The 110,575-nt window shown below is 67.2% G+C and carries 104 protein-coding genes, 4 tRNA genes and 1 pseudogene (1 of these 109 only partly in view); 52 read left to right on the top strand and 57 right to left on the bottom strand.

What is annotated here, in order from left to right:
• On the top strand, positions 1–2,008 hold the 3' portion of the coding sequence (locus tag ACE3Q6_RS01785; protein WP_374427252.1) for a ComEC/Rec2 family competence protein. Its footprint begins 92 nt before the window's first position; only the last 2,008 of its 2,100 coding nucleotides appear in the window; its start codon lies beyond the left edge, outside the window; the stop codon is at positions 2,006–2,008.
• Here the strand turns inward: ACE3Q6_RS01785 and lexA are convergent.
• The 16 genes from lexA to pdxH all read right to left on the bottom strand — a co-directional run bounded on the left by lexA (position 2,002) and on the right by pdxH (position 14,466).
• Complete coding sequence (lexA, locus tag ACE3Q6_RS01780; RefSeq protein WP_374427248.1) at positions 2,002–2,688, bottom strand: transcriptional repressor LexA; 687 nt, start codon at positions 2,686–2,688, stop codon at positions 2,002–2,004. The genes ACE3Q6_RS01785 and lexA overlap by 7 nt on opposite strands.
• Positions 2,689–2,766: 78 nt before the next feature.
• Positions 2,767–3,936: a gephyrin-like molybdotransferase Glp gene (glp, locus tag ACE3Q6_RS01775; protein ID WP_374427245.1), complete on the bottom strand. Its 1,170-nt coding sequence runs from the start codon at positions 3,934–3,936 to the stop codon at positions 2,767–2,769.
• Positions 3,936–4,412: a cyclic pyranopterin monophosphate synthase MoaC gene (moaC, locus tag ACE3Q6_RS01770; RefSeq protein ID WP_374427242.1), complete on the bottom strand. Its 477-nt coding sequence runs from the start codon at positions 4,410–4,412 to the stop codon at positions 3,936–3,938. Before moaC ends, glp begins: the two co-directional genes overlap by 1 nt.
• Positions 4,409–5,221, bottom strand: a complete 813-nt coding sequence (gene trpC / locus ACE3Q6_RS01765; RefSeq protein ID WP_374427239.1) for an indole-3-glycerol phosphate synthase TrpC — start codon at positions 5,219–5,221, stop codon at positions 4,409–4,411. The genes moaC and trpC overlap by 4 nt, the downstream gene beginning before the upstream one ends.
• A 12-nt stretch (positions 5,222–5,233) precedes the next feature.
• Positions 5,234–6,247 (bottom strand): anthranilate phosphoribosyltransferase, encoded by a 1,014-nt coding sequence (trpD, locus tag ACE3Q6_RS01760; RefSeq protein WP_374427236.1) that lies wholly within the window; start codon positions 6,245–6,247, stop codon positions 5,234–5,236.
• Positions 6,244–6,831, bottom strand: coding sequence for an aminodeoxychorismate/anthranilate synthase component II (locus ACE3Q6_RS01755; RefSeq protein WP_374427233.1), 588 nt, complete (start codon positions 6,829–6,831; stop codon positions 6,244–6,246). The genes trpD and ACE3Q6_RS01755 overlap by 4 nt, the downstream gene beginning before the upstream one ends.
• A gap of 222 nt (positions 6,832–7,053) precedes the next feature.
• Positions 7,054–7,419 carry a phosphomannose isomerase type II C-terminal cupin domain gene (locus tag ACE3Q6_RS01750; protein ID WP_374427230.1) on the bottom strand — a complete coding sequence of 122 codons (366 nt, stop codon included), beginning with the start codon at positions 7,417–7,419 and terminating at the stop codon, positions 7,054–7,056.
• 256 nt (positions 7,420–7,675) lie between these two features.
• Entirely contained in the window at positions 7,676–8,701 is a 1,026-nt protein-coding gene (gene tdh, locus ACE3Q6_RS01745) for an L-threonine 3-dehydrogenase (protein WP_374427631.1), read from the bottom strand.
• 14 nt (positions 8,702–8,715) lie between these two features.
• A complete protein-coding gene (locus tag ACE3Q6_RS01740; RefSeq protein ID WP_374427228.1) occupies positions 8,716–9,906 on the bottom strand; it encodes a glycine C-acetyltransferase in 1,191 nt (396 codons plus the stop codon).
• An 85-nt stretch (positions 9,907–9,991) separates the two neighbouring features.
• Positions 9,992–10,543 (bottom strand): helix-turn-helix domain-containing protein, encoded by a 552-nt coding sequence (locus ACE3Q6_RS01735; RefSeq protein ID WP_374427225.1) that lies wholly within the window; start codon positions 10,541–10,543, stop codon positions 9,992–9,994.
• 110 nt (positions 10,544–10,653) lie between these two features.
• Complete coding sequence (locus ACE3Q6_RS01730; protein WP_374427222.1) at positions 10,654–12,057, bottom strand: YdiU family protein; 1,404 nt, start codon at positions 12,055–12,057, stop codon at positions 10,654–10,656.
• 146 nt (positions 12,058–12,203) lie between these two features.
• Positions 12,204–12,280: transfer RNA gene (locus ACE3Q6_RS01725), tRNA-Pro, on the bottom strand.
• Positions 12,281–12,339: 59 nt separating this feature from the next.
• Positions 12,340–12,678 (bottom strand): hypothetical protein, encoded by a 339-nt coding sequence (locus ACE3Q6_RS01720; RefSeq protein WP_374427219.1) that lies wholly within the window; start codon positions 12,676–12,678, stop codon positions 12,340–12,342.
• 48 nt (positions 12,679–12,726) lie between these two features.
• Positions 12,727–13,200: a DUF192 domain-containing protein gene (locus ACE3Q6_RS01715; protein ID WP_374427216.1), complete on the bottom strand. Its 474-nt coding sequence runs from the start codon at positions 13,198–13,200 to the stop codon at positions 12,727–12,729.
• Positions 13,197–13,730: a cold-shock protein gene (locus ACE3Q6_RS01710; protein WP_374427213.1), complete on the bottom strand. Its 534-nt coding sequence runs from the start codon at positions 13,728–13,730 to the stop codon at positions 13,197–13,199. Before ACE3Q6_RS01710 ends, ACE3Q6_RS01715 begins: the two co-directional genes overlap by 4 nt.
• A gap of 118 nt (positions 13,731–13,848) precedes the next feature.
• The gene (gene pdxH, locus ACE3Q6_RS01705) at positions 13,849–14,466 is read right to left on the bottom strand and encodes a pyridoxamine 5'-phosphate oxidase (protein ID WP_374427210.1); all 618 of its coding nucleotides are present in this window, start codon (positions 14,464–14,466) and stop codon (positions 13,849–13,851) included.
• A 97-nt stretch (positions 14,467–14,563) separates the two neighbouring features.
• On the opposite strand from pdxH, the gene fabI reads away from it, so the two are divergent.
• The 3 genes from fabI to gpt are packed head-to-tail and all read left to right on the top strand — an operon-like array spanning position 14,564 to position 16,557.
• Positions 14,564–15,394, top strand: coding sequence for an enoyl-ACP reductase FabI (gene fabI / locus ACE3Q6_RS01700; protein WP_374427207.1), 831 nt, complete (start codon positions 14,564–14,566; stop codon positions 15,392–15,394).
• Positions 15,395–15,407: 13 nt separating this feature from the next.
• Positions 15,408–16,022: a LysE family translocator gene (locus ACE3Q6_RS01695; RefSeq protein WP_374427204.1), complete on the top strand. Its 615-nt coding sequence runs from the start codon at positions 15,408–15,410 to the stop codon at positions 16,020–16,022.
• Positions 16,023–16,032: 10 nt separating this feature from the next.
• Entirely contained in the window at positions 16,033–16,557 is a 525-nt protein-coding gene (gene gpt, locus ACE3Q6_RS01690; protein ID WP_374427201.1) for a xanthine phosphoribosyltransferase, read from the top strand.
• A 3-nt stretch (positions 16,558–16,560) separates the two neighbouring features.
• On the opposite strand, the gene ACE3Q6_RS01685 is transcribed toward gpt, so the two are convergent.
• A complete protein-coding gene (locus ACE3Q6_RS01685; RefSeq protein WP_374427198.1) occupies positions 16,561–16,860 on the bottom strand; it encodes a type II toxin-antitoxin system RelE/ParE family toxin in 300 nt (99 codons plus the stop codon).
• Positions 16,850–17,107, bottom strand: a complete 258-nt coding sequence (locus tag ACE3Q6_RS01680; RefSeq protein ID WP_374427195.1) for a type II toxin-antitoxin system ParD family antitoxin — start codon at positions 17,105–17,107, stop codon at positions 16,850–16,852. Before ACE3Q6_RS01680 ends, ACE3Q6_RS01685 begins: the two co-directional genes overlap by 11 nt.
• A 138-nt stretch (positions 17,108–17,245) precedes the next feature.
• On the opposite strand from ACE3Q6_RS01680, the gene ACE3Q6_RS01675 reads away from it, so the two are divergent.
• From ACE3Q6_RS01675 to trpE, 3 genes are all read left to right on the top strand, one after another.
• Positions 17,246–18,424, top strand: coding sequence for an aminotransferase (locus ACE3Q6_RS01675; protein ID WP_374427191.1), 1,179 nt, complete (start codon positions 17,246–17,248; stop codon positions 18,422–18,424).
• A gap of 109 nt (positions 18,425–18,533) precedes the next feature.
• Positions 18,534–20,405 carry a SurA N-terminal domain-containing protein gene (locus tag ACE3Q6_RS01670; RefSeq protein ID WP_374427186.1) on the top strand — a complete coding sequence of 624 codons (1,872 nt, stop codon included), beginning with the start codon at positions 18,534–18,536 and terminating at the stop codon, positions 20,403–20,405.
• The gene (trpE, locus tag ACE3Q6_RS01665) at positions 20,405–21,913 is read left to right on the top strand and encodes an anthranilate synthase component I (protein WP_374427181.1); all 1,509 of its coding nucleotides are present in this window, start codon (positions 20,405–20,407) and stop codon (positions 21,911–21,913) included. The genes ACE3Q6_RS01670 and trpE overlap by 1 nt, the downstream gene beginning before the upstream one ends.
• 73 nt (positions 21,914–21,986) lie before the next feature.
• Here trpE and ACE3Q6_RS01660 read toward each other — a convergent pair whose 3' ends face one another.
• The gene (locus ACE3Q6_RS01660; RefSeq protein WP_374427176.1) at positions 21,987–23,897 is read right to left on the bottom strand and encodes a divergent polysaccharide deacetylase family protein; all 1,911 of its coding nucleotides are present in this window, start codon (positions 23,895–23,897) and stop codon (positions 21,987–21,989) included.
• 203 nt (positions 23,898–24,100) lie between these two features.
• Positions 24,101–24,174: transfer RNA gene (locus tag ACE3Q6_RS01655), tRNA-Cys, on the bottom strand.
• Positions 24,175–24,303: 129 nt separating this feature from the next.
• Here ACE3Q6_RS01655 and ACE3Q6_RS01650 point away from each other — a divergent pair.
• Entirely contained in the window at positions 24,304–25,317 is a 1,014-nt protein-coding gene (locus ACE3Q6_RS01650; protein ID WP_374427173.1) for an SDR family NAD(P)-dependent oxidoreductase, read from the top strand.
• Between the two features lie 107 nt (positions 25,318–25,424).
• The gene (gene tpa, locus ACE3Q6_RS01645) at positions 25,425–26,786 is read left to right on the top strand and encodes a hypotaurine--pyruvate aminotransferase Tpa (protein ID WP_374427622.1); all 1,362 of its coding nucleotides are present in this window, start codon (positions 25,425–25,427) and stop codon (positions 26,784–26,786) included.
• Between the two features lie 311 nt (positions 26,787–27,097).
• Here tpa and ACE3Q6_RS01640 read toward each other — a convergent pair whose 3' ends face one another.
• Positions 27,098–28,117 (bottom strand): fatty acid desaturase, encoded by a 1,020-nt coding sequence (locus ACE3Q6_RS01640; protein WP_374427170.1) that lies wholly within the window; start codon positions 28,115–28,117, stop codon positions 27,098–27,100.
• A 216-nt stretch (positions 28,118–28,333) separates the two neighbouring features.
• Between ACE3Q6_RS01640 and ACE3Q6_RS01635 the strand changes: the two genes are divergently transcribed.
• The 8 genes from ACE3Q6_RS01635 (at position 28,334) to ACE3Q6_RS01600 (ending at position 39,266) form a co-directional block, all read left to right on the top strand.
• Positions 28,334–29,794: a PLP-dependent aminotransferase family protein gene (locus tag ACE3Q6_RS01635; protein WP_374427167.1), complete on the top strand. Its 1,461-nt coding sequence runs from the start codon at positions 28,334–28,336 to the stop codon at positions 29,792–29,794.
• Between the two features lie 63 nt (positions 29,795–29,857).
• A complete protein-coding gene (gene xsc, locus ACE3Q6_RS01630; RefSeq protein ID WP_374427164.1) occupies positions 29,858–31,633 on the top strand; it encodes a sulfoacetaldehyde acetyltransferase in 1,776 nt (591 codons plus the stop codon).
• Complete coding sequence (locus tag ACE3Q6_RS01625; RefSeq protein WP_374427161.1) at positions 31,633–32,373, top strand: TSUP family transporter; 741 nt, start codon at positions 31,633–31,635, stop codon at positions 32,371–32,373. The genes xsc and ACE3Q6_RS01625 overlap by 1 nt, the downstream gene beginning before the upstream one ends.
• The gene (locus tag ACE3Q6_RS01620) at positions 32,373–33,446 is read left to right on the top strand and encodes an acetate/propionate family kinase (RefSeq protein ID WP_374427158.1); all 1,074 of its coding nucleotides are present in this window, start codon (positions 32,373–32,375) and stop codon (positions 33,444–33,446) included. The genes ACE3Q6_RS01625 and ACE3Q6_RS01620 overlap by 1 nt, the downstream gene beginning before the upstream one ends.
• A gap of 66 nt (positions 33,447–33,512) precedes the next feature.
• Positions 33,513–36,302, top strand: a complete 2,790-nt coding sequence (locus ACE3Q6_RS01615) for a molybdopterin-dependent oxidoreductase (protein ID WP_374427618.1) — start codon at positions 33,513–33,515, stop codon at positions 36,300–36,302.
• Positions 36,299–37,027, top strand: coding sequence for a 4Fe-4S dicluster domain-containing protein (locus ACE3Q6_RS01610; RefSeq protein ID WP_374427155.1), 729 nt, complete (start codon positions 36,299–36,301; stop codon positions 37,025–37,027). The genes ACE3Q6_RS01615 and ACE3Q6_RS01610 overlap by 4 nt, the downstream gene beginning before the upstream one ends.
• Positions 37,028–37,900 (top strand): dimethyl sulfoxide reductase anchor subunit family protein, encoded by an 873-nt coding sequence (locus ACE3Q6_RS01605; RefSeq protein WP_374427152.1) that lies wholly within the window; start codon positions 37,028–37,030, stop codon positions 37,898–37,900.
• Between the two features lie 13 nt (positions 37,901–37,913).
• Complete coding sequence (locus ACE3Q6_RS01600; RefSeq protein WP_374427150.1) at positions 37,914–39,266, top strand: phosphomannomutase; 1,353 nt, start codon at positions 37,914–37,916, stop codon at positions 39,264–39,266.
• 3 nt (positions 39,267–39,269) lie between these two features.
• Here ACE3Q6_RS01600 and ACE3Q6_RS01595 read toward each other — a convergent pair whose 3' ends face one another.
• Positions 39,270–39,449, bottom strand: a complete 180-nt coding sequence (locus tag ACE3Q6_RS01595) for a hypothetical protein (RefSeq protein WP_374427147.1) — start codon at positions 39,447–39,449, stop codon at positions 39,270–39,272.
• 149 nt (positions 39,450–39,598) lie between these two features.
• Between ACE3Q6_RS01595 and ACE3Q6_RS01590 the strand changes: the two genes are divergently transcribed.
• The 4 genes from ACE3Q6_RS01590 (at position 39,599) to ACE3Q6_RS01575 (ending at position 43,667) form a co-directional block, all read left to right on the top strand.
• Entirely contained in the window at positions 39,599–40,558 is a 960-nt protein-coding gene (locus tag ACE3Q6_RS01590; protein WP_374427144.1) for a hypothetical protein, read from the top strand.
• A 113-nt stretch (positions 40,559–40,671) separates the two neighbouring features.
• Complete coding sequence (locus ACE3Q6_RS01585; RefSeq protein WP_374427142.1) at positions 40,672–41,325, top strand: protein-L-isoaspartate O-methyltransferase; 654 nt, start codon at positions 40,672–40,674, stop codon at positions 41,323–41,325.
• Positions 41,326–41,413: 88 nt separating this feature from the next.
• Entirely contained in the window at positions 41,414–42,787 is a 1,374-nt protein-coding gene (locus ACE3Q6_RS01580; RefSeq protein WP_374427139.1) for a TolC family outer membrane protein, read from the top strand.
• A 100-nt stretch (positions 42,788–42,887) separates the two neighbouring features.
• Positions 42,888–43,667 (top strand): hypothetical protein, encoded by a 780-nt coding sequence (locus tag ACE3Q6_RS01575; RefSeq protein WP_374427136.1) that lies wholly within the window; start codon positions 42,888–42,890, stop codon positions 43,665–43,667.
• A gap of 68 nt (positions 43,668–43,735) precedes the next feature.
• Here the strand turns inward: ACE3Q6_RS01575 and ACE3Q6_RS01570 are convergent, their stop codons facing one another.
• Complete coding sequence (locus tag ACE3Q6_RS01570) at positions 43,736–44,062, bottom strand: DUF6280 family protein (RefSeq protein ID WP_374427133.1); 327 nt, start codon at positions 44,060–44,062, stop codon at positions 43,736–43,738.
• Positions 44,063–44,296: 234 nt separating this feature from the next.
• On the bottom strand, positions 44,297–45,064 hold the full coding sequence (locus ACE3Q6_RS01565) for a folate-binding protein YgfZ (RefSeq protein ID WP_374427130.1): 768 nt from the start codon (positions 45,062–45,064) through the stop codon (positions 44,297–44,299).
• Between the two features lie 139 nt (positions 45,065–45,203).
• On the opposite strand from ACE3Q6_RS01565, the gene ACE3Q6_RS01560 reads away from it, so the two are divergent.
• Positions 45,204–46,409 carry an alanine--glyoxylate aminotransferase family protein gene (locus tag ACE3Q6_RS01560; protein WP_374427127.1) on the top strand — a complete coding sequence of 402 codons (1,206 nt, stop codon included), beginning with the start codon at positions 45,204–45,206 and terminating at the stop codon, positions 46,407–46,409.
• A gap of 6 nt (positions 46,410–46,415) precedes the next feature.
• Here the strand turns inward: ACE3Q6_RS01560 and ACE3Q6_RS01555 are convergent, their stop codons facing one another.
• The 3 genes from ACE3Q6_RS01555 to ACE3Q6_RS01545 are packed head-to-tail and all read right to left on the bottom strand — an operon-like array spanning position 46,416 to position 48,652.
• Positions 46,416–47,261 carry a DMT family transporter gene (locus ACE3Q6_RS01555; RefSeq protein WP_374427125.1) on the bottom strand — a complete coding sequence of 282 codons (846 nt, stop codon included), beginning with the start codon at positions 47,259–47,261 and terminating at the stop codon, positions 46,416–46,418.
• A gap of 32 nt (positions 47,262–47,293) precedes the next feature.
• The gene (gene denD / locus ACE3Q6_RS01550; RefSeq protein WP_374427122.1) at positions 47,294–48,247 is read right to left on the bottom strand and encodes a D-erythronate dehydrogenase; all 954 of its coding nucleotides are present in this window, start codon (positions 48,245–48,247) and stop codon (positions 47,294–47,296) included.
• Between the two features lie 54 nt (positions 48,248–48,301).
• Positions 48,302–48,652 carry a DUF305 domain-containing protein gene (locus ACE3Q6_RS01545; protein WP_374427119.1) on the bottom strand — a complete coding sequence of 117 codons (351 nt, stop codon included), beginning with the start codon at positions 48,650–48,652 and terminating at the stop codon, positions 48,302–48,304.
• A 214-nt stretch (positions 48,653–48,866) separates the two neighbouring features.
• Here ACE3Q6_RS01545 and ACE3Q6_RS01540 point away from each other — a divergent pair, with 214 nt between their 5' ends.
• Entirely contained in the window at positions 48,867–49,655 is a 789-nt protein-coding gene (locus ACE3Q6_RS01540) for a gamma-glutamyl-gamma-aminobutyrate hydrolase family protein (RefSeq protein ID WP_374427116.1), read from the top strand.
• Between the two features lie 71 nt (positions 49,656–49,726).
• Complete coding sequence (locus tag ACE3Q6_RS01535; protein WP_374427113.1) at positions 49,727–50,284, top strand: flavodoxin domain-containing protein; 558 nt, start codon at positions 49,727–49,729, stop codon at positions 50,282–50,284.
• Here ACE3Q6_RS01535 and ACE3Q6_RS01530 read toward each other — a convergent pair.
• The 4 genes and pseudogenes from ACE3Q6_RS01530 to ACE3Q6_RS01515 all read right to left on the bottom strand — a co-directional run.
• Positions 50,256–51,044, bottom strand: a pseudogene (locus ACE3Q6_RS01530) (transporter associated domain-containing protein); the annotation flags it as partial. The gene ACE3Q6_RS01535 and the pseudogene ACE3Q6_RS01530 sit on opposite strands and share 29 nt — an antisense overlap.
• Before the next feature lie 109 nt (positions 51,045–51,153).
• On the bottom strand, positions 51,154–52,092 hold the full coding sequence (locus ACE3Q6_RS01525; RefSeq protein WP_374427110.1) for a site-specific tyrosine recombinase XerD: 939 nt from the start codon (positions 52,090–52,092) through the stop codon (positions 51,154–51,156).
• 2 nt (positions 52,093–52,094) lie between these two features.
• Positions 52,095–53,648 carry a hypothetical protein gene (locus ACE3Q6_RS01520; RefSeq protein ID WP_374427108.1) on the bottom strand — a complete coding sequence of 518 codons (1,554 nt, stop codon included), beginning with the start codon at positions 53,646–53,648 and terminating at the stop codon, positions 52,095–52,097.
• Positions 53,638–53,772: a hypothetical protein gene (locus ACE3Q6_RS01515; RefSeq protein WP_374427105.1), complete on the bottom strand. Its 135-nt coding sequence runs from the start codon at positions 53,770–53,772 to the stop codon at positions 53,638–53,640. Before ACE3Q6_RS01515 ends, ACE3Q6_RS01520 begins: the two co-directional genes overlap by 11 nt.
• Positions 53,773–53,961: 189 nt before the next feature.
• Between ACE3Q6_RS01515 and ACE3Q6_RS01510 the strand changes: the two genes are divergently transcribed.
• Positions 53,962–54,504, top strand: a complete 543-nt coding sequence (locus ACE3Q6_RS01510; RefSeq protein WP_374427102.1) for a shikimate kinase — start codon at positions 53,962–53,964, stop codon at positions 54,502–54,504.
• Positions 54,501–55,613 (top strand): 3-dehydroquinate synthase, encoded by a 1,113-nt coding sequence (gene aroB, locus ACE3Q6_RS01505; RefSeq protein ID WP_374427615.1) that lies wholly within the window; start codon positions 54,501–54,503, stop codon positions 55,611–55,613. Before ACE3Q6_RS01510 ends, aroB begins: the two co-directional genes overlap by 4 nt.
• Here aroB and ACE3Q6_RS01500 read toward each other — a convergent pair.
• The 7 genes from ACE3Q6_RS01500 to ACE3Q6_RS01470 form a co-directional block, all read right to left on the bottom strand.
• On the bottom strand, positions 55,610–56,074 hold the full coding sequence (locus ACE3Q6_RS01500) for a hypothetical protein (RefSeq protein WP_374427099.1): 465 nt from the start codon (positions 56,072–56,074) through the stop codon (positions 55,610–55,612). The genes aroB and ACE3Q6_RS01500 overlap by 4 nt on opposite strands.
• A 127-nt stretch (positions 56,075–56,201) precedes the next feature.
• Positions 56,202–57,035: an alkaline phosphatase family protein gene (locus tag ACE3Q6_RS01495; RefSeq protein WP_374427096.1), complete on the bottom strand. Its 834-nt coding sequence runs from the start codon at positions 57,033–57,035 to the stop codon at positions 56,202–56,204.
• A gap of 106 nt (positions 57,036–57,141) precedes the next feature.
• Positions 57,142–58,776, bottom strand: coding sequence for an ABC transporter ATP-binding protein (locus ACE3Q6_RS01490; RefSeq protein ID WP_374427090.1), 1,635 nt, complete (start codon positions 58,774–58,776; stop codon positions 57,142–57,144).
• Positions 58,769–59,584 carry an ABC transporter permease gene (locus ACE3Q6_RS01485; RefSeq protein WP_374427087.1) on the bottom strand — a complete coding sequence of 272 codons (816 nt, stop codon included), beginning with the start codon at positions 59,582–59,584 and terminating at the stop codon, positions 58,769–58,771. The genes ACE3Q6_RS01490 and ACE3Q6_RS01485 overlap by 8 nt, the downstream gene beginning before the upstream one ends.
• The gene (locus tag ACE3Q6_RS01480) at positions 59,581–60,537 is read right to left on the bottom strand and encodes an ABC transporter permease (RefSeq protein ID WP_374427080.1); all 957 of its coding nucleotides are present in this window, start codon (positions 60,535–60,537) and stop codon (positions 59,581–59,583) included. The genes ACE3Q6_RS01485 and ACE3Q6_RS01480 overlap by 4 nt, the downstream gene beginning before the upstream one ends.
• Before the next feature lie 10 nt (positions 60,538–60,547).
• Positions 60,548–62,146, bottom strand: coding sequence for an ABC transporter substrate-binding protein (locus ACE3Q6_RS01475; protein WP_374427075.1), 1,599 nt, complete (start codon positions 62,144–62,146; stop codon positions 60,548–60,550).
• Positions 62,147–62,246: 100 nt separating this feature from the next.
• A complete protein-coding gene (locus ACE3Q6_RS01470) occupies positions 62,247–64,271 on the bottom strand; it encodes a CocE/NonD family hydrolase (RefSeq protein ID WP_374427072.1) in 2,025 nt (674 codons plus the stop codon).
• Between the two features lie 114 nt (positions 64,272–64,385).
• On the opposite strand from ACE3Q6_RS01470, the gene ACE3Q6_RS01465 reads away from it, so the two are divergent.
• The 5 genes from ACE3Q6_RS01465 (at position 64,386) to ACE3Q6_RS01445 (ending at position 67,619) form a co-directional block, all read left to right on the top strand.
• Positions 64,386–65,615, top strand: a complete 1,230-nt coding sequence (locus tag ACE3Q6_RS01465; protein WP_374427069.1) for a hypothetical protein — start codon at positions 64,386–64,388, stop codon at positions 65,613–65,615.
• Between the two features lie 185 nt (positions 65,616–65,800).
• On the top strand, positions 65,801–66,736 hold the full coding sequence (locus ACE3Q6_RS01460) for a pirin family protein (RefSeq protein ID WP_374427066.1): 936 nt from the start codon (positions 65,801–65,803) through the stop codon (positions 66,734–66,736).
• A gap of 60 nt (positions 66,737–66,796) precedes the next feature.
• Positions 66,797–66,873: transfer RNA gene (locus ACE3Q6_RS01455), tRNA-Asp, on the top strand.
• 234 nt (positions 66,874–67,107) lie between these two features.
• Positions 67,108–67,184 (top strand) — tRNA-Asp (locus ACE3Q6_RS01450).
• An 87-nt stretch (positions 67,185–67,271) separates the two neighbouring features.
• Complete coding sequence (locus ACE3Q6_RS01445; protein ID WP_374427061.1) at positions 67,272–67,619, top strand: hypothetical protein; 348 nt, start codon at positions 67,272–67,274, stop codon at positions 67,617–67,619.
• Positions 67,620–67,747: 128 nt separating this feature from the next.
• Here ACE3Q6_RS01445 and ACE3Q6_RS01440 read toward each other — a convergent pair whose 3' ends face one another.
• Both ACE3Q6_RS01440 and ACE3Q6_RS01435 read right to left on the bottom strand, forming a co-directional pair.
• Positions 67,748–68,191: an N-acetyltransferase family protein gene (locus tag ACE3Q6_RS01440; RefSeq protein ID WP_374427057.1), complete on the bottom strand. Its 444-nt coding sequence runs from the start codon at positions 68,189–68,191 to the stop codon at positions 67,748–67,750.
• Positions 68,188–69,561: a M20/M25/M40 family metallo-hydrolase gene (locus tag ACE3Q6_RS01435; protein ID WP_374427052.1), complete on the bottom strand. Its 1,374-nt coding sequence runs from the start codon at positions 69,559–69,561 to the stop codon at positions 68,188–68,190. Before ACE3Q6_RS01435 ends, ACE3Q6_RS01440 begins: the two co-directional genes overlap by 4 nt.
• 189 nt (positions 69,562–69,750) lie before the next feature.
• On the opposite strand from ACE3Q6_RS01435, the gene hemA reads away from it, so the two are divergent.
• The 4 genes from hemA to ACE3Q6_RS01415 all read left to right on the top strand — a co-directional run bounded on the left by hemA (position 69,751) and on the right by ACE3Q6_RS01415 (position 74,011).
• The gene (hemA, locus tag ACE3Q6_RS01430; protein ID WP_374427044.1) at positions 69,751–70,983 is read left to right on the top strand and encodes a 5-aminolevulinate synthase; all 1,233 of its coding nucleotides are present in this window, start codon (positions 69,751–69,753) and stop codon (positions 70,981–70,983) included.
• 120 nt (positions 70,984–71,103) lie between these two features.
• Positions 71,104–72,330 (top strand): helix-turn-helix domain-containing protein, encoded by a 1,227-nt coding sequence (locus tag ACE3Q6_RS01425; RefSeq protein ID WP_374427039.1) that lies wholly within the window; start codon positions 71,104–71,106, stop codon positions 72,328–72,330.
• 68 nt (positions 72,331–72,398) lie between these two features.
• The gene (gene ispG / locus ACE3Q6_RS01420; RefSeq protein ID WP_374427036.1) at positions 72,399–73,523 is read left to right on the top strand and encodes a flavodoxin-dependent (E)-4-hydroxy-3-methylbut-2-enyl-diphosphate synthase; all 1,125 of its coding nucleotides are present in this window, start codon (positions 72,399–72,401) and stop codon (positions 73,521–73,523) included.
• A complete protein-coding gene (locus ACE3Q6_RS01415; RefSeq protein WP_374427033.1) occupies positions 73,520–74,011 on the top strand; it encodes a cupin domain-containing protein in 492 nt (163 codons plus the stop codon). Before ispG ends, ACE3Q6_RS01415 begins: the two co-directional genes overlap by 4 nt.
• On the opposite strand, the gene ACE3Q6_RS01410 is transcribed toward ACE3Q6_RS01415, so the two are convergent.
• On the bottom strand, positions 74,012–74,902 hold the full coding sequence (locus ACE3Q6_RS01410) for a LysR family transcriptional regulator (protein WP_374427030.1): 891 nt from the start codon (positions 74,900–74,902) through the stop codon (positions 74,012–74,014).
• Between the two features lie 87 nt (positions 74,903–74,989).
• On the opposite strand from ACE3Q6_RS01410, the gene ACE3Q6_RS01405 reads away from it, so the two are divergent.
• A complete protein-coding gene (locus ACE3Q6_RS01405) occupies positions 74,990–76,195 on the top strand; it encodes an MFS transporter (protein WP_374427025.1) in 1,206 nt (401 codons plus the stop codon).
• 6 nt (positions 76,196–76,201) lie between these two features.
• Here ACE3Q6_RS01405 and ACE3Q6_RS01400 read toward each other — a convergent pair whose 3' ends face one another.
• Both ACE3Q6_RS01400 and ACE3Q6_RS01395 read right to left on the bottom strand, forming a co-directional pair.
• Positions 76,202–76,537 (bottom strand): SMR family transporter, encoded by a 336-nt coding sequence (locus ACE3Q6_RS01400; RefSeq protein ID WP_374427022.1) that lies wholly within the window; start codon positions 76,535–76,537, stop codon positions 76,202–76,204.
• A 113-nt stretch (positions 76,538–76,650) separates the two neighbouring features.
• Positions 76,651–77,412, bottom strand: a complete 762-nt coding sequence (locus ACE3Q6_RS01395; protein ID WP_374427020.1) for a DsbA family protein — start codon at positions 77,410–77,412, stop codon at positions 76,651–76,653.
• A 139-nt stretch (positions 77,413–77,551) separates the two neighbouring features.
• Here ACE3Q6_RS01395 and ACE3Q6_RS01390 point away from each other — a divergent pair, with 139 nt between their 5' ends.
• The 4 genes from ACE3Q6_RS01390 (at position 77,552) to ACE3Q6_RS01375 (ending at position 83,441) form a co-directional block, all read left to right on the top strand.
• On the top strand, positions 77,552–78,748 hold the full coding sequence (locus ACE3Q6_RS01390; RefSeq protein WP_374427017.1) for an N-acetylmuramoyl-L-alanine amidase: 1,197 nt from the start codon (positions 77,552–77,554) through the stop codon (positions 78,746–78,748).
• A gap of 102 nt (positions 78,749–78,850) precedes the next feature.
• Positions 78,851–81,409, top strand: coding sequence for a penicillin-binding protein 1A (locus ACE3Q6_RS01385; protein ID WP_374427014.1), 2,559 nt, complete (start codon positions 78,851–78,853; stop codon positions 81,407–81,409).
• A gap of 88 nt (positions 81,410–81,497) precedes the next feature.
• Positions 81,498–82,625: a peptide chain release factor 2 gene (gene prfB, locus ACE3Q6_RS01380; RefSeq protein WP_374427009.1), complete on the top strand. Its 1,128-nt coding sequence runs from the start codon at positions 81,498–81,500 to the stop codon at positions 82,623–82,625.
• Between the two features lie 48 nt (positions 82,626–82,673).
• Positions 82,674–83,441, top strand: coding sequence for a DUF2189 domain-containing protein (locus ACE3Q6_RS01375; protein WP_374427006.1), 768 nt, complete (start codon positions 82,674–82,676; stop codon positions 83,439–83,441).
• Here ACE3Q6_RS01375 and ACE3Q6_RS01370 read toward each other — a convergent pair.
• From ACE3Q6_RS01370 to ACE3Q6_RS01350, 5 genes are all read right to left on the bottom strand, one after another.
• Entirely contained in the window at positions 83,434–84,840 is a 1,407-nt protein-coding gene (locus ACE3Q6_RS01370; protein WP_374427004.1) for an MFS transporter, read from the bottom strand. The genes ACE3Q6_RS01375 and ACE3Q6_RS01370 overlap by 8 nt on opposite strands.
• A 45-nt stretch (positions 84,841–84,885) precedes the next feature.
• On the bottom strand, positions 84,886–85,383 hold the full coding sequence (locus tag ACE3Q6_RS01365; protein ID WP_374427001.1) for a polymer-forming cytoskeletal protein: 498 nt from the start codon (positions 85,381–85,383) through the stop codon (positions 84,886–84,888).
• Positions 85,373–86,710 carry a DUF5930 domain-containing protein gene (locus ACE3Q6_RS01360; RefSeq protein ID WP_374426998.1) on the bottom strand — a complete coding sequence of 446 codons (1,338 nt, stop codon included), beginning with the start codon at positions 86,708–86,710 and terminating at the stop codon, positions 85,373–85,375. The genes ACE3Q6_RS01365 and ACE3Q6_RS01360 overlap by 11 nt, the downstream gene beginning before the upstream one ends.
• 170 nt (positions 86,711–86,880) lie before the next feature.
• A complete protein-coding gene (locus tag ACE3Q6_RS01355; protein WP_374426995.1) occupies positions 86,881–87,696 on the bottom strand; it encodes a ferritin-like domain-containing protein in 816 nt (271 codons plus the stop codon).
• Positions 87,697–87,761: 65 nt separating this feature from the next.
• Positions 87,762–88,226 carry a peroxiredoxin gene (locus tag ACE3Q6_RS01350; RefSeq protein WP_374426992.1) on the bottom strand — a complete coding sequence of 155 codons (465 nt, stop codon included), beginning with the start codon at positions 88,224–88,226 and terminating at the stop codon, positions 87,762–87,764.
• 127 nt (positions 88,227–88,353) lie between these two features.
• On the opposite strand from ACE3Q6_RS01350, the gene ACE3Q6_RS01345 reads away from it, so the two are divergent.
• Positions 88,354–91,767 (top strand): hypothetical protein, encoded by a 3,414-nt coding sequence (locus ACE3Q6_RS01345; RefSeq protein ID WP_374426984.1) that lies wholly within the window; start codon positions 88,354–88,356, stop codon positions 91,765–91,767.
• Positions 91,764–92,804 carry a tRNA preQ1(34) S-adenosylmethionine ribosyltransferase-isomerase QueA gene (queA, locus tag ACE3Q6_RS01340; RefSeq protein ID WP_374426978.1) on the top strand — a complete coding sequence of 347 codons (1,041 nt, stop codon included), beginning with the start codon at positions 91,764–91,766 and terminating at the stop codon, positions 92,802–92,804. Before ACE3Q6_RS01345 ends, queA begins: the two co-directional genes overlap by 4 nt.
• Here the strand turns inward: queA and ACE3Q6_RS01335 are convergent.
• On the bottom strand, positions 92,794–93,522 hold the full coding sequence (locus ACE3Q6_RS01335) for a GNAT family N-acetyltransferase (protein ID WP_374426975.1): 729 nt from the start codon (positions 93,520–93,522) through the stop codon (positions 92,794–92,796). The genes queA and ACE3Q6_RS01335 overlap by 11 nt on opposite strands.
• Before the next feature lie 168 nt (positions 93,523–93,690).
• Between ACE3Q6_RS01335 and ACE3Q6_RS01330 the strand changes: the two genes are divergently transcribed.
• The 5 genes from ACE3Q6_RS01330 to ACE3Q6_RS01310 all read left to right on the top strand — a co-directional run bounded on the left by ACE3Q6_RS01330 (position 93,691) and on the right by ACE3Q6_RS01310 (position 99,019).
• Positions 93,691–94,941: an MFS transporter gene (locus ACE3Q6_RS01330; RefSeq protein ID WP_374426971.1), complete on the top strand. Its 1,251-nt coding sequence runs from the start codon at positions 93,691–93,693 to the stop codon at positions 94,939–94,941.
• A gap of 60 nt (positions 94,942–95,001) precedes the next feature.
• Positions 95,002–95,601, top strand: coding sequence for a DUF924 family protein (locus ACE3Q6_RS01325; protein ID WP_374426968.1), 600 nt, complete (start codon positions 95,002–95,004; stop codon positions 95,599–95,601).
• Positions 95,602–95,677: 76 nt separating this feature from the next.
• On the top strand, positions 95,678–97,075 hold the full coding sequence (gene lpdA / locus ACE3Q6_RS01320; protein WP_374426965.1) for a dihydrolipoyl dehydrogenase: 1,398 nt from the start codon (positions 95,678–95,680) through the stop codon (positions 97,073–97,075).
• Positions 97,075–97,632 carry a class I SAM-dependent methyltransferase gene (locus tag ACE3Q6_RS01315; RefSeq protein WP_374426962.1) on the top strand — a complete coding sequence of 186 codons (558 nt, stop codon included), beginning with the start codon at positions 97,075–97,077 and terminating at the stop codon, positions 97,630–97,632. The genes lpdA and ACE3Q6_RS01315 overlap by 1 nt, the downstream gene beginning before the upstream one ends.
• A 229-nt stretch (positions 97,633–97,861) precedes the next feature.
• Complete coding sequence (locus tag ACE3Q6_RS01310; RefSeq protein ID WP_374426959.1) at positions 97,862–99,019, top strand: MFS transporter; 1,158 nt, start codon at positions 97,862–97,864, stop codon at positions 99,017–99,019.
• On the opposite strand, the gene ACE3Q6_RS01305 is transcribed toward ACE3Q6_RS01310, so the two are convergent.
• Positions 99,016–99,372, bottom strand: a complete 357-nt coding sequence (locus ACE3Q6_RS01305; RefSeq protein ID WP_374426956.1) for a rhodanese-like domain-containing protein — start codon at positions 99,370–99,372, stop codon at positions 99,016–99,018. The two genes, ACE3Q6_RS01310 and ACE3Q6_RS01305, sit on opposite strands and share 4 nt — an antisense overlap.
• 159 nt (positions 99,373–99,531) lie before the next feature.
• Here ACE3Q6_RS01305 and uvrA point away from each other — a divergent pair, with 159 nt between their 5' ends.
• The gene (gene uvrA, locus ACE3Q6_RS01300) at positions 99,532–102,396 is read left to right on the top strand and encodes an excinuclease ABC subunit UvrA (protein WP_374426953.1); all 2,865 of its coding nucleotides are present in this window, start codon (positions 99,532–99,534) and stop codon (positions 102,394–102,396) included.
• A 32-nt stretch (positions 102,397–102,428) separates the two neighbouring features.
• On the opposite strand, the gene ACE3Q6_RS01295 is transcribed toward uvrA, so the two are convergent.
• The 3 genes from ACE3Q6_RS01295 to ACE3Q6_RS01285 all read right to left on the bottom strand — a co-directional run bounded on the left by ACE3Q6_RS01295 (position 102,429) and on the right by ACE3Q6_RS01285 (position 104,792).
• On the bottom strand, positions 102,429–102,788 hold the full coding sequence (locus tag ACE3Q6_RS01295) for a hypothetical protein (protein WP_374426951.1): 360 nt from the start codon (positions 102,786–102,788) through the stop codon (positions 102,429–102,431).
• Between the two features lie 84 nt (positions 102,789–102,872).
• Positions 102,873–103,214, bottom strand: coding sequence for a hypothetical protein (locus ACE3Q6_RS01290; RefSeq protein ID WP_374426948.1), 342 nt, complete (start codon positions 103,212–103,214; stop codon positions 102,873–102,875).
• A gap of 78 nt (positions 103,215–103,292) precedes the next feature.
• Positions 103,293–104,792, bottom strand: coding sequence for a CoA-acylating methylmalonate-semialdehyde dehydrogenase (locus ACE3Q6_RS01285; protein WP_374426945.1), 1,500 nt, complete (start codon positions 104,790–104,792; stop codon positions 103,293–103,295).
• Between the two features lie 91 nt (positions 104,793–104,883).
• Here ACE3Q6_RS01285 and ACE3Q6_RS01280 point away from each other — a divergent pair, with 91 nt between their 5' ends.
• The 4 genes from ACE3Q6_RS01280 (at position 104,884) to ACE3Q6_RS01265 (ending at position 107,906) form a co-directional block, all read left to right on the top strand.
• Complete coding sequence (locus ACE3Q6_RS01280) at positions 104,884–105,783, top strand: LysR family transcriptional regulator (protein WP_374426942.1); 900 nt, start codon at positions 104,884–104,886, stop codon at positions 105,781–105,783.
• A 55-nt stretch (positions 105,784–105,838) separates the two neighbouring features.
• Positions 105,839–106,273: a CBS domain-containing protein gene (locus ACE3Q6_RS01275; protein WP_374426939.1), complete on the top strand. Its 435-nt coding sequence runs from the start codon at positions 105,839–105,841 to the stop codon at positions 106,271–106,273.
• A 70-nt stretch (positions 106,274–106,343) separates the two neighbouring features.
• Positions 106,344–106,838 carry a pantetheine-phosphate adenylyltransferase gene (gene coaD / locus ACE3Q6_RS01270; protein ID WP_374426936.1) on the top strand — a complete coding sequence of 165 codons (495 nt, stop codon included), beginning with the start codon at positions 106,344–106,346 and terminating at the stop codon, positions 106,836–106,838.
• A gap of 48 nt (positions 106,839–106,886) precedes the next feature.
• Positions 106,887–107,906, top strand: coding sequence for a sensor histidine kinase (locus ACE3Q6_RS01265; RefSeq protein ID WP_374426933.1), 1,020 nt, complete (start codon positions 106,887–106,889; stop codon positions 107,904–107,906).
• An 11-nt stretch (positions 107,907–107,917) separates the two neighbouring features.
• Here the strand turns inward: ACE3Q6_RS01265 and ACE3Q6_RS01260 are convergent, their stop codons facing one another.
• From ACE3Q6_RS01260 to gap (ACE3Q6_RS01245), 4 genes are all read right to left on the bottom strand, one after another.
• The gene (locus tag ACE3Q6_RS01260) at positions 107,918–108,094 is read right to left on the bottom strand and encodes a DUF1127 domain-containing protein (protein WP_374426930.1); all 177 of its coding nucleotides are present in this window, start codon (positions 108,092–108,094) and stop codon (positions 107,918–107,920) included.
• Positions 108,095–108,264: 170 nt separating this feature from the next.
• Positions 108,265–109,266, bottom strand: a complete 1,002-nt coding sequence (gap, locus tag ACE3Q6_RS01255; protein WP_374426927.1) for a type I glyceraldehyde-3-phosphate dehydrogenase — start codon at positions 109,264–109,266, stop codon at positions 108,265–108,267.
• 82 nt (positions 109,267–109,348) lie between these two features.
• Positions 109,349–109,492 (bottom strand): glyceraldehyde-3-phosphate dehydrogenase, encoded by a 144-nt coding sequence (locus ACE3Q6_RS01250; RefSeq protein ID WP_374426924.1) that lies wholly within the window; start codon positions 109,490–109,492, stop codon positions 109,349–109,351.
• Positions 109,493–109,522: 30 nt separating this feature from the next.
• Positions 109,523–110,524 carry a type I glyceraldehyde-3-phosphate dehydrogenase gene (gap, locus tag ACE3Q6_RS01245; RefSeq protein ID WP_374426921.1) on the bottom strand — a complete coding sequence of 334 codons (1,002 nt, stop codon included), beginning with the start codon at positions 110,522–110,524 and terminating at the stop codon, positions 109,523–109,525.
• Between the last annotated feature and the right edge of the window lie 51 nt (positions 110,525–110,575).

Here is a 110,575-nt window from a genome sequence, read left to right as displayed (position 1 = left end):
CGGCATCGGGGTCTGGTTCTCGGTCACAGTCGAACCGGGGCCGGGCAGCTATTCGCTGGCCGCACTGCTTCTGGTGGCGGGGCTGGGGGTAGCGTGGAAGTCCGATCTGGCGCGGCCTTTCGGCCTTGCCGTTGCAGCGCTTGCGGCGGGGTGGATCGCCGCCGGGATCCGCGCGCATTCGATTGACGCGCCCATGCTGGGCTTCCGCTACTACGGCCCGGTCGAGGGGCGGATCGTCGAGATCGACCGCTCGCAATCCGATGCGCTGCGGCTGACGCTGGACCGGGTGGTGCTGCAGGAGGTATCCCCGGACCGGACGCCTGCCCGGGTGCGGGTGTCGCTTCAGGGGGAGCAGGAGTGGCTGACCCCGACGCCGGGCCAGGTGGTGATCCTGACCGCGAACCTTGCGGCCCCCGACGGTCCGGTGGAGCCCGGGGCCTTCGACTTCCGCCGCATGGCCTTTTTCGACCAGTTGGGCGCGGTGGGTTACACCCGAACCCCCGTTCTGTTGCTGGAGGAACCGACGGGCGGCGCCCTGCCCATCGACCGGCTGCGGACCTGGCTGACGCTGGGGATGTTGCAGCATATGGAGGGGCAGCCGGGCGCCTTCGCGGCAGGGGCGATGACGGGCGACCGGTCGGCCATCACCGAGGACACGGTGCAGGCCTTGCGGGATTCCTCGCTCGCGCACCTTCTGGCGATCTCGGGGATGAACATGGCCTTCCTCGTGGGTTTCGTCTTCGCGCTTTTCCGCTACGGGCTGGCGCTGATCCCTTACGTGGCGCTGCGTGTGAACACGAAGAAGGTCGCCGCGGTCATCAGCCTTGGGGTCGCGCTGTTCTACTTGCTGCTGTCGGGCATGAATGTCGCGACCGAGCGGGCCTTCATCATGATCGCCGTGATGCTTGGGGCCGTGCTTCTGGACCGTCGCGCGATGACCCTGCGCTCGGTGGCGGTTGCCGCGATGATCATTCTGCTTCTGAAGCCTGAAAGCCTGCTGGAGCCCGGGTTCCAGATGTCCTTCGCGGCCACCATCGCGCTGATCGTGGGCTTCGCGGCGCTGGACGGCAGCATCTACCGCGAGCGGGTGCCGCGCTGGCTGATGCCGGTCTTCACGCTGGTCGTGTCGTCGCTCATCGGGGGCCTTTCGACCGCCCCTTATGCGGCGGCGCATTTCAACCGGTTCACCGATTACGGGCTTCTGGCCAACGTGCTGACCGTGCCGGTCATGGGGGCGGTGATCATGCCCGCCGGCGCGGTGGCGGCGCTGCTTGCGCCCCTCGGCCTGGCCTGGATCCCCCTATGGTTCATGGAGCAGGGCGCGCGCTGGATCCTGTTCATCGCGCATGAGATTTCCGCGTGGGAGGGCTCGGTCACCGCCATACCCGCGCCGGGGCCCTGGGTGATTCCGCTGTTCACGCTGGGGACGATCTGGCTGATCCTGTGGCGCGGTCGGGTGCAGGTCCTGGGATTGATGCCGATGCTGGCGGCCTTCGTGCTGTGGTGGGGGGCCGAGCGGCCCTTGCTTCTGGTCTCGGGCGATGGGCGGTTGCTGGGCCTGGCGAGCGAGGCGGGCCGCGTCCTTTCGGCGCCGAAGGGCGGGGGGTTTGCGGCTGAGAACTGGCTGCAGAACGACGGCGACCTTGCGCTGCAGGCAGAAGCTGCAACGCGCCCCGGCTTCGACGGGCCGAAGAGCGAGCGCTGGTTCGACCTGGCGGGCCTTCGGGCCGTGGCGCTCTCAGGCAAGGGCGCGGCGGCGAAACTGGCCGAGGTCTGCCCCCGCGCCGACCTGGTGATCCTTGCGGCCGAGGTCGAGGCCGCGCCGCAGGGCTGCGCGCTCATCGACCAGACCCTCTTGCGCCAGACCGGGCCGCTTGCCGTCTGGCGCGAGGGTGAGGGGCTGAGGTTCCAGAAGACGAAGGGGGCGGACCGGCTGTGGTCGCCCCCGTCGCAGGATGTCGTGCTGCCGGACCTGAACCGGAAGGCGCTGGAGTTGGCCCGTCAGTAGCTGCGGATCAGCCCTACCAGGCGGCCCTGCACCTTGACCAGATGGTCGGGGAAAACCCGCGTCTCATAGGCCGGGTTTGCCGCTTCCAGTGCGATCATGTTGCCGCGGCGGCGGTAGCGTTTCAGCGTCGCCTCATGGTCTTCGACCAGGGCCACGACGATGTCGCCGTTCTCGGCCGAGCTCTGTTCCCGGATCACCACGATGTCGCCATCGTTGATCCCGGCCTCGATCATGGAATCGCCTTTGACCTCAAGGGCATAGTGCTGGCCCTTGCCCGAAAGCATCGACCCCGGGACGGCGACGTGGTGCGAGACTTCCGAGATCGCCTCGATCGGGACACCGGCGGCGATGCGGCCCATCACGGGCAGTTCCATCGCGTGGACGGTCGACACCGGCATGGCCCCGCGCGGAGGATCCACCTTGTCGCCCGCGATCACCTTTGGGGTGAAACCGGGCTTCTCCATCGCTTCGGGAAGCTTCACGATCTCCAGTGCGCGGGCGCGGTGGGCGAGGCGGCGGATGAAGCCGCGTTCCTCCAGTGCCGTGATCAGGCGGTGGATCCCCGACTTCGACCGCAGGTCCAGCGCATCCTTCATCTCGTCGAACGAGGGCGGCACCCCGTAGCGGTCCATCCGGGTCTTGATGAAGTCCAGAAGTTCCAACTGCTTGCGTGTCAGCACGGGGTTACTCCCACATCATGCGTTTGCATAATGTTCTGCCCATGTTCCTGCTTTGTGTCAAGAAATATCCACAGGGGCCTAGAGCGGCAGGTAGTCGACCGTGTCCCCGGCGCGACAGGCGGGGGCGTCGATGGGGCGGATCAGCAGCGCATCGGCCTGGCCGAGGATCGACAGAAGCGCCGAGTCCTGCCGGTCGAAGGGGGCGATCTCGGGCAGGCCGTCGGTCTGGGTGAGCCGCGCCCGCATGTAATGCGCGCGAGGGCCGTTGGGGGGGAGGTCGGTGGTGAGGCGGGCCTTGCGCGGCTTTGGAAGCGGCGCGGGGTCGCCAAGCATGGCGCGGACCATCGGCAAGAGGAAGAGGTGCCCGCAGACGATGGCGCTGACCGGGTTGCCTGGCAGGCCGAGCATCGGCACGCCGTTCAGCCGGCCCGCCATCAGGGGCTTGCCGGGGCGCAGCGCCAGTTTCCAGAAACTGTGCTCCAGCCCCGCGACCTTGCCCACCAGGTCGTGGTCGCCCACCGACGCGCCGCCGATTGTGACGATCAGGTCGGCGCCTTCGGCGAGGCCGAGAACGGTCAGAAGCTCCGCCTCGTTGTCCCGCGCGATGGGGAGGAGTCGAACATGGCCGCCCGCGCCCTCAATCATGGCCTTCAGGGCAAAGCTGTTCGAGGCGATGATCTGGTCGGGGCGGGGGTCTTCGCCCGGCATCACCAGCTCGTCCCCCGTGGCGATGATCGCGATGACGGGCTTCCGCGTGGCCTGCACCTCGGGGATGTTCATCGCGGCGAGAAGCGCTAGGTCATTCGGGCGCAGGCGGCGCGGAGACAGGCTGTCGCCCTTGCGGAAATCCTGGCCGAGCGGGCGGATATGGGTGCCTGCGTCGAGGCCGTCCTTCAGGGTGATGCGGTCGTCCTCGCGCGCGACGTCCTCCTGGATGATGACCCGCGTGGCCCCTTCAGGCACCGGGGCGCCGGTGAAGATGCGGACGGCCAGGCCGGGGCTGACCTGGCCGTCGAAGGCATGGCCCGCGCCGGCTTCGCCGATCACTTGGAAAGTGTCGCCGGGTCCTGGGTTGCCCTGCACCGCATAGCCGTCCATCGCCGAGGCCGGAAAGGGCGGCTGGTCGCGCGTCGCCACGGCAGGGACCGACATCCAGCGGCCAGCGGCTTGCGCCAGGGGCACGGTTTCCGACGGCAAGGGCGCGACAAGGGCCAGGCAGCGGGTCAGCGCCTCTTCAACCGAAATCATCACTCCGCCTCGTAACGGCCTGATTTCCCGCCGTCTTTCAGGATCAGCCGGATGCCGTCGATCACCATCGACTTCTCCACCGCCTTGACCATGTCATAGACGGTCAACGCGGCAACCGAGACGGCCGTCAGCGCCTCCATCTCGACCCCCGTCTGGCCGGATGTCTTGACGGTGGCCTCGATCCGCACACCCGGCAGGTAGGGGTCGGCCGTCAGCTCCAGCGCGACCTTGGTGATCGGCAGGGGATGACACAGCGGGATCAGGTCCGAGGTCTTCTTGGCCGCCATTATCCCGGCCAGCCGCGCGACGGAGAGGACATCGCCCTTCTTGGCCCGGCCCTCGGTGATCAGTGCCAGCGTCTCGGCAGTCATTCGGACGGCGCCCACGGCCACGGCTACCCTGTCGGTGACGGGCTTCGATGAGACGTCGACCATATGGGCCTGGCCGCGCTCGTCGAAATGGGAAAGCCCGCTCACAGCCCGCCCTGCGCAGTCAGGGGTTTCGCCAGGATCGCCCGCGTCGCGGCGGTGACGTCCGCCTGCCGCATCAGGCTTTCGCCGATCAGGAAGCAGCGCGCGCCGTATTGGGCGAGGTCGGCGAGGTCGTCGGGCGTGTAGAGGCCGCTTTCGGCGACGATGGTACGGTCCTCCGGCACCCGTCGCGCCAGTCTGCGCGTGGTGTCCAAAGTCAGCTCGAAGGTGTGCAGGTTGCGGTTGTTGATTCCGATCAGCGGGGATTTCAGAAGCGCCGCGCGGTCGAGTTCGGCCTCGTCATGGACCTCGATCAGCACGTCCATGCCCCAGTCCATTGCGGCGGCCTCCAGTTCGGCGGCCTGTGTGTCCTCGAGTGAGGCCATGATGAGGAGGATGCAGTCGGCATTCAGGGCGCGCGATTGAGCGACCTGGTAGGGGTCGTAGAGAAAATCCTTGCGCAGGCAAGGGAGCGAGACGGCGTCGTGGGCGGCCACGAGGTATTCGCCCGCGCCCTGGAAGCTTGGCCCGTCGGTCAGGACGGAAAGACAGGTGGCGCCGCCGGCTTCATAGGCCTTGGCGAGCGCCGGCGGGTCGAAGTCGGCGCGGATCAACCCCTTGGAGGGGCTTGCCTTCTTGATCTCGGCGATCAGGCCGTAGCCGGTCAGCGTCGCGTCCTTCAGCGCCCGGGCAAAGCCGCGGGGCGGGGCGGCGGACCTGGCGGCGGCTTCCAGCTCGGCCAGCGGAACGGCGGCCTTGGCCGCGGCCACTTCCTCCAGCTTGTAGGCCTTGATGCGGTCGAGGATCGTGCTCATCGGCGGTCTTTCTCAGGCATTCGTCAGGCGGCGCAGGGCCTCGACCTTGGCTTTCGCGGCGCCGGAGTCGATGGACTCACGGGCCAACGCCACGCCTTCGGCCAGGGTTCCCGCCTTGTCGGCCACCACCAGCGCGGCGGCGGCGTTGAGGAGGACCGCGTCGCGGTAGGCGCCCGGCGCACCGTCGAGGAGGGCGCGGAAGGCTTGGGCGTTCTCGGACGGGGTGCCGCCGAGGATGGCTTCGAATGGGTGGGGCGCTAGGCCCGCGTCTTCCGGGTGGACGGTGAAGTCGCGAACCGCACCGTTTTCGACGGCGGAGACGGAGGTCGGGCCGCAGATGGTGATCTCGTCTGTTCCGTCCGAGCCGTGGACGAGCCAGGCTTTTTCGGACCCGAGAGTGAGAAGGGTTTCGGCCATCGGGCGGATCAGCGCGTCGGAGAAGGCCCCGGTCAGCTGGCGCTTGACCCCGGCGGGGTTGGTCAGGGGGCCGAGGATGTTGAAGATCGTCCGGGTCCCGAGTTCGGCGCGGACCGGCATCACGTGGCGGATCGCGGGGTGGTGCATCGGGGCCATCATGAAACCGATCCCGGCCTCGTGCAGGCAACGCTCCACGGCCTCGGGGCCGATCATGACGTTGAGGCCCATTTCGGTCAGGGCGTCGGCCGCACCCGATTTGGACGACAGGTTCCGGTTGCCGTGCTTGGCCACCGTCACGCCCGCGCCCGCGACGACGAAGGCGGTGGCGGTGGAGATGTTGAGCGTGCCCTTGCCGTCGCCCCCGGTGCCGACGATGTCCATCGCTCCGGCCGGAGCCTTCACCGCGTTGCACTTGGATCGCATGACGGAGGCCGCGGCGGCATATTCATCGACCGTCTCGCCCCGGGTCCGCAGCGCCATCAGGAAGCCGCCCATCTGGGCCGGGGTGCCTTCGCCCTCGAAGAGCGCGTTGAAGGCGGCTTCGGCCTCCTGGCGCGTCAGGGGGCGGTTGGCGGCGGTGCCGATCAGGGGCTTCAGGGTGTCGCTCATGCCGGGACCTTCGCGCGGGCTTCGTCCAGGAAGTTGCGGAGGAGCTGGTGGCCGTGTTCGGAGGCGATCGACTCCGGGTGGAACTGGACGCCCTCGATCAGGTGGTGCTTGTGGCGGAGGCCCATGATGGTGCCGTCTTCCAGCCAGGCGGTGACTTCGAGGTCCGCCGGAAGGGTGGCGCGGTCGACGACGAGGGAATGGTAGCGGGTGGCTTGGAAGGGCGAGGGCAGGCCGCGGAAGACGCCTTTGCCGGAATGGTGCATGGTGCCCATCTTGCCGTGGACGATCTCATGGCAGCGGACGACGTTGCCGCCGAAGGCCTCGCCGATTGTCTGGTGGCCGAGGCAGACGCCGAGGAGGGGAATCCCAGCCGTGGCGGCGGCTTTGGTCAGGGGCAGGCAGATCCCGGCGGCGGCAGGGTCGCAGGGGCCGGGGGAGAGGACGATGACTTCCGGGGCCATCGCGATCACGTCCTGGACCTGCAGGGCGTCGTTCCGTTTCACGACCACGTCCGCCCCAAGCTCGCCCAGGTAGTGGACGAGGTTGTAGGTGAAGCTGTCGTAGTTGTCGATCAGGAGGAGCATCGGTCTGACCCCGGGTTGTTGGGCTGGTTATCGCCGATGCGGGGGGCGGTGTAAACCGGGGTTTCCGGGGCGGCGTCCACACGGGACGGGTTTGCCGGTCTTGGGAAATCAAGGGGTTGGGCAGGGGAGTTTACGTGGTCTTTACCAAAGCGGTGGCTCATCGCTTCCTTCAGTCGCTCTTCGCGGGGTTATCGACGAACGACCGGAGGGAGGGAGGAGGTGTCAGTCGTGGTGCACCACGTCGTCTTCGCCGAGGTAGCAGCCGGTTTCCACGGCGATCAGGGTGACGGGCAGGCGTCCAGGGTTCTTGATCCGGTGCGGTTGGCCGAGGGGGATGTGGACGGCCTCGCCCTCGACCACCAGGCGGGAGCGGGCGTGCAGCGTGACTTCGGCTGTGCCTTCGACGACGACCCAGTGTTCGGATCGGTGGAGGTGGGACTGCAGCGCGGTGGTCTGGCCCGGGGCGAGGTGCAGCGCGCGGACGCGGAAGCGGCGGCCTTCGGTGAGGATCGGCGTGGTCGGGACCAGTTCGGCGGCGGTGAAGGCCAGGCGCGCCTCTGCAAAGCCTGCGGGGTGCGTTCCGTCCATGATCCTGCTCTCCTGTCCCATGCGGACATTGAGCCGGGAAATGGTTAGCAGTGTGTTAACGCCGTCGGGCCATTTCGGGGCATTTCGGGGGCGGCCTGGTCCCGGGCGCACCGGGACGGCTATCAAATCGAGCGCCTTGGCAGGCGCGAAGACCTTTTGTCTTGCGATCTTGCGTGAAGGACGCAAGATCGCTCGGGAATGCCTCCGGCGGGGATATTTGGAGCCAGGTGAAAGGGGACCTGGGTGGCGTGGGCCTTCAGGTCCAGTCCAGGACGACCTTGCCAGAGAGGCCTGAGCGCATGGCGGCGAAACCTTCCTGGAAATCCGAGACCTTGAAGCGGTGGGTGATGACGCGGCGGATGTTCAGGCCGTTTTCCAGCATGGCGATCATCTTGTACCAGGTCTCGAAGATCTCGCGGCCGTAGACGCCCTTGATGGTGATGGCCTTGAAGACGATGCGGCTCCAGTCGACCGGGGATTTTCCGGGCGGGATGCCGAGCATCGCGATGCGGCCGCCCATCACCATGTGCTCGACCATCTGGTCAAGGGCGGCTTGCGAGCCCGACATCTCCATGCCGACGTCGAAGCCCTGGGTCATGTGGAGGCCGTGGTAGACCGACTTCAGGTCCGTCGTGGCGACGTTCACCGGGACCACGTCGGCGACCTGGCCCGCGAGGTCGAGGCGGGCCTGGTTGATGTCGGTGATCACCACGTGGCGGGCGCCGACGTGCCGCGCGACGGCGGCGGCCATGATGCCGATGGGACCGGCGCCGGTGATGAGGACGTCCTCGCCGATCAGGTCGAAGGAAAGCGCGGTGTGGACGGCGTTGCCCAAGGGATCGAGGATCGCGCCGATCTCGTCATCGATGGCATCGGGCAGGGGGACGACGTTGAAGGCCGGGAGCCGCAGGTATTGCGCGAAGGCGCCGGGTTCGTTCACGCCGATGCCGCGGGTTTCGGGGTCGAGGTGGAACTTGCCCGACCGGCTTTGGCGCGAGGTCTTGCCGATCAGGTGGCCTTCGCCCGAGCAGCGTTGGCCGATCTCCAGCCCTTCGACGTTGCGGCCCTTGTCGACGATGATGCCCGCGAATTCGTGGCCGGTCACGAGGGGCACAGGGACGGTCTTCTGCGCCCAGGCGTCCCAGTTCCAGATGTGGATGTCGGTGCCGCAGATGCCGGTCTTGTGGATCTTGATGAGGACATCGTCGGGGCCGATCTCGGGGACGGGGCGGGTTTCCATCCAGAGGCCGGGTTCGGGCTTCGACTTGGCGAGGACGGTCATCTCGTTGGGGTGGGTCATTTGAGGACTCCGGTGGCGTGTCCCGCCTGGGTGAAGGCGTCGAGGGCGAAGTCGAGGTCTTCACGGGTGAGGGCTGCGTTCATCTGGGTGCGGATGCGGGCCTGGCCCTTGGGGACGACGGGGAAGAAGAAGGGCGCGACGTGGACGCCGCGGGTGTTGAGGTCGGCGGCCATGGCCTGCGCAAGTTTCGCGTCGCCGAGCATGACGGGGATAATCGGGTGCTCGCCGGGGAGGAGGGTGAAGCCTGCAGAGGTGAGGCCCGCGCGCCAGTATTGGGCGTTTTCGGTGAGCCTTTGGCGCAGGTCGTCGGCCTGTTCGACGATGTCGAGGGCGGCGAGGGCGGCGCCGACGACGGCGGGGGGGAGGGCATTGGAGAAGAGGTAGGGGCGGGCGCGTTGTCTCAGGAGGTCGATGACGGGTTGCGGGCCGGCGATGTAGCCGCCCAAGGCTCCGCCGAGGGCCTTGCCGAGGGTGCCGGTGAGGATGTCGACGGTGACCCCTGCGCGGGCGGGGGTGCCAGCGCCCTTGGGGCCGGTGAAGCCGGTGGCGTGGCAGTCGTCGACCATCACCATCGCGCCGTATTGGTCTGCGAGGGCGCGGATTTCGGGGAGCTTGGCGTAGTAGCCGTCCATCGAGAAGACACCGTCGGTGGCGATCAGGATGAAGCGGGCTCCGTCGGCTTTCGCGGCCTTGAGTTGGGCTTCGAGGTCGGTCATGTCGGAGTTGGCGTAGCGGTAGCGCTTGGCTTTGCAGAGGCGGATGCCGTCGATGATGCTGGCGTGATTGAGGGCGTCGGAGATGACGGCGTCTTCGGGGCCGAGGAGGGGTTCGAAGAGGCCGCCGTTGGCGTCGAAGCAGGCGGCGAAGAGGATTGTGTCGTCCTGGCCGAGGTATCGCGCGAGGCGGGTTTCCAGGCGGCGGTGCAGGTCCTGCGTGCCGCAGATGAAGCGGACCGAAGCCATGCCGAAGCCGTGGTCGTCCATTGCCTGCTTGGCGGCGGCGATCAGGCGGGGGTCGTCGGCGAGGCCGAGGTAGTTGTTGGCGCAGAGGTTCAGCATTTTGCGCCCGGCCATCTGCACGTGTGCGCCCTGGGCGCCGGTGATGAGGCGTTCGCGTTTCATCAGGCCGTCGGCCTCGATCTGGGCGAGGGTGGCGGTGATGTGGGCGAGGAAGCTCGAATCCGTCATGGCAGAACCCTTTCCGGTTTGGCGGAAAATGGCAGGTTGCGCGGCGCGTGTCAACTTGGCGGATAGGCCTCCGCCATAGTGGAAGTCAGCTGTCCTGGACGATCAGGATGGCGCGGGCCGGGCCATGGGCGGCGATCTGGTGCGGGCGGTCGGCGGGGTAACGGGCGACGTCTCCGGGGGCGAGGGTGTCGGTCGCGTCGCCGGAGGTGACGGTGAGGCGGCCTTCGAGGACCGTCAGGTGCTCGCGGCAGCCGGGGGAATGGGGGTCGGAGGTGAGCCTGGCGTCGGGGGCGAAGGCCAGTTCGTAGACCTCGTGGTGGCCGACGCTTTCGGGGGCGGAGAGGATGCGGATGGTGACGCCGTGGCGCTGGATCACGGGGGCCTGGGCGGCGCGGGTGACGTCGATGCCGGGGGCGGGGCGGCCTTCGAGGAGGCCCGCGAAGTCAAGCTGCAGCGCCTGGGTCAGGGCCCAGAGGGTGGCGACGGTGGGCGAGGATTCGCCACGTTCGATCTGGCTGACCATTGACCGCGAGACGCCAGAGAGCTTGGCGGCGGCGTCGAGCGACAGGCCGCGCGCTTTCCGGGCGGCGCGGAGGGAGGCGGCGAGGCGGTCGTGGATGTCGGAGCGGTCGGCCATGCGCGGCATGGTGGCCGGGAAGGGCGGAGGCGTCAATCTGGTCCGCTCGTCGATGACTTCGTCACTCCTCGCTCGCGACGAGAAGACGAAGTCGAACGAGGAGCCGCCGGTCAGGTGCCGCAGAAGGTCACGTATTGGCCGAAACCGGTGGGGGCGGGGAGGGTGTAGGGCTCGGTTTCGGTGAAGGGCTGCTGGATTGCGGCGAGGAGGGCGTGGAAGGGTGCCATGTCGCCGTCGGTGGCGGCGGTTAGGGCCTCTTCGACCTTGTGGTTGCGGGGGATCACCGCGGGATTCGCCTGTGCCAAACGTTCCGCCACGCCGTCGCCTGCGCGAGCGCGCCAGCGGGGGAGCCAGGCTTCCATCTTCTTGAAGTCGTCGAAGAGGGGGCGGAGGGTGGCCTCATCCGCGAGGCGGCGGAAAGTGAGGGTCCAGTCGGAGCCCTGGATCGCTTCCATCAGGTCGTCGGCGAGTTGGGCGTCGCCGTCGTCTTCCCCCACAAGGCCGAGCTTGCGGCGCATCACGGTGAGCCATTCGGCGCGGTAGCGCGGGGCGATGCCGGTCAGGCGGTCGTTGGCGATCTCGATGGCCTTGTCCTGGGACGGATCGAAGAGGGGCACCAGCGTCTCGGCAAGGCGCGCGAGGTTCCAGCCGAGGATCAGGGGCTGGTTGGCATAGGCGTAGCGGCCCTGGTGGTCGATGGAGGAGAAGACGGTGCCCGGCGCGTAGGCTTCCATGAAGGCGCAGGGGCCGTAGTCGATCGTCTCGCCACTGATGGCCATGTTGTCGGTGTTCATCACCCCATGGATGAAGCCGAGGCCCATCCAGTCGGCGATCAGCCGAGCCTGCCGGCCAATGACGGCGTCGAGGAGGGCGAGGTAGGGGTTCTCGGCCTGGGCGAGGTCGGGGTAGTGGCGCGCGATGGCGTAGTCGGCGAGCGCCTTGACCTTGTCGCCCTCGCCCCGCGCAGCGAAGAACTGGAAGGTGCCGACGCGCAGGTGGCTGGCGGCGACGCGGGCGAGGACCGCGCCGGGAAGCTTCGTCTCGCGCCAGATCTCTTGCCCCGTGGCCACGACGGCGAGCGAGCGGGTGGTGGGGACGCCCACGGCGGCCATGAATTCAGAGATCAGGTATTCGCGCAGCATCGGGCCGATGGCGGCCTTGCCGTCGCCGCCCCGGGAAAACGGGGTGCGACCGGAGCCCTTCAGCTGGATGTCGAAACGGCCCTGCGCGGTCACGACCTCTCCCAGAAGATGCGCGCGGCCGTCGCCGAGCTGGGGCGAGAAGCCGCCGAACTGGTGGCCGGCATAGGCCTGGGCGATGGGATCGGCCCCAGGGGGCAGCTCGGCACCCGAAAACCATGCGGCGGCCTCAGCATCGGTCAGCGACAGGCCGAGGTCATCCGCCAGGGTCCGGTTCAGCACCAGAAGCCGCGGGGCAGGGGCCACGTCGGGGGCCACCCGCAGATAGGTGCCGGGCAGGTCGCGGGCGTAGGAGTGGTCGAAGGCGATGGTCATCATGGCCCCTTTCACCAAAGGATATGAGCGCAAGGACCCTGTCGTGCAAGGCAGGGCAGGGCCAGGGCAAAATCCTTCGAAGGATTTTGGCAAAACTTTTCGAAAAGTTTTGCGCCCGGCGGGGAAGGCGGCGCGAGGGTCGGAAGTGGTCGGGGCGGAGGGATTCGAACTCTCGACCTACGGTACCCAAAACCGTCGCGCTACCAGACTGCGCTACGCCCCGACCGGGCTGACTTACAGGGGATCGGCGGGATTGAAAAGCCTTTGCTTGACGCCCCCCGATCACCCGCCTTCAGGCGGAAGAAGCGGCCAGACCTCCACCACGCCGTAGCAGATCGCGCAGGGGGTCTGCGCCACCTGCTCGATGGCGGCTTCCAGACTTTCGGCCTCGATCAGCGCAAAACCCGCGACCGGCAGGTCGGAGGTGAGGTAGGGGGCGTTCAGCACCTCGACCCCCGAGCCTTCCGGATTGCGCACCTGCACGGGTGCCCCGGCCATGCCCATCAGGGCACCACTAGAGACCAGGGCCGCGTCCTGTGCATGGGCTTTCTCCCGCTGGTCCTGCGGCGTGCGCTCGTACCCGGCACGGTCGCCGTAACCGATGGTCAGATAATGGGGCATCCCGTCTCCTCGCTTCAGCAAGGAACACCCGAGAAGCCTGCCAGGTTCCTAGTTTTCACAGGACCAGGCGGCGGTCTCTGCCGGGATGGCGGGATGGCGCATCACGGTGCCGGGGCCGATGCCCAGCTTCCCAGCAAGGCCCGCGTTGATCTCCAGCACGAACTGGACACCCTCGCCGCCGTCGATGGGCGTCAGGTCCCCGGGCACCGCCCCCGCATGGACGCGGGTGACGGTCCCCGACGCATCCGCGAAGACCATGTCCAGCGGAATGAGCGTGTTCTTCATCCAGAAGCTGACCCGGCGCGGGGCTTCGTAGACGAACAGCATGCCCTCCGACAGCGGCATCGCCTCGACGAACATCAGGCCCTGCGCCCGCTCGGCACCGTCGTCGGCAACCTTGACCGCAAAGCTTTCCTTGCCCCCGTCCCAGCGCAGGTCCAGCCGGTCGGGCGCGCAGACGGCCTCGGCCCAGGCGGCACCGGGCAGGAGCACGACGAGGCCGAGGGTCCGCAGCAGCTTCATGGCTTGTCGCGCGCCGCGGCTTCCCAGGACACGACCTGGATCGCCATGCGGCCCCGTTTGCCCTCGATGATGCGCAAGGCCACCGCCTCGCCGGCCTGCAGGTCGGCAAAGCCCGAGACGCGCAGCACCTCGGCATGGATGAACACATCCTCGGCGCGGCCGAAGACGTTTGCGAAACCGAAGCCCTTGCCCTTGTCGAACCATTTCACGCGGGCGGGTTCCAGCGGCAGGGCGAGGATATCCTCGCTGACCATCTGGGCCGCGTCCTCGCCAAAAGGCACGACGACGCCTTCCGGCGGATCGATCCGCAGGACTTCGACAGCCTGTACGCCACGCTGGGTCCGCTGCACACGGACCTCGATACCTGCACCATCAGCAACTGACCCTTGCCCGAAGTTCCGAAGAACGTTCGCGTGCAAGAGTATATCCGCATCCGTCTGGTCAGAAACTATGAACCCGAACCCCTTGGTGGGATCAAACCACTTAACGCGACCATGCACGACCTGCATGACCTCATCTTCTTCCGACATTGTCAGAGCCTTCTCCCCAGAATGAGCCCTTAGGCGGCACAGATGGCGGGAAAGTTAACCGGTGATCAAGGGCAAATGTGCCCACTCATTGCATAAACTTCTTCAAGTGTCGGAATTTCTAAGGATTCAGTCTTTGGACATTCCAATCGTGGGAAAGCTGTTCGCGGTACCAGCGAAAGCGGTCATGCAACCGGAACGCGCCATCCGCCCAGAATTCGATCTCGACGGGTCGAATCCGGAAGCCGCCCCAGAAGGGCGGCCGGGATGGATTCGGGCCCTGCATAAGCGCCTGCTTAGCCGCTTCGCCCATCAGCGCCTCGCGCGAAGAGAGCGGTTGCGACTGCTTGCTGGCCCAGGCGCCGATGCGGGATTTCAGGCTTCGGCTGGCGTAGTAGGCGTCGGCCTGCGGTCCCTCCTCGCGGGTCACATGGCCGCGGACCCGGATCTGACGGCGGAGCGACTTCCAGTGCAGCACGAAGGCCGCCTTGCCCGAGGCCGCGATCTCCTGCCCCTTCTTCGAGGTGTAGTTGGTGTAGAAGACGAAGGCGCCGCCACCCTCGCCGCCGACCTCGATCTCTTTCAGCAGGACCATGCGGACATTGGGCATCCCCTGGTCGTCCACCGTCGCCAGCGCGATCGCGTTGGGGTCGTTCGGCTCGGAGGCCTCGGCCTCGGTCAGCCAGGATTGCGCCAGCACGAAGGGGTCGCTGCCCGCGAAGATGCCCGATCGGTCCATGAGAGACTCCTTCCCTGGCGGCAAGGACCTGCCTTGAAGGGCGGCCCGGCTTCGCCTACACGTCATTGCCAACGAAAAGGTGGGCGAGGGGTCAGGAATGTCAACCGGACTTATGCAGGGCAAGCGCGGCCTGATCATGGGGCTTGCGAACGACAAGTCCATCGCCTGGGGCATCGCCCAGGCCGTGGCGGCGCAGGGGGCGGAGCTTGCCTTCAGCTATCAGGGCGAAGCGCTGAAGAAGCGGGTCGAGCCCCTGGCGGAAAGCCTGGGCACGCCTAAGCTTTTCGAATGCGACGTGGCGAGCGATGAAAGCATCGATGCGCTCTTCACCGCGCTGAAGGCGGACTGGGGGCAGATCGACTTCCTGGTCCATGCCATCGGCTTTGCCGACAAGAACGAGTTGCGCGGCCGCTACGTCGACACCTCGCGCGCGGGCTTTGCACTGGCGATGGACATTTCGGTCTACAGCTTCACCGCGGTCTGCCAGCGCGCGGCGGCGATGATGGGCCCGGGCGGAAGCCTGCTGACGCTGACCTATTTCGGGGCCGAGAAGGTCATGCCGCATTACAACGTGATGGGGGTGGCCAAGGCCGGGCTGGAGGCTTCGGTCAAGTACCTGGCCGAGGATCTGGGCAAGGACGGCATCCGCGTCAACGCGATCTCGGCGGGCCCGATCAAGACCTTGGCCGCGAGCGGCATCGGCGATTTCCGCTACATCATGCGCTGGAACGAGCTGAACTCGCCCTTGCGCCGCAACGTCACGCAGGAGGAGGTCGGCAAGGCGGCGCTTTACTTGCTGTCGGACCTTGGCTCTGGCACCACGGGCGAGAACCTGCATGTGGATGCGGGCTACCATGTCGTCGGCATGAAGGCGATCGACGCGCCGGACATCGACATTGTCACCGGGAAGAAGGAAGGCGGCCAGTGAGCCGCCAGCGGTCATGAGCCTGGCGGCCTTCCTGGCCTTTGCGGGCCTGGTGCTGTTTGCCGTGGTCTCGCCCGGCCCGGCCGTCCTCATGTCTGCGCGCACCGGGCTGACAGAGGGCTTTCGCACCGGCGTCATGCTCGCGCTGGGCATCGCGACCGGGGCGGTCTTCTGGGCGCTGGCGGCGATGTTCGGGCTGCACCTGATCTTCGACGCGGCGCCCTCGCTTCTTTGGGCGCTCAAAATCGGCGGGGCGGCCTATCTTCTGTGGATGGGCTGGCACCTCTGGCGCGACGCGAAAACGCCTTTCGTCGCCGAGGATGCGCGGCCCGTCCCGCGGTCGCCCTTCGCGGCCTTTCGGCTGGGCCTCTGGACCAACCTGTCCAATCCCAAGGCCGTGGTCATCTATTCCTCGATCTTCCTTGGCACCATCAGCCCCGGCACGCCGACCTGGATCCTCGCCAGCCTGATCGCGATGATCCTTGTGATGGAGACCGCCTGGAACAGTCTTGTCGCCCGCATCTTTTCGCTCGACCGCACCCGGGCGGCCTATATCAGCCTGAAAACCGTGATCGACCGCTGCTTCGGGGCCGCACTCGCGCTCCTCGGCGTGAAGATCGTTGCCACCTGAGGAGCCGCCGATGTCCGCCGACCGCCTGCCGCATGAAAAGGGATTTCACGTCAGCTGGGACCAGATCCATCGCGATGCCCGCGCGCTGGCCTGGCGGCTGGATGGCAAGGGACCGGGTGAGGGCGGCACCTGGAAGGCCGTGGTGGGCATTACCCGCGGCGGCCTTGTCCCCGCGATGATCGTCAGCCGGGAACTCGACATCCGGGTCGTCGACTCGATCTCGGTCAAGTCCTACCACTCCGGCGGCGGCAAGCAGGACCAGCGGCGCGAGGCGCAGGTCATCAAGGCCCCGAACGCCGAGGTGATGGGCGACGGCACGGGTGTCCTGATCGTCGACGACCTGGTGGACTCGGGCAAGACGCTGGAGCTGATCCGCAAGCTTTACCCCAAGGCGCATTTCGCCTGCGTCTACGCCAAGCCCGAGGGCGAGAAGCAGGCCGACACCTACATCACCAGCGTCAGCCAGGACACCTGGATCTTCTTCCCCTGGGACATGGCCTTGCAATACGTCCAGCCCATGCGCGGGTCGGACTGACCCCTAGTCGTGCAGATGCCGGTCCACATCCTGCGCCGAATGCAGGATGCGGATGACCTCCAGCCGGTCGGGCAGGTCGCGGTACCAGATGACGTGCGAGCCGCAGGGGCGTTTCAGCAATCCCGGACGCACCGTGTCCGGACGACCCTTGCGGAGGCCTGACGCAAGCCCCTCGATCTCGGCCACAAGGCTGCGGTGGTAACGGTCTGCCTGCGCGCGGGACCAGGTGTCGAAGGTGTAGAACCAGATGCCTTCCAGGTCCAAGTTGGCCCTTGGCGACAGCCGGTAAGGCTTACTTGCCATGCTTTGCGTCATACTTCGCATGCATCCGGGCCAGGAATGCCTCGCTGTCGAAGGGTTGTGGCTCCCCCGACTCCTCGCCCTCGATCAGCGCCGCTTCCAGCGCCTTCACCTTCGCTTCATGCTCCTGTAACAGCCGCAGGCCCGCGCGGACGACCTCGCTGGCGGAGCCGTAGCGGCCGGACTTCACCTCGGTGTCGATGAAGGCGGTGAAGTGGTCGCCAAGCGAGATCGAGGTGTTGCGGGGCATGGGCGCTGGTCCTTCTGAAGCTTCCCGCAAGACTATACCAGCAAGTACCAAAATCCAATACACCCCTTGCGACGAGGGGGCTTGCAACTCTCTGCCATCCGGGGACACTTCGGGCGACCTGCCACGAATGGACCGACCATGACCCTGCCGCTGAACCCCGCATTCGCCGCCACCGAGCCGCCTCCGGTGATGGAGGCGCGCCGCTGGATCCAGGGGGTCACCTTCCCGGCCGACCGCCCGCTGATCAACATCAGCCAGGCCGCGCCGGTGGACAGCCCGCCCCTGGGCCTGCGCCAGGCGCTGGCCGATGCGGCGCTGAACGATCCGAACGCGCATCTTTACGGGCCGGTCCTGGGCCTGCCGGCGCTTCGGGAGGAAATCGCGACGCAATGGTCGGCGACCTATGGCGGCCGTATCAGCCCCGAGCAGGTGGCCATCACCCAAGGCTGCAACCAGGCCTTCTGCACCGTCATGGCGACCCTCGCCGGACCGGGGGACGAGGTGATCCTGCCGACGCCCTGGTACTTCAATCACAAGATGTGGCTCGACATGGCGTCGGTGAAGACCGTGGCGCTGGACACCGGACCGACGCTCATCCCCTCGGCCGAGGCCGCCGCGCAGCTCATCACCGACCGCACACGGGCCATCGTGCTGGTCAGCCCCAACAACCCCGGCGGGGTGGAGTACCCGGCCGAGACGCTGGCCGCCTTCCGCGACCTCTGTCGCGCAAAGGGCCTGGCCCTCATCGTGGACGAGACCTACCGCGACTTCGACAGCCGCTCTGGAGCGCCGCACGACCTGTTCCAGGACCCGGACTGGGACGACACGCTCATCCAGCTTTACAGCTTCTCCAAGGCCTACCGCCTGACAGGGCACCGGGTCGGGGCCATCGTTGCCTCCACCGCGCGTCTGGCCGAGGCGGAAAAGTTCCTCGACACCGTGGCGATCTGCCCCAGCCAGCTTGGCCAGATCGGCGCGCTTTGGGGGATGCGGAACCTCGCGCAGTGGCTTGCGGGGGAACGGGACGAGATCCTGGCCCGCCGCCGCGCGATGGAGGAAGGGTTCAAATCCCTGCCGGATTGGAAGCTTCTGGGCTGCGGCGCTTATTTCGCCTATGTCGAACATCCTTTCGACATGGCCTCGGATGCGCTGTGCAAACGGCTGGTGACGGAAGCCTCGCTTCTGATGCTGCCGGGGACCATGTTCCAGCCCGAAGGCTCCGAGGCCGGCAAGCGCCAGATCCGCATCGCTTTTGCCAACGTGGATGCAAAGGGCATCGCCGAGGTGATACGGCGGCTGCAGGCCTTCCGGCCTTGATCTTGCTGACGGCCGCGTGACCCTGCGCGGGGTTCGGCCATCTTGATCTTGCCCCCCTGCGGGGTTCCCACTATTCACCGTGCCAGAACCATTCAGAGGGCCCGAACTCATGGCGAAGACCCCGACCGAAGACGGCAAGCGCCCGCGTGGCGCGGTGAAGGAGGTTGCGGTCTGGACCCTGATGGGGATGCTGATCCTGGGCCTCGGCGGCTTTGGCGTGACCAGCTTCTCGGGCGGGGTGACCAGGGTCGCCAGCGTCGGCGACATCGACGTGACGACCGACGACTACGCCCGTGCGCTGCAGACGCAGGTCAACGCCTTCAGCCAGCAGTTGGGCCAGCAGCTGTCCATGCAGGAGGCGCTGGCCTTCGGCATCGACAAGCAGGTGCTGCAGGACGTGCTGACCCGTGCAGCGCTGGACAACGAGGCGCAGCGGGTGGGCCTGTCTGTCGGCGACGGGGTCGTGGCGGCCGAGTTGATGGGGATGGACGCCTTCAAGGGCGTCTCGGGCAGCTTCGACCGCGAGGCCTACCGCTTTGCGCTGGATCGCAACAACCTGTCGGAAACCGAGTTCGAGACCAACCTGCGCCGCGACATCAGCCGCGAGCTTCTGCAGGGCGCCGTGGCGGGGGGCTTTGCCGCCCCCGCGCCGCTGACCGAGACGCTTTACGCCTGGGTGGGCGAGCGGCGGGGCTTCTCCATGCTGCGGCTGGGCGAGGGGGACCTGACCGCCCCCGTGGCCGAACCGACCGACGACGAGCTGAAGGCGCATTACGACGCCCAACTTGACCGCTTCACCAAGCCCGAGGCCAAGCGGATCACCTATGCGGCCCTGCTGCCCGAAGCCATCGCCAAGGACCAGCCGGTCGATGACGCGACGCTGCAGAAGCTCTATCAGGATCGCATCTCCGAATTCGTGATCCCGGAACGGCGGATCGTCGAGCGGCTGGTCTATCCCGACCAGGCGGCGGCCGAGGCGGCGAAAGCGAAGCTGGATGCCGGCACTTCGTTCGAGGACCTCGTGGCCGAACGTGGGCTGACGCTGGACGCCATCGACATGGGCGATATGTCGAAGGAAGAGCTGGGTGCCGCGGGCGAGGCGGTCTTTGCCACGGCTGAAGGGCAAGTGGCGGGCCCGGCGGAGAGCGACCTTGGACCGGCGCTTTACCGGGTTGTCTCGGTCCTGGCGGCCGAGGAGACCAGCTTCGAGGACGCCCGCGAGACGCTGGCGATCGAGATCCAGACCGATGCCGCGCGGCGGCTGATCGCGGATCAGGTCGAAAGCATCGACGACCTGCTTGCGGGTGGCGCGACGCTGGAGGATCTGGGCAAGGAGATGGGCCTGGCGGTCGCCACCATCGACTATGTGCCGGGCCAGCAGGGCGAGGCCGCGATCGAAGGCTACCCCGCCTTCCGCGAGGCTGCCGATGCCGTGCAGGAAGGCGATTTCGCCGAGGCCGTCCTTCTGGACGATGGCGGCGTGGTGGCCCTGCGACTGGACGAGATCGTCCCTGCCGCGCCGATCCCCTTCGACGAGGCGAAGGACCAGGTGGCCGAGGACTGGCGGAAGGAGGCCACCACGGCGGCGCTTGCGGCCCGGGCGGCCGAGATCAAGGCCGAGGTCGAGGGCGGCGCTGCCATCGGCAGCTTCGGGATCGTCGACGTGACGCCCGAAACCGCTCGGTCGGGCTTCGTGGCCAATGCGCCGGAAACGCTGGTGGCCGATGTCTTCAAGATGGCCGAGGGCGAGGTCAAGGTGATGGAAGCTCCGGGCTTCGTCGCCGTGGTGAAGCTGGACCGCATCCTGCCCGCCGCGACCGAGGGCGAGGACGCCGAGGCGACGCGCGAGGCGCTGGCGGCGCAGGCCCGGCAGGCGATCGCTCAGGATGCTTTCGCGGCCTTCACCAACGCGCTGACCGCCGAGGCCGGGATCTCGCTGGACCAGGCGGCGATCAACGCCGTCCACACGAGCCTGCCCTGATGCAGCTGTCCCCCAGTTTTGCCGAGTTCGAGGCGGGTTGGAACGCCGGGAAGAACCAGATCGTCTGGGCGCGGCTCGCGGCTGACCTCGACACGCCGGTCAGTCTGATGCTGAAGCTGGGCGACGCCCGCGCCGATACCTTCATGCTGGAATCGGTGACGGGCGGCGAGGTCCGGGGCCGCTATTCCATCGTCGGCATGAAGCCGGACCTTGTCTGGCAGTGCCACGGCGAGAAAAGCCGCATCAACCGCGAGGCGCGCTTCGACCGGCAGTCGTTCACTGACCTTGCCGGCCACCCGCTGCAGACCCTGCGTGACCTGCTGGCGGAATGCCGGATCGAGATGCCGGAAGGGCTGCCCGCGGTCTCGGCGGGGCTCTTCGGCTATCTCGGCTATGACATGATCCGGCTGGTCGAAAACCTGCCGCAAGTGAACCCCGACCCGCTGGCGCTGCCCGACGCGGAACTGATCCGCCCCTCGGTCGTCGCCGTGCTGGACGGCGTGAAAGGCGAGGTCACGGTCGTTGCCCCCGCCTGGGTCGCGGGCGGGTTGTCGGCCCGTGCTGCCTATGCCCAGGCGGCCGAGCGGGTGATGGACGCGCTCCGCGACCTCGACCGCGCGCCTTCGGCCGCACGCGACCTGGGCGAGACGGCCCCGGTCGGCGAGGCCAGGTCGAACTTCACGCATGAGGGATACAAGGCCGCGGTCGAGAAGGCCAAGGAATACATCCGCGCGGGCGACATCTTCCAGGTCGTGCCCTCCCAGCGCTGGTCGCAGCGCTTCGAACTGCCGCCCTTCGCGCTCTACCGCTCCTTGCGGCGGACGAACCCCTCCCCCTTCATGTTCTTCTTCAACTTCGGCGGCTTCCAGGTCGTCGGCGCCAGCCCCGAGATCCTCGTGCGCCTGCGCGACGGCGAAGTCACGATCCGCCCCATCGCAGGGACCCGCAAGCGCGGCGCAACGCCGGAAGAGGACAAGGCGCTGGAACTGGACCTGCTGGCCGATCCGAAGGAACGGGCCGAGCACCTGATGCTTCTCGACCTTGGCCGCAACGACGTGGGCCGGGTGGCGAAGGTCGGAACCGTGCGGCCCACAGAGACCTTCATCATCGAACGCTACAGCCACGTCATGCATATCGTGTCGAACGTGGTGGGCGAGATCTCGGACGGCGAGGACGCTCTGTCGGCGCTGCTCGCGGGCCTGCCTGCGGGCACCGTCTCGGGCGCGCCCAAAGTCCGCGCGATGGAGATCATCGACGAGCTGGAGCCGGAAAAGCGCGGCGTCTACGGCGGCGGCGTTGGCTATTTCGCGGCCAACGGCGAAATGGATTTCTGCATCGCGCTGCGCACGGCGGTGGTGAAGGACGGCCAACTATACATCCAGGCGGGCGGCGGCGTGGTCTATGACAGCGATCCCGAGGCCGAATACCAGGAAACCGTCAACAAATCCAACGCGCTGCGCCGAGCGGCCGAGGATGCGGGCCGCTTCGCCGGGCGCGGGAACAGCTGACGACGCCTTCCCGCGCGTCGGTTGTCGTCGGTCAGCGGGGTGACCGACGAAATTTCCTTGGGCCGGCCCGGGTCTACTCGACCGTCAGGACCGCCGTGACCGGCGCCAAGGCCACCATCGCGGCCTTGCCTTCGACGGTCCATTCCAGCAGCGCGGCCACGGTCGCCGGGTCCGCTGTGCCCACGACGCTGGCCCGGCCGTCCTGTCCGGCCTTGAACACTGCCCGGTCCAGAAGCCGGCGCACGGCGCCCGCGTCTGCCCCGGTCGAACCGATGTCGCGGAAGATCAGCCCGGCCTCCAGGTCCTCGCGCCGTGCGACCTGGTCGGCGGCGTTCAGTCCCTGGTCCCAGGTCAGAAGGCCGCGGCCCTGCGCCTTGAGGATTGGCACCACCGTCGCCGCCAGCGGACGGCGGTTCTGGAACGACGGCTCCGCCGTGTCCATGACCGCCACGGCCTCGGGCAGGCCCTGTTCCATCGACTGGAAGGCCACCTCGACATCGGCGGGCATCGCGCCCTCGGCAATGCCGGTGACCAGCATCACCACTTCCTTGCCCGCCGCCCGGTAGATCGCCGCATGCTGCGCCGAGGCAGGGTCCAGCGGGTCGAGCGCGAAACTGACCGGGAAGGGCAGGGCGGCAAGGCCGGCGCGGTCAAGCTCGGCGCGGCCGTCGTCGATCAGGACGATGGCGAAGGGGGGCTTGCCGTCCGGGTTGTCGAAGGTTGCGGCGAACTGGGCAATCGGGCGCGGATCGGCGGGCACGGCGGCGGGATCGGTGGCCGGATCGGTTGCCGGTTCGGTCGCCGCCTCGCTGGCACGTGGCAGGCCGGGCGCCGGCTTGAAGGTGGAACTGCGCGGCTCGGGCTCTGCCGTCTCGCCGGGAAGCGGGGCGGGTTTGGTGCCCGGCATCCTGGGTTCGGCAGTCTCGGGGGCCGGCATGGTGGCTTCCGGGGCGGCATCATCCGCCGGGGCGGGCTCTGCCGGCATCGCATCGGCGACAGACGCTTCGGTGGCCGGGGCTTCGGCTTCCAGAGCGGGCTCGGCAGCGGACTCCGGAGCCGGATCCACCGTTGCCACCTCGGGCGCGGGCGCTTCTACAGCCGGAGCGGGCTCGACCTCCTGCGGCGCGGGCTCGGCGGGAGCGGCCTCAGCTACCTCGGGTTCCGGAGCAGGCTCCTCTGCGGTCACGGGGGCGGTCGCCTCGGCGGGTGTCGGCTCGGTCGCCGGTTCGGCAGGCGCAGGCTCGGCGGCGGGCACATCTTCTGGCGCCAGCTCTGCGGGCGCGGGATCGACCGTCTCAGGCAAGGTCGCCTCGGGGGCAGCCTCGGCCAGCACGGTCTCTACCGGCGCTGCGGGGGCCTCGGCGGCCGCGTCCGCGACGGTTTCGGCGGGCTTCGACGGCTCGGGCAGGGTTTCCGGCGCCGCGACTTCGGAGGCCGCGGGGGCGACCGGTTCGGCCAGTTCGGCGACCTCGGCCGTCGGGGCGGCGGCAGTCGTGTCGACGGCGGGTTGTTCCTCGGCCGGGGCCTCGGCCACCTCTTGCGCGGGGGCGGGTTCGGCGGGCGCGGCCGCTTCGGCCGGGGCTTCGACTGCAGGTGCCGCGGCCTCGGCTTCGGCAGCGTCGTCCACGGCGGTCGCCTCGGCGCTGGCGGCCTCGGCTGGTTCCGAGGCGGGCTCGGCCTCTGCCGCGGGCATGGTCACGGTCTGGGCTTCAACTGTCCCGGTCTCGGCCGCGACCTCGGCCGCTGCCTCCGCAGCGGTCGCTTCGGCGCTTTCGCCTCCAGCTTCTGCGGTCTCGGCCGGCGCAGGCGTCGCTTCGGCGCCGGCATCCACATCCGCCGCCGCGGGCGCTGTCACCGGTTCGGAAACGGCCGAGGGGGCGTTGTCGTTGGCCGGCGTGACCGGAAACAGCGCCGATGCGATGACGAGGCCGCCAGTGACCACAAGGCCCCCGGACACCATGCCAAGAAGGAATTTGCCGACCACCACTGCCTCCGCCTTTACGCCCTTGCGACCGTTGCGAAGCCGGCACGCCGCCTGCCCCTGTCGGATCGCCTGTTTCCGACGCTGTTCTTGCCTGGCCGCACTATAGCCGCAGGCCACGCCGGCTTCACGCGTTTTTCCACAGATGCTCAACAAGTTGCCTGCACCGTGGCAGGCGGGCAATTCCGGTGTCGGAAAGGGGGGAGTGGAGGCGGGTACCGGAATCGAACCGGTCTTCACGGATTTGCAATCCGCTGCGTAACCTCTCCGCCAACCCGCCGCGAAGGTGGGGGAGGGATAGCGGATAGGGCAGGCGGCTGCAAGGGCTTCCTGGGGCCGGGGTGGCAGGCTTGACTTGGCAGGGGACCACGGTGATTGTCCCGCGCAAGGGCAGGGGCAGGGCGCGCGCGTGCAGAGGATCCTCATCACCGGAAGCGCGGGCTTCATCGGTTTCCACCTCGCGCGGCAGCTTCTGGCGGCGGGCCACCGGGTGCATGGCTACGACGGGCTGACCCCCTATTACGATGTCGCGCTGAAGGAAAAGCGCCACGCGATGCTGAAGGCGATGCCCGGCTTCACCGCGACCGAAGCGCTGGTCGAGGACGTGGAAACGCTGGACCGCGCAGGCGCGGACTTCGCGCCCGATGTCATCATCCACCTCGCGGCGCAGGCCGGGGTCCGCTACAGCCTGACCCATCCCCGGTCGTATATCGAGACGAACTTCACCGGCAGTTTCAACGTGTTGGAGCTGGCGAAGCGGCAGAAGGTCCGCCATCTGCTGATCGCGTCCACCTCCTCGGTCTACGGCGCGAACCCCGAGATGCCGTTTCATGAGACCGACCGCGCCGACCATCCGCTGACCGTCTATGCCGCCACCAAGAAGGCGGTCGAGGGGCTGGCGCATTCCTATGCCCATCTGTGGGGCCTGCCCGTCACGCTCTTCCGCTTCTTCACCGTCTATGGCGCCTGGGGCCGCCCGGACCTCGCCTACTTCAAGTTCGCCAAGGCCATCCTCCAGGGCACGCCCATCGACGTCTACAACCACGGCGAGCTCTGGCGCGACTTCACCGCCGTCGAGGATCTGGTCGAAGGCGTCTTGCGCCTGATCCCCCTTGCCCCCTCGGCACCCAGCGCACGTGGCGCGACGGTCGAGGGCGACAGCCTGTCTCCCATAGCGCCCTGGCGGGTCGTCAACATCGGCAACAACGACAAGATCCACCTGATGGACTTCATCCGCACGCTGGAGACGCTCCTCGGCCGCAAGGCGGTGTTGAACCTGATGCCGATGCAGCCCGGCGACGTGCCCGCGACCTGGGCGGATTGCTCGCTCTTGGAACGCCTCACCGGCTTCAAGCCCGAGACCGACCTTGCCACCGGGCTTGCCCGTTTCGTAGACTGGTACCGCGACTATGCCCGCGCCTGACTGGCCTTACCGGCGCTGCGGCTCTGGTCCTAAAGCCTCGCCGTGCCTGGCCCTATACTGACCCGCAAACCATTCGAAAGGACGCCCCCGTGGAAGATTATGCAGGCATGAACGACATCGGCGCCGTGGTCGAGGCCGACCGCGCCCATGTCTGGCACCACCTCTCCCAGCACAAGCAGTACGAGACCGTCGATCCCCGCGTCATCGTGGAAGGCAAGGGGATGCGCGTCTGGGACGCCAAGGGCAAGGAACACATCGACGGCGTCTCGGGCGGGGTCTGGACCGTCAACGTGGGGTACGGCCGGGAATCCATCGCCAACGCGGTCCGCGACCAGCTGATCAAGATGAACTACTTCGCCGGGGCCGCAGGCTCGATCCCCGGGGCGCTCTTCTCGAAGAAGCTGATCGAGAAGATGCCGGGCCTTTCCCGCGTCTACTATTCGAACTCGGGGTCCGAGGCGAACGAGAAGGTCTACAAGATGGTCCGCCAGATCGCCCACCGGCATCACGGCGGCAAGAAGTGGAAGATCCTTTACCGCGACCGCGACTACCACGGCACGACCATCGCGGCCCTTGCCAGCGCCGGTCAGGACCAGCGCGCGATGCAATATGGCCCGTTCCCCGACGGCTTCGTCCGCGTGCCGCATTGCCTGGAATACCGCAAGCAGTGGGACGTGGAAAACTACGGCCAGCGCGCCGCTGACGCCATCGAGGAAGTGATCCTGAGGGAAGGTCCCGACACCGTCGGCTGCCTGATCCTGGAACCCGTCACCGCCGGCGGCGGCGTCATCGTCCCGCCCCAGGGCTACTGGGACCGCGTCCAGGAAATCTGCAAGAAATACAACATCCTCCTGGCCATCGACGAGGTCGTCTGCGGCGTCGGCCGCACCGGCACCTGGTTCGGCTACCAGCACTACGGCATCAAGCCCGACTTCGTGACCATGGCCAAGGGCGTCGCCTCCGGCTACGCCGCGATCTCCTGCACCGTGACCACGGAAGCCGTCTTCGAGATGTTCAAGGACAACCCGAATGACCCGATGAGCTACTTCCGCGACATCTCCACCTTCGGCGGCTGCACCTCCGGCCCCGCCGCGGCGTTGGAGAACATGCGGATCATCGAGGATGAGGGCCTCCTCGCCAACACCGTCGCGATGGGCGACTATTGCCTGTCGAACCTCGCCGCGCTGATGGACAAGCACAAGGTCATCGGCGACGTCCGCGGCAAGGGGTTGTTCCTCGGGGCCGAGCTGGTGGCGGACCGTGCGACCAAGGAGCCGGTGGACGAGAAGAAGGTCCAGGCCGTCGTCGCCGACTGCATGGCGCAGGGCGTCATCATTGGGGCGACGAACCGGTCGCTGCCGGGGTTGAACAACACGCTGTGCCTGTCGCCTGCGCTGATCGCGACGAAGGACGACATCGACGAGATCACCACGGCCATCGACGGCGCGCTGACCCGGGTGTTCGGGTAAGAAATTAGGCCCCTTGCGGCGGGAGAGGGTGTCCCGGGAGGGGCACCTTCTTCGCCGTCACTCGCCGCTACTGCTGACGGGCGCTGCCTTCTTTTGTGCCAGACGATTCGCCCCGCATGGTTAACGCCTTGTCGGTCATAGGTGCGTATGCATGGAATGCATGCGCGATGTATACGGAATGATGACGTCCGGAATAGGGTCTGCCGGGGGCATTAACCCTGCGTTCTCAAGCACTTGGCGGCCCGTTGCGCGAGCCATCATCTGGACTCATCGCTGGCCACAGGAAACGGGTCAGACCCTGACCGACGCCTTCAGGCCACCCCATACCGGCGGCGGGCTTCCTTGAAGCTCATGAGCTTCCCCTCCACCGTGTCCCACAGGTGCAGGTTCACCGACCGCAGGGACTCCCGCACCGTCAGGCGCTGCGCCTCGGCCAAGGCGCGGTGGTCGCGGATGACCTCGGGCAGGCGGTAGAAGGGGATGCGGGAGTACAGGTGATGCACATGGTGGATCCCGATGTTGCCGGAAAACCAGCGCAGGGGCTGGGGCAGGATATAGTGGGATGACCCCTCCAGCGCGGCGTCGTGGAGCTGCCAGTCCTCGCCCTTCGACCAATGCGTCTCTTCGAACTGGTGTTGGACGTAGAAGAGCCAGACCCCCAGCGTGGCCGCGACCAGCGAGGTGGGCAGGTAGATCAACAGCACCGGCCAGACCCCGCCAAACCACAGGATCAGGCCCAGGCCGATGGCGATCATCGCGTTGGTGCCCATGGCAGAGGTCCAGTAGCGCCAGCCGGATTTCATCAGCCCGAAGGGCAGGCGGTTCTGCAACAGGAACAGGTAGCCGGGGCCGAGGACGAACAGGACCAGGGGGTTGCGGTAAAGCCGGTAGAGAAGCCGGCCGAACCAGCCGCGCGTGCGGTATTCCTCGATCGTCAGGGTCAGGACATCGCCGATCCCCCGCGCGTCAAGGTCGCCGTGGTGGGCGTGGTGGATCGAATGGGTGCGGCGCCAGACGGCATAGGGCGTCAGGGTCAGCACGCCCAGGATGCGACCGGTCCAGTCCTGCGCGGTACGGTTGGCCAGGAACGCCCCGTGTCCGCAGTCGTGCTGGATGATGAAGATGCGGACCAGGAAGCCGCCGTTCAGCACTGCGATGGCCAGGGCCAGCCAGGGGCTGACCGACAGCGCCATCCAGGCCAAGGCCCAGAGTGCAAGGAACGGCACCAGCGTGACGCCGAGCTCCCACAGGCTGCGGCGGGTCGAGGGTTCGCGGTAGCGGGCGAGCGTGGACAGCCAGTCGCGGGCCGGACGGGGGATGGGGTCGGGCATCTTTGCCTTTGGAGGGCCGCACGGGGCGGCGGCTTCGGGTCAGCCTTGGCGGGACCCTTGTCGCGGGGTAACTCTTCAGGCTCTCCGGAGTTAGGCATTTCTGCAGCCGATGGCAATGCAACTGATGGTCCGGGGGCGAATTCTCCGGGCACTGTCGCTTGACTTCGCCACGGGCGGTGCGGCTTGATCTGGACTCATCCCCCGCCCGGATCCATCATGGCCACCATCCCCGTCGAAGCCTTCTACCTGACGCCCGGCGCCTCCGGCTCACTGCAACAGCAGATCCGCGCCATGGTGACGCAAGGCATCCTGACCGGCCGTTTCCGCCCCGCCGCCAGAATGCCGTCGTCGCGGGGCCTTGCGGAACACCTCGGCGTCAGCCGGATCACCGTGACGCTGGCCTATGCCGACCTCGTCTCCTCGGACTACCTCACCGCGCAAGGTAGGTCGGGCTATTTCGTCTCGGACACCGCCCCCCTGGCGCCGGAGTTTCCCCAGGCCGAACCCCGTGCGGACGCCATCGATTTCAAGGGCTTGACGCAAGGCCGCTTCACGCTCGTCCCCAAGGTCGAACGGCCCGAGGACTGGGACCGCTACCCCTATCCCTTCATCTACGGCCAGGCGGACCCGACGCTTTTCGACCACCAGAACTGGCGGCAATGCGCCCTCCGCGCGCTTGGCAAGCGCGACTTCGCGGCGCTGACCACCGACTACTACGAACGCGACGACCCCCTGCTGATCCAGGAGCTTCTGCGCACCATCCTCCCCCGCCGGGGCATCGCGGCGCGGGAAGATGAGGTGTTGCTCACCTTGGGCGCGCAGAACGCGCTCTGGATCGCCGCAAATGCTCTCTTGGGTCCGGGACGGAGAGCCGTGGTCGAAAACCCCGGCTATCCCGCCTGGCGCGCCATCGTCGCGGCCACCGGCGCCACCGCCGTCCCCGTGGACGTCGACGCCCAGGGCCTTCCCCCGCAAGGGCTTGACGCGGATGTGGTTTTCACCACCCCCTCGCACCAGTGCCCGACGAACGCCACCATGCCCGTCGACCGCCGCGTGGCCCTTTTGGAGGCCGCCGAGGCGAAGGGTTTCGTCATCATCGAGGACGACTACGAATTCGAGATGTCCTTCCTGAAACCCGTCGCCCCGGCGCTGAAGTCGCTCGACCGGGGCGGCCGCGTCATCTATGCCGGCAGCTTCTCGAAGTCCGTCTTCCCCGGCCTGCGCCTTGGCTACCTCGTCGGCCCTCCGGGCTTCATCGCCGAGGCGCGGGCGCTGCGGGGCCTGATGCTGAAACACCCGCCCGGCCATATCCAACGGACGATGGCGTACTTCCTGGGCCTCGGCCACTACGACGCCCTCGTCAACCGCATGAAGAACGCCTACCGCCGCCGTCGCCAGGTCATGGCCGAGGCCATCTCGGCCGAGGGGCTGAGCGTGGCAGGGCAGGGCGGCTTCGGCGGATCGAGCTTCTGGATGCGCGCGCCGGACGGTGTGGACACCGAACAGCTGGCGCTATCCCTGCGCAGCGAAGGCGTCCTCATCGAACCCGGCCGCGCCTTCTTTGCCGCCGAAGGCCCCCGCAATTTCTACCGCCTCGCATACTCCTCCATCGCCCCGCAGAAGATCGCCGAGGGCGTTCAGCGGATCGCCAAGGCTCTGGCCATAGCGGGCCGGTGAAACTGGCCCTAAGGTTGGACTCATCGCAGCGCTAGTGTGCCGCGCAAATCAAGGAGACACCCGATGAAGATGACCACCGAAGAAGCCTTCGTGAAAGTCCTGCAGATGCATGGCATCGAGCACGCCTTCGGAATCATCGGGTCCGCCTTCATGCCGATCTCGGACCTCTTCCCCAAGGCCGGGATCACCTTCTGGGACTGCGCCCATGAAGGCTCTGGGGGCATGATGGCCGACGGGTTCACCCGCGCGAGCGGAAAGATGTCGATGATGATCGCCCAGAACGGGCCGGGGATCACCAACTTCGTCACCGCGGTGAAAACGGCCTACTGGAACCACACGCCGCTCTTGCTGGTGACCCCGCAGGCCGCCAACAAGACCATCGGCATGGGCGGCTTCCAGGAAGTGGAGCAGATGGCGCTCTTCAAGGACATGGTCTGCTACCAGGAGGAGGTCCGCGACCCCTCCCGCGTGGCCGAGGTGCTGAACCGTGTGATCCTGCAGGCGAAACGCCAGTCGGCCCCGGCGCAGATCAACATGCCGCGGGACTACTTTACCCATGTCATCGATATCGCCCTGCCTGCCGTCGTGGAGTTCGAACGGCCCTCGGGCGGCGAGGAGGCCATCGCGCAGGCGGCGCAGCTGCTGTCGTCGGCCAAGTTCCCGGTGATCCTGAACGGCGCGGGCGTGGTGATCGGGGGGGCGATCCCGGCCTCGATGGCCTTGGCGGAGCGTCTGACCGCGCCGGTCTGCGTCGGCTACCAGCACAACGACGCCTTCCCCGGCTCGCATCCGCTGTTTGCGGGGCCCTTGGGCTACAACGGGTCCAAGGCCGGGATGGAGTTGATCGCGCAGGCCGACGTGGTGCTGGCCCTGGGGACGCGGCTCAACCCGTTCTCGACGCTGCCGGGCTACGGGATCGACTACTGGCCGAAGGGGGCCAAGGTGATCCAGGTCGACATCAACCCGAACCGGATCGGGCTGACGAAACCGGTGACGGTGGGGATCGTCGGCGATGCGAAGAAGGTGGCCGAGGGGATCCTGGCGCGGCTGTCCAAGACCGCAGGTGATGCGGGGCGTGAGGAGCGCAAGGCGCTGATCGCGCAGAAGAAATCCGCCTGGGCGCAAGAGCTGTCGTCCATGGACCACGAACAGGACGACCCTGGCACCAGCTGGAACGAACGGGCGCGCAACGCGAAACCCGACTGGATGTCGCCGCGCATGGCCTGGCGCGCGATCCAGGCGGCGCTGCCGAAAGAGGCGATCATCTCCTCCGACATCGGCAACAACTGCGCCATCGGCAATGCCTATCCGTCGTTTGAGGCTGGCCGCAAATACCTCGCGCCGGGCCTCTTCGGCCCCTGCGGCTATGGCCTCCCGTCGATCATCGGCGCCAAGATCGGCTGTCCGGACACCCCCGTCGTGGGCTTTGCGGGGGACGGAGCCTTCGGCATCGCGGTGACGGAACTGACGGCCATCGGCCGCAAGGAATGGCCGGCTATCACCATGGTCGTCTTCCGCAACTACCAGTGGGGGGCCGAGAAGCGGAACTCCACGCTCTGGTATGACGACAACTTCGTCGGCACGGAACTGGATACGGACGTCAGCTACGCCGGAATCGCCAAGGCCTGCGGGCTGCAGGGCGTTCAGGCGCGGACGATGGAGGAGCTGACGGCGGCGCTCAACAAGGCGATCGACGACCAGATGAACCACGGCAAGACCACGCTGATCGAGGCGCTGATCAACCAGGAACTGGGCGAGCCCTTCCGCCGCGACGCGATGAAGAAGCCGGTCGAGGTCGCGGGGATCTCGAAGGCCGACATGCGGCCGCAGGTCGTCTGATGCCCTTCGATCTTGGCCCCGGCGCGCTGGTCTGGCTCGCCGTGGCCTGCCTGGTTGCTGGCTTTGTCCGGGGTTATTCGGGCTTCGGCTTTTCGGCCCTGCTGATCGCGGCCTCCAGCCTAGTGACCAATCCGCTGAACTTCGTCGCGGTTGTCGTCATTCTGGAAACGGTGATGTCCCTGCAGGCCGCCAAGGGGGCCGGGCCGGACGTGGACTGGCGCAGGGTCGGCTGGCTTCTGGGCGGGGCGGCGCTTGGTCTTCCCTTGGGTCTCTGGATCCTGACCGGGGTCAGCGAGGACACGGCGCGGGCGGTGATCTCGGCCTATGTGCTGGTGATGTGCGTGGTCCTGCTGGCCGGCTGGCGGCTGGCCGCGGAAGTTCGCGGCGCATCGAACGGGGTGGCGGGGGTGATCTCGGGCCTGGCCAATGCGCCCGGCATGGGCGGTCTGCCGGTGGCCGCCTTCTTCGCGGCGCAGCCGATGCCTGCAGCGGTCTTCCGGGCGACACTGATCGCCTATTTCCCGCTCCTCGACCTCTATTCCGCGCCGCTCTACTGGCTGGCGGGCCTGGTCACCTGGGATACGCTCTGGGCCTCGCTCATCGCACTCCCCGTGACCCTTCTGGGCAACTGGCTGGGCGGCCGGCACTTCTTCGGGACTGACCCCCAGGACTTCCGCCGCTTTGCGATCATCCTCCTGGCGGGGTTGGCCGCATTGGGCCTGGGCAAGGCGCTCATCTGATGTGGCTGATCGTCAACGCCGGGTCTTCGTCGCTGAAGCTCAAGGTCTTTGACGGGGACCGCGAGGTGGCCAAGGCCTTCGTGGGCGAGATCGGGCCGGATGGGCACAAGGCGGCGATGGCAGAGGGGCTGGCGCAGGCGGGCGTCTCGGTGGACCGGCTGTCCGCCGCCGCGCATCGGGTGGTGCATGGCGGGTCGGGGCTGACGGCGACCTGCCGGGTGACGCCTTCGGTGCTTCGACAGATCCAGGACTGCGTGCCCCTGGCACCGCTGCACAATCCGGCGAACCTGGTGGGCATCCAGGCGGTTGCTGCCCTTGCGCCCGACCTGCCGCAATATGCGGCCTTCGACACGGCCTTCCATGCGACGAACCCCGAGGTGGCAACGACCTACGCCCTGCCGCAGGCCGAACGCGACCGGGGCCTTCGCCGCTATGGCTTCCACGGGATCAGCTATGCGGCGCTGGTGCGGGTCCTTTCGGCGCGTGGCCCGCTGCCGAAGCGGCTTCTCGCCTGCCATCTCGGCAACGGCTGCTCGCTGGCGGCGATCCTGGACGGGCGGTCGGTGGCGACGACCATGGGCTATTCGCCGCTCGACGGGTTGACGATGGGCACCCGCACCGGAGGGATCGACGGCAACGCGGTCCTGCGGCTGGCAGAGCTGCATGGGGTTGAACGCGCAGGCCGCATCCTGAACCGGGAGAGCGGATTGCTCGCCCTTGGCGGTGCAAGCGACGTCCGCGCGCTGCACGCGGCAGGGACCCCGGAGGCGCGGTTTGCCCTGGACCATTTCGCCTATTGGGCAATCCGTCACGCCGGGTCGATGGTCGCCGCGATGGGGGGCCTCGACGCCGTGGTCTTCACCGGCGGCATTGGCGAGAACGATCCCTGGATGCGGAAGGAAATCCTGTCTGGTCTGGGTTACTTGGGAGTTTCTTCCGACGAGGTCCGCAACACCCGGAACGAAACCACCCTTCACGATGCGACATCGCGTGTCGTTATCCTTCTTGTGCCAGCCGACGAGGAGCGCCAGATTGCCCTTGAAGCGCAGGCCGTGCGGGCCGGGGAGGGCTGAGTGAACCAGCCGAGGGTGGAAACGCAGCGCGAGGTCGGCGACGAGGTCCGCCAGACCACCTGCTACATGTGCGCCTGCCGCTGCGGGATCAACGTGCATCTGAAGTCCGGCAAGGTTGCCTACATCGAGGGCAACCGGGACCATCCGATCAACAAGGGCGTCCTCTGCGCCAAGGGCGCGTCCGGGATCATGCAGGTCACCGCACCGTCCCGTTTGCGTGCGCCTCTACGACGAATAGGACCCCGAGGATCGGGGGCCTTCGAGGAGATTTCCTGGGAAGAGGCCCTGTCGACCGCCGTCGCCTGGATGAAGCCCCTGCGCGAGACAGCGCCGGAAAAGCTCGCCTTCTTCACCGGCCGCGACCAGAGCCAAAGCCTCACTGGCTGGTGGGCGCAGAACTTCGGGACGCCGAACTATGCGGCGCACGGCGGCTTCTGCTCGGTGAACATGGCGGCGGGGGGCATCTACACCATTGGTGGCGCCTTCTGGGAGTTCGGCCAGCCGGATTGGGAGCGGACAAAGCTCTTCGTCATGTTCGGGGTGGCCGAGGACCACGACTCGAACCCGATCAAGATCGGCCTTGGCAAGCTGAAGGCCCGCGGCGCTCGGGTTATTTCCGTGAACCCGGTCAGGACGGGCTATTCTGCGGTGGCCGATGACTGGATCGGGATCACGCCGGGGACGGACGGCCTTCTGATCCTGTCGCTGATCCATTGCCTCTTGGAAGCGGGGAAGATCGACCTCGACTACCTTTCCCAATGGACCAACGCGCCGCTTCTGGTGACGGAAGCGGACGGGCCGGAAAAGGGCCTCTTCGTGAGGAACGCCGAAAGCCAGCCCTTCGTCATTGACCGTCGCACCGGCCAACCCGCACCCTGGGACGGCAAGGACGTGCAGCCCGACCTCGGCGCGGAATGGCAGGGCAACCGCACCGTCTTCCGCCATATGGTCGAGGAATACCTGAAGCCCGACTATGCGCCCGAGGCCGTCGCCGACCGCTGCGGCGTGACTGCGATCCGCATCCGCCAACTCGCCGCGGAACTCGCCGACGTGGCCTTCAACCAGGCCATCACCCTCGACCGCCCCTGGACCGACTTCCGGGGCAACGCGCACAAGGACATGCCCGGCCGCCCGGTCAGCTTCCACGCCATGCGAGGGATCTCGGCCCATTCCAACGGCTTCCAGACCGCCCGCGCGCTGCATCTCCTGCAGATCCTGCTCGGGAGCCTGGAAACGCCCGGCGGCTACCGCCTGAAACCGCCATACCCCAAACCCATCGAGGCGCATCCGACGCCCCACTTCGTCACCACCCCCGGCAAGCCCCTGACCGGCCCGCACCTGGGCTATGTTCGCTCGCCCGACGACCTCTGCCTTCTGCCCGACGGCCAACCCGCCCGGATCGACAAGGGCTTCTCCTGGGAAAACCCGTTCTCGGCTCATGGCCTCATGCACATGGTCATCCCCAACGCCCATGCCGGGGACCCGTACAGGATCGACACGCTGTTCCTTTACATGGCGAACATGTCCTGGAACTCCTCCATGAACTCCGCCCGAGTGATGGAGATGCTGACGGAGGAGCGCGACGGGGAATATGTGATCCCGAGGATCATCTACTCCGACGCCTATGCGTCAGAGATGGTGGCCTATGCCGACCTGATCCTGCCCGACACGACCTACCTCGAACGCTACGACTGCATCAGCCTGCTCGACCGCCCGATCAGCGAACCCGATGCGGCGGGGGATGCGATCCGCTGGCCGGTGATCGAACCCGACCGTGAGGTGCGCTGCTTCCAGTCGGTGCTGCTGGAGCTAGGCGCAAGGCTAGGCCTGCCGGGGATGGTGAATGAGGACGGGACGGCAAAGTTCAAGGACTACGCCGACTACATCGCCAACCACCAGCGCCGGCCGGGCGTCGGGCCGCTGATGGGCTTCCGGGGGAATGGCGAGGCGGAAGGGCGCGGTGCGCCGAACCCGGATCAGCTCAACCGCTACATCGAGAACGGCGCCTTCTACCAGGCGCATGTCCCCGAGGAGGCCGCTTTCTACAAACCCTGGAACGCGGCCTACCAGGATTGGGCGGTTCGCCTGGGCCTCTATGAGACCCCGCAGCCCTACCTCTTCAACATCTGGTCCGAACCCATGCGCCGCTTCCAACTGGCGGCCGAGGGCTTCGGTCCCCGCCAGCCGCCCGACCACCTGCGCGCGCGCCTCAAACAGGCGATGCACCCGCTGCCGATCTGGTACGCCCCCTTCGGAGACGAGGACGCGGCCTTCGGTTACCCGGTCCATGCCCTGACCCAGCGACCGATGGACATGTACCACTCCTGGGGCAGCCAGAACGCCTGGCTCCGGCAGATCAAGGGGCATAACTACCTGTATCTGCCCACGAAAATCTGGGAAGCGCAGGGGTTTGCCGAGGGCGACTGGGCGCGGGTGTCCTCGCGGGCGGGGACCATCGTGGTGCCCGTCGCGCATATGGCCGCGCTGAACGAGAACACCGTCTGGACCTGGAACGCCATCGGCAAGCGCAAGGGGGCCTGGGCGCTGGACGCCGATGCGCCGGAGGCGACGACGGGGTTCCTGCTCAACCACCTGATCTCGGAACTCTTGCCCGACCGCGAGGGGGTGCGGCTGTCGAACTCCGATCCCGTAACCGGCCAGGCCGCCTGGTTCGACCAGCGGGTTCGGGTGGAGCGGGTCGCCGCCGAAGACCACCCGCGCGGGACTGTAGAGCCGATGTTCGAACGCCTCCCCGACCCGCCGCGCGCCGGTGGCGGCCGGGGCCAAAATTCTTCGAAGAATTTTGCCAAAAGTTTTCGAAAACTTTTGGTCCCCGGCGGGGAGGCGGAGCGATGACGGCCCTCCCGCGCGCCACGGAAAAGAAGCTCGGCCTGGTGATCGACCTTGATACCTGCGTCGGCTGCCAGGCCTGCGTGACCGCCTGCAAGGGCTGGAACGACTCCGGCATCGGCCTCTCGGACCAGGACCCCTACGGCGCCGATCCCTCGGGAACCTTCCTGAACCGTGTCCACTCCTACCAGGTCGCCATCCCCGACGCCCCTGCCCAGGTCGTGACATTCCCGCGCTCTTGCCTCCATTGCGACAACGCGCCTTGCGTCACCGTCTGCCCGACCGGGGCCAGCTACAAGCGGGCCGAGGACGGGATCGTGCTGGTTAATGAGGACGCCTGCATCGGCTGCGGCCTTTGCGCCTGGGCCTGCCCCTATGGCGCGCGGGAGATGGATGCAGCCCAAGGCGTGATGAAGAAATGCACGCTTTGCGTCGACCGGATCTACAACGAGACGCTGCCGGAAGAGGACCGCGAGCCTGCCTGCGTCCGCACCTGCCCGACGAATGCGCGCCACTTCGGTGACCTGGCGGACCCCCAAAGCGCCGTGTCCCAGCTCGTGGCGGCCCGCGGCGGCTACGACCTGATGCCCGACATGGGGACGAAGCCCACCAACAAGTACCTGCCGCCGCGCAAGAAGGGGCCGGGCGAGGCAAGCCCGCTGGCACCTTTGCTGGACATCAAGGCCACCGGGATCGCCGGGTGGCTGGACCGGATGCTGGGGAAGATCTGAATGCATCCGGCACCATCGGTCATCCTGTTTTCCACCCTCTCGGGCCTTGGCTTCGGCTTCCTCGCCTTCCTCGGCTGGGGGGCCGTCGCGACCTCTGGCTGGTCGGCCTTCTTCCTTTGGGGCCTCGGCTACGGACTTGCCGTGGCGGGCCTCCTCGCCTCGACCTTCCACCTTGGCAATCCGCGTAACGCCTTGAAAGCCTTTACCCAATGGCGCACCAGCTGGCTTTCCCGCGAGGCCTGGGCCTCCGTCGCCACGCTTCTGATCCTTGCCCCGGTGGCGCTGTCGGACATCTTCAGCCTCGGCCTCGCCCGCGCGGTCGGCCAGGTCGGCGGCACGCTCGCGATCCTCACCGTCTTCACCACCGCGATGATCTACACCCAGATCAAGGCCGTCCCGCGCTGGCACCATTGGCTCACTCCGGTGATGTTCCTGAGCTTCGCCCTGGCCGGAGGCGCCATGCTTTCCGGCCGCGCCTGGGCGCCGATTCTGCTTCTGATCGTCGGCGGAGTGCTCTACGCCGTCTGGCTGGTTGGCGACCAGGCCTTCGCGAAGGCTGGACAGACGCTCGGAACCGCGACGGGCCTTGACCGCATGGGACTGCCCTCGGTCCTCGATCCCGCCCATACCGCGGGAAACTACCTCAAGCGCGAAATGATCTTCGTCGTCGGGCGCAAGCACGCGGCCAAGCTGCGCAGGATCGCGCTGGCGCTGGCCTCGGTCGTCCCGGCGCTGATCCTCCTCCTTCCGCTGGGCGTCTGGTCCATCGCACTCGCCGCCGTCCTGCACTTTTCCGGCGCCTTGGCCGCGCGATGGCTCTTCTTCGCCGAGGCCGAGCATGTCGTGGGGCTTTACTACGGCGCGCGGGGATGATCCTTATCGCGCCATGAGTGCGTTCAAGACCTATGACATCCGCGGCCGTCTCGGGACGGACCTGACCGAAGCCATCGCCCACCGGATCGCCCGGGCCTTTGCCACCGTCACCGGGGCCGAGGCCGTGGTGCTGGCGCGGGACTGCCGGGAAAGCTCGCCTGCCTTGGCCGACGCCGTGGCCGCCGGGCTGATGGCGCAGGGCGTGCGGGTGCTGGACCTTGGGCTGGCGGGGACCGAGGAGATGTACTTCGCCACCGCGCATTTGGGGGCAGGGGGCGGGATCTGCGTCACCGCCTCGCACAATCCGCGCGAATACAACGGGATGAAGCTGGTGGGTCGCGGCGCGGTGCCGCTGCCTGACGCGGACTTCGCCCGGATCCGTGCCCTGACCGAAGGCCATGACGACTTTGCCACCGCCCCCGGCGGCGCGCGAGAGGACCGGTCGGGCGTGCGGGCCGACTACGTGGCGCATGTGGCGGGACTGGTGGGGCAGGGGATCGGTCCGCTTCGGCTGGTGGTCAACGCCGGGAACGGGGCCGCGGGACCAACGCTTGACGCGCTGGCCGAGGGGCTGGCAAAGCGCGGGGCCCGGCTGGACCTGGTCCGGATGCACCACGACCCGGATGGCAGCTTTCCGAACGGCATCCCGAACCCGCTTCTGCCCGAAAACCGCCCTGTGACGGCCGAGGCGGCCAAAGCGGCGGGTGCCGATTTCGGCGTGGCCTTTGACGGCGATTTCGACCGCTGCTTCCTGTTCGATGCTGCGGGCGGCTTCGTCGACGGCGAGCATGTGGTGGCCCTTCTCGCCGCCGCCCACCTTGCGCAAGAGGCCGGCGCCACGATCATCCACGACCCGCGCGTGATCTGGGCAGTGCAGGATGCGGTCCAGAAGGGCGGGGGACGGTCGGTGCTGGCCCCCACGGGCCATGTCTTCCTCAAGGCGGCGATGCGCCGCGAAAACGCCGTCTATGGCGGCGAGATGAGCGCGCACCACTATTTTCGCGGCTTCATGTCCTGCGACTCCGGCATGATCCCCTGGCTGATGGTGGCGCGCCTCGTCAGCCAGTCGGGCCGCAGCCTGACCGAGATGGTCGGGCTCCTGCGCCGCGACTTCCCGTCCTCGGGCGAGATCAACTTCCGCGTCGCGGACCTTCCCGCCGTCGTCGCCCGCGTCAAGGCCGCGCTGGAGCCAGAGGCGCGGTCAACGGACCGCACCGATGGCCTGAGCCTCGACTTCGGGGATTGGCGGATGAACCTGCGCGCTTCGAACACCGAACCGCTTCTGCGGCTGAACGTCGAGGCGCGGGGGGACGCGGGCCTGGTCGCGAGTGGCGTGGCCCGCGTCAGGGCCCTGATCGAGGCCTGACCCTCAGGCCGAGACGGTGGAAGAGGCGGTCTTGCGCACCATCGGCCAGCCGCGGCGGAACACCGGGATCGGCGGCAGGTCTTCGGCCAGCGCCTGCAGACGGCTTTCGCGCTGCTGCAGGCGGGCAATCTCGGCCCGGATATCGGCAAGCTCGTCGGCGAGCGTGAGGCGGGAAGCAGCCATTTGGTCCTCCTTTGTTCTACGAGGACAGCATCGACTCGATTCCTGAAGACTTTGCTAAGTGCCAGAACGAACGCGGATTGTTTCTGCCATGACGGCTTGTGTCGAGCGCCGTCCGGGCGCAGTCTTGTCCGGCTTGCAGGGTGGTGGTCATGTGGGAGTTCAGTGTTTTTCGCGGCCTGGGTCTGCTGATCCGGACCTGGCCTTTCGTTCTGGTTCGCGCTGCGGCCCATCTGGCGATGGCGGCTGCGCTGTTTGCAGGGGCCGTTGCGGGCGCGCTGGCGGGACGGACGCTGGCCGGTCTTGCCGGGGCAACGCAGGATGGCACGCTTTGGGGCGGGGCGGCTGGCCTCGTCCTGGCCGTTGCGCTGATCGCCCTTCTGCGTGGGCGGCTCCTCTACCGGGTCACGGTTCCCCAGCTGGCGGTCATGGTCGAGACCCTGGACGGTCGGCCGCCGTCGATGGGCACGGGCCAGCTGACCGCCGCGCGAAGCTTCGTGGCCGACCGCTTCAGCGATCAGCGCGGGCTTCTTGCCCTGCACAGGCTGGTCCGCGGTGTTGTCCGCACGTCGACCGGTATGGTGGACGGCCTTCTGGTGGACATCCTGCCCTTGTCGGCGCTGGACCGACTGGTGCGGGCAACGGGCGCGGGGCTCGGGCTTTCGCGCGGGCTGATCGAAGCGGTGGTTCTCGGCCATGCCATGCGCGTCCGGTTCGAGAACGCCTGGGAGGCGGCGCATGACGGGCTGGTCTTCTACACCCAGAACGCGCGGCCCATGATGACCAATGCGCTCTGGCTGTCGCTGACCGGCTGGGCCCTTGCCTGCCTTGTCGCCCTGGCGGTCCTGTCGCCGGTCACGGGGCTTCTTGCGGTCTTTCCTGCGCTTCCCTGGTGCGGGCCGCTTGCCGCCCTGCTGATCGGCTGGGTGGTCAAGGCCGCGCTTTACGATCCCTTCGCGCTGGCCTGCATGATGCAGCTGCATCTTCGCCTGACCGAAGATCAGGAGCCTCAGCCGGAATGGCGGGGCCGGTTGACGCAGGTGTCCGACAAGTTCCGCCAGCTGGGCGAGCGGGCACTCGGCTGGCGCGCGGGGCCAGCACAGGACGCCTGACCCGCGCTATCCGGCACGGCCAAATGCATGAAATCCAACCAAAGGCTGGTTGCGGCACCCTTGCTTCTGTGGCAAGACTGGCCTCAGACGCCAACCAGACCGATGAGTTCAGAATGAGCGAATTCGCCACCCGCCGCGTGATGATGGTGGATACGCAGGTCCGCCCCTCGGACGTGACCAAGTTTCCGATCATCGATGCCATGCTGTCGGTCCCGCGCGAAACCTACGTGCCCGACGACAAGCGCGAGGCGGCCTATGTCGGCGAGAACCTGACCCTGGCCCCGGGTCGCGTCGTGCTTGAGGCGCGGACTTTGGCCAAGCTTCTGGATGCGCTGGACATCCAGCCGCAGGAACTGGTGCTGGATGTGGGCTGCGGCCTTGGCTATTCCGCTGCCGTGATCGCCCGCCTCGCCGAAACCGTGGTCGCCCTGGAAGAGGACGAGACGCTTGCCGCTGACGCGCAGCGGCTCCTGTCGGAAGAGGGTGTCGACAACGCCGTCACCGTCGCAGGGCCGCTGGCGGAGGGGTCGGCGAAATGCGCGCCCTATGACGTGATCACCATCGAGGGCGGGGTCGAGGACGTGCCGGCGGCGCTTCTGGCGCAGCTCAAGGACGGCGGTCGGATCGGCGCGATCTTCATGGAAAACTCGGTCGGGACGGCGCGCATCGGCTACAAGGCCGCCGGCCAGATCACCTGGCGCCCGGTCTTCAATGCCGCAGCCCCCGTGCTGCCGGGCTTTGCCAAGCCGCGGGGCTTTGCCCTTTAGGCCGCTTGCGGCCCTGTCCGACCGGGCGGTCGGCCCTGCGGACCACGATAGATCGCCCGCCAAGCGGGCCCGTTTGAGGCAGGACAAGATGCGTGGATGGCTTCTGTCGTTGGTGGTGGTTCTGGTCGGGTTTGGGTCGCCGCAGGGTTCCCGGGCAGAGACGCTGGCAGACGCCCTGATCGCCGCCTACAAGAACTCGAACCTCCTTGACCAGAACCGCGCCGTGCTGCGCGCGGCCGACGAGGACGTGGCCGAGGCCGTGTCAGCCCTGCGCCCGGTCGTGGCCTATACGCTCCAGGGCGCCTGGCAGCGGGCCGATGTCCTGATCGGTGGCGTTCCGGCGGTGGCCGAGGGGCTGTCGGCCTCGCTCACGCTCAGCGCCGAGCTGACCATCTGGGACGCGGGACGCCGCCAGATCGGGATCGAGATCGCCCGCGAAAGTGTGCTGGCCACCCGCCAGGCGCTGATCGACGTCGAACAGAGCGTGCTTTTGCTGGCCGTGCAGGCCTATGTCGACGTCCGCCTTGCGCAAGAGGTCGTGGCGCTGCGGCAGTCGAACCTGCGGCTCATCACCCAGGAACTTCGCGCCGCGCAGGACCGTTTCGACGTGGGCGAGATCACCCGCACCGACGTTTCCATCGCCGAGGCGCGGCTTGCGGCCTCGCGTGCGGCACTTGCCGCGGCCGAGGGCCAGCTGATGATCGCGCGCGAGGCCTACAAGGCCTCGACCGGGGCCTATCCGGGCAACCTTGCACCCCTGCCGAAGGCGCCGGCCCTGCCGCGCACGATGGAGGAAGCGCAGGCGGTGGCGCGGGGCACCCATCCCTCGATCCGGCAGGCGCAGCACCAGGTGACGGTGGCCGACCTGCAGGTCGACCTGGCCGTGGCAAGCCGCGCGCCGACCATCGGCCTTGGCGCGACGCTGCGCACCGATGACGAGGACCTGCAGTCGCAGTCCCTTGGCATCACCATGAACCAGACGCTTTACGCGGGTGGCCGTCTCTCCTCGCTGCAGCGTCGGGCGCTGGCGGGCAAGGACGCGGCACGCGCCGGGCTCCAGCAGACTGCGGTGGGCGTCGTGCAGAACGTGGGCGTCGCCTGGGCGAACCTTGCGGTGGCTGCGGCCTCGATCGAAGCCTCCGACCTGCAGATCCGCGCTGCACAGGCGGCTTTCGACGGTGTGCGTGAGGAAGCGGCGGCCGGCACCCGCACGACGCTCGACGTGCTGGACGCCGAGCAAGAGCTTCTGGACGCCCGCAACGCCCGCCTTGAGGCCGAGGCGCAGCGCTATGTCGCCGTCTACCAGGTCCTTGCGACAATGGGCCTTCTGACGGTCGACCACCTGCAGCTTGGGATCCCGACCTACGATCCCGAAGCCTATTACGGCGCGGTCGAGAAGGCCCCGTCGCATTCGGCGCAGGGCAAGAAGCTGGATCGGATCCTGGAAAAGATCGGCGACTGACCCGACGGCCGGCTGGCAATCCGTGATTTCTGTTGCCTTTCCTGCGCTTGGCGCGCTAAGTTGACATTCACGGAAGTGCAAGCATGAGGGGCGCTCCCTGATGGCGGGACCCTTGAGTTCGGAGGAGATCGAGGATGTCGTTTCCTCGGTGCGGCGGCTTGTGTCGAACGAGCTGTCGCCGCGGCGCGTCAGCCGTGACCTCGGATCGGACCGGCTGCTTCTGACGCCCTCGCTGCGCGTGGTCTCTGAACTCAGCCCGCTTGCACCCCTGGTGCTGGCCGACACGGTGGCAGAGGCTTTGCCCGCGGACCCGGAACCGGCAGTCTCCGAGACCGTCGAGGCTGAAGCCGACGACGCGGTCGAGCTGATCGAGGCGGAATGGGAAGACGAGATCTGGGTCGAACCTGACGTCGCCGCCCTTGGCGAAGTCGCCCTTGCCGCGGAAGAGGCCGAGGTCCTGGCGATCAGCGAGGACGCGGATCCCGTGCTGACGGCGCCGTCCGATGACCTGGACGCGCCCTGGGGCGAGGACACAGCCACGCCTGGGGAAGCCATCCTCGACGATGGCAGGCCGGATGAACGGCAGGCTGACGAAGCCGAGGTGGCCCAGGTCGCAGCCCCGGCGGCAGTCGCCGAGGATCACGCGCACAGCGCAGCCCTCCCACCGCATGATCGTGCCGAGTCGCGGCTGCCGGCCGAGATGATCGACGCCGACGGGACGCCCCTGGCCGTTCTCGACGAGGCCGCCTTGCAGGAAATCGTCCGCCAGATGATCCGGGAAGAGCTGCAGGGCGACCTGGGCGAGCGGATCACCCGCAATGTCCGCAAGCTGGTCCGCGCCGAGATCAACCGCGCCCTGATTGCCCGCGACCTGGACTGACCGACACCCGTGAAAATGAAAACGCGCGCCGGTGGCGCGCGCATTGCTTATGATCTCAGTGCCTTGGCTCAGGCGGCTTCGGCCTGCTCCAGCTCCAGCGCATGGCGACGCTCGGACTCTTCGCGGCTCAGCGCGACCGAAGTGCGGATGCCCTTCGAGACGAAGTCCATCAGGCCCTTCACGACGCGTTCGTTCGGGTCGATCCCGGCGCAGGACAGCACTTCACGGCCGTCGCGCGAACGCGCCCAGCGGGCGATCTGGTCCGGACCGTTGCCGTACTTCTTGTCGTCGGCAATGGCGTCGTCCAAAGCCGCCAGAACGACAGCGGCAAAAAGCTTGCGTGCACGTTGGCCCTGCTCGAAGTTGAAGGCGGTGCTGTCGATGGTGTCACGCATCGTGTTTTCCTTTTTTCTTGCTCTTGTCTTTCGCGGCGTTCGTGGGTTGTAGCGGCTCGGCGACGATTCGGGCTGACCGGTTTTGGAATGACTGTTATGCGCTGGATGCATAGCCCATTCCGGCCAGCACTGCATTTAGTCGTCCCGCTTCGACTCCAGAACCGAGATATGGGGGAGGCCGCCAGTCTTTCAACCTTTGGTTTACATTTTCTTGCCGGTCCGCGCGGTTCCCGCCTAGACGGGCTCGGCCGTGTCCAGCCAGACCTTCGCGCCCGCTGCCTCAAGCGGCTGGTCCGCGCGGTCGAACCTCAGATGGGCGATGGCCCGGTCGCCAGACCGGGTGAACAGCGTTCCCGCGGGCTTGCCTCCGGCCAGGATTTCGGTCCCCGGTGGGGCGTCCCCCTCCACCCGGACCCGGACCAGGCCCTTGCGCAGTTCCGTCTTGTGCTTCATTCGCGCCGTGACCTCCTGGCCGACGTAGCAGCCCTTGCGGAAGTCCACTCCGTGCAGCCGTTCGAACCCGGCTTCCAGGATGTAGCTGTCGTCAGGCACCAGTTCGACGCCGCTTTCCGGGATCACATGGGTGACCCGGATCGCGTTCCAGTCGATGGGGGCCTCGGGGCCCGGATCGGCGTGGTAGAGCCGCCAGCCGAGCGCCGGGTGGCGTGGATCGGCCAGCGCCTCTGGCGGCGGGTCACCAAGCCCGCGGACGACGCCCAGTGGCGCAGGCTGGATCTGCACGTCCGCGCGCAGCCGGTAAAGCGTCAACCGGCGCAGGGTGTCTGCGGCAAGCGGCGTCGCGATGTCGATCAGCCGCTGCCCGTCCGGCAGATGCACCACGAAGAAATCCGCAAGGTACTTGCCCTGCGGTGTCAGGAGCGCGGTCCAGACGATCCCCGGTGCGGCCTCCAGCGGGCGCAGGTCGTTCGAGACAAGGCCCTGCAGGAAGGTCAGGGCGTCCTTGCCGGTGAGGGTCCAGAGGGTGCGGTCGTTCGTGCTCATGAGCGCTACCTTAGGGTCAGGCCCGGACGGACGGAAGATCGCTCACGCAGTTGTTCCGAATTGCAGGCAGTTGAAGACGGGCCGGTTGACGCTGCCCGCGCCCGGGCCTAGCCATGACGGGCAAGTGGAGGAGAGACGCATGAGCCTTGCCAACGGCCGCCCCTATCTGGCCATTCCCGGCCCTTCGGTCATCCCCGACCGGGTGCTGCGCGCGATGCACCAGGGCTCGCCCAACATCTACGAAGGCCCGCTGATCGAGATGGTCGCCAGCCTTTTCCCGGACCTGCGCCAGGTGGCGGGGACGACGGGCCATGTTGCGATCTACATCGGCAACGGCCATGCGGGATGGGAGGCGGCGAACGCGAACCTTTTCTCCAGGGGCGACAAGGCGCTGGTGCTGGCCGTGGGGCAGTTCGGGATCAGCTGGGCCAACTCGGCCCGCGCCATGGGGGTCGAGGTCGAGGTCCTGGATTTCGGCAAGTCCACGCCCGTGGACATGGCCCGCGTCGAGGCGGCGCTTCGCGCGGACCGCGCGCACCAGATCAAGGCCGTGCTGACGACGCATGTGGATACGGCAAGCACGATCAAGACCGACATCCCGGCGCTCCGCGCGGCCATCGACGCGGCAGGGCACCCGGCGCTTCTGGCGGTGGATTGCATTGCCTCCCTTGGTTGTGACGAATTCCGCATGGACGACTGGGGCGTCGACGTCATGGTCGCGGCCTGCCAGAAGGGTCTCATGACGCCCCCGGGCATGGCCTTCGTCTGGTTTTCCGAAGCCGCCCGCCTGCGCTGCGGCAAGTCGGACCTTGCGACACCCTACTGGGCCTGGGGACCGCGCGCTGAGCCCGAGGAGTTCTGGCAGATCTGGGACGGGACAGCGCCAACCTCGCATCTCTACGGCCTGCGCGAGGCCCTGGACATGCTGCGCGAGGAGGGGCTGCCGAACGTCTGGAAGCGCCACCATACGCTGGCAAGCGCAGTATGGGCGGCCTTCGACCGCTGGTCCGCGGGCAACCCCGCCATCGGGATGAACGTGGCCGACCCCGCCCATCGCGGCTGGTCGGTGACGGCCGCCCGTTTCGGTGCGCCTCACGCCACGCGGCTGCGGGAATGGTGCGAGACGAAGGCGGGCGTCACGCTGGGCATCGGCCTCGGCATGGCGCCCTCGACCGACCCGGCATACCACGGCTTCCTGCGCGTGGCGCATATGGGGCACGTGAACGCCCACATGACGCTTGGGGCGCTGGCGGTGATGGAGGCGGGGATGACCGCGCTGGACATCCCGCACGGGGACGGCGCGCTGGCGGCGGCGGCGCAGGTGGTGGCGAAAGGTGCGCTCTAGCGCGCCTTACGCCTTCGCCTGCCGCTCGCGGACCGAGATGTAGACCGCCGACGCGACCAGGATCGCCACGCCCAACACGGTCCAGCGGTCGGGCAGGTCGCCGAAGAAGGCATAGCCCAGGACCGTCGCCATGATGATCTCGGTGAAGGCCAACGGCGCAAGAAGCGAGGCTTCGGCATGTTCGTAGGCCTTGGTGATCAGCACATGGCCCAGCGTGGCAATCACCCCAAGTGCCGCCAGCATCCCCCATTGCACGGCGTCTGGCGTGACCCACAGGAAGGGCAGCGCCAGCGACATCAGCGCCGCCCCGATGGCCGAGGTCTGGAAGTTCAGCACCATCGCATTGGCGACCCCCGCCATGGCCCGGGTCATCACGAAATAGGACCCCAGCGCCACCCCGGCCCCGAGTGCATAGACCGTGCCGGGGTTCACCGCGACGATGCCGGGCCGGATGATGATCAGCGTGCCAAGAAAGCCCACTGCAACAGCCGCCCAGCGACGGGGACCGACGCGCTCGCGCAGCAGCAGCGCCGACAGGATCACCACCACCAGGGGGTTCACGAAGAAGATCGCCAGCGCATCGGCGATGGGCAGGTATTTCAGCGACTGGAAGAACAGGAAGGTCGCGCCGAACAGAAGCGCCGCGCGCGCCAGTTGCCGCAAGGGCTGCGCGGGACGGAAAGCGCCAGCGCCCTCGGCCTGCAGCGCGAAGGGCAGGGTCATCAGCCCGCCGAACAGCGCCCGCGCCCAGACGACGATCAGGATCGGCATCCCGGCCTGGCCCAGCTTCTTGGCGAAGACATCGATCACCGGCAGGATCGCCATCGCGGTCAGCATCAGCGCGATTCCCACCAGGGGCCGCGCGGTCGGGGCGGGAATGGCGGTCAGAGCGGACCTCCGGGGCGGTCATCCTCAAGGTAGATGCGGATGATCTCGTCGAAGCTGGTCTCGGCGGTGAAGCCCAGGTCCCGTGCCGTCCGTGCCTCGAAGGCCTCGGCCCAGGGTTCGACGATGGCCTGGATCACCGGGTCGGGCGCATGGGTGATCAGGTCTACCGCCTTTTGCCCCGCCACGCGGCGCAGCGCCTCGATCATCTCGGCCACGCTGGCGGACAGGCCTGGCATGGTCAGCGCCCGGCTTGCCTGCAGCGCGCTAGTGTCCATCGCCGCTGCCCGCAGGAAGAACCCGGTCGCCGCGCGGGGGCTCGCGAACCAGTGGCGCAAGCTGTCGCGCACCGGCAGGATCGCGGGCAGCCCGTTCAACGGCTCGCGCAGGATCGAGGAATAGAACCCCGAAGCCGCCCGGTTCGGCGCGCCGGGCCTTATGCAGATCGTCGGCAGGCGCAGCGCCACACCGTCCAGAAGCCCCCGGCGCGAATAGTCCGACAACAGAAGCTCGGCCATCGCCTTCTGCGTGCCATAGCTTGTCCGCGGGGTCAGGTGGAACTCATCCGGGATCACCTTCGGGAAGGGCGCGCCGAAGACCGCGAGCGACGAGGCGAAGACGACCCGCGGGGCATAGCCCGGCACCGCTGCGATGGCGTCGAACAGCGCCCGCGAGGCGTCGAGGTTCACCGCATAGCCCTTGGCCAGGTCCGCCTCCGCCTCGCCCGACACCACGGCGGCCAGGTGGAAGATCAGCCCCGGCCGGTCGGCAAGCAGGCGGGCAGGCGCGCCCGGATCGGTCAGGTCCACCGCCACCGACCGCGCGCCGGTCACCGCAGGGGGAGCCACCACGTCGGCCAGCGTCAGCCCGTCATGCGGCAGCGCACCACCCAGGATCGCCGCCGTCAACTTCCGGCCCAGCATGCCCGCCGCGCCGAGGATCAGGATATGCATCGCCCCCTCCGTTTGGCCGGAGGGGACCATATCAGCGCCGCAAAGCCAAGCGGATCAGCCACCGTTCTTGGCGAGCCACTCCTCCATCCACTTGATTTCGCCTTCCTGGGCCTTGATGATCTCCTCGGCCAGCTTCTTGACCTCCGGGTCCGTGCCATGCTCCAGCACGATCTGCGCCATCTCGACCGCCCCCTTGTGGTGCGCGATCATGCCCTTGACGAAATCCACGTCGGCATTGCCGGTGTATTCCATCATCATCGCCTGGTGCATCCGGTCATTGGCTTCCATGAAGGCCATCGAGGCCGGGCTCTTGTCGCCCATCATGTGGCCCTCGTGCCCGTCGTCCTGGGCAAGGGCGGGAAGCGGGGCCGCCAGAGTGACGGCCAGGATCAGGTGCTTCAGCATCAGAGGTCTCCTTGCAAATCAGTCGGCACTTCTTCCGACCTTCCCGCGTGGGAAGGAAAGTCATTTCGTCGTGAGGCAAAAAGCATCAACCGGCCGATTGTTCCGCCGCTGTGCACGACCGAAGCCGATCTGTGCGGCGGCAGGCGGCTTCTTCCCCTTTTCGACCGGGGGACAGGGGCGTATGGTCCTGACGACACATTCAAGGAATGCGAAGGTGACAAGGCGCAAGCGGCCCGTCGTGGGCATCATCGGCAACAGCTACATGCTGAACAACAGCTATCCCGCCCATTCCAGCGGGACGATGAACACAGCCGCCGTGGCCGAGGTCGCGGACGCCCTGCCACTGATCATCCCCTCGGACCCGCGTTACGTGCGTGTCGACGAACTGCTCGAACTCTGCGACGGCTTCCTCTTGACCGGGGGCCGCCCGAACGTCCATCCCAGCGAATATGGCGAGGAGGAGACGCCCGCCCACGGCGCCTTCGACCGGGGCCGCGATGCGATCACGCTGCCCTTGATCCGCGCCTGCGTCGAACGGGGCCAACCGTTCCTCGGGATCTGCCGCGGCTTCCAGGAGGTCAACGTGGCCCTCGGCGGCACACTCCACCCCGAAATCCGCGAACTGCCGGGACGTATGAACCACCGGATGCCCCCCGACGGCACGCTGGAGGAATGCTTCGCCCTGCGCCACACGGTGACCTTCAGCGAAGGCGGGGTGTTCCACCGCCTGATGGGCGCGCGCGAGGTGATGACCAACACCCTCCACGGCCAGGGGATCGCGCGGCCCGGCTGCCGCATCGTCATCGACGGCCATGCGCCGGACGGCACGCCCGAGGCGATCTACGTCAAGGACGCGCCGGGCTTCACGCTCTCGGTCCAGTGGCACCCGGAATGGAACGCGGGCAACGACCCCGTGTCGCGGCCCCTCTTCCAGGCTTTCGGCCAGGCCGTCGCCGCCTGGGCCGAGGGCGAACGTCCCGCGGCGATGGCGCGATCAGCCTGAGGCTTGCGCCAGATCAGGGCGCACCATCCCGATGCCTGATAGGGCAGGCGCATCCCCACAGGAGGCGCCCCATGTATCTTCTCATCGCCTATGCCACCACCGACGGCCAGACCCGTAAGATTGCCCGCTTTGCCGCCGACCGGCTGGCAAGCCTCGGCCACGCCGTCGAGCTTCTGAACGTCGAGGACGCCGAGGGGCTGGACCTCGCCCGCTTCGACGGAGCGATCCTTGCCGGGTCACTCCACGCGGGCGGCTACCAGAAGGCCTTGGCCCGCTTTGCCCAGACCGAGGCCGCCGCGCTGGCCCAGATACCGACGCTTTTCCTCGCCGTTTCGCTGTCCGCGGCCGGTAATGACCCCGACGACTGGGCGGGCCTGCGCCGTTGCCTGGCCGAGTTCGAGGCGGAAACCGGCTGGACCCCCGGTCGGGTCGAACATGTGGCCGGGGCCTTCAGGTTCTCGGAATACGACTTCTTCCGCGCCTGGGCGATGCGCCGGATCGCGGACCAGAAGGGCAAACAGGTCGAACCCGGCAAGGACAAGGAATACACTGACTGGGCGGCGCTCATCCTGGCACTCGACCAATGGGTCGCCGGCCTGCCTAAAGCCGCCGCAGCTTCAACCGGGTGATCCGGTTCTCGCGCTTGCCCACGACCTCGAAGCGGAAGCCGTGGAAGCTGAAGACCTGCCCCTCGTTCGGGATCATCTGCGCCTCGTGGATGACAAGGCCCGCGATGGTGTTGGCCTCCTCGTCCGGAAGCCGCCAGTCGGTCGCCCGGTTGAGGTCGCGGATCGTCATCGCCCCGTCGACCAGCCAGGCCCCGTCCTCGGTCATGGTCAGCCCGGAATCCTTCCGCACCACGTCGAACTCGTCAGTGATGTCGCCGACGATTTCCTCCAGGATGTCTTCCAGCGTGATCAGCCCCTGCAGCGCGCCGTATTCGTCGACGACCAGCGCGAAATGGGTGCGACGAGCCAGGAACTCGCGCATCTGTTCGTCCAGCGCCGTGGTCTCGGGGATGAAGTAGGGCTTCATCGCCACCTTCACGATGTCCAGCGCCTCGATCCCCTGCGCCTCATCCCCCCGGACCAGCCGGTCGACCTCGCGCAGCAGGTCCTTGGCGTGGATGACACCCAGGATGTTGTCGTCGCTGTCGCGGAAGATCGGCAGGCGCGTGTAGGGTGAGGCGAGGACGCGGCTGATGATCTCGCCCGGGGTCAGGTCCGCGTCGATCATCTCGATCTGGCGGCGGTGGCGCATGATCTCGTCCACCGTGCGGTGGCTCAGGTCCAGGGCGCCCAGCAGCCGGTCGCGGTCCGCCTTCTCCACCGCGCCTTCGGAATGCCCCAGCGCGATGGCCCCCGCGATGTCCTCGCGCAGCGCCTCCATCGCGCTTTCCCGCGTCGCGCGCGGGAACAGCCGCAGGACCCAGCGGAAGAACCGGTGCAGAAGCGAGGGGCGCGAGGGCAGGGTGGTCGGGTCGCTTGGCATAAAGGTCTCAGCCCTTCCGGGCCAGGGGGTGCTTGGTCAGGACCAGGTCCTTCAGATGGTCATCCAGCACATGCGTGTAAATCTCGGTCGTTGCAACATCGGCATGGCCCAGCAGCGTCTGGATCACCCGCAGGTCCGCGCCATTGGCCAGAAGATGCGTCGCGAAGGCATGGCGCAGCACATGCGGCGTCACGCGGGACGGAGAGATTCCGGCCAGCACCGCCACATCCTTGACCAGGCTGTGGAAATACTGCCGCGTCAGGTGCCCCGCCGCGCCGTCACCTGGGAAAAGGAAGCGTGACGGCGCCCGCCCCGCCTTCCGCCCCGCCTCCTCCTCGGCATCCCGATGGGCCAGCCACTCCGCCAGCGCCGCGCGGGCGGGGGCCGAGAGCGGCACCATCCGCTCCTTGTCGCCCTTGCCGCGCACAAGGATCATCCGTGGATCGCCGCGGACGGCGGCCACGGGAAGCCCCACCAACTCGCTGACGCGCAGACCCGTGGCGTAGAGAAGCTCGAACAGCGCCGTGTCCCGCAGCCGGTCCACCGGGTTCCGCCCCCGCGTGCGCGCGGCTTCCATCAGCCGGGTCACCTCGGCCTCGGTCAGGGTCTTCGGCAGGCTTTGCGCGCGGCCCGGCCCGGTCAGCCGCAGCGCCGGGTTGTCCTCGCGCCATCCCTCGTCGAAGGCAAAGCGGTACAACTGCCGGATCGAGGACAGCCGCCGGGCCCGCGTCGCCTTGGACAGGCCCTGCGCGTCGCAGTGGACGAGGTAGTCCTCCACCGCCTCGCGCCCCGCCGTCCCGAAGGCAAGACCCCGCCGCCCCAGCCAGTCGGCGAAATCCAGAAGGTCCCGGCCATAGGCCAGCTGCGTGTTCCGCGCGGCCCCAAGCTCGGCCGCCCGCGCATCGAGGAAGGTCGAAATCCAGCGCCCCGCCTCGGCATCCGGCATGGTCAGCCCCGCCGTTCCAGGATCATCAGCTCCAGCGCCGTCCGCCGCGCCACGCTTTCCAGCCCCACGAGCCGCAGCAGCGACAGCCCCTCGGTCACGCCCCGCAAATCGCCCTGCACGCCCCGCGCGATGTTGTCGATGGCGGTGATGATCGCCTCGCCCTTGCGATTGCCGTCCAGAAGCGCCTGCGCCTCGGTCGAAGGCACGGGCGCCCGGAACGCGGTAAAGATCGCCCGGCCCAGGCTGTCCGGCGGCAGTGCGCTTCCCACAGTCCCAAGCGCCAGCGCGACGAGGAAGGCATCCTCCGCCCCGACAGGCTTGTGCGCCTTCGCCACCGCCTCGGCCTGGGGCGACAGAAGTCCCACGCGGAAGGCAATGGCCGCCGCCTCGCCCGTCAGCGGCACCTCCTGCAGCGCCTTGCCGAAAAGCGTGGCGAAGGGCACCTCCAGCTCGGCCTCCTGCATCTTCGCCCAGACCGGGGGCAGGGTCGCCGCCACGCGGGCCCCGTCGCCCGAGGTGATCGCCGCCTCGAAGTCCTGGAAGGCCGCCACCCGGTCCCAGACCCCGCCCGAGGCCGCCGGGTCGCGTTCGGTGTAAAGCCCCAGGATCACGTTCGGCGGGATCGTCCCCGCGCGGGTCAGCCGCTCGGCCGCCTCGATCCGCGCCTTCCAGCCCGAACGCGGGCCGATCTCGGCGTAAGAGAAGGCCAGCGGCAGCCCTTCGGTCGGCAGGGGCTCGCCGATGGCGGCATAGATCATCCAGTCCAGCGGCGTGACCGGGTCCGGGGCAGGGGGCACCGGCTCGCCTTCGAAGAGGTCGGGGTCCAGGAAGCGCGACAGCAGCGCCTCCTGGTCGGCGGTGATCTGGTTCAGCGCGCGCGAGGTGCGGATCGTCAGCGCCGCAGTGTCCCAGTCGCCTGACCGGGCCAGGCAGAAGATCCGCGCCGGGACCGTGGGCGCCAGGTGCGGCGCGTCTGCCATCGACTGGCAGGCCCGGTCCTCGGCCCCGGTCAGAAGCGCCACGTCGAAGGACCGGCGGAAAAGTTCGGGCGTCGTGGCCCCGGCGGCGTCGATCAGCGCCGCCGCCTGTTCCAGCGCCCCCAGCGCCAGAAGCTTGTCGATCCGGGTCTGCAACAGCTCACCCCGCCCCCCGGCATCGACCGGAGCCGCGACCTCGGCCAACAGGATCGTCAGGAACAGCTGCCGCAGCGCCGGCAGGTCGTCGTCGGGATGCGTGACCAGCCGCTCGGCAATCTCGCGCGTCAGGCCTGCGCCCCAAAGGTCCCGGGGAAGCCCCGACACCGCCGGGGCGATCAGCCCCACCGCGTCAGGCGATGGGCCATCCAGCGAGGATGTCGTCACCGTGGCCGGCAACGCGCCGCCCGCTTCGGTGACCGGAGGTTCGTCGATGGTGGGGGCGACCGTCCCCGCAGCGGCGGGCGTCGCGACCGACTGCGACAGCCAGTCGATGGCCGACAAGGGGCCGCCCGCATCCTGCGCCATGGCAGGACCACTGAAGATCAGAAGCGAAAGAAACCCCGCCGCACTAGTCCGCATTCAACACCACAGGCTTCTTAACCTCGCCCTGACTAGGGGTCAGATCGCCCAGATAGGCATAGCCCGTCAAGCCGATGAAGCCCAAAATCACCAGCACCACCAACGCCTTGATGATCCGACCCATCGCCTAGCCCTTCCTCGTGTGTCCCGAGGGGCTTGATCCCCCCGGCTATTGTTGCTGCGCGCGTCCGGATATTCCCCCGGCGCGGCAGATGCCATTGCAAATCTATATAGCATTCGGGAAGACTTCACGCCATTGAGGGGGAAACATTTGCCGTCGGCAAGTCCTTGCCCGCGGGCTTACGGGAACGGTGTGTCGATGCGTTTGGTGAAGACGGTTGTCCTGGTTGGAATGATGGGGGCCGGCAAGACCGCTGTCGGCACGGCGCTCGCACGGCAGCTGGGTGTCGCCTTCAAGGATTCGGACGAGGAAATCGTTCGCGCCGCCAACCGGACCATCGCCGAAATCTTCGAACGCGACGGCGAGCCCTTCTTTCGCGCCCGCGAGACCGAGGTGATCGGCCGCCTGTTGCGCGGCACGCCTTGCGTCCTCTCCACCGGGGGTGGGGCTTTCCTGTCCGAGGCGAATCGCGCGCTGATCCACGATGTCGGGGTTTCGGTCTGGCTGAAGGCCGACCTCGAGCTTCTCTGGCAGCGCGTTCGCCACAAGACCACGCGTCCGCTCCTGCGCACCGCCAACCCGCGCGAGACGCTGCGCGCGCTTTACGAGGCCCGCCAGCCGCTTTATGCCCACGCCGACATCGTGGTTGAAAGCGCCGCCGAGCGATCCGTCGAGGACATGGCCTCGCGCGTGGTCGAGGCGCTGAAGTCACGACCGGACGTGCTGGAGGTCTGATCTTGAACATTGTGGACGTCGATCTGGGCGACCGCTCCTACCAGGTGCGGATCGGCCAGGGCCTTTTGGCCCGCGCAGGGGCCGAGATCGCGCCCATGCTGCGCCGCAAGCGCCTGGCCATCGTGACGGAAGAGACCGTCGCGGCCCTCCATCTGCCGGCCCTGCAAGCGGCGCTGGAAGCCGAAGGCATCGCCTCGACCGCCCTGGCCCTGCCGCCGGGTGAGGGGACGAAGAACTGGGAAAACCTTGCCCGCTGCACGGAATGGCTCCTGGAACAGAAGGTCGAACGCAAGGACGTGGTCATCGCCCTCGGTGGCGGTGTCATCGGCGATCTCGTCGGCTTCTCCGCCGCCATCCTGCGCCGGGGCGTCCGCTTCGTGCAGCTGCCGACCTCGCTGCTGGCGCAGGTTGACAGCTCTGTCGGGGGCAAGACTGGGATCAACACCGCTCAGGGCAAGAACCTCGTCGGCGCCTTCCACCAGCCAAGCCTGGTGCTCGCCGACATCGACGTCCTCGACACGCTCACCGACCGCGACTTCCTGTCGGGCTATGGCGAGGTGGTGAAATACGGCCTTCTGGGCGATGCCGCCTTCTTCGATTGGTTGGAGACGGATGGCCCCGCGCTCCGGGCCGGAGACAAGGCCGCGCGCCTGCGGGCCGTGACCCGTTCGGTCGAGATGAAGGCCGGGATCGTCAGCCGCGACGAGACCGAAGAAGGCGAGCGCGCGCTTCTGAACTTGGGCCACACCTTCTGCCATGCGCTGGAAAAGGCCACCGGCTATTCCGACCGCCTCCTCCACGGCGAAGGCGTCGCCATCGGCTGCGCCCTGGCTTTTGAACTCTCCTCCCGCCTCGGTCTCTGCAGCCAGGAAGAGCCCAGCCGCGTCCGCGCGCACCTCAAGTCGATGGGGATGAAGGTCGACATCCGTGACATCCCGGGCGACCTGCCGGGGGCCGAGGCGCTGATCGCGCTGATGGGTCAGGACAAGAAGGTGGTGGACGGCAAGCTGCGCTTCATCCTCGCCCGCGGGATCGGTCAGGCCTTCGTCGCCGACGACGTGCCGGGCGACACCGTGCGCGCGGTGCTTGACGACGCGCTTCGGGCTTAAAACAGCAGCTTGTAGACGTTGCCGTTGGTGTCCGAGGCCTGGCCCGAGCCGCTGGCGGTGCCCGACCCGATGACGAAAGTCCCCTGCACCCGCGTCCCGTCGGCGCAGACCGCGTAGATCTCGCCGTTGTTCACGCCGGCGACCGTCTCGACCTCGTGCCCGACTTCGCCACCCGTCTTCTTGAAGGTCAGCGACATGCCCTTCTTGCTGGACACCGTGCGCGGCGTCAGCGAGGACCATGTGCCCGTGCATCTGCACGCTTCCGGAAGCCGGAACGCCAGGTCCCCCGACGTCCCCGTGGTGTTCTTCGCCGTGGCCTGGATCACCAGCGTCGGGTCGGAATCCGCGATCGGTCCCTGCAGCGGGTAGAACTGCATCGGGCTGGTCCCACTGGCGCAAGCCGCAAGCGGCAGGATCAGGCCCAGCAACAGAAGGCGGGGGTGGCGGGTCTTGGCAGTCATCGGCTCGCTGCTCTCCGAAAAGCCATCGGTCGGGTCTGATGGGCGTCTATGCGGCGAATTCCACCGCATGTCCAGAGGCCCCACCCCCCGTCCAGACCCGCACACCGGGTCGTGAAGACATGGGACCCTACCGGCCGAAGAACGGCGCGGCCTTCATCGTCGCCGGCACTGGCACCCCCATCCGCGTCAGGATCGACGGGGCCAGCGCAAGTTGATCCAGAACCTGATCTTCGGGCGGCAAGTCACTGTCCCCGAAGTAATAAAACGCAAAGTCCCGCTGGTCCTCGCCCGTCCCGCCATGATGCCCCCGCGCGTCCTGGCCGTGGTCTGCCGTCACGATCACCTCGTAGCCATTCTGCCGCCAGCGGTGGATCCAAGGCGCCAGGATCGCGTCCATGTGGAAGCAGGCGTGGTCCATCTCCTCGCAATCGTGGAAGAACCGGTGCCCCATGCTGTCCAGAGTGCAGGTGTGCAAGATGCCGTAGTCGATCCCCTTCACCTCGCAAAGCCGGGTCAGGGTGCCGAAGAGGTCATAGTCCGACGGCGTCATCTGGTTCGCATGGCCATAGCCATGCATCGTGTGGAACCGCCCATGCGTGATCGGCCCGCCGGGTTCATCATACTCGATGTCGCGGACCACATCGAAGGGAGCGCGATTGAAGAACTCCGACCAGTAGCTGTGCGTGACCGCGCCCGTTGTCTTCCCCGCCTTGGTCAGCTCGCTGAACACGTCCGGAAACTCCAGCCGCCGGATGTCGGCATTGTCCCAGATGTGATGCTGCTGCGGCGGGACGCCCGTATGGATCGAGGCATAGCAGGAGGCCGAGGTCGACGGCAGCACCGCCCGCATCCGCCGCACCCGCGCTTCGCCCTGTTCGACCCAGCCTTCCAGGTTCCCGAACAGCCGCCGCCAGTTGCGGTAGGGCACCCCGTCCAGGATGATCAGCAAAAGCTTCGTCATGTCTCAAGTCCGTCCCGCAAACCCCGGTAGCGCCGGACTTTTCGAAAAGTCCGGACCGGAGCCTTCAAAGGCTCCGTCACGATTTCTTCGAAGAAATCGGCGCCGCTCAATTCCCCGCGCTTTCCATCTTCCGGTGCGCGATCACCTGTTCCAGCCAGCCCTGTTCCATCTCAGGCACCGACGACAACAACAGGTCCGTGTAATCATCGAACGGCGGCGTCAGCACGTCGGACTTCTGGCCGTAGCGCACCACCGCGCCTTTGAACATCACCGCGATCTTGTCGGCGATGGCCTTCACCGTCGCGAGGTCATGCGTGATGAACAGGTACGCCACATGCTCCTGCGCCTGCAGGTTCAACAGAAGCTTCAGGATGCCGTCGGCGACCAGCGGATCCAAAGCCGAAGTCACCTCGTCGCAGATGATCAGCTTCGGCTTCGCCGCCAGCGCGCGGGCAATGCAGACCCGCTGCTTCTGGCCCCCCGACAGCTCCGCCGGATAGCGCTGCGCAAAGCCCTTGCCCATCTCGATCTGGTCCAGAAGCTCCTGCACCCGCTTGTCCCGCTCTGCGCCCCGCAGGCCGAAGTAGAACTCCAGGGGCCGCCCGATGATCGTCCCCACCGTCTGCCGCGGGTTCATCGCGGTATCGGCCATCTGGTAGATCATCTGGATCTCGCGCAGGTCGTCCTTCGTGCGCCCCGCAAGGTCCGCCGACAACTGTCGCCCCGCAAAGGTGATCCGGCCCTGACCGGGCGGCAACAGCCCCGTGATGGCCCGCGCCAGCGTCGACTTGCCAGAACCCGACTCTCCCACCACAGCCAGCGTCTGCCCCGCCGGCAGCTCCACCGAGACATTCTTCAGCACGTCGAAGTTCGTCCCCCGATACCGCGCTGTCAGGTTCTGCACCTGCAACACGGGCGGGGCGGGCGGCTTCTCCTGATGCTCCAGGCTCCGCACCGAGACCAGCGCCTTGGTATAGTCCTGTGTCGGCCGGTGGATGATCTGGCCGGTCTCGCCCAGCTCCACCATCCGGCCATGCCGCAGCACCATGATCTCGTCCGCGACCTGCGCCACCACGGCAAGATCATGGGTGATATACAGGGCGGCCACATGCGTATCCCGGATCGCCTCCTTGATCGCCGCCAGCACGTCGATCTGCGTGGTCACGTCCAGGGCCGTCGTCGGCTCGTCGAAGATCACCAGGTCGGGCTTCGGACACAGCGCCATCGCCGTCATGCAGCGCTGGAGCTGCCCGCCCGAAACCTGGTGCGGATAGCGGTTGCCGATGGTCTCCGGGTTCGGCAGCCCAAGCTTCCGGAACAAGGCCACCGCGCGCTTCTCCGCCTCGGCCTTGCCACACAGCCCATGCGAGAGACAGGTCTCGATCACCTGCTCCATGATCTGCCGCGCCGGGTTGAAACTCGCCGCCGCGGACTGCGAGACGTAAGTGACCTCGCGCCCCCGCAGGGACCGCAAGGCCTTGGCATCGGCCAGCCGGATTTCCCGCCCGTTCAGGTGGATCGTCCCCCCGGTCAGCCGCACCCCGCCGCGGCCATAGGCCATTGCTGACAGCCCGATGGTGGACTTCCCGGCCCCGGATTCCCCGATCAGCCCCAGCACGCGGCCCTTCTGCAGCGTCAGGTCCACGCCATGGACGAGCGTCACATTCTTCGGCGGCTCGCCCGGCGGGTAGGAGGTCGCCTCGATCACCAACCCCTTGATCTGCAACAAAGGCTCAGCCACCGCGGCCTCCTTTCAGGCTGGAGGTCCGGGTCAGGATCCAGTCCGCGACCAAGTTGACCGAAATCGCCAGCGCCGCGATGGCGGCCGCGGGTAGCAGCGCCGCCGACTTTCCGTAGATCAGCCCGTCCTTGTTCTCCTTCACCATCCCGCCCCAATCGGCGAGCGGCGGCTGCACGCCCAGGCCCAGGAAGCTCAGCGTGGAGATGAAGAGGACCGCGAAGATGAAGCGCAGCCCGAACTCGGCCACCAGCGGCGACAGGGCGTTCGGCAGGATTTCCCGGAAGATCACCCAGGTGCCCTTCTCGCCGCGCAGTTTTGCGGCCTCGACGTAATCCATCACCGCGATGTCCACGGCCACCGCACGGCTCAGACGGAAGACGCGGGTGGAATCGAGCACCCCCATCACCAGGATCAGCACCGTCAGGTTCAAGGGCAGCACGGACAGCATCACCAGTGCCACGATCAGCGAAGGCACGGCCATCACCATGTCGACGATCCGCGACAGGACCTGGTCGATCCAGCCCCCCTTTACCGCCGCCAGGAACCCCAGGAAGGCCCCCATGCTGAAGGCCAGCACCGAGGACGCCAGCGCCACGAAGATCGTGATCTGCGCGCCGTAGATCAGTCGCGACAGGATATCGCGCCCGATGGTGTCGGTGCCGAGCCAGAACTGCGCCGAGGGACCCTCCCACTGGCCGCCCGAGACATCGGTGATCTCGTAGGGCGCGATCCACTGGGCGAAGATCGCGACGAAGAGGAAGGTCCCGGTCAGGACAAGGCCGATGAGGGCGGAAAGCGGGATCCTCATTTCGGATGCCTCAGGCGCGGGTTCGCAAGGATGCCGATGATGTCGGCCAGCATGTTCAGGAAGATGTAGACGGCGGCGAAGATCAGGCCCACGGCCTGCACCACCGGCAGGTCCCGCTTGGTGACGTGATCGACCAGGTACTGCCCCAGCGCGTTGTAGCCGAAAACCACCTCGACCACGACGACGCCCACGACAAGGTAGGCGAGGTTCAGCATCACCACGCTGACTACGGGCGCGATCGCGTTCGGGAAGGCGTGCTTCCAGATTACGGTCATCGGCGACAGGCCCTTCAGCTCTGCCGTCTCGATATAAGCGGACTGCATCACGTTCAGGATCGCCGCCCGCGTCATCCGCATCATGTGGGCGAGGACCACCAGCACCAGAACGATGACCGGCAGGGCGACTGCATGCAGCTTGGCCCAGAAGCTCATGCCCGGGAAGACCATGGCGACGGGCTGGAAGATCGGGATCAGCTGGGTGAGGAGGTAGATCACGAAATAGGCCGCGACGAATTCAGGAAGCGAGATCGTGGTCAGGGTGATGCCCGAGATCAGCTTGTCCGGCCATTTCCCCGCATAGCGCGCGGCCACGAGTCCCAGGATGATCGCCAGCGGCACCGCGATGACCGCCGCACAGCCGGCCAGGAACAGAGTGTTCCCCAGCCGCTGGCCGATCGACGTCGCGATGTCCGCGCCATTGGTCAGCGCTGTGCCGAGATCGCCCGTCAGCACGCCCCCCAGCCACTGGAAGTAGCGGGTCAGCGGCGGCTCGTTCAGCCCCATCTTCTCGCGCAGGTTCGCCAGCGCTTCCGGAGTCGCCTGCTGCCCCAGGATCGCCTGCGCGGTATCGCCCGGCAGCGCCTCGACGCCCAGGAAGATCACCGCCGACACCGCCAGCAGCAGGAGGAGGCCCAGCGCAACGCGCTGGACCACCAGTTTCAGGATCGGATGCACCGCGCGGGCCTTATGCGTTCAGCCAGCAACGGACCTGGGCGCGGCCGTTCATCAGCTCGCCGTTCGGATCGTCGACCCAGCCGCCGATCGTGTCGCTGACGCCCGAGACGAAGTCGTTGAACATCGGCAGGATCAGCCCGCCCTCGTCCCGCAGGATCTGCGCCATCTCGGTGTACATCGCGGTCCGCTTCGCCGTGTCCAGCTCGCCCCGCGCCGCCAGCAGCAGCTCGTCGAACTTGGCGTTCTTGAACTTGGTGTCGTTCCATTCGGCGGTCGAGAGATAGGCGGTGGTGTACATCTGGTCCTGCACCGGCCGCCCGCCCCAGTAGGACGCGCAGAACGGGGCCACGTTCCAGACGTTCGACCAGTAGCCGTCATCGGGCTCGAGCTTCACCTGCAGCGGGATGCCTGCCGCATTGGCCGAAGCCGCAAATAGGTTCGCCGCATCGACCGCCCCCGGGAAGGCGCCCGGAGCCGTCGCCAGCACGATGGGGCTGCCGTCATGGCCCGACTTCTTGTAGTATTCCGCCGCCTTGGCCGCATCGTACTCGCGCTGCTCGAACTTGTCCTCGAACAGCGGATAGGCCGCGTTGATCGGGAAGTCGTTGCCCGGCGTGCCAAGCCCGCCCAGGATCTTCTCGACCATCTCCTGCCGGTTGATCGCGTATTTCAGCGCCATCCGCATGTCGTTGTTGTCGAAGGGGGCCTTGTCGCAATGCATGATGAAGACATAATGCCCGCGGCCCGCCACGGCCTTGATCTGCACGCCCGGCACGCCCTTCAGAAGCTCCACGATCTTCGGGTCGACCCGGTTGATCATGTGGATCTGGCCCGACTGCAGCGCGGCCGTCCGCGCCGTGTTGTCGTTGATCACCAGGATCTCGACCTCGTCCGCGTGGCCGATGGTGCTGTCGAAATAGTTCGCGTGCTTCTTGAACGTGTGCCGCACGCCAGGCTCGTTCACCACGACCTGGTAGGGCCCCGCGCCGATCCCCGCTGCCGGATTGTCCACCCCGCCACCCGGCTGGATGATCAGGTGATAGTCGCCCATCAGGAAGGGCAGGTCGGCGTTCGCCGCATTCAGCGTCAGCGTGACCATGTCACCCTCGGCCTTCATGTCGGCAATGCCCTGCACGATCCCCAGCGCCCCGGACTGAGCCTTCTCGTCGGTGTGCCGCTTCAGCGTCGCCACCACGTCTTCGGCCGTCACCGTGCCGCCGCCGTGATACTCCACGCCCTGGCGGATCTTGAACTTCCACTCCGTCGCGTCGGCGTTCGAGGAAATCTCCTCGGCGATGCGCAGGTCCAGCGTGCCGTCCGGCTTCACGTCGCACAGCATCTCGCCCCAGGTCATGTTCACCTGGAACGGCACTTCCGAGGCGGCCAGTGCCGGATCGAGGCTGTTCGTCGACTCGCCGCCCTGCATACCGACGCGGATCACGCCGCCCTTCTTCGGCTCCTCTGCCTTGGCGGCCTTCGAGAACAGCGCCGAGGCCAACCCGGCCGAGACCCCCAGGGCCGTCGTCCGTCCGACGAATTCGCGCCGGGTCATGCGACCGGCCTGCGCCTGCGCCACCATCCAGTCAAGCTGCTTGTGCTTGTCGTCCATTGCCGTCTCCCTGTTGGCCCCATTTCGGGGATTCTTTTGTTGACTTGTGAATCAATAAAACCCGAACCCCGCCGTGCGACAAACCTTTTTTCGCCCCGGCCTACACAAACTTGCGGTCGACCTCCTCGTCCCAGTCGCGCTGGAAGACGACGCGCTCACCCTCCCAGGCCGTCAGCCGCGCCGTCATGCGCAGATGCGTCGCGGTCGCGGTCATCACCGTCTCGGCCCGGGTCTTCACCCGCCAGTCGCCCCGGCTCAGCCGCTGCTCCCAGGTGATCTCGGCCCGAGCGCTCAGCGGGTCTGCCCCCACCTCCCAACGCTCGGTCGTATGTTCCCCGGTGACCAGCCCGTGGCTCAGGTTCTCCGGGTCGCCCTGGTCATCCTCGACCACCAGCGCATGGCGCCCGGTGATCAGGTCGCTCTCGATCCGCCGACTGGCCGACCCCACCCGCAGCATCCTGTGCTTCCACGGCGGCGCGGTTTCCGCAGGGGGAGGGGTCCATTCCGCGTCGCCCGTCCCCTGGTGGACAGGCAGATCCAGGCTCGCCTGCGTGATCTCCAGTGTCGCGGCCTCCGGCGAGGGCCAGACGAAGGGCCAATAGGTCGTCGACAGCGCCAGCCGCAGACGATGCCCCGCCGCCACACGGTAGCCCATTTGATCCAGCACCAGTTCTATGTCCTCGGGCACGCCGGGCAGCATCGGCTCGGGCGCCTCCCGGCTGCGCCGATGGCACAGGTTCAGAATGCCATGCGCGATCCGGGTAGAGGACCCGTCCGGCGCCACGTCACACAGACGCGCGACGATAAAGGCCAGCGGTTTGTCCGACGACAGCCGCAAGGTCAGCTTCGCAGCCCCCAGCAGCTCCAGCGGAGCCTCCAGCACTGCCCCATCAAAACACACCGACAGCGCATCATCCGCCCGCTGGTCGCCCGCCATCTCGGCGTTAAGGCCCATCGGGAAGAACTCGCCCGCCGTCATCCCCAGGTGCTGCGGCGTGCAGACCGAGGCATGGAGCGGCCCCGCCACCCCAAGGCCCGCATCCGACACCATCAGCACCCGACGCGAAACCCTGGGCGTCGGCCACTCTGCTTCCGCAATCCAGTGCCCGTCCCGATGGTCCGCACTCGGGTTCGGCGGCGCCGAATGCAGCATGTAGGCCCGCAATGCCGGGTCCTCCTCGGCGCCGTTCTCGATGCCCTTCAGCCAGCGGTCCCACCAGCGGATTGCCAGTTGCAGGAAGCCGATCTTCGGCCCCGGCACCGCGGTATGCGGATACTGGTGCACCCAGGGCCCGATGATCCCCTTCACCGGCCCGCGCGCATTCTCCATCAAATGCGCGACGGTATTCATGTAGTTGTCGTTCCAGCCGCCGAAGGACAGGATCGGCACCGTCATCCGGTCCCAGTCCTCGCAGATCGACCCGTGCTTCCAATAGGCGTCCCGCGTCTGGTGGCTCGCCCAGCCCGGAGCGTGGAAGGGCTGGTTCCGAAGCCGCTCAAGCCACGTCTCCCGCCAGCCGTTGTGCAACAGCGGGTCCCCGGGGCGCGAGGAATAGGACAGCATCACGCTGCCCCAGCCGAAGTTCTCGCCCAAGAGCGCGCCGCCCTTGAAGTGGATGTCGTCGGCGAAGCGGTCCGTGGTCGAATAGACGCTGATCACCGCCTTCAGGGCAGGGGGCTGCAGGAAGGCCGTCTGCAGGCAATTGAACCCGCCCCAGCTCTTGCCCATCATCCCCACGGTCCCGCTGCACCACGGCTGCTTCGAAAGCCACGCGATCACGTCGCAGGCGTCCTGCAGCTCCTGGGCGGAGTATTCGTCCTCCATCAGCCCTTCGCTGTCGCCGTTGCCGCGTATGTCCACCCGCACGCAGGCATAGCCGTGGCCCGCGACGTAAGGATGCATCAGCTCATCCCGGGGCAGGGTCCCGTCGCGCTTGCGGTAGGGGATGTATTCCAGCACCGCCGGCACCGGCTTCGTCGCGGCATCGGCGGGCATCCAGACCCGGGCAGAGAGCCTTGTACCATCCGGCATCGGAATGCCCAGGTCCTCGATCTCGGTGATCTGTTCAGGGAAGTTCGAGCGGATCGTCACGGGATAGGGGCCTTTCCGATTCTCTGCCCCCATCGGATATTATCCGTTCGTGCAATTCAAGCTTTGTGTGGACGGCCGAACCCGATTGCGTTTGGCCAAAGGGCGGGTAGTGTCACGGATATTCGCGGTAGGTGTTTGGTAAGACTGATGGTCCGTGCGTACTTCATTCTTCTTGCAGTCGCTTCCGTCCTGACCCTGGTTTTCGCTATCCCCGGGATCACACTGATAGTGCTGATCTTCACTTTCGGCTTCACATATCCGCTTCTCTTCGTACTGCCGATGGCGACGCTACTGCTCTGGGCGCTGCTTCCCGCTGTCCTGGCCCGCAACAGTTGGCTTCGCTGGCCCGCCCTTGCGCTTGGCCTCGCGCTCCCCTCATCGCTGCTGCTCCTGCCCGGGACGGCCGACCGAAAGGCGCAGGGACTGATCGAGGCAAAAAACCCCGTCGCCGCGCAGCCCGTGTCGTTTACTCGGCCCTCGGGGGTCGAAATCATCCGCAAAGTCAGCCACAACCCGGATTTTTACAGCTTTGACGGCGTGCGCTCCAGCTTATACGGCGAGGCTCCGTGTTTCGACATTTGCGAACGGCTGCTGACAGGAGGTAACGTCACTTGGGTTCGCATCGTGCTGCGTGACGATGCCTTCGCCAACGACAAGGCCGAGACCAGCGCCCGCTTTGTCCTCGCCAGGGATGCCGACTGCCACGCCCTCAGCGCGGACTTCCCGGCCGAGGGCTCCACCTGCATCCGCTTCGCGCGTGACGAGGGGCAGCAAGCTGCATTGGTACTGGACCTTCAGGATGACCGTGTCCGGAAAGACCGGTCCACCGCCGCGTGGCCGCTGGATGAGATCGGCTACCGTACTGCTACAGCCCATGCTGGGGATAGCACCGACGGCCCCATTCTCTTCCGTGGCGTGCAACTGTTCTACGAGCGTCCGAACGGGCTGGTGGTTCTCGACCCAGGCGATCTCAACGGCGATGTCGGGGGAGGCTTTGCCCTCTGGCGCACACGTTCGGTCACGCCGCCGATCGACCTTGCCGCTGCGATCAGTGGCCTCGGCCTTGCGCTAGGGCCTACGCGGCCAATTCCACCCAAGACGCCGGGCACCGAAACGAAAAACTCGATCGGCCCGCCGCCCGACGCGCAGGACGCAGCCTATGTCGCGTCCCTGCTTGCGCTTGGCCCGTCGCCCTATCCCGGCAGTCGCTCCAATGCCTTCGCGCAGGTCGTGATCGGATGGCAAGACAAGCTGCGTCGGAAAAAGCCGATAACGGAGGCTGACCGGGTGATCCTCTGCGCTTCACTTGAGGAGACGTTCATTCCCACCTCCTTTTGGGCGGTTCAGCTGCGGAACAAGAACCTGCGCTGCGAGTGACGTGATCTGGCGCGGGTTAAGAATCCCCTAACGCCCGCAACCAACCCATTGAATCCAGACAACATCCAGCGTTTTGTCCACCGTGGACACTTTCCCCTGTTCACCCTCGCACAGCCCCCGCGCGGCCAGATCGGGATGAAATTCCGCCCCCCCGGGTCTACCTTCCCCTGCAAAGGAGACCCCCCATGTGGAACCCGCTTCTCGACCCCTCGATCCCGATCGGCACCCAGGTCGACCAGATCGAGACCGTCATCGTCCCCCGCGCCCGCGACCTCGGCGGGTTCGAGGTCCGTCGTGCCCTCCCGTCCGCCCAGCGGCAGATGGTCGGCCCCTTCATCTTCTTCGACCAGATGGGTCCGGCCGAGTTCCTGACCGGGCAGGGCATCGACGTCCGCCCCCACCCCCACATCGGCCTCGGGACGGTCACCTACCTCCTGAAAGGCCGCCTCCACCACCGCGACAGCCTCGGGACCGACGCCTGGATCGAACCGGGCGCGGTCAACTGGATGCTGGCGGGGCAGGGGATCACCCACTCGGAGCGGACGGATGGTGAGGCCCGCAAGGCCCCCCTCTCGATGTTCGGCCTCCAGACCTGGCTTGCCCTGCCGAAGGACCGCGAGGAGGATGTGGCCGGTTTCACCCACCTTCCCAAGAACCAGCTCCCGGAACTGGAAGGCGAGGGGAAGCAGGTCCGCCTCATCCTCGGCCACGCCTGGGGCGAGCGGGTGGGTCTCGACATGCCGTCCGAGGTCTTCTACGCCGACGCCCTTCTCCAGCCCCACGCCTCCATCCCGCTGCCTGACGACCACGAGGACCGGGGGGTCTACGTCCTGGAAGGCGAGGTCACCTGCGCGGGCCAGGTCTTCGAGGCGGGCCGGATGCTCGTCTTCCGCCCGGGCGACCGGGTCTCGGTCCAGGCGGGGCCGCAGGGGGCGCGGGTGATGCTGCTGGGCGGCGCCACGATGGACGGGCCGCGGTTCATCTGGTGGAACTTCGTCGCGTCCTCGAAGGAAAAGATCGAGGCCGCGAAAGAGGCCTGGCGGGCGGGCGACTGGATGCACGGCCGCTTCCACCTCCCCCCCGGGGACGACCACGAGTTCATCCCGGCCCCGGATCGCTGAAAAACCCGCGCTTCCCCCATTGACGCCCCCGGGGGAAGCGTCTATCCCGCCCCTCAGCGCGCGGTGGTAGCTCAGTTGGTTAGAGTACCGGCCTGTCACGCCGGGGGTCGCGGGTTCGAGCCCCGTCCACCGCGCCAGCTTCCCTTCAGAGTGACAGCAAGGATGTCCACGCAGGACAGCCTTTGGGTATTGCGATAAATCAATGCCTTGGCCGCGGGCATTAGCCGGCCGTCAACCATGATGTCGCGTCGATTTTCCCGGCGCTTTTGGCTGCGCCAAGCTCTCTTGCTCCGTTCCGAAGGTCCGTAGCGAGCGAGGCGCGTTTCCCGCTTGACGCCCCCTGTCCAACCCCTTATCTGGCCCCTCAGCGCGCGGTGGTAGCTCAGTTGGTTAGAGTACCGGCCTGTCACGCCGGGGGTCGCGGGTTCGAGCCCCGTCCACCGCGCCAGCTTCCCCTCCCAGGGTCATGTTTCCCAGCCTCGCGCCCTTTGCCGCGAGCGGCTAGGCGTTTGTCCTGACCTGGAAGGAGTTTCGCATGATCCGTATCGCCCTTGCCCTTGCACTGTCGGCAACTGCCGCCCAGGCCGAAGGGTCCGTCGCCCTGCCATCAGGATTTGACGGCGTCTATGCCACCGAAGGCCTTGGCTGTGACGATCTTGGTCGGGTCGAAGTCGGGGGTGGCGTGATGGTCGGCGCCGAGTTCGCGATCACCGTCACCGATTTGATCGAATTCCCCGGCGAGCCGAACAAGGTCGAGGCCACGTTGCTGAACGAAGGCGGCGGCGGGTCCTGGACGGATTCGGCGGTGATCACGCTGGCCGAGGACGAGCTGCGCTTCGAGTATCCAGATGGTTCGGTCGCGACCTGGACCCGGTGCGACTGAGGCGAACGCAGTGCCGCTCGTGGGCGGAAACGAGGCTCCTTGCGGCGCGACCTGGGCCCAAAATCCTTAAGCAAGGATTTTGACAAATTTCTTACTCAAGAAATTTGGGTCCCAGTCGCAGCGGTGCGCTACAGCGTCATCCGGTAGCGGATATGCCCGTCGTTGTCGCAGAACTGGTCGTAAAGCCGCCGAGCCGTCGTGTTTTCGATCTCGGTCAGCCAGTAGAGCCGCCGCCAGCCATTCGCGCGGGCGATGGCCACCAGGTCCTCGATCAGCGCGCGCCCCAAACCCCGCCCGCGCGCCTCGGGCGCGACGAAGAGGTCTTCGAGGTATCCGTCGTCGCCCATCACCCAGGTCGAGGGGTGGTGTTGGTGGATGGCAAACCCCTGCGGGATGCCGTCCAGGACCGCAAGCCGGGCGGTCAGCGGGCTTCCTGGGTCCATCAGGCGTGTCCAGGTGAAGGCGGTCACGTCCGGCGGCAGGGTCAGCCCGTAGCCGTCGAGGAAGCCCTGCCACAGTCGCAGAAAATCCCCTTCATCCGAAGGCCTTGCGTCGCGAAGTTCAAGCGTCATGCGATGCGTGCCAGGATGCGCGCCCAGGACCGGATGCCCTTGTGGAAGGACTCCAGGTCATACTTCTCGTTCGGGGAATGGATCTGGTCGTCGTCGCGGCCGAAGCCGATCAGCATCGCGTCCATTCCAAGGATCGTCTTGAAGTAGCCTGCCACCGGGATAGAGCCACCAGCGCCCACGAAGGCGGCGGGGCGGCCCCATTCCTCGGTCAGCGCCTGCCGCGCGGCCTCGAAGGCCGGGTCCGCGATCTCCATCACCGATGCAGGCGCGCCGTCGCTGCCGCCATGCCAGACGATCTCGCAATCGGCGGGCATCTGCGCCTCGGCCCAGCGTTTGAAGGAGGCGATGATCTTCTCGGGGTCCTGGCGCGAGACGAGGCGGAAGGATACCTTGGCATGGGCCTCGGACGGCAACACCGTCTTGAACCCGGCACCGGTGTAGCCGCCCCACATCCCGTTCACCTCGGCGGTCGGGCGGGACCAGATCTTCTCCAGCGGCGTCCGGTCCTGTTCGCCCGCCGGGACCGACAGTCCCACGTCGCCCAGGTAGCCCGCATGGTCGAAGGCCAGCGCCTGCCACTGCTGGCGCAATGCATCGGGCAGTTCGTCGACATCGTCATAGAAGCCCGGGACCTGCACCCGGCCTTGCGAATCGTGCAGCCCCGCCAGAAGCCGCGACATCAGGTGGAGCGGGTTCTGCGCGAGCCCGCCATACATCCCGGAGTGAAGATCGCGGCTGGCGGCGCGGATGGTGAACTCGGCCTTGCAAAGGCCCCGCAGCATCGTGGTGATGGCGGGGGTGGCTTCCTCGAAAAGCCCGGTGTCGCAGATGAGCGCGAGGTCGCAGGACAGCTCTTCGCGGTTCTGTTCCAGGAAGGGAACCAGCGAGGGCGAGCCCGATTCCTCCTCACCTTCCAGGAAGATCGTGAGCTTCCCGGGCAGCGTGCCGTGGACATGTTTCCAGGCGCGGCAGGCCTCGATGAAGGTCATCAACTGCCCCTTGTCGTCACTGGCACCACGGGCGCGGATGACCTTGCCCTTGGGGGTATCCTGCAGCTCGGGGTCGAAGGGCGGGCGGTCCCAAAGCTCCAGCGGATCAACGGGTTGCACGTCGTAGTGGCCGTAGAAGAGGATATGCCGCTTCCCCTCGCCACCGTGGCCCACGACCATGGGATGGCCGGGGGTCTGGGCGGCGCGGGCGTCGAAGCCCAAGGACCGCAGATCCTGGGCCAGCGCCTCGGCCGTCCGCGCGCAGTCGGCCTTGTAGGCGGGGTCGGTGGAGATCGAGGGAATCCGCAGAAGCTCCATCAGCCGGTCAAGCGATTGGGGCAGGGTTTCGTCGATGCGGGCCAGGACGGCTTCGAGGGACATTCTCACTCTCCGGGATTTGATCAGGAAGCAGCCTAACAGGCGGGTCGGGACTGTCCAGAGCGGGCGGGCTGCGGTAAGGGAAGGGAATGGGGTGACAAATCGCCTACTTGGCAAGCGCGCCCGTTTGACCGAAATCAAGGCACCCATGCGGGGGTTCAGGCAGGACCGTCGCAAAAGGAACCGGGACGCATGACCAGATACGACGACGCCATCGACGCCAGCCTGCAACGCCTGCACGACGAAGGCCGCTACCGCACCTTCATCGACATCGCGCGGGCGCAGGGGCAGTTCCCCCACGCGGTCTGGACGCGGCCCGACGGGTCCAAGAAGGACATCACCGTCTGGTGCGGCAATGACTACCTGGGCATGGGGCAGCACCCCGAAGTGCTGACGGCCATGCACGAGGCGCTGGATGCGACCGGCGCGGGCTCGGGCGGGACGCGAAACATCTCGGGCACGACGGTCTGGCACAAGCGGCTGGAGGCCGAGCTTGCCGACCTCCACCAGAAGGAAGCCGCGCTGGTCTTCACCTCGGCCTACATCGCCAATGATGCGACGCTGTCGACGCTGCGGGTCATCTTTCCGGGTCTCATCATCTATTCCGACGCGCTGAATCATGCCTCGATGATCGAGGGCGTGCGGCGCGGGGGCGGCGAGAAGCGGATCTTCCGCCACAACGACGTGGCGCACCTGCGTGAATTGCTAAGCAAGGACGACCCGGCGGCGCCGAAGCTGATCGCCTTCGAATCGATCTATTCGATGGACGGCGACTTCGGCCCGATCGCGGAAATCTGCGACCTGGCCGAGGAGTTCGGCGCCTTGACCTACCTGGACGAGGTGCACGCCGTCGGCATGTACGGCCCCCGCGGCGCGGGTGTGGCCGAACGTGACGGGCAGATGCACCGGGTGGACATCATCAACGGGACGCTGGCCAAGGCCTATGGCGTCTTCGGCGGCTATATCGCGGCCTCGGCCCGGATGGTGGACGCGATCCGCTCCTACGCGCCGGGGTTCATCTTCACGACGAGCCTCCCGCCCGCCGTTGCTGCAGGTGCAGCCGCTTCGGTCCGCTTCCTGAAGGGCGAGGGCGGCGTTGCCCTGCGCGAGCGTCACCAGACTCAGGCGAAGATCCTGAAGCTGCGGCTGAAGGCGATGGGCCTGCCGATCATCGACCATGGCAGCCACATCGTCCCGGTCCACGTGGGCAACCCCGTGCACTGCAAGATGCTGTCCGACATGCTTCTGGAAGACCACGGCATCTACGTCCAGCCGATCAATTTCCCGACCGTTCCCCGCGGCACCGAGCGGCTGCGCTTCACGCCCTCGCCGGTGCACGGCCCGGGCGAGATCGACAAGCTGGTGCGGGCGATGGATGCACTCTGGTCCCATTGTGCGCTGAATCGCGCCGAACAGGTCGCATAAGCCCTTTGGGCCGTGGCAAAGCCCTTGCCCTATGCTAGTGTTTGTCCAATACGAACAACGATGTGAGTCGCTGGGGAAGGCGGCCACGCGGACGGGTGCACCGAAGGGGACAGCGGGCAGATGATCGGTTGGAGGTCGAAACCTTCGACAACCGAAGAGGACAAGCCAAAGGGCTTTGACGACTTCGAGTTGCGGCTCGGCGATCTCATGCGCGGCGAGAGGGCCACGCTTGGGAAATCCCTGCTGGATGTCCAGCGCGAGCTGAAGATCAAGGCCACCTACATCGCCGCCATCGAGAACGCCGATCTCTCGGCCTTCGAGACCCCCGGTTTCGTCGCTGGCTACGTCCGGTCCTACGCCCGCTACCTGGCGATGGACCCGGAATGGGCCTTCGAACGCTTCTGCGCCGAGGCGGGCTATACCGTCTCGCACGGGCTGTCGTCCGCTGCCGCGCCGCAGCAACTGGCCAAGGCGCGCGCCCGGGCGGATTATGCCGACCCGCTGGCCGACCCCAACGCCAGCTTCATCCCGCGCGGCGAGGCGATCTGGAGCCATATCGAACCCGGCGCCGTGGGCTCCATCGCCGTGCTCGTCGCGCTGATCGGGGCCATCGGCTATGGCGGCTGGTCGGTCCTGCAGGAAGTGCAGCGCGTGCAGCTGGCCCCGGTGGACCAGGCCCCGACCGTGGTGGCCGAGATCGACCCCCTGATGAATGCGGGCACCGCAGCTCCGCAGATCGCTGTTGCCCGACCGGCCGAACCCGCCGCCGAAGCCGTGGCCAGCGCCGAAGGCTCGGCGAGCCCCGATGTGCTGGACCGGCTGTATCGCCCGCAGGCGCTGGATGTGCCGGTCCTGACCTCGCGCGATGGTCCCATCGCCGCGATCAACCCGCGTGAGACGGGCGTGCTGACCGAAGTGGCCGAGGCCGCTGCCGTGGACCAGGCCATCGACCAGGCGGTCGAGGGTGAGGTGCAGGTCGTCGCCGAAGCCAAGCAGGGGATCGAGGTCCTGGCCGTGCGTCCGTCCTGGGTGCGGGTCAACGCGGCCGACGGCACGGTCCTGTTCGAAAAGATCCTCGACGCGGGCGAACGCTATGTCGTGCCGCCGCTTGAGACCGCCGCCCTGTTCCGCACCGGCAATTCCGGCTCCATCTACTTCGTGGTCGACGGGCAGACCTATGGTCCGGTCGCCCCCGGCGCGCAGGTGGCCAAGGACATCCCGCTCTCGCCCGAGGCGCTGACGCAAAGCTTTGCCCAGGCCGATCCGTCGGCGGATGAGGATCTGGCCAGGTTCGCCACGGCGGATGCCTCGGACGTGGTCGCGCCTGCGACCGAAGCGACCGAATAACCGCTCGCCCATTGCCGGCTTCTCCCGCGCGGCCTATGCTCGCGCGGGAAAGAACCGGAGCCCTTGCGATGACCCACAACCCCGTCCGCCCCTGGCGCAACATTCAGCGTCGGACGTCGCGGCAGATCAGGGTCGGCAAGGTCCTGGTGGGGGGCGATGCGCCGATTTCCGTCCAGACCATGACCAACACGCTGACCACCGACGTGGCGGCGACCATCGAACAGATCCAGCGCTGCGCCGTGGCCGGGGCCGACATCGTCCGCGTCTCCACGCCCGACGAGGAGTCGACCCGCGCGCTGAAGGAGATCGTCGCCGAAAGCCCGGTCCCGATCGTCGCGGACATCCATTTCCACTACAAGCGCGCCATCGAGGCGGCCGAGGCGGGCGCGGCCTGCCTGCGGATCAACCCCGGCAACATCGGTGACGCCAAGCGCGTGGCCGAGGTGGTGCGCGCCGCCAAGGACCACGGCTGTTCCATCCGCATCGGGGTCAACGCCGGGTCGCTGGAAAAGCACCTCTTGGAGAAATACGGCGAGCCGTGCCCCGAGGCGATGGTGGAATCCGGCCTCGACCACATCCGTCTGCTTCAGGACAACGACTTCCACGAATTCAAGATTTCGGTGAAGGCGTCGGACGTCTTCCTGGCCGCCGCCGCCTACCAGCAGCTTGCCGACGCGACCGACGCGCCGATCCACCTGGGGATCACCGAGGCCGGAGGGCTGGTCTCCGGCACGGTGAAATCGGCCATCGGGCTGGGTAACCTTCTTTGGATGGGCATCGGCGACACGATCCGCGTCTCGCTGTCGGCGGACCCGGTGGAAGAGGTAAAGGTCGGCTACGAGATCCTGAAATCTCTCGGCCTCCGCCACCGGGGCGTCACGATCATTTCCTGCCCCTCCTGCGCGCGGCAGGGGTTCGACGTGATCAAGACCGTCGCGGCGCTGGAGGATCGGCTGGCGCACATCACCACCTCGATGTCCCTGTCGATCATCGGCTGCGTGGTGAACGGCCCCGGAGAGGCGCTGATGACCGACATCGGCTTCACCGGCGGCGGCGCGGGGAAGGGGATGGTCTACCTGGCGGGCAAGCAGGATCATACGCTCTCCAACGACAAGATGATCGACCACATCGTCGGGCTGGTGGAAAAGAAGGCGGCCGAGATCGAGGCGGCCGAAAAGCTCGCCGCCGAATGACCCGCCCACCCGAGATCGTCCGCTGGGGGGACATCGAGCGCCCCGAGTGGTCCTATGAGGGCCGGACCGAGAAGATGGGCCGCGATGCCGATTACGGCCGCCACTTCGGCTTTGCGCGGTTGGGTCTCCACCATGTCCGGCTGATGCCCGGTCATCGCACCTCGCTGCCCCATGCCGAAAGCGCCGAGGATGAGTTCGTGCTCGTGCTGGAGGGCACTCCCGATGTCTGGATGGACGGGGTGCTGCACCGGCTTTCGCCCGGCGATGCAGTCGGCTTCAAGGCCGGGACCGGTGTTGCGCACAGCTTCCTGAACAATACCGACGCCGAAGTGCGCCTCTTCGTGGCCGGCGACACGCCGCGCGCCGAGAACAAGGTGATCTACCCGGTGGATCCGGACCGCAAGCCCCTGCGCAGCGACTGGTGGGAGGACGCCCCCGCGCGCCCGCTTGGACCGCATGACGGGGTGCCTGACCGGCAGAAGGGCTGATCAGTCCTCGCCCAATTCCTGCGCCAGGTGGTCGATGAAGGCGCGGAGCCGCGCGGTGACCGACTGGGCCGAGGGATAGACGAAGTAGATCGCCTTCCGGGGGGTGGACCAGTCGGGCAGGACGCGGACCAGGCGGCCTGCCGCGATCTCGGCCCGGGCGATCATGCCGGGAAGGGCGGCCACCCCCGCGCCGACCACCACCGCATCTCGCACCGCCAGATGCGAGCCCAGCCGCAGGGGCGGGTCGTAGGGCAGGGAGATCTCTTCGGACCCGTTCTGCAGTGGCAGGCCGCCGGCCCAGACCGTGGCAAGCCCCACCATCGGAAAGCGCGGCAGGTCGGTCGGGTGGCGCAACTGGTCCAGGTCGGGCAGGGTGGGGGAGGCCACCAGCATCGCCTGGCCATGCAGAAGGCGGCGCGCCACCTGCGTCGAATCCTCCAGCGGGCCGAAGCGGATACAGCCGTCGAAGCCTTCCTCCAGAAGGTCCGGCGTCCGGTCGAGGAAGTGGATTTCCAGCGTCACCTCGGGGTGCTGGGCGCGGAAGCTGGCGGCGATGGGGCCGATGAGAAGGTTCCCGATCACCTGCGGCACCGCCAGCCGCAGATGCCCGCGCGGGGTGCCCCCGGATTCCCCCAGCGCGCGGCGGATATCCTCGGCCTCGCCCAGCAGCCGGTCGGCGCGGGCGGCAAGCACCTCCCCCTCTTGCGTGGGGCGAAGCGTGCGGGTCGACCGTTCGATGAGCCGCACGCCCAGGTGGGTTTCGAGGTCGGCCACGCGCTTCGAGAGCGTCGATTTCGGCACCCGCAGGGCCAGGGCGGCGGCAGAGAACGAGCCTTCCCTGAGGACGGTCCGGAAACCGCGCAGGGCGGTCAGGTCGAGATCATTGTCCATGAGTGTGGACGCACCTTGCAGGAATGGCTGACTTGTCCATAATGGTGGATTGCGGCATCTTGCACAAGACCAATCAAGGATGTGCAGATGGAACGGATGGACGGACCGCCAAGCCGGGCGGTGACTTTGGCGGTGCTGGGCCTCGCCTCGATGACGATCATGGCGAATGCGACGGTGGCCTCGTCGCTGCCGGGGCTTCGGGCGCATTACGCGGACGTGCCGCATATCGACACGCTGGCGGGCCTGATCGTGACGCTGCCATCGCTGGCTATTGTCCTCAGCGCGGGGCTCATGGGCGTGCTGATCGACCGCTGGGACCGGCAGAAGCTGCTGCTCCTGACGGCGGCGCTTTATGCGGTTGGCGGGACGTCGGGGCTTTGGGCCGAAAGCATCTGGGCGATGCTCGCCGGCCGGCTGGCGCTGGGGCTGGGGGTCGCGGGGACGATGAACCTTGGGATGACCTGGGCCAGCGACCTGTGGCAGGGACCGGCGCGGGCGCGGTTCCTGGGGATGCAGGGCGCCGCGATCTCGGCTGCGGGGATCGTCTTCATGCTGCTGGGCGGGGCGCTGGCGAGCCTTCACTGGCGCGGGGCCTTCGCGGTCTATGCGCTGATCCTGCCCATCGCCGCGCTGGCCTTTCTGGCCCTTGGCCCCCACGCCCGCGCCATCGCGGCCGAGCGGGACCGTCCGAAGCCTGTCCGATCCACCGCCGACCGCTTCCCCTGGGCCGCCTATGCTTTCATCGCGCCCCTGGCCTTCCTGTTCCAGGTCGCCTTCTACGTCACGCCCACGCGTTTGCCCTTCCACCTCGACGCGCTGGGGACCACCAGCCCCCTGGTCGTCGGCGCGCTGATGGCGGCGCTCGTCACCGTGTCCGCCCCGGTGTCGCTGATGTATGGCCGCATCCGCGCAAGGCTTTCCGCCATGACCATCTTCGGCCTGAGCTTCGTTCTGATCGGCGCAGGCTTCCTGGCCCATGCGACGGCCACGGACTGGCACGGAGTCCTTCTTGGCTCGCTGATCGCGGGCTTGGGCATGGGGATCTCGATGCCGAACTACACGACCTGGTTCATGGCGCGGGTGCCCGCGACGATGCGGGGCAGGGCCTCGGGCCTGCTGACCACGGCCTTCTTCCTGGGCCAGTTCGCCTCGCCCCTCGTCTCGGCGCCGATGGTGGCCTGGTTTGGTCTGGCCGGGACCTTCGCGGCGGTGGGCCTGGGGCTGGTGGCGCTGGGGGTCGGGCTCTGGGTCACCCAGGCGGTCCGGCCCGAGCCGACGGCGGTCGAGGCTTGAGCAGGGTCAGTGCTGGATCGACTTCGAAAAGAGGTTCACGATCAGCACGCCCGCCAGGATGAAGGCCAGCCCCAGGATCGCCGCAAAGTCCAGCGTCTGGCGATACCAGATCCAGGCCACCGCGCTGATCAGCACGATCCCCATGCCCGACCAGATCGCATAGACGATCCCGGTCGGCATGACCCGCAGCGGATAGGACAGAAGCCAGAAGGCCACGGCATAGCCCACCACCGCCCCGATCGACGGCCAGAGGCGGGTAAAGCTTTCCGACCGCGACAGGGCCGTGGTGGCGATCACTTCGGCCAGGATGGCCGCCAGTAGGATAAGGTAAGTGCGGGTCATCTGCTGCTCGGTGCTGTGATGTCCCGCCGACCCTGCGCGGAAAGCCCGGGCGAAGTCGAGCCGCCGAAGCGACGTTTTCGCACAGATTCCGCCGTCCCGGTCGGTGAAAGGCCTCAGCCGTCCGCGCGCATGTCGGCCACGAAATCGCGCATCACGTCGAGCGGCGCATAGCCCCGCATCACGCCGTCCCCCATGATGAAGGCAGGCGTGCCGGAAATGTCCATCATCTCGGCCAGCGCATAGTTGTCCTGGATGACCGCCATCACCTCGGGCGAGTTCATCCGGTCGAAAACCGGCTGCGCCTCGTAGCCCAGGTCCCCCGCAAGCCGGGTCAGCGTCTCGACCGTCGGCTCGCCGCGAAGCGCGATCAGCGCGTGATGCGCCTTCTCGTAGGCTTCATCCCCGTGCAATTGCCGTAGCGCGATGGCAAACTGGGCCGACATCATCGACGCCTCGCCCAGGATCGGGAATTCCTTCACCACGAAGCGGATGTTGCCGTCCGAGGCGATCAGCTCCTCGACCTCGGCATAGGCCTTGCGGCAATAGCCGCAGCGGTAGTCCATGAATTCGACCAGGGTGATGTCGCCCTCAGGATTGCCGCCCACCCAGTCGTTCGGATTGGCGAAGATCCGCGCGCTGTTGGCGGCGATGATCTTGGTGTCGCGCTCCAGCCCCGCCAGCTCCTCGCGCTGTTGCAGGACATCCATCGCCTCGACCAGGACCTCGGGGTTCTCCAGGAGATAGGCCCGCACCTCGTCGCGGAATGCCTTGCGCTCGGCCTCGGTCATCGCGGGGGCAGTGCCGGTGGCGGTCTCCTCGGCGAAGGTGGGGACGCTGACAAGGCCGGCCATCAGGCCAAGGACAAGACGGGACATGAAGGCTCCTGACGGCCGCGGATCTGCGGGCGCGGGGAGGATAGGGGGGGCGTTCCGGCCTGACAAGGCGCTCGCCGCTTTGTGATCCGGGGCGCTTCCCGGAATTTACAAACGCCGGACAAGCGGGGATAAGGCGGCGATGACCCTGATCCGATCCCTACTGGTGCTTCTGGTTCTGGCCCTGCCTTCGGCCGCGCAGGAACTTTCGGCGCTGGCCAAGGTCAACCCGATGCGGTCGGGGATCGTGGCGACGGGCGCGGGTCTGGAGTTGCGGCTGGACCTCAGCCAGCCCGTTCCCTGGCGGCTGCGCCTGATGGACGACCCGCCGCGCCTGGTGATCGACGCGCGCGAGGTGGACTGGAAAGGGGCCGAGGCCCTGGCCGTGGTCCGCCCCGGCGTCTCGCTTCGGGCGGGGCGGTTCCGGCCCGGCTGGTCGCGGATGGTGCTGGAGCTGGAAGGCCCGCACAAGGTGGCCCGCGCCGAGATGACGACGGGCGAGGCGACGCGGCTGGAAATCCTCCTGGAGCCGACCGATCCCGCAACTTTCGCCGCCGAGGCCGCGCGACCGGACCTGCCGGAATGGGCGCTGCCCGAGGCGGCCGAGCTGATGCCGCCCCTGCCGGAAGGCGGCGGTCCGCTGGTCGTCGTGCTCGACCCCGGCCATGGCGGGATCGACCCGGGCGCCGAACGCGACGGGACCAGCGAAGCCGCGCTGATGCTGACCTTCGCCCGCGAGGTGAAGGAGGTCCTGGTCCGCGACGGCCGCTTCCGCGTGGTGATGACGCGCGACGAGGATGTCTTCGTACCGCTGGAAACCCGCACCTCCATCGCGCGCGAGGCCGAGGCGGACATCTTCCTGTCGCTGCACGCCGATGCGCTGGCCGAGGGCGACGCACAGGGGGCGACGGTCTATACCCTGGCCGAAGACGCCTCGGACGAGGCGGCGGCGGCCTTGGCGGAACGGCATGACCGCGATGATCTTCTGGCCGGCGTTGACCTGACCGAGCAGGACGACGTGGTGGCCGAAGTGCTGATGGACATGGCCCGGACCGAGACGGCCCCGCGCACCGACCGGCTGGCCAAGGCCATGGTGGGCGCGATCAAGTCTGCCGAAATCCGGATGCACCGGCGGCCGCAGCAGTCGGGTGGCTTCTCGGTGCTCAAGACCCCTGACATCCCCTCGGTGCTCCTGGAGGTGGGGTTTCTCTCCTCGGACCGCGACTTCAAGCGGCTGTCCGATCCGGCTTGGCGCGCCACCCTGGCCGAAGCCCTGCGCCAAGCGCTGGTGACATGGGCGGACGAGGATGCGGCCCTGCGCGCCGCGGCGAATCCCTGACCCCTGCAAATCCCCGCCCGAACAGGGAATTGTGACCGGCCAAGGTTTTGACGCGGGCCCGCGTCTGGTATACTGCGGAAAAGCGATTGGAAGGGACGGCGCTTGCTTCGATTTGTCGGAAATGTTCTGGGCGGGATCTTCTCGGCGGTGACGCTGGGGCTGGTCTTTGCCGCGCTGACCCTGGGCGGCATCTTCTACATGTACTCGCGCGACCTGCCGAGCCATGAGAACCTGGCGCAGTACACGCCCGCGACGATCAGCCGGATCTATTCCGGCGAGGGGCGGATCATCGACGAATTCGCCCAGGAACGGCGGTTGTTCGTGGCGTCCGAGGACATTCCGGACCTGGTGAAGCACGCCTTCATCAGCGCCGAGGACAAGAACTTCTACAACCACCACGGCTATGACACGCGCGGCATGGTCGCGGCCCTGGTGGAAGCCGTGCAAAGCCGCGGGCAAAGCATGCGCGGCGCCTCGACCATCACCCAGCAGGTGATGAAGAACTTCCTCCTCGACGGCTCGCGCAGCGTGGAACGGAAGATCAAGGAGATCATCCTTGCCACCCGGCTGGAAGAGACGCTGTCCAAGGACAAGATCCTGGAACTTTACCTGAACGAGATCTTCCTCGGCCAGAACTCCTATGGCGTGGCCGCGGCGGCGCAGACCTATTTCAACAAGCCGCTGAGCGAGCTTGCCCCGCACGAGGCGGCGACGCTGGCCGCGATGCCGCAGGCACCGGGCAAATATCACCCGGTCACCGCGAAGGAACGGGTCACGGAACGGCGGAACTACGTCCTGCGCGAGATGTGGCAGAACGGCTATATCGACGAGGCGACCTATCTGGCCGAGAAGGACATGCCGCTGCGCTCGGTGCAGAACGGCGACTTCGAGGCCTTCCGCGACGCGCTGCCGCCGCGCGACTACTTCACCGACGAAATCCGCCGCCAGCTCTCGGGCGTCTTCGGTGAGGAGGAGTTCTTCTCGGGCGGCCTGACCATCCGGGCGACAGTGGACCCTGAACTGCAGAAGACCGCCGCCGAGGCGCTGCGCCGGGGGCTGGAGCAGTATGACCGCAACCAGGGCGTCTGGCGTGGCACCGGCAAGACCCTTCCGGCCGAGGTGCTGGGGTCCGAGGAAGCCTGGCGCGAGGCGTTGGCCAAGGTCGAGGTCCCGCGCGACGTGGAGGCCTGGTTCCCCGCCGTCGTGCTGGAGGTGGGCGAGACTGACGCCCGCATCGGCATCGAAGGCGTGATGGACGACGAGGACGGCCATTTCATCCCGGCCGAAGACGTGACCTGGGCGCGCAAGCGTCAGGCCGACGGCAAGCTTGGACCCAAGGCCAAGGTCGCGGGCGACCTCGTGTCGGTGGGCGACGTGGTGCTGGTCCGCGCGGTCACGAATGACGACGGCACCTTCAACCGCTGGTCGCTCCGCCAGGTCCCGGAAGTGCAGGGCGCCTTCATGGCGATGGACGTGAACACCGGCCGCGTCCTTGCCATGCAGGGCGGCTTCTCCTACCAGGATTCGGTCTTCAACCGCACCACCCAGGCGACGCGCCAGCCGGGCTCCAGCTTCAAGCCCTTCGTCTATGCCGCCGCGCTGGACAGTGGCTTCACGCCCGCCACCATCGTCGTCGACGCGCCGATCGAGATCGACACGCCGCAGGGCCTTTGGACCCCGCAGAACGCCTCGGGGAAATACTACGGCCCCACGCCGCTTCGCACCGGGATCGAGCAGAGCCGGAACCTGATGACCATCCGGATCGCCCAGGAAATCGGGATGCAGACCGTTGCCGGCTATGCCGAACGCTTCGGCGTCTATGACCGTCTTGGCCCCTTCCTCGCCAACTCGCTCGGCGCGCAGGAAACGACGCTCTTCAAGATGGTCGCCGCCTACGCCATGTTCGCCAACGGCGGCGAAAGGGTGGAGCCGACGCTTGTCGACCGCGTGCAGGACCGCTTCGGCAAGACGATCTACCGCCATGACCAGCGCGTCTGCGAGGATTGTGCAAGCCCGGTGCTGCCGGCGGGGCAGGGGGTCACCATCGACACCAACCGCGAGCGGGTGATGAACGCGATCACCGCCTACCAGCTGACCAGCATGATGGAAGGCGTCGTCCAGCGCGGCTCGGCCAGCCGTCTTGACCTGCCGGTGCCCATCGCGGGCAAGACCGGCACCACGAACGACGCCAAGGACGTCTGGTTCATCGGCTATTCCTCGAACATCGTCGCGGGCTGCTACATCGGCTTCGACCAGCCCCGCACCCTGGGCGAAAGCGCCTTCGGCGGCACGCTTTGCGTCCCCGTCTTCCAGGACTTCATGGAAGACGCGATCAAGAACTACGGCGGGGGTGAGTTCAAGGTCCCGCCGGGCGGCTATTTCCGCAAGATCGACCGCTTCACTGGCCAGCCGCTGCCCGACGACGCGACGGGCGACAATGTCGTGGCCGAATACTTCCGCGAAGGCGAAGAGGCGCTCGTCGGCCTTGGCATGGTTGTCGACGGCGGCTTTGCGATGGGCGAGAACCTTCCCCTCTTCGCCTATGGCGAGGGCGAGGGCGGCGGCGACCAGGGCACCACGGTCACCAATTCCGAGGGCCAGCAGGTGGTCGTGCCGAAGAAGGCCGATTTCGGCACCGTCTCCTCGGGCGGACTTTACTGACCCCTTTCTTCCACGCGGGCCGCGCCCTTGCCGGGGCGCGGTCAAACCCTTATGACCGCCGCAACACCCAGAACTGGACCCGATCCCCATGCGCGCCGAAACCCAAGGCAATGTCGAAGCCATCGAAAAGACGCTGAAACTGCTTGCGCAGCGGATGGACTGGGAAACCGCGCCGCACCGGCTGGAAGAATTCGACGCGATGATCGAATCCCCCGACCTGTGGAACGACCCGGCCAAGGCGCAGAAGCTGATGCGCGACCGCCAGGCGCTTCTGGACGCGGTCAACGCCTACAAGCTGATCTCGGGCGGGCTGAAGGACAACGTCGAGCTGATCGAGCTGGGCGAGATGGAGGGCGACGCCGAGATCGTCAAGGAGGCCGAGGCCGCACTGTCCGAGCTCGTGAAGGTCGCCGAGGCGAAGGAGCTTGAGGCGCTGCTCGACGGTGAGGCCGACGGCAACGACACCTTCCTTGAAATCAACGCGGGTGCTGGCGGCACCGAAAGCTGCGACTGGGCCTCGATGCTCGCCCGCATGTACGTCCGCTGGGCCGAGGCGCATGGCTTCACCGTGGAGCTTCAGTCGGAATCCGAAGGCGACGGCGCGGGGATCAAGTCGGCAAGCTACAAGATCAGCGGCAAGAACGCCTATGGCTGGCTGAAGACCGAGGCGGGCGTGCACCGGCTGGTCCGCATCTCGCCCTACGACTCCGCCGCGCGTCGCCATACGTCCTTCTGCTCGGTCTGGGTCTACCCCGTGGTCGACGACAACATCGAGATCGAGGTGCAGGACAAGGACATCCGCATCGATACCTTCCGCTCCTCGGGCGCGGGCGGCCAGCACGTCAACAAGACCGACTCCGCCGTGCGGATCACCCACTTCCCCTCCGGGATCGTGGTGACCTCCTCGCTCAAGTCCCAGCACCAGAACCGCGACATCGCGATGAAGGCGCTGAAGTCGCGGCTTTACCAGATGGAACTCGACAAGCGGAACGCGGCCATCAACGAGGCGCATGAGAACAAGGGCGACGCGGGCTGGGGCAACCAGATCCGGTCCTATGTCCTGCAGCCCTACCAGATGGTGAAGGACCTGCGGACGGGCTACGAGACGTCGGACACGCAAGGGGTGCTGAACGGCGACCTCGACGGCTTCATGGCGGCGACGCTGGCCCTGAACGCCAGTGGCAAGAAGCGCGGCGAGATCGCGGACGTCGACTGACCCCCAAACCCCTTGCCTGACGCTTCGCGGCCCGCTTAATCTTTGGGCATGAGCGTCACGCACCCGCCCGCCACGCCCGAGATCAACCTGGTCGACACCTCCGACCTGCAGGAAAGCCTTGCGGCGGGCTGGCGCGACTTTCAGCGCGCGCCGCTCCTGGGGCTGGTCTTCTCGGCCGTCTACGTGGTTGGCGGGCTGCTTATCACCTGGGCGATGACGACAAAGGGCCAGGTCTGGTGGACGCTTCCCGCCAGTGCGGGCTTCCCGATCCTTGGCCCCTTCATCGCCTGCGGCTTCTACGAAATCTCGCGGCGGCTGGAGGCGGGGGAGCCGCTGGTGGCGTCGGAAATCTTCGGCGTGATCTTCCGCCAGAAGGACCGCCAGATCCCGGCCATCGCGGCAGTGATCGTGGTCTATTTCCTGTTCTGGAACTTCCTGTCGCACATGATCTTCGCGCTGTTCCTCGGGAACGCCACGATGACCAACGTGTCGTCCTCCTTGGCGGTGTTCCTCTCGCCCGAGGGACTGGCGATGCTGGCCTTCGGGACGGCGGTGGGTGCGGTCTTTGCCACGCTGCTTTTCTCCCTGACCGTGGTCAGCCTGCCGATGCTTCTGGACCGCGAGGTCGATTTCGTCACCGCCATGCTGACCAGTTTCGCGCTGGTGAAGGAGAACCCGGCGGTGATGCTGTCCTGGGGCGCGCTGATCGGCGTCTGCCTGTTCGTCGGCATGCTTCCCGCCTTCGTTGGCCTCTTCCTGGTGCTGCCGATCTTCGGTCACGCAAGCTGGCACCTCTACCGCCGCGCGATCACCTGACCGGGCGGGCGACGAGCAGGGCCAAGGCCGCGGCCACGGCTGCCATCACGCTGGAGGTCAGCGCCACCGTCCCGAAGGCCGCGCCGGTTGCCGCAAGGTGGGCGGCGCTGCTCCCCGTGACGCCGAACCCCGGTGCGCCCGGCCCGTAGGCCTCGGCCGCCATCCGGCCCAGCAGCGCCACCGCGACCAGTCCCGCCACCCGCGCCACGGCGTTGTTGATCCCCGAGGCCGCGCCCTGTTCGGCATCCTCGGCCCCCTGCATCGCGGCGGCCGTCAGGGGCGCCACGACCAGCCCAAGGCCAAGGCCCGCAAGCGCGGTCAGGGGGACGACATTGGTCCAGAACTGGCCATGGGGCGCGGCCAGCCAAAGCCCGGCATAGGCCAGCGCGACCAAGGCCGAACCGGCGGCCATCAGGACGCCCGCGCCCCAGCGGTCGGCCATCCTGCCGGCTGGGGCGGACAGCACCCCGATCAAGAGAGAGATCGGCAGGAAGGCCGCCGTCACCTCCAGCGCGGTGACGTTCCAGGCGGAAATGGCGGTCATCGGCAGGTAGAACATCACCCCGTTCAGCGCGAAATACAGGACGAAGGTCACCACGTTGGTCACCGCCATCGTCCGGTTGCGGAAGAGCCCCAGGCGCAGCATCGGGGCAGGGGTCACGGCCTCCCATGCCAGGAAACCCGCAAGACAGGCCAGCGCGGCCAGCGGGATCCAGCCGGGGGCAGCGGCCTCGGTCAGCGCCCAGGCCATCAGGCCCAGGGCCGCGGTGGCCAGTGCCGCGCCCACCACATCCACCCGGACGCCCGGCTTGCCCGTATCCCCCGGCGTGCGGCCCCGGACCAGCCACAGCGCAATCAGGCCCAGAGGCAGGTTCAGCGCGAAGACGAGGCGCCAGCCGATCTCGCCGCCCCAGGTCACGAACATGCCGCCGATCACCGGACCCATCGCCGTGGTCAGGGTCGAGGCCCCGGCCCAGACCCCCAGCGCCCGGCCACGCTCGGCCCGCGGATAGGCGCGCGAGATCATCGCCATCGACCCCGGCACCATCATCGCCGCGCCGATGCCCTTCACCGCACGGGCGGCAATCATCTGCTCGGGGGCGATGGCAAAGGCGCAGGCGACCGATCCGGCCACGAAGACCAGGATCCCCAGCGAGAAGATCCGCGCGATGCCGAACCGGTCGCCCATCGCGCCGCCCACCAGGACCAGCGAGGAGACGGCCAGCAGGTAGGCGGTGTTGATCCACTGCGCCTGCGGCAGGCTCGCCCCCAGCGCCGCGCGCATGGCGGGAAGCGCGATGGAGGTGACCGAGGAGTCGATGAACCCCATCGACGAGGCCAGGATGGCGGCCCAGAGAATGATCCGGCGGTCGGTGTCCGCACAGAAGGAAACGGGCACCGGAGTGCCCTCCGATGCCCGCGAAAGCGTCATGGGTGGGGTCGTTTATTCGGCGTCTGCAGCCGGAGTGTCGAGGCGCACGGCGCTGCCGGGGCGGCCGTTCGACAGCGGGTCTTCCTGGCGCTGGACCGAGCCCTCGAAATGGGCGCCCGATTCGATGGCGATGGTCTTGTGGATGATGTCACCCTCGACCCGCGCGGTGGAGGTCAGGCGGACCTTCAGCCCGCGGACGCGGCCGATGACCCGGCCGTTGACGACGATGTCGTCGGCCACGATCTCGCCGCGGATGGTGGCGCTTTCGCCAACGGTCAGAAGATGCGCACGGATGTCGCCCTCAACGGTGCCCTCGACCTGGATGTCGCCCGTGGTGCGCAGGTTGCCCACGACCGTCAGGTCCGAGGACAGGACCGAAGCCCCCGCCTTGCCCTTCGGGGCGGTGGGGGTGAAGTCCATGCTGGGCTTGGTCATCGGGGTCTCCGGGGCTTTCGGCTTCTCGGCCTCGGCCTTCGGGCCCGGCTCGTTGATGCGGCTCTTAGAAAACATTCTTCGCTGCCTTTATGAAGGTCATCGGGTTTACGGCCTCACCGGAGAGGCGGACTTCGTAGTGGAGATGCGTTCCGGTGGACCGACCTGAGTTGCCCATATCACCGATCCGTTCCCCGCGCGAGACCCTTTGGCCGACTTCGACCCGGATCTGGCTCATGTGGGCATAGCGCGTCTCGACGCCGAAATCGTGCTTGATCTTGACCAGGCGTCCATAGCCGTTGTCCCAGCCGGCATGCGTGACGACCCCGTCGGCGGTGGCATAGATCGGGGTGCCATAGGCGCCTGCCAAATCCGTGCCTTCGTGCATTCGGGTGCCGGCTCCCTTGGGGTCACGGCGGTAGCCGAACCCGCTGGTCCAGCGGAAGCTGTCCTTGACCGGCATGGCGAAGGGCAGCTTGAACGCCGCGATGCGGTACATGTTCATCCGGTCAAGCCCGGTCAGGATCGCGTTCGCCCGCAGCTCCTCGGCCGAAGGCGCGGCACCGGAGGTCGAGAACGAGATCGGCGTCAGCGGTCCGCCCTGACCCGAATAGCCCTCGCGCACCGCGCCGATCAGGTCGTCGGGCGACATGCCCGCCTCGCGGAACATCTTGTCCAGCGGTTCGACCGAGACGGTCAGCGCCTCTTCCAGCTTGCTGAAGATCGCGTCGTTGCGCATCTGCAGCGCTTCCTTGGCGTCAGCGATCAGGCGCACTTCCTCGCGCGCGGCCTCGGCCTCGGCCAGCACCTCGTTGCGTTCCTCGGCGGCTTCGCCCAGGGCGCCGGTCAGGAATTCCAGCGTCGCCAGCGTGTCGCTGGCCCGGCCCAGTTCCGTAGCACCCCCCGCCTGCGCGTTCAGCGCCAGCGTCACCCGCTCGGCCTCGGCCCGCGCCATGTCGCGTTCCTTGATCGCCTCGCGCAGCGTGTCCTGGATCGCCTCGATCCCGGTCTCAAGCTCGCGGCGGCGGTCTTCCGAGGCAAGGAGACGCTCCTGCATCTCGGAGACCTGGGTCAGCGCGATGTTGAAGCGTTCCTGAGCCCGGGCGGCTTCCTCGGCGCGCAGGTCGCGGTCCGACGAGAGCGCGTTCAGCCGTTCCTCGTAAAGCGCCTGCTGGCGCATCGACTGTTCACGCGCCGATCCGGCCCCGATCGAGTCCATCATGATCAGCGCCGTGGCGACGATGGTCCAGGCCAGGGCCAGCGTGCCGCCGACCAGCGCGATGATCTGCGTCGTCGGGCGCAGACGGATGAAGCGCGTCTCGGTGTCGGATTTCAGAAAGAGGCGTTGTTCGGGAAAGTGCCGCTCAAGACTTTGATGGACACGATAGGCGATGCGATTCAGCACGTTGGGGTCATCCGTTCATAGCCCTGGCAGTGGCTTCACTAGGTCACCCCAAGGCTGCTTCCCCGGGTCCGGACCTGATTAGCCATCGCGTTACAGGGCCGCAACAATTTTGACCACGAAGGGAGTTTTTCCGCGTGGGAGGTGGAATTGATCGGCAAGAAACCGCCGATTCAATCAACGTCCTCGGCCAGGGGCCAGTAGAAATCGGGCGGAAGCCCGGCGTCGGCGCGTTTTTCCTCGTTGAAGGGCGGTTTCAGCTGGCCGTGGAAATACCGGCGCACCAGGGCGTGGAAGACCTCTTTAGGATCGCTCCCGTCCCTGCCGCAAAGCCAGTTGAACCATTTCGAGCCATAGGCGACGTGGCCGACCTCCTCGGCATAGATGACCTCGAGCGCGGCCAGGGCCTGGGTCTCGCCATGCTTGCGGAAGATGTCGATCATGCCCGGGGTGACGTCCAGCCCGCGCGCTTCCAGCACCATCGGCACCACGGCCAGGCGGCCGTGCAGGTCGCCGACCGTGTCTTCCGCCGCGCGCCACATGCCGGCATGGGCGGGCAGCGCGCCATAATGGCTGCCCATCGCCTCAAGACAGTCGCAGATCAGGTTGAAATGCTTGGCTTCCTCGTCCGCGGCCTTCACCCAGTCGTCGTAGAATCCCAGGGGCATCGGCTGGTCGGTGAAGCGGGCGATGATGTCCCAGTGCAGGTCGACGGCATTGAGCTCGATATGCGCCACGGCGTGCAGAAGGGCGATCCGTCCCTCGGGTGACCCCGGGCGGCGCCGGGGGACGTCCTTCGGGGACAGGAGCTCGGGCTTTTCGGGGCGCGCAGGGCGCAAGGGCGGCGCGGCGCGACCCACGGGAAGCGCGTGTCCCGCGTCGCGCGCGGCGAACCATGTCGCCGCGTGCTTGCGCCCCAGGGCGGTCTTCGTGCGGCCATCGGCAGTGGTCAGCACCTCGACTGCCATTTCCGCCAGGCTTTGCGTCATCCTGCTGTCCCCCAAAAGTCTTCGAAGACTTTTGCAAATTCCTTCGAAGGAATTTGGGCCCTATCTCACAACGCCTTCGCTGCCGCCAGCACCTCGTCGGCATGGCCCTTCACGCTGACCTTGTTCCAGACGCGCGCCACCTTGCCCGCACCGTCGATCAGCACGGTCGTCCGCTCGATCCCCATATAGGTCTTGCCGTACATGCTTTTCTCAAGCCAGACGCCGTAGTCCTCGCAGGTATGGCCCGTCTCGTCCGAGGCGAGGATGATCCCGCCCAGCCCGTGCTTCTTGCAGAACTTGTCGTGGCTTTTCACGCTGTCCTTCGACACGCCGATCACCGTGGTGCCCGCGGCGGCGAAGTCGGCCTGGCGGGCGTTGAAGTCCTGCGCCTCCAGCGTGCAGCCGGGCGTGTCGTCCTTGGGGTAGAAGTACAGCACCACCTTTCCCGGCCGCAGCGCCGAAAGCGTCACGGTGGCGCCGCCGTCGCGGGGCAGGGTGAAATCGGGGGCGGTCTGTCCTTCGGAAATCATGGGCGGCTCCTTGCCTTGTGGCCTGATGTGATTTGGCATCTAGTTGCCTTCGGACAAAGATAAAGGCAGGGATTGCGCACGTCACCCGGTCCGGGTGGCGGGCTTTGCAGCGGGGCGCCAGGCTTAGATGAACGACCAGTCGGCGGGCAGGGAGGACGGACAGGGTCCCGTTGCCGCGCCGGTGCGCAGCGAACCCCTCGTGCTGACCGATCCCGTGCCTCCCCCGTCAACTGCCGCCCCCAGGCATCCGCGCGCCCGACGGTTGCGCAGGCGCGGCGGGATCAGCCTGACCGTGGTGCTGACGCTCGTCGTGCTGGTGCTGGGTTTCGGCTACCTGACGATGGCCTATACCGGCCAGACGATCCGGGTGCCGACCTGGGGCGTGGCCGAGATCGAGACGCGGCTGAACCGGGGACTTGAGCAGACGCGGCTGCCGAAGGGGACCGCCGTGTCGCTGGGCGCGGTCGAACTGGCGGTGGACAGCGATTTCGTCCCGCGCTTCCGGCTGGATGACATCCGGCTGATCGGCGACACCGGGCGGTCGCTGCTGACGCTGCCCGAGGCGATGGTGGCCTTCGATCCGCAGGCGCTCCTGTCGGGAAAGGTCCGCCCATCCCAGGTGCGGCTGTCCGGGGCGCGCCTGGCCGTCCGGCGCGACGCGGCGGGTCGGATCGACCTGCAGTTCGAGGGCAGCCCGACCGGCGCCGGTCCGCGCAGCGTTTCCGAGGTCCTGACCGCCGTCGAGACGGCCTTCGCCAGCCCGGGCCTTGCCTCGCTGGCCACGATCGAGGCCGAGGGGCTGACCCTGGTGCTGACTGACGAACGCGCGGGGCGCACCTGGCAGGTGGGCGACGGGCGGCTGGTGATCGAGAACGGCGAGAGCGCGATCTCGGCCGAGCTGGGGCTGACGCTGTTGCAGGGCACGGTCCCGGCCCAGGCCGTGCTGACGCTCGTGTCCGACAAGGGGGCCGAGACGGCGCACCTGACCGCCAAGGTGGACAACATTGCCGCCACCGACCTTGCCGCGATGGCCCCGCCGCTGGCTTTCCTGTCCTTCGTCGAGGCCCCGATCTCGGGCGCGCTTGAGGGGCGGCTGGGCGAGGACGGGCGGTTCAGCGGCCTGACCGCAGAGCTTGGCCTTGCGGCCGGCAGCCTCGCTCCGGGGCAGGGCGCGCGGCCCATCGGCTTTGACCGCGCCGCCCTGTCGCTTGCCTACCGACCCGAGACCGCCCGCATCGAGCTTTCCGGCCTTTCGGTCGAAAGCCCCTCGCTGCGCCTCACCGCCAGCGGCCACGGCGATCTTCTAACCGCGGACGGCGCGCCCGTGGCACCCGGCGCGCTTCCCGACAGCGTGCTGGCGCAGATCGCGGTGACCGAGGTCATGGTCGACCCCGAAGGGCTTTTCGAGGAGCCGGTTCGCTTCAGCCAGGGGGCGCTCGACCTGCGGCTGCAACTGAAGCCCTTCCGCATCGACATTGGCCAGGTCTCGCTGGTCGAGGGTGACGAACGCCTCCTCCTTTCGGGCGCGGCCGAGACGACCGAGGGCGGCTGGCGGGTGGCGCTGGACCTTGGCCTGAACCGGATCGAGACCGAAAGGCTTCTGAAGGTCTGGCCGGTCTCGGTCGTGCCGCGCACCCGGACCTGGTTCGCGACGAATGTGGGCGCGGGGCTGATGACCGACGTGCAGGCCGCGCTGCGCCTGCAACCCGGCGGCCAGCCCCAGTTCACGCTGGGCTACGAGTTCTCCGACACCGAGGTCCGCTTCGTCCGCACCCTGCCGCCGATCCTGAACGGCAGCGGCCACGCGACCCTGGACAACAAGACCTACACCGTCGCGCTGGACAAGGGTCACGTCATCGCGCCCGAGGGGGGCCGGATCGAGGCCGACGGCACCGTCTTTCAGATCCTGGACATCAACCAGCGGCCCGCGACCGCCAAGGTCGACCTCGTCACCTCGGCCAGCCTCACGGCCACCCTGTCGCTTCTGGACCAGGAGCCGTTCAGCTTCTTCTCCAAGGCCGGGCAGCCCTACAACCTGGGCGACGGACGGGCCGAGCTTGCCGCCACCATCCTGATGCCGCTGAAGCCTAAGATCCCCTTCGAGGAGCTCAGCTTCACCGTCGCGGGCACCATCCGCAACTTCACCTCGCCCGCGCTCGTCCCCGGCCGCATCCTGACCGCGCCCGAGATCGAGGTCGCGGTCAACACCGAAGGGCTGGAGCTGAAGGGCAAGGGCAAGCTCGACATCATGCCGGTGGACCTGACCTACCGCCAGGGCTTCGGGCCGGAACAGAAGGGCCGCGCGCGGGTCAACGGGACGGTGATGCTGTCGGACGAGGTCCTGCGTGACTTCGGCATCGAGCTTCCCGCCGGTTCGGTCAGGGGCGAGGGGCCAGCCGCCATCGACGTGGCCCTGGTCAAGGACCTGCCGCCGCAACTGACGTTGACGTCGAACCTCACCGGCCTCGCCTTGCGCCTCGATGCGCTTGGCTGGTCGAAAGGGGCCAAGACCCGGGCTTCGCTGGACCTCGAGGCCCGCCTCTCGCGTGAGCCGGTGGTGGAACGCCTGACCCTCGACGCCCCCGGTCTGGACGCACGCGGCCGCATCACGACGCGAGAGGGCGGCGGGTTGGAGAGGGCGACCTTCGAGCGGGTCGTCGCCGGGGACTGGCTGGACGCTGCGGTCACACTGACGGGGCGGGGCCGCGGCGCGCTGGATGTGGCGCTGACCGGCGGCAGCCTCGACATGCGCCGGATGCCGGACTCTGGCGGCGATGCCGGGGGCGGCGGACCCATCGACGTCCGCCTCGACCGCTTGCGCATCTCCGAAGGCATCAGCCTCACCGATTTCCGCGGCGAGTTCGGCAGCCGCGGCGGCTTCAGCGGCCGCTTCGTCGCCGCCGTCAACGACATGGCGCTGATCGAGGGCATCGTCGCCCCCGCCGAGACCGGAAGCGCCATCCGCATCACCTCGCAGAACGCGGGCGCCGTGATGGCCGCCGCCGGCATCTTCGACAAGGGCCGTGGCGGGGCGCTGGACATGACGCTTTTCCCCCGCGGACCCGAGGGCGAATACAACGGTGCGGCCACCTTCACCCGGATGCGCGTCCAGGGCGCGCCAGCCCTGGCCGAACTTCTCTCCGCCGTCTCGGTCGTGGGCCTTCTGGAACAGCTGAACGGCGAGGGGCTTGCCTTCAACAACGGCGACGTCTCGTTCATCCTGACCCCCCGGGCGGTCGAGATCACGCAAGGCTCGGCCGTCGGCGCCTCGCTTGGCATTTCCTTCGCGGGGCTCTACCTCACCGGCTCGGGCGCGATCGACCTGCAGGGGGTGATCTCGCCGATCTATCTGGTCAACGGGGTGGGGCAGATCCTGACACGGCGCGGCGAGGGGCTTTTCGGCTTCAACTACCGGGTCACCGGCACGGCCGAGGCGCCGGAGGTCTCGGTCAACCCGCTGTCGGTGCTGACGCCGGGGATGTTCCGCGAGCTTTTCCGCCAGCGCCCCCCCAACCTGAAGGACGCCGAGGGGGGCGGATGAAACTTTCCGATTTCGACTTCGACCTGCCCGAGGGCCTGATCGCCACCCGGCCTGCCCGCCCGCGCACGTCGGCACGCTTGCTCCTTGCCGAGGGCGACCGGATCAGTGACCGGCATGTCTACGACCTCGTGGACATCTTCCGCCCCGGTGACCGGCTGGTCCTGAACAACACCAAGGTCCTTCCCGCACGCCTCTTCGGCACCCGCCAGCGCGGCGAGGCGGTGGCCAAGGTGGAAATCACGCTTCTGGAACCCCGTGCCGTGGGCTGGCGCGCCTTGGCCAAACCCTTGCGCAAGGTGCAGGTGGGCGAGGTGATCCGCTTCTCGGACCGGCTGTCCGCCACGGTGGCCGAAAAGTCGGAAACCGACCTGACGCTCACATTCGACCTGACCGGAGAGGATTTCGACAAGGCCCTGGCCGAGGCCGGGGTGATGCCGCTGCCGCCCTATATCGCCGCGAAGCGCGCCGCCGACGACCAGGACCGGACCGACTATCAGACCGTCTTTGCCCGCCATACCGGCGCGGTCGCGGCCCCGACGGCCTCGCTGCATTTCGACGAGGATCTTCTGAAGGCGCTTGCCGCCAAAGGGGTGGAGTTCACCGAAGTCACGCTCCACGTCGGCGCGGGCACCTTCCTCCCGGTCAAAGTCGAGGATGTGACCACCCACCGGATGCATGCCGAATGGGGCCGCGTCACGGCAGCGGCGGCCGAGGAGATCAACGCGACAAAGCGGGCAGGGGGTCGGGTGATCCCCGTCGGCACCACGGCACTGCGGCTGATCGAAAGTGCCGCGGACGAGGCCGGGGTCCTGCACCCGTTCGAGGCCGAGACCGACATCTTCATCTACCCTGGCTACCGCTTCCGCGTGACGGATGCGCTGATGACCAACTTCCACCTGCCGAAATCGACGCTGGTGATGCTGGTCTCGGCCCTGATGGGCGAAGAGCGCATCCGCAGGATCTATGCCCACGCGGTGCAGGAAGGCTACCGCTTCTTCTCCTACGGGGACAGTTCGCTTCTGATCCCTAACGGGTGAAGACGAAGCCCTCCCAGTCGCCGCGGTCGCGGCCACGCGGGGCAAGGTCCAGCGTCGCCCGGTCGCAGGGTTGGAAGCCGCAGGCCAGAAGCAGGCGCTTCGAGGCCGCGTTCGTTGGATGGACGCGGGCGGTGATCCGGGTGATATGCGGTTTGCGGACCGCCAGCCGGTCCAGGAACCGCAGCACCATCTGCCGACCCAGACCCTTGCAACGATGGGCCGCGCCCATCCAGTAGCTGAGTTCGGCCGTCTCGGGGCGGGAGCCGTATTCCAGCCGCACCTGTCCCACAGGCTGCCCGCCGATGCTCGCCACCCGCACCTTGTGATGCGTGCCCTCGGTCGACAGCGCGATAAGGGCGCGGGCCATCTCGTCGTCCGGGGCGGCCGGCGGGTCCTCCAGCATGAAGGTCCAAAGGTCCGGGTCGCTCATCAGCGCGCGGTAGATGGCCAGGTCATCCTCGACCCAGACCCGCAAGGTCAGCGTCTGGGGCCGGGCATGGACGGGCGTTCCGGTGATCTGCTTGTGAAGGGGCAGGGTGCCCACCTGCCAGGACAGGGGCGGGGCGGTATCGTCTTCACCCTCGGCATGATGCACCCAGCCTTGTTGCAGCGGACAATAGGCCAGCGCCTTGCCCGAGGCGCGGGCGGCGGCAAGCTCGTGGGCGTCAAGAACGCCATCGAAGCGGTCGCGGAGGATCGTGTCGTCCTGGTCGCTCATGGCCTTCTCCCTGATGTGCTTTTTTGCGTAGGTGGGAAATGCGCACGCGAATTCAACGGGTGTATCCCACACAATTTCGGTTTCTGGCCGAACCTCTGGCAGCGGCCTTGCCATGTGCCGAAACTTCGGGCAGGCAGGCCCGCAGTTCCGGCCCGGCAGGATGCGACGATGCTCAAGGTTCTTACCCATTCCTGGCCGCTCCTGATGGGCATCATGCTCCTGATGGTGGGGAACGGCATTCAGGGCACGCTTCTGGGCATCCGCGGCAACCTCGAGGGCTTCACCACCTACCAGCTCTCCTACGTGATGGCCGCCTATTTCCTGGGCTTCCTCTTCGGCTCCTGGGCGGCACCGATGATGATCCGCCAGGTCGGCCATGTCCGGGTCTTCGCCGCGCTCGGCTCGCTCATCTCGGCGATCCTGGTGATCTACCCGGTCTACCCGGACTGGGTGGTCTGGACCGTGCTGCGGGTTCTTGCGGGCTTCTGCTTCTCGGGCATCTACATCACCGCCGAAAGCTGGATCAACAACACCGCCTCGAACGACACGCGGGGCCAGGCGCTGTCGGCCTACATGATCGTCCAGATGATCGGCATCATCGCGTCGCAGGTGCTTCTGAACCTCCCCGACCCCACGGGCTTTGCGCTCTTCATCCTGCCCTCGGTGCTGGTCTCGCTCGCCTTCATGCCGATCCTCTTGGCCCCCACTCCCGCGCCCGCCTTCGATTCGAACCGCCGCCTGTCGTTCAAGCGCCTCTTCGCCATCTCACCCCTCGGCTGCGCCGGGATGCTGCTGACGGGGGGCATCTTCTCGGCCATGTTCGGCATGGCTTCGGTCTGGGGCGCGCAGGAGGGGCTGACGGTCAGCCAGATCTCGATCTTCGTCGGCGCGATGTACGTGGGCGGGCTCCTGCTGCAGTACCCGATCGGCTGGGCCTCGGACCGGATGGATCGCCGGACGCTGATCATGGGCCTCTCTGCCGCCGCCACGGTCGCGATGCTGGCCGCCGCGCTTCTGCCCTTGCCCTTCGCCGCGTTGGTGGGCGTCGCGATGATCCTCGGCGGGATCACGAACCCTGTCTACGCGCTCCTCATCGCCTACACGAACGACTTCCTGCCGCGCGACCAGATGGCCGGCGCCTCGGCCGGGCTCATCTTCCTCAACGGCTTCGGCGCCGTCTTTGGCCCCACCGCCACCGGCTGGATGATGGAGCAGGTGGGCCCCTCGGGCTTCTTCCTCTTCATCGGCTTCCTCTACGCCGCCCTTGCCGCCTACGCGCTCTACCGCATGACCCGCCGCGCCGCGCCCACCGTTTCGGGCGCCTTCCGGGGCGTCGTGCCCGGTGCCTCGCCCCTTGCGGTCGAGACCGTGCTTGAGGAAGCCGCCAAGGACGACCCGCCCCGGAAGGACGCCGCCTGACATCTTCGGGTTGCAGCGCCGCGCGAACCCTGCAAGGCTTGCCCTGTCAAGGGAGGCCCCATGTCAGACCCCGTCGAACTCCTGGACTTCTGGATCACCGAAATCGGCCCGAAAGGCTGGTTCAACGGCGGTGAGGAGGTGGACCTGGCCTGCCGCGACCGCTTCCTCGACCTCTGGCAGGCCGCGCATGACGGGAACCTCGAGCACTGGGTCGAAGGTCCCACGGGGACGCTCGCCTACCTGATCCTGACCGACCAGTTCCCCCGCAACATGTTCCGCGGCGAGGCCCGCGCCTTCGCCACCGACGCCCGCGCCCGCGCCGCCGCCCGCCGCGCCGTGGCGCTTGGCTGGGACATCGCCGTGCCCGAACCCGAACGCACCTTCTTCTACCTGCCCTTCGAGCATTCCGAGGACCTCTCCGACCAGGAATGGTCCGTGGAGCTTTACTCCGCCCGCATGGTCGAGGATGCCGACTACCTCCTCCACGCGAAGGCGCACCGCGAGATCATCGCCCGCTTCGGCCGCTTCCCCTTCCGCAACGCCGCCTTGGGCCGCGAGACGACGACCGAGGAACAGGCCTTCCTCGACGCCGGGGCCTATCCGGCCGTGGTCAACCGGCTGAAGGCCGAGCAGGAGGAAAGCCATGCGCCCGACGCATAGGCCCACGGCGACCCCAATATTGCTTGGGTTTGCCAGATAGTTTAATGGCAAACTACTTTTTCTGGAGGAGGGAAAGATGGCTGCCCAAAGCTTCGACGTGATCGTGATCGGTGCCGGACCGGGGGGCTATGTCGCCGCCATCCGCGCCAGCCAGCTCGGCCTGAAGGTCGCCATCGTCGAACGCGAACACCTGGGCGGCATCTGCCTGAACTGGGGCTGCATCCCGACCAAGGCGCTTCTGCGCTCGGCCGAGGTCTTCCACCTGATGCACCGCGCCAAGGAATTCGGCCTCTCGGCCCAGGGCATCGGCTATGACCTGCCCGCCGTCGTCGCGCGTTCCCGTGCGGTGGCCAAGCAGCTCTCGGGTGGCATCGGCCATCTGATGAAGAAGAACAAGGTCACCGTCTTCATGGGCACGGCCACGCTGCCGAAGAAGGGCATCGTGTCCGTCAAGACCGACAAGGGCACCGAGGAGCTGACCGCGAAGTCCATCATCCTCGCCACCGGCGCCCGCGCGCGCGAACTGCCGGGGCTGGAGGCTGACGGCGATCTCGTCTGGTCGTACAAGCACGCCCTCGTCGCCAGCCGGATGCCGAAGAAGCTTCTCGTCATCGGCTCGGGTGCCATCGGCATCGAATTTGCGAGCTTCTTCAACACCCTGGGCGCGGACACCACCGTCGTTGAAGTCATGGACCGCATCCTTCCCGTCGAAGACGCCGAGATCAGCGCCTTTGCCAAGAAGCAGTTCGTGAAGCAGGGCATGAAGATCCTGGAGAAGGCTGCGGTGAAGAAACTCGACCGCAAGCCGGGGCAGGGGGTCACCGCCCATATCGAGCAGGACGGGAAGGTCGCCACGCAGGACTTCGACACGGTCATCAGCGCCGTGGGCATCGTCGGCAACGTGGAGAATCTGGGGCTTGAGGCCCTGGGCGTGAAGATAGACCGCACCCATGTCGTGACTGACGAATACTGCCGCACCGGGGTCGAGGGGCTTTATGCCATCGGCGACATCGCCGGAGCGCCCTGGCTTGCCCACAAGGCCAGCCACGAAGGCGTCATGGTCGCCGAACTGATCGCGGGCGGCCATCCGCATCCGATCAAGCCGAACTCCATCGCCGGCTGCACCTATTGCCACCCGCAGGTGGCCTCGGTGGGCCTGACGGAAGCCAAGGCGAAAGAGGCGGGCTATCAGGTCAAGGTCGGCCGCTTCCCCTTCATCGGCAATGGCAAGGCCATCGCGCTCGGCGAACAGGAAGGCATGGTGAAAACCGTTTTCGATGCCAAGACCGGGGAGCTTCTGGGCGCCCACATGGTAGGCGCGGAAGTGACCGAGCTGATCCAGGGCTATGTTGTCGGGCGCACGCTGGAGACGACCGAGGAAGACCTGATGAACACCGTCTTCCCGCACCCGACCTTGTCCGAGATGATGCACGAGGCCGTTCTCGACGCCTACGGACGCGCGCTTCACATCTGATGCGGTCGCTGAACCGGGCCGTCATGCAGCGGGAAAGCCGGGACTGGATCACCAGTCTTGGCCCCGAGCAGCTGGACGTCCTGGAGCTTTCGGGCAAATGGGGCGAGAGCTTCCCCTTCCGCAGCTACCAAGCGCTGAACCGCTGGAAGTTCGACCCTTGCAAGGGGCCGATGCTGGACGAGGCCGGCAAGGTCGCCCGTTTCGACCTGATTCTGGCCAACCAGGTCTGGGAGCATCTTGACCGCCCCTATGCAGCCACCCGCAACATCTACCGGATGCTGCGGAAAGGCGGCTGGTTCTGGGTGGCAGTCCCGTTCTTCGCGCCCTTCCACGGGGCGCCGGTCGACTGTTCGCGCTGGACCGCGCGCGGGTTGAAGAACCTGCTGGTTGAAAGCGGTTTTCAGGAGGATTTCGTGCAGTCCTTCCAATGGGGCAACCGCCACGTCGCGCAGCGGAACCTTGAGGTTCCCTGGCCGCCCGCCCTGCGCGATGACGACGACCTGACGAACGACCCGGACTTTCCGGTCGTCGCCTGGGCGATGGCTCAGAAGGACTAGGCAGGCTCCTCGTGCGCCTTCGGCTTCTCGTCGCAGAGAAAGCGAATACTTTATCCGGCTCCCGCCCGGACCTCAGCGAGGAGCCACGAAGTCGACGACGGGCGGTTTTGCAAAAGTAAAGAAACCCCTAACGCCCGCGGTCAAGCCTTTGAAAAGACGAACAGACCCGCGTTTGTCCACTGTGGACACCCCTCTGGTCTCCCGCCCCCAAACCGGCTACCAATCCGGAATGCGCCCGCTTCCCCCCATGCTCCTCGTCCTCCTCCTCTGGGCCGCCGGCCTCGGCGCCGCCGCCCAGTTCGGGAAGATTTCCATCCTCTACGAGGACCTCCGCGCCTCCTATGGCGGGAATGGCGAGGTCGCCCTCGGCCTCGTCGTCTCCATTGTCGGGATGGTCGGCCTGATCTTCGGCACGACCGCCGGCCTCCTCGTCGCCCGCATCGGCCCCCGCCGCGCCATCGTGGCCGCGCTGGCCGCCGGGGCCGCGATGTCCGCCCTCCAGAGCCTGATGCCCGCCTACCCCCTGATGCTGGCCTCCCGCATCATCGAGGGCGCCTCCCACCTCGCCATCGTCGTCGTCGGTCCCACAATGATCGCGGCCTTGGCCCCCGAACACCGCCGCCCCCTCGCCATGACCCTCTGGTCCAGCTTCTTCGGCGTCACCTACACCATCCTCGCCCTGATCGGCCCGCTTGCGACGCCTACCGGGCTCTTCCTCGGCCACGCCGCCTATATGGCCGTCCTTGCCGGGATCCTGGCCCTGACCCTGCCACCCGACCCGAAGGGGCAGGCGCTCCCGATGGGCAACCTCCTCGCCCAGCACGCCGCCATCTACCTCTCCCCCCGCCTCGCCGCCCCCGCGATGGGGTTCTGCTGCTACACCTTCCTCTACGTCGCCGTCCTAACGCTCCTGCCCCCGGAAACCCCGGCCACCAATCGCGCCCTCATCGCCGCGGGGATGCCCCTCGTCTCCATCGCCGTTTCGCTGACGCTGGGCGTTTGGCTCCTCGGCCGCATGTCCGCGGTTCGCCTGGTTCAGCTCGGCTACGCCGTCGCCGTCCCGGGCTTCCTGATCCTGTGGCTCAGCTGGGGGGAGGGGGCGGGCATGGTGGCGGGCGGCTTCCTCCTGTCGGGCGCGCTTGGCATTGTCCAAGGTGCAAGCTTCGCCTCGATCCCGGAACTGAACGCCAGTCCCGAAGACCGCGCGCGGGCGGCCGGGGCGGTCGCCCAGCTGGGGAACCTGGGGACCACCACCGGTACGCCGGTCCTCGCCGCCCTTCTGGCCAGCACCGGACCTGCCGGCTTGGCAACGGCGGCTCTCCTCCTCTGCGGCGTCGGCATTGCCGTCCACGCCCTGCAGAAGGCCCGCCGCGCCCGCTTGGTCTAGTAGGCGACGACCTTCCCGCCGCCCGCCGCCCAGTCGCGCAAGCCGCCGATGTTGACGACCGGCCCGTAGCCCAGCCGCGCCAGCGCATCCGCCGCCATCGCCGACCGCCCGCCCGCAGCGCAGTAGACCGCCACCGGCATCCCATGTGGCAGCTCGCAATCCGGGTGCTTCGGGTCGGCCTTCAGGCCGAGCAGCGACAGCGGGATCAACCGCGCCCCTTGCGCCACGCCAGAGGCCTTGGCCTCGGCAACCTCACGGACATCGATCAGGAGCATCCGGCCCTGGGCCACCTGATCGGCGATTTCGGCAATGGAGGGGCGGGCTTGGGGTTGGGAGGGGAAGGCAGACAGCATCGGGAACACCTCGTTTGAAGGACAATACCTATATAGCTTGGAAGATGACAAAGTAAAGCCCGCCTGATCCTGTTGTGCGTTCATGTTCCGTTCACTTTTTCCGGTTGGAGACTCGGCGAATTCGCACTATGTCTTGCGCCTGCACCTTTGGGGTCGGTCATGGCGGAACAGAAGTTCATCGAAGTGCGCGGTGCGCGCGAGCATAACCTGAAGGGCGTGGACGTCGCGATTCCGCGCGACCAGTTGGTGGTGATTACCGGGCTTTCAGGGTCGGGCAAGTCATCCCTGGCCTTCGACACGATCTATGCGGAAGGCCAGCGGCGGTATGTCGAAAGCCTGTCGGCCTATGCCCGACAGTTCCTCGACATGATGGGCAAGCCGGATGTCGACCACATCTCCGGCCTCTCGCCCGCCATCAGTATCGAACAGAAGACCACCTCGAAGAACCCGCGGTCGACCGTCGGCACGGTGACCGAGATCTATGACTATCTCCGCCTGCTGTTCGCCCGCGTGGGAACACCCTATTCCCCCGCGACCGGCCTGCCGATCACCGCGATGCAGGTGCAGGACATGGTCGACGCCGTCATGGCGATGGCCGAGGGGACGCGCGCCTATCTGCTGGCCCCGATCATCCGGGACCGGAAGGGCGAGTACAAGAAGGAGTTCCTGGAGCTTCGGAAACAGGGCTTCCAGCGCGTCAAGGTCAACGGGGCCTTCTATGAGCTGGAAGAGCCGCCGACCCTGGACAAGAAGTTCCGCCACAACATCGACGTCGTGGTGGACCGGATCGTCGTGCGGGAAGGGATCGAGACGCGGCTCGCGGACAGCTTCCGCACCGCGCTGAACCTGGCGGACGGGATCGCGGTCATCGAACTGGCCGACGTCGCCGAAGGCGCGGAGCCCACCCGCATCACCTATTCCGAGAAATTCGCCTGTCCGGTCAGCGGCTTCACCATCGCCGAAATCGAGCCGCGCCTCTTTTCCTTCAACGCCCCCTTCGGCGCCTGCCCGGTCTGCGACGGGTTGGGAATGGAGCTCTTCTTCGACGAACGCTTGGTCGTCCCCGACCAGAACCTGACGCTCCTGCAAGGCGCCATCGCGCCCTGGGCCAAGTCAAAATCGCCCTACCTGACCCAGACGATGGAGGCCTTGTCCAAGCACTATGGCTTCAACCTGAAGGCCAAGTGGAAAGACCTGCCGGAGACCGTGAAGGAGCTGTTCCTGCGCGGCTCGAAAGGCGAGGAGATCGAGTTCCGCTATGACGAGGGCGGGAGGGTCTACCAGGTCAAGCGGGTCTATGAGGGGATCATCCCCAACATGGAACGCCGTTACCGCGAGACCGACAGCGCCTGGTCCCGCGAGGAGATGGAGCGCTTCCAGTCGAACCGCGCCTGCGGGGCCTGTGGCGGCTACCGGCTGAAGCCCGAGGCGCTGGCGGTGAAGATCGCGGGGCTGCACATCGGGCAGGTGGTGCAGATGTCCATCAGCGAAAGCCTCGCCTGGGTCGAGGGGGTGGCCGACACGCTGACCAAGCAGCAGAACGAGATCGCGCGGGCGATCCTTAAGGAAATCCGCGAACGTCTTGGATTCCTTGTGAATGTCGGCCTCAACTACCTGACGATGAGCCGCGCGGCGGGCACGCTTTCGGGCGGGGAGTCGCAGCGGATCCGCCTGGCGTCCCAGATCGGGAGCGGCCTGACCGGAGTGCTGTATGTGCTGGACGAGCCGTCGATCGGGTTGCATCAGCGCGACAACGACCGGCTTCTGACCACGCTGAAGAACCTGCGCGACGCGGGGAACACGGTGCTTGTCGTCGAGCATGACGAGGACGCGATCCGCGAGGCGGATTATGTCTTCGACATGGGGCCGGGGGCCGGGGTGCATGGCGGGATGGTCGTGAGCCACGGCACGCCGCAAGAGGTGGCAGCGGACCCGGCCAGCCTGACCGGGCAGTACCTTTCGGGTGCGCGGGAGATTTCCGTGCCGAAGACCCGCCGCAAGGGGAATGGCAAGACGCTGACCGTGGTCGGCGCGACGGGCAACAACCTGAAGAACGTCACGGCGGAGTTTCCGCTGGGCAAGTTCGTCTGCGTGACGGGCGTGTCGGGGGGCGGGAAGTCCTCGCTCACCATCGAGACCCTGTTCAAGACCGCCGCCATGCGCCTGAATGGCGCGCATGAGACGCCGGCGCCTTGCGAGACGATCAAGGGGTTCGAGCATCTGGACAAGGTCATCGACATCGACCAGCGCCCCATTGGCCGCACCCCCCGGTCGAACCCGGCGACCTACACGGGCGCCTTCACCCCGATCCGCGACTGGTTCGCCGGGCTGCCGGAGTCGAAAGCGCGGGGCTACGGGCCGGGAAGGTTCAGCTTCAACGTCAAGGGCGGCCGCTGCGAGGCGTGCCAGGGCGATGGTGTGCTCAAGATCGAGATGAACTTCCTGCCCGACGTCTACGTCACCTGCGAGACCTGCAAGGGCCACCGCTACAACCGCGAGACTTTGGAAATCAAGTTCAAGAACAAGAGCATCGCCGACGTTCTTGACATGACCTGCGAAGACGCGCGCGACTTCTTCCAGGCAGTCCCGGCGATCCGCGAGAAGATGGAGGCGCTGTGCGAAGTGGGCCTGGGCTACATCAAGGTCGGCCAGCAGGCGACGACGCTCTCAGGCGGTGAGGCGCAAAGGGTGAAGCTGTCCAAGGAACTCAGCCGCCGGGCCACGGGCCGGACGCTGTATATACTCGATGAGCCGACCACCGGCCTGCACTTCGAGGATGTGAGGAAACTCCTGGAAGTGCTTCATTCCCTTGTGGAACAGGGGAATACCGTGGTGGTGATCGAGCACAACCTCGACGTGGTCAAGACCGCCGACTGGGTCATCGACATCGGTCCCGAGGGTGGCGATGGCGGCGGTGAGATCGTGGCGGTCGGCACTCCGGAAGATGTGGTGAAGGTCGAGGCGAGCCATACCGGTCGCTATCTCAAGGACCTGCTGAAACCGCGGCGCATCGCGGCAGAGTAGGGTGGGCAAGTTTCCCACCCTACGCCTGTGCCTCAGTTCAGCACGTTCTCCAGGATGCGGATCGGTTCGATCACGACCAGGTTGCTCTGCTTGACGCGAACGATCTGGTTGTCGATCACCACATAGACCGTGTCGTCCGCGATGGGCGTCAGGGAAAGCTCCTCCCATTCCGCCTCGGGGATGATCACGTAGTCGCCGCGGATGCGGTCACCTTCGACATAGACGCGATCGGGGGTCCAGGACTTGCCGACCTGGCCGGGGGGCACGCAGGCGGGGTCCTTCTTGGCCAGGCCCGGCGGACAGGTCTTGATGACCGTGTCGGCCAGAACCGGCGTTCCCGCCACAGTAAAAGCCGCAACGGTGGCGGCGAGGATGGTCTTGATGCGGGGCATGTCAGCCTCCTTTTCTGCTCCGTTCTGCAGGGAGAACGGCCAGTTCGGGCCTGGGGTTCCGGATGCCCACCCTCTCGGCAGGTTTCAGCGCAGATGCGAGGTGCGGCGGCTGCGGATCACCTCGAGCACCTCGCCCGAGCCGTTCAGCACCCTGTAGACGACGCCGGACAGCGCGTAGTAGCGCCAGGTCCCGTCGGAAGGCGCAAGGCCATAGCGCGCGGGGTCCATGACGAAGGAGTGGTCCTCGACGGGAAAGCGGTCGCCGACGAGATAGGGCGTGACGGTGGGCTTGACCTTCAGCACCTTGCGAGCGGGAAGCGGGTCGTCCAGAGGTCGCTCGCAGACCGAGGCGACAATCGAGCCGCATTCGGCGGCGACGCCGGGCAGGGGTGACAGCAGCAGAAGGGAAAGGATCAGGGGTCGCATGCGCGCCTCGCCAGCGGGGTGGCGAGGGAACGCGACGAGGACGGGCGCGGTTCCCGCAGGAAACCGCGCCCGAAAGGCTTAGTCCAGCGCCTTGAAGTTCAGGCTGGCACCTTCCTTGATGCCAGAGAACCAGCGCGCCGTGACGGTCTTGGTCTTGGTGTAGAAGCGGAAGGCGTCGGGGCCGTACTGGTTCAGGTCGCCGAAGGCCGACTTCTTCCAGCCGCCGAAGGAGAAGTACGACAGCGGCACCGGGATCGGGAAGTTGATGCCGACCATGCCGACGTTCACCCGGCTTGCGAAGTCGCGCGCCGTGTCGCCATCGGCGGTGAAGATCGCGGTCCCGTTGCCGTATTCGTTGTCCATCACCAGCTTCAGCGCCTGGTCATAGGACCCCGCGCGGACGGTGGAGAGGACCGGCCCGAAGATCTCTTGCTTGTAGATCTCCATGTCCGGGGTGACGTGGTCGAAAAGCGAGGGGCCGACGAAGAAGCCGTTCTCATAGCCCTGCAACTTGAAGCCGCGGCCGTCGACCACCAGCTTCGCGCCCTGTTCGACGCCCGAGTTGATCAGGCCCAGGATGCGGTCCTTGGACTGCTTGGTGATGACGGGGCCGAAATCGATATCATTTCCAGCGGTATAGGGGCCGACCTTCAACTTCTCGATCCGCGGGATCAGGCGTTCGATCAGCGCATCGGCGGTCTTTTCGCCGACCGGGACGGCCACCGAAATCGCCATGCAGCGTTCGCCCGCCGCGCCATAGCCCGCGCCCACCAGCGCGTCCGCGGCCTTGTCGAGGTCGGCGTCCGGCATGATGATCATGTGGTTCTTGGCGCCACCGAAGCACTGGGCGCGCTTGCCGTTCGCGGCGGCGCGGCCATAGATGTACTGCGCGATCGGGGTGGAACCCACGAAGCCCACGCCCTGGATCACCGGGTGGTCAAGGATGCCGTCGACGACGTCCTTGTCCCCGTTCACCACCTGCAAGACGCCATCCGGCAGGCCTGCCTGTTGCAGGAGTTCCGCGAGGAAGAGCGAGGTCGAAGGCACCCGTTCCGACGGCTTCAGGATCATCGCATTGCCCGAGGAGAGGGCGGGGCCGATCTTCCACAGCGGGATCATGGCGGGGAAGTTGAACGGCGTGATTCCGGCAACGACGCCAAGGGGTTGGCGGATGGCGTAAAGGTCGATGCCGGGGCCGGCCGAGTCCATCGCCTCGCCCTTCAGCATGGCGGGGGCGCCCATGCAGACTTCGATCACTTCAAGACCGCGCTGCACGTCGCCCTTGGCGTCGGGGATGGTCTTGCCGTGCTCGCGGCTGACCATCTCGGCAAGCTTGTCCATGTTCTGGTTGATCAGCGCGCCAAAGGCCATCATCACGCGGGCGCGGCGCTGCGGGTTGGTGGCGGCCCAGGCGACCTGCGCCTTGGCGGCCTCCTGGATCGCGTGGTCCAGTTCGGCTTGCGTGGCCAGCGCGACCCGCGCCTGCACTTCGCCGGTGGCGGGGTTCATGACATCGGCGAAGCGGCCCGACGTGCCCTTCACCATCTTGCCGTTGATCCAGTGTCCGATCTCTTGCATGGAATCCTCCCTTGAGTTGGCGCCCTTTTACTCTTGCACAAACGCCAGACAAAGCGGCAATGTGCCAAAAGGGTTTTGCAGGAATGCACGGATGGACTGGGACGACCTGCGCGTGTTCCTTGCCGTGGCGCGGACGGAAAGCCTGTCTGCGGCGGGCAAGCGACTGAAGATCGACCCGGCCACCGTGGGCCGCCGCATCGCCCGCCTGGAAGAGGCGACCAAGGCGCGGCTCTTCACCAAATCGCCGCAGGGGTATGCGCTGACCGAAGAGGGCGCGCGGCTGATCCCCCATGCGGAGCAGGCAGAGCGGGCGGCGCTGGGGGCCGAGGAGAGCCTCTCCGGCCCCGGTGGCCTGACCGGCCTCATCCGCCTCGGCGCGCCGGATGGTTGCGCGAACTACCTGCTGCCGCAGGTCCTGGCGCGGATCTGCGATGTGAATCCGGGGTTGGAGGTGCAGATCGTCGCACTTCCCCGCGTCTTCAACCTGTCGAAGCGCGAAGCGGACATGGCCATCGCCGTTTCGCGCCCGGAGGCGGGAAGGCTGACCGTGCAGAAGCTGACCGACTACCGGCTGCATCTGGCGGCCAGCCGTGACTACCTTGCCAAGGCCCCGCCGATCCGCGCGCCCCAGGACCTGCAGGCGCACCGGATCGTCGGCTACATCCCCGACATGATCTTCGACAAGGAACTCGACTACCTGGCCGAGATCGGGATCGGCCCGGCCACGCTCAGCTCGAACTCGGTTTCCGTCCAGCTCAACTGGCTGCGCACCGGGGCAGGGGTCGGCGTCGTCCACGACTTCGCCCTTCCCGCCGCGCCCGAGTTGACCCGCATCCTGACCGACCGCATCCATCTCACTCGCAGCTTCTGGCTGATCCGCCATGAAAGCGACGCGCGGCTTGACCGGCTGAACCGCTTCGCCGACCAGCTGACCCGCGAGGCGCGGGCCGAGATGGGCCGGCTTGACGCCCTGGTCGCATCGCACGCTTGACAGAATCCCCTTGTCGGACGGACCCTTGGCTTCCGGTCAGAGGAGGGGCCGTCCCATGCTCGTACAGCAGATCCTCGCATCCAAAGGCGATCTCGGCGTTATCACCGTGGCACCCGGTACAACGGTCCAGGAGGTCGCCGAGCTTCTGTCCGCCAAGCGCATCGGCGCGGTGATCGTCTCGTCCGACGGCAAGTCGGCCCGGGGGATCGTCTCGGAGCGCGACATCGTGCGCGAGCTGGGCCGGCGCGGCGCGGCCTGCCTGTCCGAGCCGGTTGAATCCCTGATGACGGCGAAGATCATCCACTGCACCCGGACGGAAGGCACCGACGCGGTCCTCGGCCGGATGACCGACGGGCGCTTCCGTCACATGCCGGTCATCGAGGAGGGCCAGATGGTCGGCCTCATCTCCATCGGTGACGTGGTCAAAGCGCGGCTGATGGAGCTTGCGGCGGAAAAGGAAGCGCTTGAGGGCATGATCAAGGGATTCTAGGGCGGAAATGCGCTTGCGCCCGTCCGCGCAATATCGTTGCGTGCGCGGGTGACGCTGCCAAGGGGGAGCCATGCGCATCGGGCTTTATCCGGGAACCTTCGACCCGATCACTCTGGGCCATATCGACATCATCCAGCGCGCGATGGCGCTGGTCGACCGGCTGGTGATCGGGGTGGCGATCAACCGGGACAAGGGGCCGCTCTTCAGCCTTGAGGAACGCGTCGCGATGGTCGAGGCGGAATGTGCCGCGATCCAGGCCAAGACCGGGGGAGAGATCGTCGTCCACCCGTTCGAGAACCTGCTGATCGACTGCGCCCGCGACGTGGGCGCGGGGATCATTGTCCGCGGCCTGCGCGCCGTGGCGGATTTCGAATACGAATTCCAGATGGTGGGCATGAACCGGGCGCTCGATTCCTCGATCGAGACGGTGTTCATGATGGCCGACGCCCGGCGGCAGGCCATCGCCTCGAAACTGGTGAAGGAAATCGCCCGACTGGGCGGGGACGTTTCCAAATTCGTGACGCCTCCCGTACAGTCAGCCTTGAAAGCCCATCTCAAGCGGTAGCATAAATCGCGACAGGGGCTCTTGCGCCCGCGAGCGGTGGAGTAAGCGGTGCAGGGTCGCAGCCTTGTGGAAACGATCAGCCGTTGGGACCCGGTGCAGGTTCCGCTGCCGCTGCGCTGGGGGCTGACGCTTCTGGCCTTTGTCCTGGCCTTCGTGATCCGCTACCAGCTGGACGGCACCTTGCCCCCCGGCTTTCCCTATCTGACCTTCTTTCCCGCGATCATCCTGTGCAGCTACTTCCTTGGCACCGCCTGCGGGATCGCCGTGGCGGTGGCGGGCCTGTTCACGGCCTGGTACTTCTTCATCCCGCCGGTCAACAGCTTCGCCCTGACCGGGGCCAGCGTCATCGCACTGGTGTTCTACGTCTTCATCGCGGTCACTGACATCGGCCTTGTCGCCCTGGCGCAGCACGCGCTGCGGGCGCTGGACGCCGAGCGCCAGGCGAAAGCGATCCTGGCCGAACAGCGGCGGCTGATGTTCCACGAATTGCAGCACCGGGTCTCGAACAACCTGGCCACGGTGTCCGGGCTGATGAAATTGCAGCGACGCCTGGTCAGCGACGAGGCGGCGGGGCTGGCGCTGGACGATTCCGTGCGCCGGATCGACCTGGTCGCCCGGATCATGCGCAACCTCCACGACCCGTCCGGCCAGACCGTGGACATGTCGCGCTTCCTGGCCGACACCAGCCGGGACCTTCTGGAAAGTGCCGGGGCGGCGAACCGCGTGAAGCTGTCGGTCGATGCCGTGCCGCTTCACGTCGGGGCAGAGGTCTCGGTTCCCCTTGGACTGATCGCGACCGAGTTGCTGGCGAACACCCTTGAACACGCCTTCCCCGGCGAGAAGCAGGGGCAGATCGCTGTCCTGCTGACGCATGCAAGCGACCGCGGGCGCGCGGTGCTGCGCATCAGGGACGACGGGCAGGGGCTGCCCGAAGGCTTCGACATCGACCGGGCCCGCAGCCTGGGCCTGTCCATCGCACGGCAGTTCGCCAAACAATTGGGCGGCACCCTTGCTATGGAGCGCCGCCCGGAGGGTGGGACCGAGGCCCACCTGGAATTCAGTCACTAAGCCCGGTGGGCTCAGGCCGCCTTGCCATACACGGCTTCGCGCGCGATCCGGTCCGCGTCGCCCGGGTAGATCCCGAGGTCCAGCGCCACGTCGGCGGGCAGGTTGGCAATCTCGTTGCGGGTCTGGCGGTAAAGCGCGTAGTTCGCGGCCGCCGTTTTCAGCATTTCAAACACAGAGGTCATCGTCATCGTCCTTTTCTCTTGGCGAGAGCTGCTATCCCTCTCGCATGGCCGGAACATATGCTTTCGAGGGGCGCCAACAACGGCCAATGCTGCGGTGCGGCTATGCAAGGTTTGCATGGCTTGAAATGCAAAAAAGGGCACCGATTGGTGCCCCTTCTGCCACGATTTCAAAGGGTTCAGATCAGCTTGCCCATCGCCACGGCCGTATCAGCCATGCGGTTCGAGAAGCCCCATTCGTTGTCATACCAGCTCAGGATCGACACGAAGGTCCCGTCCATCACCTTGGTCTGGTCCATGTGGAAGACCGAGGAATGCGGGTCGTGGTTGAAGTCCGACGACACGAGCTTTTCGTTCGTGTAGCCGAGGATCCCCTTCAGCGGACCATCGGCGGCGGCCTTGATCGCGGCATTCACTTCCTCGACCGTCGTCGCGCGCTTGGCGATGAACTTCAGGTCCACGACCGAGACGTTGGGCGTCGGCACGCGCATCGCGAAGCCGTCGAGCTTGCCCTTCAACTCCGGCAGGACCAGGCCCACGGCCTTGGCCGCGCCGGTCGAGGTCGGGATCATCGACAGCGCCGCAGCCCGGGCGCGGTAGAGGTCCTTGTGCATCGTGTCCAGCGTCGGCTGGTCGCCGGTGTAGCTGTGGATCGTGGTCATCATGCCCTTCTCGATCCCGATGGCGTTGTTCAGCACATAGGCCACGGGCGACAGGCAGTTCGTCGTGCAGGACGCGTTCGAGACGACGATGTCATCCTTCGTCAGCGTGTTGTGGTTCACGCCGTAGACGATGGTCTTGTCCGCGCCGTCGCCGGGGGCGCTGATCAGCACACGCTTCGCGCCGTTCTCCAGGTGCGGCAGGCACTTTTCCTTCGAGGTGAAGATGCCGGTGCATTCCATCACGATGTCGACGTCAGACCAGGGCAGGTCAGCCGGGTTCTTCAGCGCCGTGACGCGGATCGGGCCGCGGCCCACGTCGATGGTGTCCGCGCCGGTGGTCACCGTCGCCGGGAACTTTCCGTGCACCGAATCGTAGCGCAGCAGGTGGGCGTTGGTCTCCACCGGGCCGAGGTCGTTGATCGCGACGACTTCGATGTCGGTGCGGCCGGACTCGATGATGGCGCGCAGCACGTTGCGCCCGATGCGTCCGAACCCGTTGATGGCAACCTTGACGGCCATGACTCTTCCTCCGAAGCTGGGGGTATCCCGATAGCGCTAACAAAGCCATATCGGCGGGAATTGCAACCGCAGTTTGACGGTCTCAGTTCCAGAAATCCACCCATTCGATGAGGTCGAGGAACTTCCGCGCCAGAAAGAACAGCGCCGACCCGCCGTTCAAGGCAAGGTCGGCGATGATCCCGGCGACGATGAGAAGTCCCAGCCAGAGCGCGATGGTGTTGGTCAAGACGGCCCCCAAGGGGCCATCCCGCCCCGATTACTGCGCGAGCCGCCCCAGGACGCCGGCCACGTCGGCCATCCGGCAGGAGAAGCCCCATTCGTTGTCATACCACGCCAGCACGCGGACGGAACGGCCCGCGACCTTGGTCTGGTCGGGCGCGAAGATCGACGATTGCGGCGTGTGGTTGAAGTCGATGGATACCTTCGGTTCGGGGTCATAGGCCATGACCATGCCCATGTAACCTGCGCAGGCTTCCCTTACGATTTCGTTGACCTCGGCCACCGTGACCGACTTCTGCGCGATGAAGGTCAGGTCCACCGCGCTGACGTTCGGCGTCGGCACCCGGATCGCGCTGCCTTCCAGCTTCCCCGCCAGCTCCGGCAGCACCTCGCCGATGGCTTTCCCGGCCCCGGTCGAGGTCGGGATCATCGCCATCGCTGCCGCGCGGGCGCGATAGAGGTCCTTGTGCCGCCGGTCCAGCGTCGGCTGGTCGCCGGTATAGCTGTGGATCGTGGTCATGATCCCCGATTCGATCCCGATCGCCTCGTTCAGCACCTTGGCGAGCGGCGCCAGGCAGTTCGTCGTGCAGGACGCGTTCGACACCACCAGATGCTCGGGGAGGAGGCTCCGATGGTTCACGCCGTAGACCACCGTCAGGTCCGCCCGCTTGGCCGGGGCCGAGACCAGCACCCGCTTCGCGCCGCGCCCCAGGTGCACCGCCGCCTTGTCGCGGTCGTTGAACTTTCCGGTGCATTCCAGCACCACGTCGACGCCCGACCAGTCCAGTTCCTCGGGGTTGTAGGTCGACATCATCCGGATCGGCCCGCGGCCAAGGTCCAGCCCGTCGTCGGTCACCTTCACCACGCCGGGGAAGCGGCCGTGGACGCTGTCATAGCGCAGCAGATGGGCGTTCGTCTCGACCGGCCCCGTGGCATTGATCGCCACCACCTGCACGTCGTTGCGGTTCGATTCCGCGATATGCGCCAGCGTGCAGCGCCCGATGCGGCCGAAGCCGTTGATGCCGACAGTCACGGTCATGAGGGAAGCTCCTTGCGAGATGCGTTGTCTTCGCCATATCCGCTCCTTGAC

Source organism: Tabrizicola sp. (assembly GCF_041913445.1).
GTDB lineage: Bacteria > Pseudomonadota > Alphaproteobacteria > Rhodobacterales > Rhodobacteraceae > Tabrizicola.
This window is presented reverse-complemented; position numbering and strand designations above follow the sequence as displayed.

What these genes read in the sequence shown, in the direction of transcription:
- ACE3Q6_RS01405 (WP_374427025.1), top strand. Translation starts at nt 74,990, where the DNA reads ATGGAACGGATGGACGGACCGCCAAGCCGGGCGGTGACTTTGGCGGTG.
- ACE3Q6_RS01575 (WP_374427136.1), top strand. Translation starts at nt 42,888, where the DNA reads ATGGCGGGACCCTTGAGTTCGGAGGAGATCGAGGATGTCGTTTCCTCG.
- ACE3Q6_RS01605 (WP_374427152.1), top strand. Translation starts at nt 37,028, where the DNA reads ATGCATCCGGCACCATCGGTCATCCTGTTTTCCACCCTCTCGGGCCTT.
- queA (WP_374426978.1), top strand. Translation starts at nt 91,764, where the DNA reads ATGAAACTTTCCGATTTCGACTTCGACCTGCCCGAGGGCCTGATCGCC.
- ACE3Q6_RS01520 (WP_374427108.1), bottom strand. Translation starts at nt 53,648, where the DNA reads ATGCGGACTAGTGCGGCGGGGTTTCTTTCGCTTCTGATCTTCAGTGGT.
- fabI (WP_374427207.1), top strand. Translation starts at nt 14,564, where the DNA reads ATGTCAACCGGACTTATGCAGGGCAAGCGCGGCCTGATCATGGGGCTT.
- ACE3Q6_RS01315 (WP_374426962.1), top strand. Translation starts at nt 97,075, where the DNA reads ATGCGGTCGCTGAACCGGGCCGTCATGCAGCGGGAAAGCCGGGACTGG.
- ACE3Q6_RS01415 (WP_374427033.1), top strand. Translation starts at nt 73,520, where the DNA reads ATGACCCGCCCACCCGAGATCGTCCGCTGGGGGGACATCGAGCGCCCC.
- ACE3Q6_RS01495 (WP_374427096.1), bottom strand. Translation starts at nt 57,035, where the DNA reads ATGACGAAGCTTTTGCTGATCATCCTGGACGGGGTGCCCTACCGCAAC.
- ACE3Q6_RS01580 (WP_374427139.1), top strand. Translation starts at nt 41,414, where the DNA reads ATGCGTGGATGGCTTCTGTCGTTGGTGGTGGTTCTGGTCGGGTTTGGG.
- pdxH (WP_374427210.1), bottom strand. Translation starts at nt 14,466, where the DNA reads ATGGACCGATCGGGCATCTTCGCGGGCAGCGACCCCTTCGTGCTGGCG.
- gpt (WP_374427201.1), top strand. Translation starts at nt 16,033, where the DNA reads ATGTCCGCCGACCGCCTGCCGCATGAAAAGGGATTTCACGTCAGCTGG.
- ACE3Q6_RS01715 (WP_374427216.1), bottom strand. Translation starts at nt 13,200, where the DNA reads ATGAAGCTGCTGCGGACCCTCGGCCTCGTCGTGCTCCTGCCCGGTGCC.
- gap (WP_374426927.1), bottom strand. Translation starts at nt 109,266, where the DNA reads ATGGCCGTCAAGGTTGCCATCAACGGGTTCGGACGCATCGGGCGCAAC.
- ACE3Q6_RS01365 (WP_374427001.1), bottom strand. Translation starts at nt 85,383, where the DNA reads ATGTTTTCTAAGAGCCGCATCAACGAGCCGGGCCCGAAGGCCGAGGCC.
- ACE3Q6_RS01755 (WP_374427233.1), bottom strand. Translation starts at nt 6,831, where the DNA reads ATGCTCCTCCTGATCGACAACTACGACAGCTTCACCTACAACCTCGTC.
- ACE3Q6_RS01285 (WP_374426945.1), bottom strand. Translation starts at nt 104,792, where the DNA reads ATGCAAGAGATCGGACACTGGATCAACGGCAAGATGGTGAAGGGCACG.
- tdh (WP_374427631.1), bottom strand. Translation starts at nt 8,701, where the DNA reads ATGACCGTCCTCGCCAAGTCGAAGCCCGAACCCGGCCTCTGGATGGAA.
- ACE3Q6_RS01295 (WP_374426951.1), bottom strand. Translation starts at nt 102,788, where the DNA reads ATGCCCCGCATCAAGACCATCCTCGCCGCCACCGTTGCGGCTTTTACT.
- ACE3Q6_RS01640 (WP_374427170.1), bottom strand. Translation starts at nt 28,117, where the DNA reads ATGCCCGACCCCATCCCCCGTCCGGCCCGCGACTGGCTGTCCACGCTC.
- ACE3Q6_RS01350 (WP_374426992.1), bottom strand. Translation starts at nt 88,226, where the DNA reads ATGATTTCCGAAGGACAGACCGCCCCCGATTTCACCCTGCCCCGCGAC.
- ACE3Q6_RS01590 (WP_374427144.1), top strand. Translation starts at nt 39,599, where the DNA reads ATGTGGGAGTTCAGTGTTTTTCGCGGCCTGGGTCTGCTGATCCGGACC.
- ACE3Q6_RS01535 (WP_374427113.1), top strand. Translation starts at nt 49,727, where the DNA reads ATGTATCTTCTCATCGCCTATGCCACCACCGACGGCCAGACCCGTAAG.
- ACE3Q6_RS01620 (WP_374427158.1), top strand. Translation starts at nt 32,373, where the DNA reads ATGTGGCTGATCGTCAACGCCGGGTCTTCGTCGCTGAAGCTCAAGGTC.
- ACE3Q6_RS01750 (WP_374427230.1), bottom strand. Translation starts at nt 7,419, where the DNA reads ATGGACGGAACGCACCCCGCAGGCTTTGCAGAGGCGCGCCTGGCCTTC.
- ACE3Q6_RS01570 (WP_374427133.1), bottom strand. Translation starts at nt 44,062, where the DNA reads ATGCGTGACACCATCGACAGCACCGCCTTCAACTTCGAGCAGGGCCAA.
- ACE3Q6_RS01335 (WP_374426975.1), bottom strand. Translation starts at nt 93,522, where the DNA reads ATGAGCGACCAGGACGACACGATCCTCCGCGACCGCTTCGATGGCGTT.
- lpdA (WP_374426965.1), top strand. Translation starts at nt 95,678, where the DNA reads ATGGCTGCCCAAAGCTTCGACGTGATCGTGATCGGTGCCGGACCGGGG.
- tpa (WP_374427622.1), top strand. Translation starts at nt 25,425, where the DNA reads ATGAACGACATCGGCGCCGTGGTCGAGGCCGACCGCGCCCATGTCTGG.
- ACE3Q6_RS01475 (WP_374427075.1), bottom strand. Translation starts at nt 62,146, where the DNA reads ATGGACGACAAGCACAAGCAGCTTGACTGGATGGTGGCGCAGGCGCAG.
- ACE3Q6_RS01305 (WP_374426956.1), bottom strand. Translation starts at nt 99,372, where the DNA reads ATGCTGTCTGCCTTCCCCTCCCAACCCCAAGCCCGCCCCTCCATTGCC.
- ACE3Q6_RS01260 (WP_374426930.1), bottom strand. Translation starts at nt 108,094, where the DNA reads ATGACGATGACCTCTGTGTTTGAAATGCTGAAAACGGCGGCCGCGAAC.
- ACE3Q6_RS01355 (WP_374426995.1), bottom strand. Translation starts at nt 87,696, where the DNA reads ATGACGCAAAGCCTGGCGGAAATGGCAGTCGAGGTGCTGACCACTGCC.
- ACE3Q6_RS01390 (WP_374427017.1), top strand. Translation starts at nt 77,552, where the DNA reads ATGACCCTGATCCGATCCCTACTGGTGCTTCTGGTTCTGGCCCTGCCT.
- trpC (WP_374427239.1), bottom strand. Translation starts at nt 5,221, where the DNA reads ATGAGCACGATCCTCGACCGCATCAAGGCCTACAAGCTGGAGGAAGTG.
- ACE3Q6_RS01695 (WP_374427204.1), top strand. Translation starts at nt 15,408, where the DNA reads ATGAGCCTGGCGGCCTTCCTGGCCTTTGCGGGCCTGGTGCTGTTTGCC.
- ACE3Q6_RS01460 (WP_374427066.1), top strand. Translation starts at nt 65,801, where the DNA reads ATGTGGAACCCGCTTCTCGACCCCTCGATCCCGATCGGCACCCAGGTC.
- trpD (WP_374427236.1), bottom strand. Translation starts at nt 6,247, where the DNA reads ATGAGCGACACCCTGAAGCCCCTGATCGGCACCGCCGCCAACCGCCCC.
- ACE3Q6_RS01470 (WP_374427072.1), bottom strand. Translation starts at nt 64,271, where the DNA reads ATGGGGGCAGAGAATCGGAAAGGCCCCTATCCCGTGACGATCCGCTCG.
- trpE (WP_374427181.1), top strand. Translation starts at nt 20,405, where the DNA reads ATGCAGCTGTCCCCCAGTTTTGCCGAGTTCGAGGCGGGTTGGAACGCC.
- ACE3Q6_RS01525 (WP_374427110.1), bottom strand. Translation starts at nt 52,092, where the DNA reads ATGCCGGATGCCGAGGCGGGGCGCTGGATTTCGACCTTCCTCGATGCG.
- ACE3Q6_RS01680 (WP_374427195.1), bottom strand. Translation starts at nt 17,107, where the DNA reads ATGCCCCGCAACACCTCGATCTCGCTTGGCGACCACTTCACCGCCTTC.
- ACE3Q6_RS01440 (WP_374427057.1), bottom strand. Translation starts at nt 68,191, where the DNA reads ATGACGCTTGAACTTCGCGACGCAAGGCCTTCGGATGAAGGGGATTTT.
- ACE3Q6_RS01710 (WP_374427213.1), bottom strand. Translation starts at nt 13,730, where the DNA reads ATGTCGGAAGAAGATGAGGTCATGCAGGTCGTGCATGGTCGCGTTAAG.
- ACE3Q6_RS01345 (WP_374426984.1), top strand. Translation starts at nt 88,354, where the DNA reads ATGAACGACCAGTCGGCGGGCAGGGAGGACGGACAGGGTCCCGTTGCC.
- ACE3Q6_RS01515 (WP_374427105.1), bottom strand. Translation starts at nt 53,772, where the DNA reads ATGGGTCGGATCATCAAGGCGTTGGTGGTGCTGGTGATTTTGGGCTTC.
- ACE3Q6_RS01675 (WP_374427191.1), top strand. Translation starts at nt 17,246, where the DNA reads ATGACCCTGCCGCTGAACCCCGCATTCGCCGCCACCGAGCCGCCTCCG.
- ACE3Q6_RS01500 (WP_374427099.1), bottom strand. Translation starts at nt 56,074, where the DNA reads ATGACTGCCAAGACCCGCCACCCCCGCCTTCTGTTGCTGGGCCTGATC.
- ACE3Q6_RS01595 (WP_374427147.1), bottom strand. Translation starts at nt 39,449, where the DNA reads ATGGCTGCTTCCCGCCTCACGCTCGCCGACGAGCTTGCCGATATCCGG.
- ispG (WP_374427036.1), top strand. Translation starts at nt 72,399, where the DNA reads ATGACCCACAACCCCGTCCGCCCCTGGCGCAACATTCAGCGTCGGACG.
- ACE3Q6_RS01585 (WP_374427142.1), top strand. Translation starts at nt 40,672, where the DNA reads ATGAGCGAATTCGCCACCCGCCGCGTGATGATGGTGGATACGCAGGTC.
- ACE3Q6_RS01600 (WP_374427150.1), top strand. Translation starts at nt 37,914, where the DNA reads ATGAGTGCGTTCAAGACCTATGACATCCGCGGCCGTCTCGGGACGGAC.
- ACE3Q6_RS01735 (WP_374427225.1), bottom strand. Translation starts at nt 10,543, where the DNA reads ATGGCCGACCGCTCCGACATCCACGACCGCCTCGCCGCCTCCCTCCGC.
- ACE3Q6_RS01485 (WP_374427087.1), bottom strand. Translation starts at nt 59,584, where the DNA reads ATGAGGATCCCGCTTTCCGCCCTCATCGGCCTTGTCCTGACCGGGACC.
- ACE3Q6_RS01435 (WP_374427052.1), bottom strand. Translation starts at nt 69,561, where the DNA reads ATGTCCCTCGAAGCCGTCCTGGCCCGCATCGACGAAACCCTGCCCCAA.
- gap (WP_374426921.1), bottom strand. Translation starts at nt 110,524, where the DNA reads ATGACCGTGACTGTCGGCATCAACGGCTTCGGCCGCATCGGGCGCTGC.
- ACE3Q6_RS01290 (WP_374426948.1), bottom strand. Translation starts at nt 103,214, where the DNA reads ATGCGACCCCTGATCCTTTCCCTTCTGCTGCTGTCACCCCTGCCCGGC.
- ACE3Q6_RS01635 (WP_374427167.1), top strand. Translation starts at nt 28,334, where the DNA reads ATGGCCACCATCCCCGTCGAAGCCTTCTACCTGACGCCCGGCGCCTCC.
- coaD (WP_374426936.1), top strand. Translation starts at nt 106,344, where the DNA reads ATGCGCATCGGGCTTTATCCGGGAACCTTCGACCCGATCACTCTGGGC.
- ACE3Q6_RS01465 (WP_374427069.1), top strand. Translation starts at nt 64,386, where the DNA reads ATGGTCCGTGCGTACTTCATTCTTCTTGCAGTCGCTTCCGTCCTGACC.
- ACE3Q6_RS01445 (WP_374427061.1), top strand. Translation starts at nt 67,272, where the DNA reads ATGATCCGTATCGCCCTTGCCCTTGCACTGTCGGCAACTGCCGCCCAG.
- prfB (WP_374427009.1), top strand. Translation starts at nt 81,498, where the DNA reads ATGCGCGCCGAAACCCAAGGCAATGTCGAAGCCATCGAAAAGACGCTG.
- ACE3Q6_RS01615 (WP_374427618.1), top strand. Translation starts at nt 33,513, where the DNA reads ATGTGCGCCTGCCGCTGCGGGATCAACGTGCATCTGAAGTCCGGCAAG.
- ACE3Q6_RS01280 (WP_374426942.1), top strand. Translation starts at nt 104,884, where the DNA reads ATGGACTGGGACGACCTGCGCGTGTTCCTTGCCGTGGCGCGGACGGAA.
- ACE3Q6_RS01395 (WP_374427020.1), bottom strand. Translation starts at nt 77,412, where the DNA reads ATGTCCCGTCTTGTCCTTGGCCTGATGGCCGGCCTTGTCAGCGTCCCC.
- ACE3Q6_RS01330 (WP_374426971.1), top strand. Translation starts at nt 93,691, where the DNA reads ATGCTCAAGGTTCTTACCCATTCCTGGCCGCTCCTGATGGGCATCATG.
- ACE3Q6_RS01275 (WP_374426939.1), top strand. Translation starts at nt 105,839, where the DNA reads ATGCTCGTACAGCAGATCCTCGCATCCAAAGGCGATCTCGGCGTTATC.
- ACE3Q6_RS01610 (WP_374427155.1), top strand. Translation starts at nt 36,299, where the DNA reads ATGACGGCCCTCCCGCGCGCCACGGAAAAGAAGCTCGGCCTGGTGATC.
- ACE3Q6_RS01325 (WP_374426968.1), top strand. Translation starts at nt 95,002, where the DNA reads ATGTCAGACCCCGTCGAACTCCTGGACTTCTGGATCACCGAAATCGGC.
- ACE3Q6_RS01740 (WP_374427228.1), bottom strand. Translation starts at nt 9,906, where the DNA reads ATGACGGATTCGAGCTTCCTCGCCCACATCACCGCCACCCTCGCCCAG.
- ACE3Q6_RS01625 (WP_374427161.1), top strand. Translation starts at nt 31,633, where the DNA reads ATGCCCTTCGATCTTGGCCCCGGCGCGCTGGTCTGGCTCGCCGTGGCC.
- hemA (WP_374427044.1), top strand. Translation starts at nt 69,751, where the DNA reads ATGACCAGATACGACGACGCCATCGACGCCAGCCTGCAACGCCTGCAC.
- xsc (WP_374427164.1), top strand. Translation starts at nt 29,858, where the DNA reads ATGAAGATGACCACCGAAGAAGCCTTCGTGAAAGTCCTGCAGATGCAT.
- ACE3Q6_RS01310 (WP_374426959.1), top strand. Translation starts at nt 97,862, where the DNA reads ATGCGCCCGCTTCCCCCCATGCTCCTCGTCCTCCTCCTCTGGGCCGCC.
- ACE3Q6_RS01565 (WP_374427130.1), bottom strand. Translation starts at nt 45,064, where the DNA reads ATGAGCACGAACGACCGCACCCTCTGGACCCTCACCGGCAAGGACGCC.
- ACE3Q6_RS01685 (WP_374427198.1), bottom strand. Translation starts at nt 16,860, where the DNA reads ATGGCAAGTAAGCCTTACCGGCTGTCGCCAAGGGCCAACTTGGACCTG.
- ACE3Q6_RS01720 (WP_374427219.1), bottom strand. Translation starts at nt 12,678, where the DNA reads ATGCCCCATTATCTGACCATCGGTTACGGCGACCGTGCCGGGTACGAG.
- ACE3Q6_RS01375 (WP_374427006.1), top strand. Translation starts at nt 82,674, where the DNA reads ATGAGCGTCACGCACCCGCCCGCCACGCCCGAGATCAACCTGGTCGAC.
- glp (WP_374427245.1), bottom strand. Translation starts at nt 3,936, where the DNA reads ATGATTTCGGTTGAAGAGGCGCTGACCCGCTGCCTGGCCCTTGTCGCG.
- ACE3Q6_RS01730 (WP_374427222.1), bottom strand. Translation starts at nt 12,057, where the DNA reads ATGACCATCGCCTTCGACCACTCCTACGCCCGCGACCTGCCCGGCACC.
- ACE3Q6_RS01400 (WP_374427022.1), bottom strand. Translation starts at nt 76,537, where the DNA reads ATGACCCGCACTTACCTTATCCTACTGGCGGCCATCCTGGCCGAAGTG.
- denD (WP_374427122.1), bottom strand. Translation starts at nt 48,247, where the DNA reads ATGCATATCCTGATCCTCGGCGCGGCGGGCATGCTGGGCCGGAAGTTG.
- ACE3Q6_RS01545 (WP_374427119.1), bottom strand. Translation starts at nt 48,652, where the DNA reads ATGCTGAAGCACCTGATCCTGGCCGTCACTCTGGCGGCCCCGCTTCCC.
- ACE3Q6_RS01410 (WP_374427030.1), bottom strand. Translation starts at nt 74,902, where the DNA reads ATGGACAATGATCTCGACCTGACCGCCCTGCGCGGTTTCCGGACCGTC.
- ACE3Q6_RS01670 (WP_374427186.1), top strand. Translation starts at nt 18,534, where the DNA reads ATGGCGAAGACCCCGACCGAAGACGGCAAGCGCCCGCGTGGCGCGGTG.
- ACE3Q6_RS01425 (WP_374427039.1), top strand. Translation starts at nt 71,104, where the DNA reads ATGATCGGTTGGAGGTCGAAACCTTCGACAACCGAAGAGGACAAGCCA.
- ACE3Q6_RS01560 (WP_374427127.1), top strand. Translation starts at nt 45,204, where the DNA reads ATGAGCCTTGCCAACGGCCGCCCCTATCTGGCCATTCCCGGCCCTTCG.
- uvrA (WP_374426953.1), top strand. Translation starts at nt 99,532, where the DNA reads ATGGCGGAACAGAAGTTCATCGAAGTGCGCGGTGCGCGCGAGCATAAC.